This window comes from Brotonthovivens ammoniilytica, assembly GCF_025566885.1.
GTDB lineage: Bacteria > Bacillota > Clostridia > Lachnospirales > Lachnospiraceae > Brotonthovivens > Brotonthovivens ammoniilytica.
The window spans coordinates 57672-173014 of sequence record NZ_JAOQJQ010000002.1 but is presented as its reverse complement, the minus strand read 5'-3'; the positions used below and the strand labels follow the sequence as shown (position 1 = coordinate 173014).

Genomic DNA, 115343 nt, shown 5'->3' with positions numbered 1-115343 from the left:
CAAAGGATAAGTCCCTGCCGTATGCTTCATAGTCGATATAGTTTTCCAACTGTGAGGGAATTGTCCCCAAGCTCTGCAATTCATCAATAAAGTAATAGGCAACGTCGGTCATATCCTCACAGCCAGCGTATAAAATCATATCGTCCTTATGGTCGTACAGTTCTTCTAGTGTTCCATAATGTGATACAAATTCGTCCAAGCTGTCCGTGATAAAGTCGGGAAGCTCACATATCATTTCATACATTCCATTCAATTCTTGAATGGAAATATACTCGCCAATCTCAATCGGGAAATTATCCGTATCATGTACGGCGTATTCTTCGTATCGTTCATTTAATCCGATACGCTCGGCAACATCTTCTTCATCAATCAGAAAAGAGAACCAGTCGCCAACTAAATAGCCCTCATTGTATTTTCCAAGATTAGCGATATACACACGCATATCCTCTACCATAGCAACACCTCATTTCTACGGTAGTTCATAGATACCGTTGTCGGTTTCCACGAATTTTCCGTTATCATCAAGATATTGTCCGTAGCCCTCAAAATCAAAGTATCGGATAATCGTTTCAGACAACGCATTGTAGGCAGGATTTTGTTCCAAAACTGTCCTTGCAACGTCGGTCATGTTTTTGCATAAAGGATAATGGATAATATCATTTCTCTGTGTGTGCAGTTCTTCCAAGCTGGTATAAAAGCACAACAATTCCTCACAATCTTCCTGCATATCAGAGGGCAACTCTGTGAAAAGAGTATATAGATTGTTGAGTTGTCCTGCAATGGTATCTTCCTTTACTTCATCAGCAAAAGGAAGCTCTTTCTCGATAATACGGTAGTCCTCACTGTCCATAGATACTTTCAAACGTTCTTCAAAAATATCTGCGTCAATGGGAAGCGTAAACCATGCGGATAGCTGTTCCTCGCCAGCAGGTGCAAGGCTTTCTATCAATACTCTTAATTCTTTCAATCGCTGTCACGTCCTTTCTGTAATGCTTCAGCTATGATAGGGTAAGGGACACCAAAGACATAGCCTGCAAAATCTTCTAATTGTTTCAGCGGATAGTCGGCAAGGTTCAGTTGTTTCATTTCTTGCCACACCATACGCTTATGATGTGGCAAATCTGAAATGTAGGTACAGCCGATAGTTGCCTGCATATCCGAAAATATATCTTTCAAGGTATCACTCCAATCTTAAATTTAAGTATAGAAAAAGCAGTCAATCCTAAGACTAACTGCTTTTTAAAATACATGAACTTATATTTTATTTTGAGAAAAATATACCATAAAGAACAATCAGTGAAAAAAATATTAGCACTCCAATTCCAATCATATAACATATCCTAATAAAATTTTTCCCCTCATTTATATCATCATATATTGAAGATAATTTTTCATTATTTAAATTTTTTTCTCTCACCTCTTGAACGTCAATATTTCTTACCAATTCATCTAATGTCAACCCAAAGTAATCACTCAATAATACTAATCGTTGAAAATCTGGGTACGACTGGCAAGATTCCCATTTTGAAATCGTTTGTCTGGAAACCTTTAGTTCATTTCCCAATTCCTCTTGCGAAAGACCTTTGGACTTTCTTAAATTTATCAGTTTTTCATTAAAATTCATAAGTAGCCTCCTAAAATAGATTTTATTTGCGACCGCAAAATAAGTATTGCAAATATAACGATTTTTTTCAACCAACCTTTGTTGGCAATTTGTCAACCACTCATTACATCAATAAAATTCACTAATAGTTATCATAAGGTAAAGAAATATTAACCACATATAAGTTTATTTTTATACCCATATTATAGCAGTTCCATATTTTCGTTACAATATAGTTTTATGCACCGATAATCTTATTAAACAGCTCTAAGAGTACATCTTTCACACCGCCTGCATTGAATACCAATCCAACCGCAACTAAGGCTACCACCAAGAAGCCAATGAGCTTTGAAAACTCACGTTTGAACCCTAAGTAAATACCAATAACCACAATCGCCATAAGCACTAAAGACTGTGCGTTGCTTAAAAACCAGTTGTATAGATTTGCTCCAAAATTCATTTAATTTTCCTCGCTTTCTTTTATTTCTATCATGTGTCGGTCAGCTTCCTTTCCGACACTTAGAATACACATCAGAACCACGCCGATACCCATGCCAAGTGATACCAGCAGTAAGTTCTTTATCAATTCCCACATCATCAATCACTCCTTTTCTTGTTCTATCAGTTCGTCCACCGAAGCCGTCTGTTGCTTGACTATCTGCTTATGCTTATCCGTCAGCTTTGCCTGCTGTTCAATGGTCTTGAGATAGTCGGTCTGATTGCCTGCGTCTATCTGTTTCAGCATTTTCAAGGTCGGAGCAACCTGCCTTTGTAGCCAGTTCAGCGTCCGTTGCAATGTGTAAGGCTCTGGCTTTGTCGTCAGCTTCACGGGCGGTCGTCCCTCGCCAATGAACCAAGACCAGCGTGCATTTGTTTTCCAATCGCTTTTTCGCTTGTTTGCTTCCTTATCGGCGAAACGGATATACTGATTGATAATAGAAAATGCCGTCAGCTCTGCGTCGTAGTGGGTCAGCAGTTCTCTCACGGCATAGTAGGCACGCTCATTTTTCAAACGTATCTCAAATCGGTTTTTAATCGGGACTTCCTCAATGGGTATTCCCAATTTTGAGGATTGTTCATAATTCTTTTCATAGACACAGAAGTAGACCTCACTGGTAAATGAACCAATGTAAAGCGTATGTCCCATGCCGTCCTTGTTGGCTTCGTTGTGCTTTACCAGCTCGCCAGAACCATAGCTCTTGAAAGAACGGAATTTAGAAATACATTCCTCATTCTTGCATTTCTCTATTAGCTCTGGAATATCTAATAAGCCCGTTCTGTCATTGATTGCAAGGTCAAGGCGTTTCATCACACCGCCCTCAACCAGTGCGTCCATGAAGAAGTCATACCAGCTTCGCTCCTGTGCCAGCAGGTAGCTTTCAAACTGACGACAGCCTTTGCCTTTCAGTTCCAGCAGGACACCTTTTTCCTTGTCTTGTGAAGTATAAACGAACACGTCCCCGATATAGTAATGCTCGGTGTACTTGTAATGTCCGAAATCTTCATGAAGCATATAGCTGATGTTCAGCTTTAATATGTCCTTGATAACGTGCTGTATATCCAGCGTGGGAAATCGGATACGCACATAATCAAAGAGCAAAAACATAGGAGCGTCGGGATTGAACCTTTCCACAGCGTCCAGTAGCTTCTCCTGCATTTCCTTTGTCAGATTGACTTTTCCAGCTTCGATACGGCTTAGATGTTCACGGCTGATACCAGCCATGATTGCAAGCCTTGTCTGCGATACGCCGTAATCACTGCGTTTAGCTTTCAAGGCGTTCAGAAAATCAGTATCATTCAGTTGTCATACCCCCAATCGTGATATTTTTATGATTTTGTGATAATTTCAAGCGATTATCACAAACGGCTGAAAATGGTACAAACCCTTATTCCTAGCGGACTTTCAAAGGTTTTTGAACCAGTTTCCAGCGTAATTGTGCCCCTCTGTTAGATATGAGGGGCTAATGTCTGCTGGCGTGGCTGACGCCACACCAGCAACGGCATACACGGTCTTGTACGCTTCGCTGACCGTTCCTGCCGTTTCGGTTATTCGCATACGGACATACCCATATATATTGCAATGCAGTCCATATCTTCGTTTCTGCATATTTCTAGGGCTTCCTTGTCAAGCTCATACTCATGCTCCATACGCATGAACATAGGCTTATCCATGATGATGAACTGATAAGAAAGCGTACTGCTTAAAAAAGCCATTTCCTCGTCAAGCGAAATAGAAATCAATAACGGTAATTTTTGCTTCTTATGGTCTATCTTTTCCAATACTTCGCTCATTTTTTCGTGATAGCGTTCAATCGGATATTCGTCCCATTTGTAATATTCCGTATCTGTGGAAAACTCCAAGTCGGCAAGGAATTTGCCAAAGTTTAGGCATATCCCGTTTGTGCTGGTTTTGTTTTCTTCATTTCTTAATTTCATTTCTAAATAACTCATAGTCTTTCATTCTCCTTTTCTTGTTGTTCTGGCACGGCTTGTCTTTGTTCGGCAAGCTTGCCGATTGTCTGTAAAAAATCATGCCCTTTAGGGACAAGGGGAGTGTAAAACTCGCTGATTACGCTTGTCCCCACATCACAGTAGCCACGCCCTTTGATACGCTTCTGAAAGAATTGTTTCTTTACATCTGAACCAAAGAGCATACCATACCCAAGTTCACTGATACGACCAAGCCCCACACGGAAGTTGAAGTTATCCCTTATCCCGTCTGAAAAATATTTTGCGTCTGGTCTTTGACAAGCGACAATAAGGAAATAACCAGCTTGCCGTCCCAACATCACGATTTTCTTTAGCTGGCTAAGCAAGCTCATGCTTTCCTTTGTTGCCAGCATTTCAAAAAATGCCACATATTCATCAAAGATTAAAAAGCAGGGCGGTAGTCCCAAGTAGGCGTAGTTCTCGCCCGTCTTGTACTTCGGGTGCTGTTTCATTTCTTCGCTTCGTGCCACCATGCCGTCATAAAAGGCATTGACGCAATCAATCATTTCTTCTTTGGTGTGATACACATTCGGCATAACCGTTCCCAAGTCGGCAAGGTCGCTATTCTTCGGGTCTAAGATGTAAAGCTCGGCGTTGGTCTGCAATAGTGCTTCAATGAGCGTCAGCAAAAAGTAAGTTTTACCGCCACCCGTACCACCAGCTATCAGAGCGTGAGGAAGTGCGTCATATTCCCAGACAAGATTTTTCATCAGTCTAAGACAGCCATTTTCTGCCTTGACTTCCTCAATGGAAATACGGTTCGCTATCATGTCATATAAAAGCGTGTACTCGATATAGCCGTCGTGTAAGGTCTTGTCGGTCAGCTCACAGTACAAACCGCTTTCCAGCTTATCCTCTAACCGCAGGAGCTGGTCTTGATACTTTCCTAATGTAATCTCACAGCGGATATGAAGCAGTCCCGTATTCATCTGATAATAGATTTTTGGAAACCAGACGATTTTTTCCCTTGATCTGCCTTGCAGGTCAGTGAAAAAACCGCTGTCCTTGACGGTATCGGCTTCATACCACTTGTTTTCCAGTATCATTCGTGCCAGCTTTTGACGGTGCAACAACTGTTTGAAACGGTCATAACAAAAGCGGTAATACAGAAAAGCGACCAATGCACAAACACCAGTCGCTATCAGTATGGTTATGAAGTTGTAAGGGGAGAGTGTCAGCCCATTATCTAACAAGCTGAACTGCTCCCAATCGGTACGCATAAGTTGTTTCATATTCAGTAGCAGGATAACCGCTACGAACAGAAACAGAAGCGTACCCATTGAAAAGCGGTACACAAGGCTTTTGTCACTGGCTCTGATACGGTGTCCTTTGTTCAAAATCATTTTCATAAATCAATCGCTCCTTTCTAGGTATGAAAAAAGCAGTCAATCCTAAGACTAACTGCTAATTACTGTGAAATATGAAGTTGTAGATAAACTGTAAGTTGAGAGTGTTTTAAATCTTAAATACTAATATAGCTTTATCTGTTCCTACCATTGACATAGTTATTAACTTATATCCTTTATTCAGCATTTCTTCGGCTTTTTTCTCAATAGCCTTCGCTAAATCTTCTACACCAGTAGAACATTCTACAACAACTGATTTATAGACTAAATTGAACATTTTAGCCACCTCCTCAATATAATTTTTCATTGCAATTTTACCATAGTTTTCCTGCTAAAATCAATATGGTATTCCTATTTACAACTTCTAATTCGCCGATTTCTTCATATTCACTACAATAAAAATTTAGCCTATTACCTATTTTCTCGGTTGTCCCTGCGGATTGTTGTTCTGTGGATTTCCTGCTGGCTGGTTGCCTTTGTTCTTCAAGATAATATCATCAGCCTTAATGTACCAGTCTACATCAGCCCCTCTAAAGTTGGCGTTTGCTACCGTATCGGCTACGGGATTGATAAGCTCCACCTCGGCATTGTAGGGATAGTCCTTGACGGCTACATCAGCAGGAATAGATACTTGTATCATGCGTTCCTGCACACTGCATTTTAAATCGTAGGTTCTGCGTTTGATTTCTTCGCTTGTCGTGCCGTCCTCATTTTCCATACGCACCTCATGTCTAAGGGCAGAGAACTTCAACACGCCGAATGTCTTTTCCTTATCTAATACAATTCCATTTGCTAATCTCATAATGAATACCCCCTTATTTACTTTCCACTGGCAACATATCATCAGCCAGTAAGATATAGTTTGTAAAGCCACGCCCACGGATATTGTAGCCCTCTGCGGTAATGCGTGGGTTAATCAATTTGATTTTCTGCTCTGGCTTGAAGTGCTTTTCGCCAGCTTTCGCAGGAATGGTTACGATAATATCATCAGCTCTCTGTACGTCGGAATACAAGTTGTAGCTTCTGGTGATAGGAACATAGCGACCATTCACACGCTGTTGTTCAATCTTGCTTTCTCCTGCAAATTCCAAATTGCCGAATGTCTTTTCCATGTTCGGCACAACATATTTTAATTCCATAGTGTTTTACCTCGTTTCTTTCTTTGTTTTTAATTGTGATAGGTTCTTATTCTGGCGTTATGGGAAATACCCGCAAGCCCCCAGATAGTAAAGGGTAAATAAATGCTTACGCACCCTTGACTATCCGTGTTCTTGCAGGTCGTAGGCAGACAAGCCAGAATAAGCGGAAGTCTGCCGACACGGTAACGGCGGAGAGCGTGGTTTTTCTTTTCTCATACAGTTACCGCCTTATGATTTTTTCATACGACGGCGTTTGTAGAAGTATGTCCCTGCAAGACCGCCAGCAGAAGCAATCAACATCACGATAAATGCCATAAGATTAGTGCTGTCGCCCGTTTTGGGACTGTCCGTTCTGGTTGGTGTATCGGGTGTTGTTGGTGTTTCTGGCTTCTCTGGTTCTTCGGGAACTTCTGGTATTTCCTTGATTGTTACCGTCTGTCCTTTATCCTCAATGTCCTTATGCTCCGTAACCTTTTTCGGTTCGTCTGGATTGCTTACATCATATAATTCTTCAAAGGTTACAAGCTGTTTTCCGCCAAGCTCGGAAGCGTCGAATGTAAAGACAATCTGTACTTCCATGTTTTCACTGTCAGCGGTAAAGGTATAGTCATTTTCTACACGTTTGCCGTCAATGATAAGCTCTGCATTTTCTTCTTGTAACATCTGCCAGCCCACAAGCTGATACTTTGTGCCGACTTCCAAGCCCTCTAAAGTAACGGTATCAATAATCGTTACGTCTTTGTCGGCTTCAATTTCTTTCTTGCCGTCCTCAAAGGTCGCAGTTGTATGTATCTTGATGATACGCTCGGTAATCAATACCGTTTGCCCGTCGTCCTCAATGTCCTTGTGTTCTGCCACCTTGATAGGCTCGTCCTTATCGGAAAGGTCGTATAATTCTTCAAAGGTTACAAGGTTCTTGCCACCTAAAGCAGAAGCATTGAATGTATAGCCAATTTCAACTTTCATTTCTTCATCATCAGCAATAAAGGTATAGTCATTTTCTACACGCTTGCCGTCAATGATAAGTTCGGCATTTTCGTCCTTAATCATCTGCCAGCCTTTCAACTGATACTTTGTACCTTTTGTAAGCCCGTCTAATTTGACCGTATCAATGATTGTTACCTCTTTGCCTGCAATGATTGACTTTTCACCGTCCTTGCTGGTCGCTGTGGTATGGATTGAGATTTCCTTTTCGTATTCGTCAGTCAATGTTCCTAAATCAACGGTTACTTTGTTTCTGGAAATCACAATCTCAAACGGTGGGATAAGAGTAAATCCCTTGTTGCTGTCAGAGCGTAATTCTTCAATGATGTAGGTATCATATAATAACGCACCTTTGCTGTCGTCTGGTTCAGAAGTGCCAAACCATACACCGTTCTCGCTGGTCTTGCCCTCGTTGGTATTGTGCTTGTGGGAAGCCCAGTCAGAAGATGTAGAGAACTGCCCGTTGTCGTCCGTTACGACAATATGGCTTTCGCCCGTCGTCTTGCTTGTGATCCTGAACGGAACATCAGCAAGACGCTTGTGCGTGCCTGCTCCAATCTTCACGCCCTCTAAGTCGCCACGTTTCATCTGATTATAAATAGAATGGGCTTCGTCGGTTAAATCCACGATTTTTCCATTCTCTGTGATTGTAAACTCAATCGCTTTTGCACCGTCGGTTAGGTAGCCCTCTGGTGCTTCGCTTTCTTCGATACGGTATTTCCCATGTGGCAATAAATCAGCAGAAGTAGAAGCTACACCCTCAATGTCCGTATGAATGGTCTTTACGACTTCATTTTTCTTGTATAACTTGCCCTCAACCAATACGGCATTGTCATTTAAGGAAATGATTTCAAAGGCAGTATCTTTCAAGGTAGCTCCGCCTTGTGCTTTGGTATCTTTGGTTTCTAAATCACGTTTCTGGATTTTGACACCGCCACGGATAACCTTGTCTGATACATGGAACTGATTGCTTCCAGTCAGTACGGCAAGGTCGCCGTCCTCGGTAATCTGTGTTAGATACATTCCTTTGATTTGTTCTTCACTGCCGTTTGCCTGCATATATGCACCGTCTAACAAATAACCTGTCGGACTTTTCACTTCTTCTACGGTCAGTGTTCCAAGTGGAAGTACGGCTTTCCCGTCTTGTTTATAGAAGCTGTCGCCAGCTACTTTGTAAGCGTCGGCTAAACGGGTAACATAATGGATTGTACCGTCGCTGTCTTTTTCAGCGATTGTCTTTGTCGTCCATGTGCGAGTTGGGTCAGCAGGGAGATTATCTTTGTTGTAGTAACCAGCGTAATACTTCCATGTGAACTCTGCACCCTCTAAGGTAGCGTCGCCCTGCGGATTGCTTTTCTGTGTTTCCATATCAATCTTGAAAAGTTCAATCAAGGTATCGGTTACTTTTGGTGTATCAGCTACTTTTAAAGTGGCTGTTTTTCCTGCTTCAACCTTTAAAGAATACACGGTAGTATCTACCTTATAGCCAGTCGGTGCAGATAATTCCTTGATATAGACTGTGCCAGCCTTGACTTCTACGGTTTCGGTATTACCGTTGCTATCTGTCGTAAGGGTGGCAAGCTGTTCTTTGCAGTCCTTATCAGAAAAGACACCATACGTCGCACCAGCGATTGAATAATTGCCGTTGCCGTCTGTAATGCTGGTGTTGGTGGAACGCTTTTGTAAGGTGGCATTTCCTACATTAAGGTTCGCCCAGAACTGTCCCAATTCCTGCCCCTCGCCAGAGTAGATATAACCGCCACATTCATAGCGTCCTTTATTCTCTTTGACAAAGGCTTTTGCTCCTGCGAATACTTCGTCCTGCGTTGCCTTTGGAATTTCATCATAGGAAGCTCGCACGTTATCGCACTGCCAGCCAAGATGTACGCTCAATCTTTGCCAGACAACCAACTGTCTTAAAAGGTAAGCGTGATTACTGCTTAAACCGCTGTGACTGGCTGTGTATTGTTTGACATATTCAATAGATAAGGCAACGTCGGCTATCTGGTCGGTACTCATGCGTGTGCTTGCGTCAGCTCTGGTCTTATAGCCATTTTTAAAGTCCGTGTTAATATCAATACAGTATGCGTCCTCGCCCTCAACGGTCAAATGTCCCTCATTAAAGGTTGAACCGATAGAACCGTCATTCATTACTTTTTCAACGATACCGACACGCTCTTGCGATTCAGTCCAGTATTGTTTGCTTTCTGCATGAACAGCAGTAGTTGGCAAAGCGGTAGCGATAGTTGCAAAGGCTAAGAAACCCGTACATAATCGCTTGAATATCTTTTTCATAATTCGTAATGCTCCTTTCATTTTGGGTAATAAAATAGCCGTCCACTCGGAACGGCTGAAAATAGAAAAGGAACGTCATTTTAGGCGTTCCATAGTCTATCAATCATTCAATTTTTCTTGTTTCAATACTGATGTGTTTTTACTGTAAGTCTGCATATCTCGGACAATCTCTTATATCAAAGCTCAATCCGTAGTAGTAATTTGGTAGTATTTTAATAGTGTTAAGTCCTTGAATATGCCGTAAAATCAATGGTCTGGACAGATAGTTGAAATAAATTAAAAATTTTATATTCATTTTTAAGTATGAAATATTATTAAAAATGTGTTCTTATTTTATTTTAGGGGTTTCTTTTTTTTTATTTTAGATATATATTAAGGAAATGATCATAAATTTTACATATTTTTATATTAGACTTTTCACAGACCAGACACAGATCGCATTTCGATCTGCGTTTATAAGTTAAGGACAAAATGCATGATCAGGCGTTTGTTCTTTTCACTGATTGTTAAAAATTATGGAAATTTGACTATTTCCTGAATAAAATTGCAACTGACACATAGAAACAAAACACAATTAATAAGGTAAGAATCATGAAAACGATTAAAATTAAAAATATTGAAATTATTTTTTCCGGAAAAAAAGTACGCCTTCTGGCAGCGGCAATTACGGCATTTATGTTGATTTTTGTATTAGCTAATAATAATTTATTTTTAAATTCCGATCTGGAACTTAACAAGGGCATTGCATTATTTGTTATCTCATTAATCTGCGCACCGGTTGCGGGACTTTTGATTGTGACAAAAATCAGACTTCCGGAACGCTGGCAGAAACCGGCAAATACATTACTGTTTTTCCTTATGCCTATTATTTCTTTACAAATGGTAGAAAGCCTGAATGGAAAATTTATTTATGATTTCTCTCCTCAGACTTTTTTTGCAAATTATCTTACGATTCTTTGTTTTTACCTTTTATTTTATCTGTTTACCGGCCGTTACCATATGGTAGGACTCCTGGTTAATATTCCATTATACATATGGGGACTTCTGAACTATTTTATTGAAAGCTTCAGAGGCACTCCATTTATACCAATGGATCTTCTAAGTTTTAAAACCGGATTAAGTGTCGCCGACGGATATTCCTATAATTTATCCTGGAATCTGATACTAGGTTCTATCCTTTTTTTCCTGACCTATTTGGTTAACAGAAAGATTAAAAATATCAAGCCACAAAAACTGAAATTTAAAATTTTCTGTAAATTGCTTCCCAGTGGATTTCTCGCTGTTTTGCTGGCAACCTTTTTCTTTACAGATTTTCCTGCCAACGCAGGTTATAAACCGGATTTCTGGAATCAGACCCGGGGATATTACAATACCGGTTCCTTTTTCAACTTCTGCCTGAATACCAAATATCTGCATGTATCCAAACCTTCAAACTATCAGGCGTCTCAGACAAGCGAGCTGATTGATGGAGTAATGGAAGACGCCGGTATTTTGGCAGACAGTGAGACCTCTACCAATCTCTTAACCGGAAAAAATGATTATCAGGCTTCAAATACAGAAAAAAAACCAAATATTATATGCATTATGAATGAATCATTTGCTGATCTTGGAAATCTGGGAGACCTTGAAACAAATGAAGATTATATGCCTTTTATTCACAGCCTGACAGAAAATACTATTAAAGGAAATCTATATATGCCGGTTTTCGGCGCCGGAACCAGCAATTCTGAATTTGAGTTCTTAACCGGCAACTCTATTTCAAGCCTTCCTGCTGGCTGCAACGTATATCAGTCCTATATTAAAACCAATCAGTCTTCGCTGGTATCTACCCTGGGAAGTCTTGGTTATTCCAAACAGGCCTTCCATCCTTATTACAAAGACGGCTGGAACCGCACCGAAGTTTATGATTATCTTGGATTTGATAAGTATACTGCTATTGAAGATTTTATTGATAATAATATACTGGATACCTACAAACAGAATAATGATGTTACAGAATACGAGAACCTGTTAAAGCAGGCTTATCCGGATGAGAATATGCTGCTCCGCCGTTTTATCAGTGATGAATATGACTATAAGATGGTAGAAGACATGTATGAAGAACGGGACAGCTCGAAACCCTTTTTCCTGTTTAATGTTACCATGCAGAATCATGGCGGTTATTCCGTTGGCTATTCCAATTTCCTTCAGGAAATATATGCTACAAATCTTTCCCAGACTTATCCCATGGCCAACCGGTACCTTTCACTGGTAAAGAAATCTGATGATGCCTTTAAGTCTCTTGTAGAATATTTCAGCAATGTGGATGAACCTACCATTATCTGTATGTTTGGCGATCATCTTCCTTCTATTGAAGATGAATTCTATGAAGAACTGTTAGGAAGCAGTCTGAATGATCTGTCTAAGGAAAATGAACAGGCCCGCTATGCAACTCCATTTGTTATCTGGGCAAATTACGACATTCCGGAAGCCACAGTTGAAAAAATGAGTGCAAACTACCTGTCCACCCTGCTTTTACAGACAGCCGGCCTGGAACTGACCGACTACAATAAATTTCTTGCTTCCATGTATCAGAAGCTTCCCGTAATAGATACTGTTGGCTATATGGATTCTGAAGGAAACTATTACTCTCACGATGAAACCTCTGACTACAGTGATCTTCTTAATGTATATAGCAGAATTGAGTACAACAACCTTATTGATACAGAAAATAAAGATAACAGCCAGTTTTATTTGAATGAGGATAAAACATCCCAATAATTTTTACTAAAAAAGAATGTGCAAAGCACATTCTCCGCCTGCGGCGGGTCGCTTTTGTGACATGACTCCATTCCGCCGCAGTGCGCTCCACAGCTGAGCGTTTTTTTCTCTATAGGAATTGGTACTTTTCAGCTTTATCACAACACAGTGTTTCCTATAGAGTAAAAAAGCGTTTTCCTGAGCCGGTTCAGGAAAACGCTTTTTTATTGCAGTTCTTCAGATTACAAATTTTATTCAAATAGCGGTGTAGAAAAGTACCGTTCTGCCGTATCCGGCAGAATTGTCACAACCGTCTTTCCTTTTCCCAGCTTTGCCGCCAGCTTTAATGCTGCGGCCACATTGGTTCCACTAGAAATGCCGCACATTATTCCTTCTTTTCTTGCCAGATCTTTAGCGGTATTTATAGCCTCCTCGTCAGATACGATATAAATATCTTCATAAATCTTCTGATTTAAAATATCAGGGATAACGCCGTCTCCGATTCCCATCTGCAGATGTGTTCCCACAGTTCCTCCTGCGAGAATCGCCGCATTCTCCGGCTCAACAGCCCAGATTACAATATCCGGGTTCTGTGCTTTTAATACCTCTCCTATTCCGGTAATGGTTCCTCCAGTTCCGATACCTGAACAGAATCCATCAATGGGTCCGGCAACCTGCTCAAGAATCTCAAGCCCGGTGTGATGCCGGTGTACCATAGGATTCGCCTGATTCTGAAACTGCTGTGGTACGTATACATCAGGATTTTCTTCCGCCATTTTTAATGCCGTCTGAAGACACTGCTCGATACACTCTCCTATATTTCCCGCATCATGAATTAAAATCACTTCTGCTCCATAATGCTCTACCAGCTTTCTGCGCTCTTCGCTGACAGAATCCGGCATAACAATAATCGTCCGGTATCCTTTGACTGCTCCAACCAAAGCAAGGCCAATCCCCTGATTGCCGCTGGTTGGCTCCACAATGATTGTATTTTCATGAATCAGTCCCTGCTGTTCGGCCTTTTCAATCATATTAAATGCTGTTCTGGTTTTGATGGAACCTCCCACATTTAATCCTTCAAACTTTACAAGCACTTCCGCATTCTCCGGATGATTCATTTTTTCAAGGCGAATCATTGGCGTATGCCCGATTGCTTCCAGTATGTTGTTATGTATCACCTTTTTACCTCTCTTTTTACAAAATTCTCTCTATATCGAATCAGTATACAATGAATTTCCCGAAAACTCAACAATGTTTTACTGTTCCAAAAGTCCCAGCCAGGTGCTGGCGGCAATTCCTGCCAGACTGGCAATCAGTGCACCTGCAAATGTCCATCTTGTTTTCTTTATCTTAACAGACATAAAATAAATGCTCATCGTATAAAAAATCGTTTCGGTACTGCTCATCATAAGAGAAGCTGTGACCCCCAGCCTGGAATCTGTACCGTACTGCTGATACAGGTCCAGCAAAAGTCCGGTGGCTGCAGAGGAGGAAAACATTTTGACAACCGCCAGAGGCACCAGCTGTGAAGGAAAGTGAATCAAGTCCGTAATGCCTGCAATAGCATTTGTTACAAGATCCAAAAAACCGGAAGCGCGCAGAATTCCTACTCCAATCATAAGTCCCGCCAGCGTTGGCAGTATCTTTGCGGCTGTCAGTATTCCCTCTTTGGCTCCATCTACAAAGTCCTCATAGATATTACGTTTTGCCATAAGCCCGGATAAGATTACCACCAGTATAATCAGAGGAATCAGCGCTTCTGAGAAAAACATCAGTATACTAGACATGGCGCTTCCTTTCCGTCAGACACATGATCTTGGCAAAAACAATTCCGGCTGCTGTTGACACCATGGTAGCCACAATAGCCATTCCCACAATAGACGTGGGATTAACAGAGCCATACTGGCTGCGGTATGCGATAATGTTTACCGGTATCAACTGAAGAGAAGAAATATTTAAAACCAGAAATGTACACATGGAATTGCTGGCTCTTTGAGGATTTTGGGTATTTAACTGCTGCATCTTTTTCATTGCGTCCAGTCCCGCCGGCGTTGCCGCCCATCCAAGGCCAAAAATGTTGGCAATACAGTTGACGGCAATGGCCTGATTGGCCGGATGATCTTTTGGTATATCGGGAAATAAAAATCGAAGAAACGGCCTGAGCCTTTTAGCCGCCGCCCGGAGCAGCCCTCCATTTTCCGCAATTCGCATCATCCCCACCCAGAAAGCCATTACTCCCGCCATTGTAATACAAAGAGTTACCGCCTCCCCGGCAGATTCCAGAGCCGCATCTGTCACCGCCGCTAGATTTCCCTGCAGCGCCGCATATATAATTCCGATCAAAATCATAAATGCCCATAAAAAGTTTAACATTCTATGTACTCCAGACATTTTTTACTAGTATATGCCGCTTCCTTTTATCTGTTACCTAAAAATTCCCTATACTTTCAAATAATTTGATAATCAAACTACTTGTCTGTATTCAGAAAATAAGCTATAATAATTGCAAATAGTACGCCAATATTAGCGCACCCTGATTGATTTTACGGAGGTCTGATTTGGACTCATATAATACATTTAATGAAATTTTAGTTACATTATTCAATGACATTATGCACATTGAAGAGAAAGCGGTAATAACTGAAGAATTTAAAGATATCACCAATAATGATATGCATGTCATAGAAGCTATTGGTCTTGAGGGCGGCCGGAATATGTCATCCGTTGCCAAAGATCTGTCTGTAACAGTGGGAACACTGACCATTGCGGTTAATAATCTGGTAAAAAAATCATATGTACGCAGAAACCGCAGTGAAAAAGACCGCAGAGTTGTGCTGATTTCCCTGACAGCCAAAGGAAAATCCGCCTACCTGCATCATAAAAAGTTCCATGATGAAATGATAAAAGCCACCCTGGAGGGATTAAATCTGGAAGAAACCGAGGTTCTAGTAAAGGCCCTTTCTAATCTCTGTACATTTTTTAAAACCTATCAAAATAAATAAATTCATACATTTTTCCTGTAGAGAGCTCATATTCTTAATATGAAATCACTACAGGATTTTTTTATGTCTGAATATCATTTTTCTTACAAACACCGCAAAACTTTTGTTTTCCTGTCTGTATTTCTTTTGTGTTTCTGCCTGCTGCTTTCCGGATGCGGCTTAAAAAGAAGTAAGGACATTCAGGATACATCATCTCAGGACTTCCAGACCTACACGGAACAGCTTTTTTTACAGCAAGTCTGCGCAAGCACCATTACCCTGCACTATACCTTAGCCCACCCCGAAAACATGGGCATTACAGACACCCCTGTTTCACTGGGGCACATTTCCCTTCCTGAAAACAGTACTGCTCCGGCAGAAGCGGAAAATATACTATTTGCTCTAGATCATTTTTCAAAAGACTCTCTTACTCTGGAGCAGCAGATAGATTACGAGATTATGCAGGATGCACTGCAGACACAGATCGCTGAGGACACCTTCCCCTACTATCCTGAAATTCTTTCTCCTGCCGGCGGCATACAGTCAGAGCTTCCTATTCTGCTGGCCGAATACTCATTTTATGATGAACAGGATATCATTGATTACTTAAATCTTTTGAAACTGGTCCCTGACTATTTTAATGAGGTAATACAATATGAAACCCATAAGTCCCAGGCAGGACTTTTTATGCCCGACTATTCCTCGGAGGTGATTATCGCCCAATGCCAGGCAATGACCGCTGATTTGGATTCCCATTTTCTGGTTGAAACTTTTAAAAACCGGTTGAAAAGCTTATCTCTTTCCTCAGAAAAAATAAAAGAATATGAAAACCAGAACCGCCAGCTGTTAAAGCAGAAAGTGTTTCCCGCATTTCAGCAATTATCTTTAGCTTTGCTGGAGCTTCAGGGAACAGGAAAAAACCAGGGCGGTCTTTGTAACTATGAACATGGAAAGGAATATTATTCTTACCTGGTTTATGCCTCCACCGGTTCTGACAAAAGCGTGGAAGAGTTTCAGAGTGCAGTCTCAGATCAGAGAGCTAAAGATCTGACACAGCTTCAGGCTTTACTGGAAAAAAACCAGTCTCTGGCATCAGATCTTCAAAATGTCCAGATTTCTTTAAATACGCCTGAAGAAATGCTTAAGTCACTGGCACAGACAATCAAAGAAGATTTTCCGGTTCTTAATGAAAATATTAAAGCAACGGTTAAAAATGTTGATCCATCCCTGCAGGAATATCTGGCTCCCGCCTTTTATCTGACTGTCCCAATTGACGAAGTAACAAATAATGCCATCTACATAAATCAAAAGTCTAAAACCGACCAGGTTACCTTATTTACTACCATTGCTCATGAGGGCTATCCTGGACACCTGTTCCAGACAGTTTACTTTAATAATCATGAGAAAAACCTGTTCCGCCACCTGATGAATTATCCAGGATATATTGAAGGCTGGGCCACCTACGCAGAATTGTATTCTTATAAATATGCGGGCCTCCCAAAAGAAGCAGCAGAATATCTGCAGCTGGAGCAGTCTATTATCTTAAGTCTCTATGCCTCTGCTGACTTTGGCATACACTATGACGGCTGGACATTAAAAGACACCACACAGTTCTTTGGTGCCTACGGTTTTTCAGACAGTGAGACACTGAAGGAAATATACGAATATATTGTGGAAACTCCTGCCAACTATTTGAAATATTATGGGGGCTATCTGGAATTTCTGGAACTGAGGGATTATGCCGAAAAAAAATACGGGGATGCCTTTGACATCTCCGCATTTCATGAGGCCGTTCTAAAAATCGGCCCTGCTCCGTTTTCAATTATAAAAAAATATCTTCCCCAATACTATGAGGCTGCCCGCTCTTAAGGTCCGGTAATACCTGCCCATCACTCTAACATCCGGTTTTTTCAGGCTACAGGCTAAATTCCTTCCTCTAATAGCTGCTGGTATATTTCCCTCTTTCCTACACCACGGTCTCTTGCCACTTTTTTCATGGCTTCCTTTCGATCCAGGCCCTGGCTGATATACTGATTCATATGCTCCTTTAAAGGCACCGATTCCCAGGACTGCTGCTTTATCTGCTGCAGCTCCAGGGGATCTCTGCCTTTTATTACAATTACACACTCTCCCCGGACACCCGATTCCCGGTAATACAAAACCGCCTGGGACAGTGTTGTTTGGAAAACCGTTTCAAATCGTTTCGTTAATTCCCGGCAGACAGTTGCTTTTCTGTCGCCTAATGATTTTAGCAGCTCCTCCAGGGTTTTCAGCAAATGATGGGGCGCCTCATAAAGAATAATCGTCCGGGTCTCATTTACCAGCTCTTCAAGAATCCGCTGGCGCTCTTTTTTCTCTTTTGGAAGAAATGCTTCAAAACAAAATCTTCTGGTTGGCAGACCAGATACCGTCAGTGCCGTGATACAGGCTGCCGGCCCCGGCAGAGATGTCACCTCAATTCCCTGCTCTGTACAGATTCTTACAAGTTCTTCTCCCGGATCGGATATACCCGGCGTACCTGCATCTGTAATCAGAGCAATATTCATCCCGGACCGGATTTTTCCCGCAAGCTCATGAGCTTTTTCTATTTTGTTGTACTCATGATAGCTGGTCATAGGTGTCTTAATATCAAAATGATTCAGCAAATGAATGGAATTTCTTGTATCCTCCGCCGCAATCAGATCAACTTCCTTCAGCGTTTTCAGTACTCTGAGTGTAATATCCTCCAGATTTCCAATTGGAGTTGCACACAAAAATAACTTTCCCTGCATAATAATATCCTGCCTGTTAATATCCGTATATGTCATAAATTTCATCTGTATACTTTCCCGGTTCCCGGTAAACTATCAGTGGTTTTTCCACTGTCATCCGGGGCCTGCCGCCTCTAAGTCCCTCTAACAGCACCATATTCGGTTCCCGGTCTGCGTATGGATACACCAGACGCATACGTTTTGGCTCCACATGGCAGGCCACCATCAGTGATATAATCTCCGCCAGCCTAAAGGGCCTGTGCACCATATAAAATCTTCCGCCGGGGCGCAGAAGTCGTGCCCCCTCCCGGATTACATCCTCTAATGTGCACAAAATTTCATGCCGGGCAATTTTTTTTGCTTCCCCTGCATTGGTTAGTCCGTGGCTGGCTGTCATATACGGCGGATTACTTGTCACCACATCAAATTTACCGGCTCCCAGAAGGGAGGATGCTTCCTTAATATCCCCCTCTACAATATCTATTTTAGCCTCCAGATGATTTATGGCCGCACTTCGCCTTGCCATATCCGCACTCTCCGCCTGTATTTCCAGTCCGGTAAAATGTTTCCCTTCGGTCTTGGCCTCCAGCAGAATCGGAATAATTCCTGTACCAGTACCCAGGTCAACAGCACACTCACCTGCTTTTACCTTTGCAAAACCAGACAGCAGCACGGCATCCATGCCAAAGCAGAACTTTTCCGGATTTTGGATGATCCAGTACCCGTTTCTGTGAAGCTCGTCTAGTCTCTCATTCTCTTTCAGTATTGTATCCATAGGCCTAATGGTTATCATTCAGCTTTGATTTGTTGTCCTTATCTTCCAGAGCTGCCAGTTCTTTCATCTCTGCTCTGCTCAGTTTCTGATTTTCTTTTTTTCGTTTCGGGCGGAATTTCAGCTGATTGACACAATATTCACGGATTTCTTTCTCATCCCCGGTCTCCACTATAACTTTCACCCGCTGGCGCAGTACATTTACACTCTGGACTTCACCTTTCAGATTATCTATTGTTGTTACACGGTCGCCCACATTGGGAAGCCGGCTGTTTAAATATTCGTATGTTTCCTCTTCATTTTTCAAACAGCACATCAATCTGCCGCAGACGCCGGAAATTTTGGTGGGATTTAAGGATAAATTCTGTTCCTTGGCCATTTTTATGGATACCGGTGCAAACTCAGACAGAAATGTATGACAGCATAATGGTCTTCCACAGATTCCGATTCCTCCAAGAATCTTTGTTTCATCCCGGACGCCGATCTGACGCAGCTCAATTCTGGTCCGGAATACAGCCGCTAAATCCTTTACCAGCTCCCTGAAATCAATCCTTCCATCTGCGGTAAAATAAAATAAAAGCTTATTATTATCAAAGGTATACTCTGCTTCCACCAGCTTCATCTCCAGTCCGTGTTTCCGGATTTTTTCCTGACAGATTTTATAAGCCTGTTTTTCTTTTTCTCTGTTTTTTTCCTCAATTCTATCATCTTCCGGTGTGGCTGTACGTATTACCGGTTTTAAAGGCTGAACCACCTGATCATCTGTTACTCCTTTCGGGGCTGTCATCACTGTTCCATATTCCACTCCCCGGGCAGTCTCAACGATTACATGGTCTCCTTCCTTCATATCCATTTCTTTTGGGTCGAAATAATAAATCTTCCCTGCCTTTCTAAAGCGCACTCCTACAACTTTTATCATTCTATATTCTCCTTTATGTTAATCAGTAAAAGCTCCAGGGATATATCCTGATTGACATTAGAACGCAGTCTTTTCCTTGTCTGTTCAATCATATTTAAGATGTCATTCAAACCCTGATAAGAGCTCCTTTCTGCCTGCCTTGCTATTTCATGTATCTGCTCTTTAAAAATAATTCCCTGTTCTGTACCTGAAGCCTTATAAAACAGCACATCCCTGTACCACATCATAAGCAGATCAAAAAAATCATCCATCCGCGAAAAACCGCCGATGGCTTTAACCTCTTCCATCAGATCGTAAACTTCTATTTCACCGATCTTGCGCACCAGCCAGACAGTCTTGTCCTTCAATTCATTAAAATCAGAGGAGCCGGCCAGCATTACAGCCTTTCCTACATTTCCCTGGGCGAATGCCGTGCATACATCCGCCTTGTAATCTACTACCTGGTATTTTTTCATCAGCATTCTGTGAATTTTTTCATCTGAAACTGCTTTCAGATTCAATCTAACACACCGGGAACGAATTGTCTGTAAAAAACTGTCAGCATTGGTTGTCAGCAGCAAAATCACCACATAAGAGGGCGGTTCCTCTATGGTCTTAAGCAGGGCATTTTGCGCCTGCTCATTCATTTTTTCAGCTTCGTCTATAATATATACCTTATACTTTGACTGTGCACTGTATGGCTTCACCGTGACAGAATCATTAATCTGCTTCCTGACATCGTCCACAGATATGGTATTTGGCTTCTCATGGGTCAGATAAATAATATCCGGATGGTTCTTCCCTTCCGCCTGTCTGCAGGAACGACATTTCAGACAGGGTTCCGCCGTCTGCTGTTCACACTGCAGCGCTGTGGCAAAGGCCTCCGCCAGCATCATTTTCCCGGAGCGTTCGGCTCCGTTTAAAATATACGCATGAGATACCTTGTTTAAACGTATGGCATTCTGCAGATGATCAATAATCTGTTCGTGTCCTATAATTTCTGAAAATCCCGGCATATCAGCAAACTCCTTTTATATATTCAGAAATCTCTTTTACGGTATCTTTCAACGACTGATTCTCAAATGTTACCAGGATTCCCGCCGTCTTTCTATTTTCATCAGAAAAGTCTTTTTCATCCGCCAGAAAACGGCGGCACATTTCCGCATACCTTGGCTGTATCTGCTGCATTTCCCTGTCAAGAGCTCTCTGAAGACGTACCCCGTCATCCAGATCAATGTAAAGGGGAATCACGTACTCTTTTCCAAAATAATCTCTTATTTTAGTATAGGCCTCCAGAGTACCGATCATCAGATAATGAAACGGACTTTTTAAATCAATCTGTCCGTCATCTGCCGTAAAATATTTCCATACGCCATGAACCGTCTCATAGGCCCGCAGCTCAATGATATGTCCTTCCTTTTCCATCTGCCGGACATACTGCTCATCACAGAAAAAATAATCCTTACCTTCCGTTTCTCCCATACGAATTGGTCTGGTTGTATATGGAACTACACATTTGAGTTTTAAATCAGCGGGTTTTAACAACTCTTTATATATGGTATCTTTCCCGGATGCACTCTTTCCCATTAAACAAAATACTTTGCCCATGCTGTCTCCTAACTTCCTGTTATTAAACAGGCCGCCGGCACAAACCGGCATCTTCAGTATAATATAACTGTTCCTAAATCACAATGTTAATTCTCTTTCCTGATTTGTCATCCATTCCCTGAACTGCAAATCCTTCCTCTTTCAATAACCGGATATTTCTGATCAGCTCTTCTGTCAAAACTTCTCCCGGTACAGCCAGCGGAATCCCCGGGGGATAAAGATAAATAAATTCTGCAGATACGGCTCCAGGTGCACAGTCCAGCTCTATTTCTCTTACTGCTGATTCTTTTGCTTTATATAATTCCATGGCACGGGGAAGCTCCCGGTACAGCCGGCAGTCAGATACTGTCATATTTGTAGGAGATACCGGTTTCCTATGGGCCAAAAATGCTTTATCCAGCGCCGTCAATGCCTGTTTAAGCCGCCTAAAACCTTCTTCTGTATCGCAGATACTTGTCAGAGCGGTCGCATAATGCCCCGATGCCATCTCCAGCTGCAATCGGTATTTTTCTAACAGAATTTCAGACAGATGCCGGCCGCTGAGCCCTGCCCCCCATGAAAATATCACAATTTTTGAAAAATCCCGTCCAAAAATTCCCTTCTGATGCTGGCTCTGCAGTACTTCCAGACAGCTAAGCTTCTTCATATCTTTATAAAATTCCTGCAGGCGCTGCTCAAAAGCCTCAAACAATTCCTTTTTCTTTTCTGTTAAAATCCGGTTCAACCGGTCTATGCCTGCCATAAAAATATAAGACGGTGAACTGGTCTGAAAAATTCCCAGATACTCCCTGATTTTTCTGCCGGATACCCGCTTTCCCTTTACATGAAGTACCGCCGTCTGTGTATAAGAAGGCAGGGTTTTGTGAAGACTTTCTATTACCAGATCTGCACCTTTTGCCAACGCTTTTTGGGGAAAGCCCTTGGAAAATCCAAAATGAGCTCCGTGAGCTTCATCTACAATTAATGGAATGCCCTTTTCATGAACTATCTCACTAATCTTTTTGATATCTGAAATAACCCCGTCATATGTAGGGGAAGTAATCAGTACAGCTGCAATATCCGGATGGCTGTTTAGTTTTTCTTTTATTTTTTCCGGACTTATACTGCCCTGTATCCCGGCTTTTGTATATTCCGGGTAAACATATTCCGCCTTTAGCTGATGCAGAAATATCCCGTGATAAACCGCCTTATGACAGTTCCTTGCCACCAGAATCTTATCTCCTCTTTCCACTGCGGCACAGATAGCTGTCAGAAGTCCTGCCGTACTTCCGTTTACAAGAAAATAACTGCAATCCGCACCAAAAATATCTGCCGTCCGGTTCTGGGCCTCATCAAGAATTCCTTCCGCATGATGGAGATTGTCAAATCCGTCAATTTCTGTAATATCTATCTTTTCAGGATGCAAAATCCCCATATCCACACGCTTGTGGCCGGGCATATGGAAGGGATAAATATTTTCTTTTTCATACTGATACAATTTTTGATCCAGATAATTTTCTTTCATCTTTGTTTTTACACTTTCATAACTTTTGCTGGGACAATGACGTTTTATAGTTGTCCGCTTTTTACATATTATAGTATAATCAGGAACAAATACATCATTTTTTTAATTAATAATGAAAACAAAAAAGAATGGAGGTTCTTATGACAAAAGCACTTGTTATCCTGTGCGGCGGCAAAAGCTCCCGCATGGGTACTGATAAAGCATTTCTGCCCTTTGGCACAGATTCACTATTAAACTATCAAATTAAACGATTTCGCTCCTGCTTTGAGCATATCTATATCTCAGTTCAGGATAAGCAGGACAAATCTTTTGATTACAGCGCTTACTGCGGATGCAGGGAAATCCCCGATCTGTATCCAGGTATTGGACCCATAGGGGGCCTCTACAGCTGTCTGATGCAGATTCCTGAGGATATTATTTACTTTAATGCAGTGGATACTCCATTTTCCTCTCCTGAGCTGGCTTTGGACCTCTGCGAAGAATTATCAGAGCATCCGGAATATGCAATCTGTCTTCTAAGAAATCCAGCGGGGGAAATACAGCCTCTCCAGGGCGCATATACAAAATCTGTTCTGCCCGCAGTCAATGAGCTGATACAGAGTAAACGGTACGCCCTCCGGGGAATTTTTGACCGTTTTGGGCCCCATATTTATGAGACCTTTCATAAAGAAGAACAGTTTTTCAATATGAATAATCCATATTCCTATTATCTGGGTCTCCAAATGCTTGCGCAAAAATCGCCCGGCAGTTTTCCCGTACAGTTTACAGGAACTGAAAAAAAATGTAAAATACCGGCCTTATCTTTTACAGCAAAGTCCGGAACCGGCAAAACCACCTATCTGGAAAAACTGATTCCTCTGTTAAAAAAACAGGGCCTGAAAATTGCAGTTTTAAAACATGACGCCCATGGATTTCAAATGGATAAACCAGGCAAAGACAGTTATCGCCTGACACAGGCAGGCGCTGACCACATGATATTGACTTCCAGGGATCAGACTGCCGCTATTTTTACTCATCCCGCTGAAAATCCGGATTTAAAGTTTCTAATGTCCAAAATCAAGCAGGTAGACTTTATTTTAACCGAAGGATATAAACTGGAGAATATGCCAAAAATAGAACTGCTGAGAAAGGGCTATAATGAAACCCTGACGTCAAATCCGGAAAATCTCCTTGGAGTTGTCTGTGATTTTCCATTTGAAACAGATCTTCCGGTCTTTCCTTTAAATGAACCGGGAAAAATTGTGCCGTTTCTTATGCAGTATATAAAGGAAAAACCGTTTTAAATTAAGCAGATCTTTAATCCCTTGTTTCTCACATTAGAGACATCAATTGGACAATTTTGATGTCTCTTTTGTTTTCACTAAATCTTTTCATCTTGTTTTTTGTATAATTTCAACAAAATTTTCCTTCTTTTCATGTATGTTTGTTAGATTTATTTTTTTAATTCCTTGTATTACGATAGATTTTATTAAGAATTTTGTAAAAAATACACTTTTTTTCTTGACAGTGTATTATGCATAAAATATAATACTTCTTGTAGTTTATATTTTTTTAATAAAATATATTCTAATTTTATTATTTTTTTTATAGGAGGTCTTTTATGGGTAAGAAATCTAATTCGTTTAATCTGGGTGCTAAAGGCTACGTCATCGTTATACTGGCATTCGTTTCCTGCTATGTGTACTCAGCATTAACATCCGATTCCTTAAACGTTACAATCGGCGTTTTCGGAAAAATGGGTCTGAATACAAATGTTCTGTATTCTATGTCCACCATCGCCACAATCTGTGGTATTATCGGTTCTATCATTCTTGGTAAGATTATGAGTCTGAAAACCGCAAGCAAAACATGGGCTGTATCCATGATTTTAGTAGCTGTATTTTCTGTAATCTGGTCACAGGCTACAAATGTAACAATTTATGCTGTTGGCTATCTTGTATGCTATACTTTAACATTAGCATGCGCAATGCTTTTAAGTTCTCAGGTACTAGCTTACTGGTTCCCGAAAAAACGTGGTGTGGCCATGGGTATCTGTACAGCAGGTTATCCGCTCTCAGCAGCAACTACAACAGCTGTCTGCGGCGCATTTGTAAGTAAAATGGGTATCAGCTCTTTTTACATATTCATCGCTATTATTGCATTAGCAGCCGGAATTATTATCTTTGCTTTTGTAAAAGATTTCCCGGAAGAGAAACATGCTTATCCGGATAATGACAAAGATTTTGATTTTGAAGCTGCTGAAAAAGAACATAAAGCAAACCTTGAATACTTAAAAACATCTAAATGGACCGTAGGCAAATGTCTTGCAAGCGGACGGATGTGAATTCTCTGGATTGCAGTAGGTATCGGCGGATTCCTTTCCATGGGTATCATGTCCAACTTTGTTGGTAAATTTATGGAACAGGGATACCAGATGAATGAAATTCTCGGTATGCTTGCAATCGCAGGTATTGTAGCTATCCCGGGTTCTATGTTTGTTGGTTTCCTGGATGCAAAATTTGGAACAAAATTTGCAGGTATTATTGTAAATATTCTTGCAGTTGTTGCCGTACTGTTCAACCTGACAGACGTACACGCACTTCATTATGTTGCACTTCCGCTGCTTGGTATTATGCTTGGCGGTTCTTCTAATATGATGGTTTCCTGTACATCCGCTATCTGGGGACGTTACGATTTCCAGAATGCATTCCGTGTTATTCAGCCGTTAAACTCTGTTATGACTGGTATCGGAATTACAGTTGTTGGTATTGTAGGTACAAACTTCAACTACATGAGCGCATACAAAGTTATGTTTGTTATGGCTATTTGTGGTCTGCTTGCTATGATGGCGCTGAAAGTAAAACCAATTGACAAAGATGTAAGATAATCAATGTTCTATGAAAAAACGGGACCGATTCTTTTGAATCCGTCCCGTTTTTTTGCTTTTCATATCCCCTATCCCCTGCAGCACCTGCGGCACGCTTTCACTTCCCATGAGTACGTATCGTCGTGCAAATCACATTTCCATGCCACCAATACCTAATAATATAAAAATACAGTAATTCATAAGACCTATATCTTCTTTAATACCATATGCCGGATATCTTCCATCACTTCCATGGCCACCGCCACCCCGTAAACACTTTCTATATGCTCTTTTTTAAGCACTTCTTCATCGCTGCCACAGGCAAATATGCTGCCCTGATGGAGCATCAGAAATTTATCACAATACATTGCTGACAGATTAATATCATGTATAGAAACAATAACAGAAAGCTTCTGTTCATCTACAAGTTTTCTTACAAGGGCCATGGTTCTCAACTGGTTTTTAAGATCCATACTGCTTGTAGGCTCGTCTAGCAGTAAAAGCTCCGGCTCCTGGCACAATGCCCTTGCAATAAATACCCGCTGCCGTTCTCCGCCGCTCATCTCGTTAATATTCTTAAAAGCGAAGTCCTCTAATTCCATTTTCCTTAGAATCTCAAAAGCTTTTTGTTCGTCTTCCTTTGTGACCCCAAACCGCTGAAAGGGTTTTCGTCCCATCAGCACCGCGTCAATTACCCGCATTGGGAATGTATTATTTGTATTCTGGGGTACATAGGCAACCAGTTTGGCCCTCTTTTTAATGTCCATTTTCAGAAGATTACTGCCCATCAGCCGGCTCTCTCCCTCATAAGGTCTTAAAATACCGCACAGCGACTTTAAAAGTGTCGTTTTACCAGTGCCATTTGGACCAAGAAGCGCAAGCATATTGCCCTCTTCAAGGGAAAATGTAATCTTCTCAAATATATTTCTCTTTCCGTATCGAAAAGACAGCTGTTGAACTTCAAGACTCACTACATACTCCCCTTTCTCTGGGTCAGAATTAAATTAATAAAAATCGGTACTCCCAGGAAGGAAATTACTATACCAACAGGCATAATCACCGGGGCCAAAATCAACCTTCCTATTGTATCAGCAGCCAGCATCAGGAGCGCTCCAATAATTGCCGAAAAAGGCAGCAGAAATCTGTGGTCACTGCCAATTATCATTCTGGCAATATGAGGCCCCGCCAGTCCCACAAACCCGATAACACCGGTAAAGCTAATAACCGCTGCGGTTGATAAAACCGCAAGAATGCACACTTCCATTCGGACTCTCTCCGGATGAATCCCCAAAGACTTTGCCACTTCATCATCACCGCTGGCAATAATATTCAACGCCGGAGCAAATATATAGATAGCAATACAGCAGACTGCAACTACCACCAGAACAACCATTACTTCACTCCACTGACTGCCGTTTAAACTTCCAAATGCCCATTGAACCACTTCTGCCAGTTTATGCTCATTTGCAAAAAACTCAATAGTAGAAGTACAGGCACTGAAAAAATAATTCAAAGCAATGCCTGTCAGAACAATAGACGCCGGACTCATTCCCACTTTAATGGAAATCAGATATACCAGCGCCATACATCCAACTGCCCACAAAAAGGCATTAAACACAGTACCGGCCTGGCTTCCTGAAAAGAAGCCAACGCCGAATACAATAGATAAGGAGGCCCCAAATGCCGCTGCATTGGAAATACCGATAGTGAAGGGACTCACCAGCGGATTTCTTGTGGCAGCCTGCATGGCCGCCCCTGAAACAGCAAGACCAAACCCGGCCAAAATCGCCATAACAACCCGGGGCAGCCGCAGCAAAATTACGACTTTTTCCTGATTATCAGTAATTTCTCCACCATTTGCAATTGTATGAAAGATAGCAGTTAACACTTCCTTCATACCTGCCCCGGTAGCCCCAAGTGTTGTAAAAGCCAGAGCCAGAATCAGCATCAGGACAATACCAGCGATAATGATTAGACATTTTATCTTCCGGCTTTTTTTATAGACCTGCTGAATCTCCCCATCATGATATTTCATTATTAATGTAAATCCTTTCCGCTGTAGAAATGTCCGTCTACATCTTTAAATCCCTGGAAATCTTCCATCCATGCCCTGAAAATTTCATCCGGGTCAAGATCCGGCAGTAAATCCGGATACAACATTTTTGCAATATAGCAGGTACCTACCAATTTACCCGCTCCGCCATGGCTGAACTGTGTCATGAAGTATATATCATCGTTCTTTACTGCTGTAATTCCATCCCAGCCCGCACGGCCTGTAATATCTTCATATGCTGCCTTAAACTCATCTTTTGTAGGAGGCTCATACAGCCCGGTTCCTGCCAGGGCTTCTGCAGGTGTTACCAGTTTCACGATCACATCCGGATTCCGTGCAATAACCTCCTCCGGATCTACTTCACTGGCACTGATATTTTCATTATCTACTGCAAAAATGTTCTCTGCTTCTGCATACTCAATCATATCATACATTGGATCTCCAGCCAGCACCGTCGTAAGAGGAGAGGTGCTCTCAAAGTACAGACTTCTTTTCTCCACTCCATCCAGCTGTTTTTTGATATATTCCAGTTTACCATTAAAATAATCATAAAATTCCTGGGCTTTTTCTTCTACCCCAAACATTTTACCTATATTTTCAACCTGATTTTTAAAATCTGCTGTATCATATCCGGAAATTACAAAAACCTTAATCCCGAAGGGTTCCAGCTTCTCTTCTGCTTCCTCATATGCCCCATTATCCGGAATAATTACAACCTCCGGATTCAGTTCAACTATTTTTTCATAGTCCAGTTCTCTCTGACTCTTTCCGATTACATTGTCCGGATCAAACATGCCCCAATATTCTCTGTCCTGCGCAGTGTTTAAATCTACAGAAACAATTTTATCAATAGCCCCGCAGGCACGGATCAGTTCATTATTATATCGAAGTACGCTGGCAGCGCTGTCTACCGGGCATTCCAGCTCTACTTTTCGTCCCACATTATCTGTTAATGTGACAGTCTCTTTTTTTCCGGAATCCTCTTTTGTCTCCTTTGTTGTTTCGGAAGATACGGATTCTCCTTTGTTTTCCTGACCGTTTGTCCCACAGCCGGCCAGGGTGCTCATTGCTAACACGCAGGTCAGCACAATTGCTGCTAGTTTCTTTTTCATGTAATATCCCTCCTGATTTTGCTGCTGTTATCTGTGGAAAACGGAATAAAAATCAAGAAAAAAAGCCCACCACTTCTGTGGGGGCAATATATGTTCAGTGATTTCGTCTGAATTACATTAGTTCCGGTGTCCGCAGAATAACGCTGAATGATACAGGCAAGTATCTGACTTATGAAACAGTGGGAGCAACTACTCCCACAGTCCCAAATACAGTAACGGCCTTGCACAGGATTCGCACCTGTTTCCTTTTATGCTCTCGCACCTGTATATAACTGTATTGAATTACTTCTGCATTATAGCATCCGGGGAAAAATAGTGTCAATAAAAAGAGTGACTTCTTTCCCAAAACCAGAGACTATATATCAGAAAATAATGACATATGTCATTTTATCTAATTTTTATTTATGATATAATATTTAAAAATACTTAAACTATTATATGTACCGTTTTGTATCAGGAGGCAATTTTTATGGAATTTATCAGTGACAAAAACAAACTTGATTACTATATTAAAAAATACCGGTTAAAAGATTATTTTTCTGATGAATACTTTCCTGAACATTATAAATATATGACTGTTACAAAATTTGCCAGAGACGAATATATCTTTACTGAAAGGGGCAACATTCAGTATATGTACATCTTTCTCAACGGTAAAGTAAAAGTCTGCTCTCTACTTCGAAACGGTAAACAGCAGCTTTTAAATCTGATTACCGGAATCTCTTTTTTTGGTGATCTGGAGCTTTTTAACATTACGAATCCCTTTATTACTATTCAGGCTGTCAACGAATCTTATGCTATTGCTCTGCCTCTGACTTTTACTCAGGAACTTCTCTTTCAGGATTCTGTTTTTCTGAAACACATTGGCACACTGCTGGCAAAAAAGATTTATGTATTTACAAGCAATGCTGCATTAAACATGAACTATCCTCTGGAAAACAGGCTGTGCTCTTATCTAAGCTTTATTTCCAAAAAAATCAATATAGAAGGAACGGAATATTCCTACTTCAATGAAAATCTGTCTGAAACAGCAGAACTGCTGGGCACCAGTTACCGGCATCTGCAGCGGACCCTGAAGGATTTAAAAGAGAGCAATATTCTGGAAAAATATGAAAAAGGCTATATTGTAAAAGATTCAAAAGCACTTTCTAAATTAGCTTCCGACGAATATCTGATATAACAACTGCCGGACAGAGCTCTCACCTCTGTCCGGCAGCTTTTTGGAAAAAACATAAAATTGTGACTAAGCGTTCTCTACACTGTTATCTCTACCAGCTCAATAATTGTATTATCTTTCATAATAAATGCAATTTTCATCTGTCCATCCAGTTCCATAGGCTCAAAAATAATTCTGTCAGCATCCTCCAGATAAGGAAGCATATTATCTACCTGATATGCCACATGAGGACTTCTATGCATTATCTCCGGAAAGGGCGTTCCTTCTTCAAATTTCAGATATTCAATTTTATAATCGTAGCTGTCCACATCTGTATTTGCCCAAAATTTCAACTGCTCATTATATATCATATTCGGTTTCTTTGCTGTCACCGGAATACCCAGATGCATATACATAGCTGCCATCTTTCATCCCTCCATTTTTCTTTTACTTCAAAGACCTCTTCCTATCCTGGAAAAATTCATATGCTTCCCGGTCTGTATAGCCTTCATGGACAATTTTACCTACTGCCTGCGCCATTGCCACCGGATCCTCGCTTTGAAAAATATTTCTTCCCATATCTACTCCATGGGCGCCCTGACTAATTGCACGATATGCCATACTCAACGCCTCTGCTTCAGGTAACTTTTTACCTCCCGCAATGATTATAGGCACCGGACACGCAGCTGTAACTTTTTCAAAATCCTCACAATAATACGTCTTTATAAAATGCGCCCCATGCTCTGCCAGAATCCTTGTTGCCAGCAGGAAAAACTTAGCGTTACGCTCCATCTGCTTTCCTACCGCAACCACACCCAGCACCGGCATCCCATAGCGGTCTCCTGCATCCACATATCGGCACAGTGTCTCCAGGGACGCCGTCTCTCCCGGCGATCCAATAAAAGTCTGGACAGCTACTGCCGAAGCATTCATCCTGATTGCATCCTCCATTTCCACTCCCGCACCGTTTCCAATGCTCATATCATCATATAATACAGATGCATCATGAGTGGCCCGCAAACAAATCGCCTGATCCATGGCAGGGGAAAAACTGGAGCGAATCGCCCCTCTGGTCCCCATCAGCACATCCACATATGGTACCAGAGGTTTGATGGTCACATCCATTCTTTCCAGACCTGCCGTAGATCCCATAATATAACCATGATCAAAAGCCAACACCACTGCATTCTTTGACTTTGGATTAAAAATACGGGACAGACGATTTTTGATTCCAAAATCATTATTATTAAGTCCTTTCAGAAAAAATCCTTCTGTTTCCACTGGTACATCCAGATAATAATCTTTACTTGGTTTATTTCCAATATTATCAGCCATTTTTCTTTATTTCCTCCTGCCTATTTCGATAATGCAAATGTATGGACAGGAGTATTCCAGAGCCGCAGACATTCATCATCCCATTTAGCTATATTCAGCTGAAATCCTGCCTGCTCCTGTACTGTCAGAATCTCTCCCACCATATTCGCAACAACTTCTATTCCCTGCTCTTTCAAATAATGAACACAGTCTTTATAAAGGATAAACATCTCCATCAGTGTAGTTGCACCAGTTCCATTTATCATTACAAAACACTTATCGCCTCTCTTTAACGGGATATCTTTTATCAACGCATCTGCCATAATGGAAATGGTTTCTCTGGCCGTTTTTAATGGCTGACGCCCTCCACCGCCTTCACCGTGCTGTCCCATACCGATTTCCATATCTTCATCTCCCAGATCTCCAAAGGACTCTCCGTTTGCCGGATGAGTAGCACATCGGACTGCAACAGAAATTGTTGCCATGGAATCAGCATATTTCTGTGCAAGATCTGCTGCCTCATCCAAAGTTTTCCCTTCTCTGCATGCGGCTGCGGCAATGTGGTATAATGGAATAGCTCCCGCAAGCCCCCGGCGGTCTGCCGCATTACTTCTGGGTGCGTTTGAGATATCCTCCTGGGTAACAACTTTTTTCACTTTTATTCCTGCCTTCTCCGCCATCTTAATTACCATATTAGCGCATAACATATCTCCCGCATGGTTCAGCACAAGGAGCAATACCCCATGTCCCTTATCCGCCAGCTGCAGCGCTTCATATACAGACTGAGGACTCGGAGCAGCAAATACATCACCTACAACCTGAATATCCAGCATACCCTCACCTACAAATCCCGCCTGAGCCGGTTCATGTCCGGAACCGCCCATGGTAACTACCGTTACCCGATCAGCGGTCTTTAATCCTTTACTGATTACCAGATGCCCTCTGACTTCTACAATATCAGCTGCTGCCAGTCCATATCCCTCCAGCATTTCATCTGTCAGTGTATTTGGACTGTTCAGAAATTTTTTCATTTTCATACTCTTCCTCCTATCTGTAATATCCCTGTCTCAATCCTTCAAAAATAAGGGCCATGGAACATGCTCCCGCGTCTTTTACTCCAATAGATTTTTCACCATAATTTTTTGCTCTCCCATATTTTGCTATATAATCTGCCGTATCTTCAGCACCTTTTGCAGCTGCTTTTGCTCCAAGTTCAAGAGCTTCTTCATCACTTTCCGCATTCTTCATTGCTTCCACTGCTGGAATCAATGCATCCATCATGGTTTTTTCCCCGATTTTTGCGTTACTCATACCCTGCAATTCTTTTAATGCACATTCCAACACATCTGCTACCGACGCATCTTCCTTGGCTTCCTGCATACCGGTAATAAATGTGCCAAACAACGGTCCTGCACTTCCGCCCTGAACATTAACAGTCCCCCAGCCCAGGTCTTCAAAAAAGTCCGGAGTTTTTATATAATCTTTTGCAGCCTTTTCTTTGATAAGATTAGCAATTTTGGTCATCGTAATACCATGATCTCCATCTCCGATAACAGCATCTGTCCGGGAAAGGTTTTCTGCATTTTCCAACAGCAGATCTGCCGCCGCCAAAAACATTTTTTTCCACTGTTCTAATGAAACTGCCATATTAATCCCCTCTTTCTCTATCCGTATATTGTTTTTTCTACTGCTTTGATTCTTTTCTGGGCATCCAGCAGAAAATCATGAAAATCATCCAGTCCATCTGTAATCTGAGTGTTTAGGAAAACATCTACCATCTCACATGCCATAAATGGCGCTACGACAAATCCTCCCATTGTCAGAATATTTGAATTATTAATAGCTCTGCTCATTTTAGCTGTATAGGTACTTTCCACCACCGCAGCCCGAATCCCCTGATAGCTGTTGGCCATCTGCGCCATCCCCATACCTGTTCCACAACAGAGAATTCCGAAATCAAAATCTCCCCTCTGTACGGCCGGCACAGCCTCAGGAACAATCTCGTAGTAATCCCTGGCTTCTTTTGCAAAATCTGTATATTCTATATTAAGCTCTTCCAAATGCTTTCTAACAGCTTCTTTTAATTCAAATCCTGATGCATCTGCTCCAATCGCAATCTTCATTTACTTTCTCCTTTTAAATTTTATATCTGGAATTTTCATATCTCTTTTTTAATGAATACTTATACTGCCAATTCTTCTCTTGCCATAATAGAATCCTGCAGTTCTTTTGTCAGATCTACAAACACCGCACTATATCCCCCCACCCGGACAAGCAGATCTCTGTATTCATCAGGATTTTTCTGGGCTTCTTTTAAATCTTCGGCACTGACAACCAGATACTGTATCTGCTGCCCGCCGGCATCCATGTATGTACGCACCAGATCTGCCCACTTTGCAATATCTCTGGATGTGTTCACTGTTGTCATACTAAATCTCTGATTAAACGTAACACCATTAGTTGTATGATAAGTATCTATAGCTCTTGCCGCAGAAAAGTGTCTTGCTGTTATTCCTCTGGAATCGGAATACCTGGAGGGGGCCACTGAATCTGACAAATGCTCCCCGGCTCTTCTTCCATCAGGAGTAGCTCCCGTCTGATGGCCCAGGGTAATATAACTGTCCATACTTATTAATCCACCGATAAAATGTCCTCCATGAGCTGTTCCATACGATTCCAGAGAAGAAAACCACATGTCCAGAATGCGCTTACTCCAATTATCAGCGTATGGATCATCACAGCCATATTTAGGTGCCTGAATACATTTTTGCCGAAGCGCTTCATATCCTGTCCAGTTATTTTTCAAAGCCTCCATTAGTACCGGCCAAGCTGTTTCCTTTTGCTTAAATATCAGCGTATCCACTGCTGCAAGTATATCTCCGGCAGTAGCAAGTCCGATTCCCAGCGGGCCAGTCCAATTATATTTTGCTCCCCCTGCCACGAAATCAATTCCTGTCCTTCGGGGAGTAGGATGCATCAGGTTATGCCAGACAGAAGGATAATAAGCGGTAAAAACATAATCATTTACATTATTTGCAATTACATTCATCTCTACTGCATATTCCATCTGTCTGCCAACAGCCTCCATAAACGCTTCCATTGAGAGGAAACTTTGCACATCCCCGGTTTTGGGGCCTGCCTGTCTGCCGTTTTGTGGATTTATACCATTCCACAATGCAAGCTCAATCGGTTTTACCAGACTGAAAAAACCTCCATTTTGCCTTCCTGAAGTATCAGCTCCGGTCATATTAGGATCCGTCACATTTTCCTGACAACCTACATCACCGTAATTTCTGGCATCTTTTAATTCCACCTGACAATTGGCAGTCATACCTGCCACAATTGCATCATCATTTAAAAGCAGAGGCAGCCCCCCTCCAAGACGGAGAAGTTCCAGGGTGCAGATCAGCAGTTTTTCCGGTGTCTTATGATGCACTCTTACAGATAAGGCCGGATCCGTCAGATGTACATGGGCGTGAGCTTCCAGAAGCATAAAAGAAAGCTCGTTGGTACAGTCCCGCCCCAGTTCATCCATACCGCTTATATTGATTTTGTCATTATTTCCCCTTGGACACCCCAAACCCATGGTAAATGCTGTACTCTCATTCCATTTCAGGAAAAGACACTCCAAAAGCTCCTGAGCTTTTTTCCTGGTAATTGTTCCATTTTCCAGATCATTCTGCAGCCAGGGCAGCATATACTGATCAAACCTGCCTGCAGAATGGGAATCCATCCCCTCAATCAGAGCTGTAGCTGCCCTTAAAAAATGAAAGCACTGCAGCGCTTCCCACCAGGATTCTGCCGGATATGCCGGCACCTTTTTGCAGATACGTGCCATTTCCACCAATTCCGTACGCCGCTTATCCTCCGGTTCCGCATCAGCAAGTTTCTGCGCATAGTCCGCATTTCTCTGCGCATAATCAATCATTGCTTCCCCGGCTATTATCATGGCTTCATACTGGTTTCGTCTTTCCAGTGTTTTCATTCCGTCCGGATGCGTCATATCAAGAGACTTTATCTGCTCTCTGATATCAGCAATTACTCCCAGCATTCCTTTTTGCAGAACTGTTTTATAGTCCTGAATTGTATGAGCAAGAGGGCCGCCTACCGTGGGAATATAACATTGACTGTCATTTAGATATTTCCACGCCTCCTGATAATTTTCAGACATTTCCATGCAAAAGTAGTCCATTCTTCCTTTATTTTCCCAGAATGGCAATATGTCTCTCTGAAATGCTTCCAGTTCTGTCTTATCATAGACATAAATACGATCCAGTTCCTCACAAGAACCTTTCCTGGGGAAGTCAAGTGCCGGAAAATGCGGGTTAAAATCTACATAATGAGGCCCGCAGGAAGCGCCGCCCATAAGCAGCTGTCCCTCAGTCAGCCCTATAGAAATCTCATGAAGCCCCTTCTTTATAGACAATGCACGCCGGATAGCCGGATGTCTGCCTTCCGTCTGCATATAAGAATGGGTCACACTTCTCGCCCATTGAAAAGAAAGACGACGTTTTCCGGATTTATAACGTGTCAACATTCCTTTACGAATTTTCTGAATACGCTTTTCCCCTGTATCTTCTTCACTGAGAATCATTCCCTCAAACAAATTTCCTCTCCAGGGAACATTTCTCTCTGTCCACCATGGAGTAAAAATATCTTTCTTTTGTTCTTCCATCATCCAGCCTCCTTTATCAGGTTCTCTTCAGCGCCTGAATTCTTAAATCTAAAACAAAAATACTACCTTTGTTGCATTATGTTTTTTTACAAGATCAAATCCATACTGGCAGTCCTCCGGCTGCAGTACATGGCTGATATATTCATAAGGATTCACTTCCCCTTCCAGAATTAATTTCGCCATTTCCTCATTGGCATCTTCTTCGTCCGGCCATTTCACCCACACTCTCGGATCGCTGCGCAAAGAATCTTCCCATTTTAAACCGGGTGCCGCTCCGTATAACTGCACCGTTCCTTTTTCTCCTGCTACATCCAGACACATTTTCAGCGCTGAATCACTACCCACTGCTTCTATTACTTTTCCAAGGCCTCCGTCTGTGATAATTTTCTGCAATTCGTTTGGAAAATCATCTCCCACAACATACAAATCTGCCCCGGCATCCTTAAATTTTTTTTCATGATCTTTCCGACGTCCGAAAACTACGATGGGAGACGCACCCATGAGCTTTGCAAATTTTGCAAAGCAAACAGCAACGGGACCGGTTCCCACAATGCCAAGAGGTTCTCCGGGCTTTATATCAAAATTACGCAGTGTCTGCCATGTCTCTTTCAGGGTAATCATAACTGCCCCCTGAACACTGTCAATTCCCTGAGGAAGGATCTGGTGTTTTGTGGCCTGATAGTTCAGAGGGATATCTGCTCCATCTTCCTGAATAGCTGCATAATCCTGAACAACCCCATACTCACTCATACCGCCTTCAGATCCAATTCCCCCCGGATAGTGCCCCCAGGTATGTGCCCGCAGCACTCTGTCCCCTACTTTAAAACTGCGGCACTTCTCACCCACTTCAATTACAACACCACAGGATTCATGACCAAGATTTATCGGAACTCCCTCAGGATGGCCTCCTCCCTCCGGACCGCCAAACTCACGGTTTACAAACATCATATCTGTGTGGTTACAGATGGCACATGCTTCGATTTTTACTAAAGCTTCATACTTTCCCGGTTTTGGTACAGGTATATTTCCCAGACACACCTGCCCGGGATTTGATGAAATAATGGTTTTCATATTTTTCATTTATCCTTTCTATACTTTATGTTATCCGCCCACAGCTGCCCAAAACCCCTGATCTTTCAACTGATTACAGACCTCCTGCAGCCGGCGGGCACCTTCTTTATCTTGATTCAAAGACGCCTTCCCTGCTAGCAGATACTCTCTGCCAAGCCGTCTGTACTTGTCTTTTCCAAGCTGATGAAAGGGCATCAGATGTATGGTACGGATCTCTGCAGATTTCATAAACGTTACCATATTGTCAATGTTTTCTTTTTCTGTATTACAGCCCGGCACAAAGGGCATACGTATTATTATTTCTTTTCCCGTCTGTGCTATCCTCCGGGCATTTTCCAGTATTAGTTGGTTGGAAACACCGGTCAGTATTTTATGCGTCATTTTATCCATATGTTTCAGATCGTACAAAAACAGATCCGTCCATGGCAGAATTTTTTCTATTGCTTCCCAGGCGCCATATCCGGAGGTCTCAACAGCCGTATGGATGTTTCTCTCACAACACCACTGCAATATTTCAGCAGCAAATCCAGGCTGCATAAGCACTTCTCCTCCGGAAAGCGTTACCCCTCCGCCGGAATGACGGTAACAGTCTCTGTCTTTCTGTATTTCTTCAAGAATCCCTTCTGCTTCCCAGACGCTGCCCATTATCTTTTGTTTCTCATGATATTCTGCTTCCGGCTCTGGATTCTGAGATTCCGGATTACAGCACCACAAACACTGAAGGGGACATCCTTTCAAAAATACCACTGTTCGAATACCCGGCCCGTCATGAATAGAATAGCGCTGTATGTCAAATACAATGCCTTTCATAAGCTGTCCTTCCTTTGCCGTTATCCCGCTTTAATACCATGGACTGCTCTGTGCTGTCATAATCTCCAACGGTACTGTACTTAACGGCTCTGCACCATCTGGACCGGTCAGAAAATTATCGCAGCAAAACGCATATACATCATCGGTAATCCCAAAAGGATGTACGGCAATATTCATATTGGACCGTATTGCCATAGTCTCTGATCCGTAAATTACAGGCCGCTCTGCAAGTTCATATCCTTGTCCGTGCGCAAATATCATATTGCGGGACGGAAAACCTCTTTTTTCCATATAATCATTGTTAATCCTGCAGACATCAGCCGGGCATGCTCCTTCTTTCAATATCTCTGCCGCTCTTCGCTGAGCGTCCCTGGCTGCCATCCAGGCATCTGTCAGCCGCCTGGATGGCTCCCCGATACAGATTGTACGTCCTACTTCCTGATAAAATCCGCCCGGACCGGATACTTCCAGCATTACCATTACCTGATCACCTTTTTGCAATGTACGGTTCATAAAAAACGGCAGTTTATGCCCTGCCGGCTCCCCCATAGGCGCCGAGCAAACCATGATTAACTGTTCTTCACTTCCCAGATCCGTTAGAATATGACGTATATCGTTTGCTACTTCATACTCTTTTCTTCCAGGTCTTATAAATGCCGGAACTGCCGCAAAGGCAGCACCTGTTATTTCCGCTGTTCTTCGGATAAGAGCAATTTCCTCAGAACTTTTAATGCATTTAATCTGATCTACTAAATCTGTTGCATCTACAAATTCTACATCTGTAAGGTTTTCTTTTATGTATTCATAAAAACAGGCTGACATCAGTCCCTTTGCAACAATCCCTATTTTTTTATAACCGGACGCTCTGATGGCTGCTGCCGCCGCTTCTCCATCCAATGTATTTGTATAATAGATACTCCGGTAATACGGGCGGACAATATTTTCTTTTATGCCTCTCATCATCCAGCCGGGCAGTACCAGTTCCGGTATATTGCCTTCTGTAATCACAGTCATCTCATCATCCGCCGGAAACAGTACTGTGGCGGGCGTTCCGAATTTTGCAGGCATATCAATAAACCATCTGATATACCCGCCCATGTGGGCTTCACTGTTCTGAATTACCAGACAGTCTATCCCGTTTTTTCTCATTTCTTCCCGCACGGCTATCCATCGTCGGTTTAATTCATTGTCTGAAACAGGAAGAAATACATTTTCTTTCAACTGACGGTCCATAATTTTACCTCCGCACCATTTTAAGTATGAAATACAGGCGCCTCACTGGGGTTATACACAGCCGGAATCTTTACTTTTCCGCCGTCTACAAGAACATTTTCGGCTGTAATCCAGCCTGAATACTCATCAGATGCCAAGAAGCAGCAAATTCTTCCATGATCATTATACGGATCTCCGCAGCGTCCCATCGGAATGGTTTTTCCAATCTGATCTGCAGCTTCATGCATAAATGTGTTCATTCCAGTAGGTGTCGGGCCTGGCGCAATAGAGTTTACACGTATGCCATATGGCGCCAGGTAACCTGCCAGTGCAAGGGTAATAGCCTGAACACCACCTTTAGAAGCACTGTAACCGATTCCCTCCGGAAAACTTGAGCTCACTGCCTCAGAGGAAAAATTCACGACAGAACCAGCTTTCACCCCATGTTCCAACATACTTTTTACAACCGCCTTTGTAACAATAAATACACTTTCCAGATTGATTCTTACCTCTCTTTGGAACTCCTCCAATGTCTGTTCAAAGAAAGACTTCCAGTAAATAACCCCTGCGTTATTAATCAATGTTGTTACCGGACCAAAAGCATCTACAGTTGCTTTTACCATGTCCTCAACACTGGCAGGATCTGTTACATCACAGAAGGCTGCAACTGCACGTCCGCCTGCATTACAAATTTCTTCAGCAACATTCTTTGCATTTTCCTCATTGATATCACATACCATTACAGCTGCTCCATGATCAGCCAGAGCCATTGCCACTCCTCGTCCATTTCCACGGCCGCCGCCTGTAACGATGGCCACTTTGTCATTTAATTTTAACATTGTAAAAACTCTCCTTTACTTTTTTCTGATTTCACTATAACAAAAGGCATATTTTTCATATACGACAGATGTCCCTCCGCCATTTTCTTTTTTTAGGACATATGTCCTGTATTAATATTTTCTGCGCCAGATACAGCAGGCTCGCTGAATAGAAAAAAACCTGCAAACCGGATACATTTTTTGTATCCGATTTACAGGCTTCTAATGATCAAGCTTTATCCAATGGAAAACAAACCACTATGAACTCTGTTTTATTCTTAATATTATTTCAGAAATTTATCTGCCTGAAAAACACACAGATATGTGCCAATTACTCAGCAGAGTTCCAAGCAGATAATATTCCGAAAACTTAGAATCCTCTGTAATTTTCTTATACCGGGCTATTCTGTCAATTTATTCTATCAATATTGCTGTCGTCTTTTTCTTTATTTTTACAGTTCGATTCTCTGCATGGATAGTAATAAACAAAATTACCATTAATAAAATCCCTTCCACCAATTCTGAAATTTCACTGGAGCCAAATCCCATAATCTTCAGACCATTTTCTATAATCATAAATACAAAACATCCAATTATCATTTTATAAGCAGATGCTGTAGAACCACCCCTGACAAGTACGCCTCCCACATAAATAGCAATCAGGGTTTTCATCTCATACATGGTTCCCATGGTAGTACTTGTCCCTCCGCTTCTTGCAATAATGAAAAATCCAGCTATGGCTGCGGTCAGGCCTGACAACATAAAACAAAAGATTTTTACCCTGTCTACCGGCTTTCCCACATACTTTGCCAGTATCTCATTTTCACCAACTGCTCTGGCATTTCTTCCAAAAGAAGTACGTTCCAGTAAAAACCAGGAAACAGCTAAAATCAATATCAGCAAGGGAATCTTTATATACTGTTTCTGCAGCATTAGGATCGCGTCACCTGCATGAGTGACACCTACCTTACTCTGAATAAAATTAATGATGCCGCGCAAACCTATCAGCAATGCCAGCGTTTCCATAAACGAAGGCACTTTAAATTTTGCATTTATCACACCATTTAGCGCTCCAAATCCTATTCCTATTCCAATGGCAGTAATAACCATCAGAAAAACATTTCCTGTAACCATAAATACAATATCACTTACGACTGCGCACATACCGCTTACAACACCTACTGATAAATCACAACAGCCCAGCGCCACCACAAAAATTGCTCCGCTGCAAAGCACTAATAAAATCACTGTCTGATCCAGCAGTGTTCTGAGATTAAAAGGAGAAAACATATTTCCGCCCGTCAAAATAGCAAAAACAATAAGAATGACTCCCAAAGATATAAACGGTACCGCTTTATTCATATCAATTTTCTGCTTCATCACACCATCACCTCAATCAAAGCTTCCTGGGTAAAATTATTACCGCGTATAAATTCCCCTTTTATACAGCCATCCTTCATTACAATAAGCCGGTCTGCCATTCCCAGCAATTCCGGTAATTCATCTGAAATTAATATCATGGACAGTCCTTTTTTCTTTACCTCGCTCATAACATGATAAATATAAGCTTTTACACTGACATCTACCCCTCTTGTAGGACAGTCTAAAACCAATACATTCAAATCTTTTAGCAGCCATCTCCCCAGATTTACTTTCTGCTTATTCCCTCCTGATAAATCCTGCATCTTCTGATATATACCGTTACACTTCACATTAAATTCTTCCACGCCATTTTGTGCAAAACGTTTTAACTTAGCCGGACTTAAATACATACACTTTCCTTGCAGTTCTGTAGTGGACGGCAGTACAAAATTATTTAAGATACTGTCTTTTATCATCAGGGCAGAGCCATCCCGATCCTTAGGCACATACGCCATACCATTTTTCCCCGCAATCAACTCATTCTTAATCAAAATATTTCCCTCTGTTAAGGTTACACTTCCAGTCCTGTCATGCGACAACCCAAACACAGCCGTTCCAATCTCATGAATACCCGAATCACTCAGTCCGCAAAAGCCTAAAATCTCACCTCTATGAAGTTCAAAAGATATATCATTTAGTGTATAAGGCACATTAACATGCTCTGCCTGCAAAACTACTTCTTCCTTATAATCTGCAACAGCATCTTCCCTGTAATAAGCAGAATTTACCTGGCGTCCAACCATCAGCCGTTTGATTTCATCCGTATCCAGTTCACTGCAGGCTTTTGTAGTAATCACTTCCCCATCCCGAAGCACTGTAATATTGTCACAAATTTCCAGCATTTCCTCTAAATCATGGGTGATGATAACAATAGTTTTTCCTTCTTTCTGAAGACGCGCAATCAATTGATATAACATTTCCCGGTTATTTTGTGAAAGAGACTGAGTCACCTCATCCAGAATTAAAATATCCGGATTTCCTGACAATGCTCTTGCCAGTTCCAGCATTTTTCTGGATTCAATGGACATTTCAGCGCAGTCTGCATTTAACGGAATCTTCATCAGTCCATACGTTTCAAATATATCATTGGCCTTTTGATACATTTTTTTCATATTAATAATTCCAAACCTTGAAAATTGTTTCCAGTTTCCGGCAAAGACATTAACCCCCGCAGGAAGTGTATTTAACACTCCAAGTTCCTGCACCACAATTCCAATTTTATTGTTTTTTGCATCAAGAGGGTTTTGAGGATCATATTCCTTCCCATTTAATATCATCCTTCCTTCATCTTTCAGATAAATACCCGCAATCTGTTGCAACAGTGTTGATTTTCCGGAACCATTCTCTCCTGCCAGCCCTCTTATTTCACCTCGTTTTAAAGTAAAATCAATATTCTTATTCGCAATAGTGGATCCAAAATATTTACAAAGTCCTTTTACTTCTAAAATATGATTCATTATTTCACCACCTTTTTCTGTTTTCTCTGAGCCAGAATACCAAAAGCAATTACAATCAATCCCAGTACGGCTTCCTGGAGCGTTCCGGAAGGCACACCTGCAATAGTCAGCATATTGAAAATTCCATATACAAGCAGCGCACAAATAGGAATTCCTATAATGATATTTATCTTAGCTTTTAACACCTGGGCAAGCATAACAGATGCAATAGGCTGAAATATCATTGTCATACTGGTCAGTCCTGTCTTTACACTGATACGGGCACTGTAGCTTTCATTAAGAAACGCAGAGCATCCTACAAATATCCCACAGATGATTCCAACTGTAATAATTGTCTTTACAGTATCAATTCCCATCGCCTCTGCAATCTTTTGTCCGCTTCCCAAAGCTCTTACTTTCAGTCCGATGGTTGTCCTGTTATATATAAGATATGCTAAAGCAAATCCTATTCCAAATACCACATAGATAGCCGGTGCTTTAGCAAGCCCCCGCATAGGTTCACTTAATTGTGCAATGGTTTTTCCACTTGTCAGCTGGTGATTAGAATAAAAAATTGCAATCGCCTCATAAACCATTACCATACCAATACTGGCCACCCAGGAAGGAATTTTTGATTTTGCAAATAGAAAAAAATTAAAAACCATCAAGGCCATGGACACACCAACCGCTCCAATTATAATTCCAAAATACCCAAGTTTGGTTTCACCCAGAAAACCCGACATATTTGCAGCAAGTATCACAACCGCTCCCAGAGACATATCCGTAAAGTCACATGCAAACACAAAACATAACGCCCAGGCCATAAAACACGGAATAATTGCATGGGAAATTAATGTCTTTATATTATTTCCAGTTAAAAATTTTCCCGAAACAGCATAGTTAAAAATAATACAAACTGCTATAATTGCCGCTGTTATCACAATTGTCTGGATATGACCTTTCTTATTATCCGTCATAAAATCACCCCATTTTAAAATATGCCCGGGCACTTTCACTGACCGGGCATATTCACTATTTTTTTACTTTTCTAAACTGGTTTCAAAACTGTAATTTTCTATAAACTCTTTAAAATCCTTATATGTCACATCTTTCCCTACAAGTTCATTCATCTGATCCGGTGTCAGCGGATGCCCTGTAAGATATAAATCAGAAAACTGATCAGCATTCTCTGCTGTAACCGAAAACGGTACTACATTAGCAAAATATGGCGCATTCCCAGCTTCATCTTTAATAATATTTCCCTGAGCATAATTTACAAGCAATGCAGAGGCAATTGGAATAACAATTTTAGATCCACTATCTGCATATGAGATTGTTCCGTCCTTGATATAAGGAATTGTCTCTTTTGTTGTATCCGACTGGTAAACTGCTATATTAACATCTCCATGATTTCCAAGGGCTGAAATCGCTGCTACCGAATAATCTCCTGCAAGACAATAGACCCCCTGTGCATCCGGATTCGCAGAAACAAGATCATCGAACTTCGTTGTTCCTTCGGACGGATCTGTACACCTGCCTGCGCCTAAAATTTCTCCTCCACCTTCTTTGAAAGTTTCTGTAAATCCTTCTACACGTTTATCATGAATCGTATCACCGACAGCACCTCCAAGTATTAGCGCCTTCTTTTCTCCATTTTTCAGCATTTCCGAAGCCGCATTCGCGCCGCACATATAACTGTCTGTTCCTACTGAACCGGCGTAATATTCATTTTCATTAAGCATTGCTGTAGTTTCATCATCTCGTGATATCTGGTCATACATTGCAAAAGGAACCTTGGTCATCTGACAAGTGGCCGAAATCTGTTTGTAAGAAGTATTGTTCCATCCATAAATCATCAGCCCATCATACCCTTTAGAGGCCATTGTTTCTACATTTTGCATCTGAGTATCCGCAGTAAAGTTATCGTTGTAAATCTGAAAAGAAGCCCCCATAGATGTAAAATCATACTCCAGTTCATTCACAAAATTATCCAGCGCAACACTGCCCTGTCCTACAATATCTCCTGCAAATTTTAATCCATTGGATTTTACTGCATCGTCTGTACTTTCCTGTACACTACCGGAACTATTGTTTTCCTCTTTGTTTGTTCCGCATGCACTTAATCCCGATACCAGCAGTACCCCAATTGTTCCCCAGCAAATCACTCTTCTTATTTTTCTGCTCATTATATCCTCCTTTGCTAAATTCCCTTTTTCTGCCATGCTATTCAAAATGGCACTTTTTCTTCTCCTTTTTGTATTTTTGATACTCTAAATTTACCATTCACTTCATTTTGTGTATATGCCATGTGTCGTGCTTTTCATCTGTTTTTTTAAGACATATGTCCCAGAACAGAAACACTTCCCATTCTACCTATTTAACGAAAAATACAGAGCAAAATAAAACGGGACATTGGAAATCTTTCCTCTGTCCCCCTGACCATTTTATCTTATCTTTTTTTTATATGTCCCTCCAGCAGCTCCATAAACAGAGCAATGGCTGGATTATAGTTCTTCTTTCTCCAGGCTACTGTGATATCATGATCTTTTGCCTCAACTATGGGAATCTCCCGAATTACCACCTGAGGATTCATCTTTTCAATTGTTCTGTTGGTGGTTATAGCCACGCAATTCCCGGTCTGCACCCACAAAAGCACATCTTCCATTTTATTTACCAGTTTTATATTAGGATATACACCACATTTTCCACACAGATTCATAATATACTGATATCCCTCTTCGCTGATTGTCCGGTCTAGCTGTACAAACTGTTCATTTTTCAGATCTTCCAGATTCAAAATAGGCTTTTGAGCCAGGGGATGATTCCTGTTGAGCATAATGCAGGAATCATACTTCTGTATATTAACGGTAACCAGATCCGGTTTATCAAACAGCGAAAAACCATAGGTTAAAATTATATCCAGACTTTTATTATATAAGTTATCTGGCAAAATTCCCAAGGAAAATCTTTCCAGTGTCAGATGAATCTTAGGATACTGTTCCTGAAAATACTCCAGTACTAGAGGAAACAGTTCAGAAATATCATAAACATCCAGAAATCCTACTCTTAACCTTCCCTGATACCCCTGATTGGCATTTCTTGCCTCACTGATAAGCCCTCCATATGTATTGAGCAGCTCCGGAAGTCCATTATACAAAATACTTCCTCCCGGAGTCAGCTTTAATGTTTTTTTCTCTCTTACAAACAGCTGAGTTCCCAATTCCTCTTCCATAGCTGCAATCTGGCGGCTTAAAGCAGGCTGTGTAATAAACAGGCTTTTTGCAGCCTCTGTAAAACTCAAACACCTTGCAACTGCTATAAAATATTTCATCTGATTAAGCGTCATAAAATCCCCCTGTTTCTTTCATCACTTTTATTACATAATATCAGTCTCATTACCAAAAAGCAATTCTATCATTACCAAAAGGCATGGATATATACAGGAATTGCATTCACAATTTCCACATACAGAATTGATTCTCACAAGTTAAAATGTTAACATTTTTTTAAATCATTCATTCACATTATTAAGATACATACAGGAGGTTTTTATGAAAGTTATGGGTATCGTGGCAGGACGCCACAACGGAAACAGTGAAATTTTAGTAAAAGAAGCTTTGTTAGCCTGTCAGGAGGCGGGAGCCGAAGTAACACTTATTAATTTGTTTGATTACAATATCCTTCCATGCACAGGATGTGAATGCTGTACCATGAATATGGGCGATGTTGCTATGGGAAAAGGAGAATACAGAGGCTGTGTATTAAAAGAAAAAGACGATGTAGATAAACTGATTAACGTTATGCAGCAGCAAAACGGCGTTATTATTGGTGTACCAACCTATGATCTGATGCCAAGTTCTGTATATACCCGTTTTGCACAGCGCTTTCTTGCCTATGAGCTTTCTTTCCTTTTAAAGATCGGAACGGTAAAAGAAGATCCACACTGTGTGGCAGGCCTGATCGCTGTAGGGGGGTCCTGTCATGACTGGCAGGGCCTGACACTGGAAACTATGGCCGCATCTATGTTTACACAGTCCATGCAGGTTGTGGACCAGTTTATGTCCACCAGAGTCGGCCGTCCAGGAAATGTTCTGCTTCGCACAGAGCAGCTAGAGCGGGCTCACAAAATGGGTGAAAATATTATAAAAGCCATCCAGACACCGGTGGAAGAACGGGGCTGGCTTGGCGATCCTAATCAGGGTCTTTGTCCAAACTGCCACGGAGGTCTTATTTTTAAAGGAGAGCCCCACTGGGACGGCATTCAGTGGCCTTTTGAATGTGCAGTCTGCGGTGCCGGCGGAGATCTTGTAAAGGATGAAAACGGAAAGGTGAAATTTGTTCTGGCAAAAGACGGCTTGTGCCGGGACAGAAATGTAAATGAATGCCGGGATAAACATCTAGAAGAAATTATTGCCACAAGAATTGACTTTATGAAAAATCAGGATGTGGTTCAGGAACGTTATGGAAAATATAAAGAACTGAAATTCCCTGCCGTATAATCATCAAGATTCAAGTCTCGCTCTTGCGGGACTTGACGCTGACCGGTCCATCAAAAAAGAACATTCCCATAAATCGGAGATTATTAAGAGCCCATATTTATGGAAATGTTCTTTTTCTTGATTTTTTCATTTTATACAGTCAGCCTCAAATATCCGCTCAGGATGCGAATAAATATTAAATCCGCTGTCTCTGGCAAATCCAATCAGGGTAATTCCAAGCTTCTGGGCCAGATCACAGGAATAATTCGTGGGCGCTGACTTTGCAATAACCATCATGCATCCCATAGCCGCCACCTTTTTTAATATTTCAGCAGGTACCCGGCCGCTGAATACCAGTATCCCCCCTCCCATGGGAATTCCCCGAATCAAACAATCTCCCACTACTTTATCCACTGCCACATGACGGCTGACATCCTCTTTATAAGACAAAAACTCTGTATCTCTTACAAAAGCTGCACAATGCACCCCTCCTGTTCTGTGAAACAAACCTGACATTTCCTCCAGTTTTTGGGATAAATCCATAATTTCACAAACAGAGAGGCTCCTGCTATCATCCGCTGACAGTATATTTGACGTTCCTTCCTTTTGTATATCCGCAGTTTCAATAAAAACGCTATGCCCCTTTTGATCTATATGAATCTTTTTAATATCAGCAATATCATGAACATATTCTTTCATATACAGATAACCTGTCACAGCTTCCTGTATTTCCCAGGGAGAACAAATCATCTCGCCTGCAGGCTTTTTATTCACAAACAGTTCCAGCCGAATCTCCTCCACGATATCTTTCTGATCTCTGGCCAGTTTTTTTCCTGTATATGTAATTACCTCTCTGGTTACTGAATTTTTTGTATATTTCCTTAGATTCTTCATCCAGACACTCCTGTTATAACAAATGTGGGTGCGCTCCTTTGGCTGCACCCACATATCTGAAAACTCTTATCATTGATAAAAGTATCATTTTTGGCGACGGTGTGTGGGAATCGAACCCACCCAGGACGCTCCTAACGCCCAACACAGGTTTTGAAGACCAGGGGGCACACCAGTTGCCCGCCCACCGCCATATTAATAACAAAACTCAAAAGTTATTATTCCACATTTCCCTGTTCTCGTCAACTGACAAAGCTGTCTTTGCAAACCTTTAATAAGGCACTCTTTCTGTCTCAGCTCCTGCCTTTTTCGTAATTTTTCTGCGGTCTGTTTCTTCAAGTATCAGCTTGGCATTTTTTCTGCTGGTAGAAAACAGATCCCGCACCTGACTGAAAGTGATGACATGTTCCTTGCGGACATAATTTTGAATCTGCTCTGCAGCCGCTTCCATCAAAACAGTCAGCGTATAAGTATCCTCTGTCAGCCGCATCAGCGTCCCTTCTTCCACAAGCATCTGCAACACATCCTCCCGGACCTGTTCCGATATATTTCCCGCTGGTACTTCCGTAATCCGGATAAATTCATATGCCGCCCTTTTAAAGGTGTCTGTAAATTGTTTCTCTATCTCAAGATATATCTCATCTTTCTTTACCTCAAAATCAGTCAGGTGCAGATATTCGCCTTTCTTTCCCAATATCCTCTGCTCTGTCATCCGTTCTATATAAAAATCAAATACATTGGCTTTTACCTTTTTCATATAGGTCATTTGAATTTCAGCCTTTTTCCTGCCAAACCGATACGGATATTTTTTATGATACTCTTTCAGATCCCGGATCATCTTCTGTCTGACTATAAATTCACTTTCCCGGTGCCAGATATAAGTATCTTTTTTCATGGGAAATACATATACCGTTTCTTCGGCTTCCATATCTTTAAGCAGAGCCTGCATTTCCTCCTGGGCATAAGCTGTCAGCTTTGCCAGTTCCGCCAGAGTAATCATCGTATCACCGTGCTCTTTTATATGAAGCTCCATAACATCGGCCAGAGATCCTGACTCCTTTTTCTGCAGTTCATAAATCGTCTGTTCATCAAACCTTTTTTTCCTTTTTGGATTTGGTTCCAGTACAATCCCTCCTCCAATGGTTTCCAAAGGAGAATAAAAACGAATTACAAAGCGATCTCCCCGTTTTACAGCTGTTTTTTCTTCCAGCCGAAGCTGTGCCAGACCACTTTCCCCCGGTTCTATTTTTTCACAATCAAGAAGTACTGCACGACAGAGAATTTCACTTGTTCCTATATACAGATGCAGACGTTCTCTATTTGTGACAGTCCTTGAAGAACCAGGCAGAACCGAAATTTTTACATCCAGCAGGTCTGTATTTCTCATACTGTTTTTTGGCGCCAGTACACAGCCTCTGCTGATTTCCGATTTCTTTATGTTGGAAAGGTTAATGGCCGCCCGCTGACCGGCACTGCACTGCTGCTGGTCTTTGCCATGGACCTGAATACTTCTTATTTTACATTCCTTTTCATTGGGATACAATTCCAGAACATCCTCCCTGGTAATCGTGCCTGAAATTAAGGTTCCCGTTACAATAGTGCCAAAACCGGGCAGCGTAAACACCCGGTCAACCGGCAGCCTTGGAATCGTCTGTGTGTTTTTTTCTTTTACCTCAGCCCTGGTCATAGATTCAATGGTATCTTTTAATGCATTTAATCCCTGACCTGTTACAGCAGAAACTCTTACAACAGGAGCATTCTCCAGAAACGTTCCCCTAAGCTCCTCCTTTAATTCTTCCTCCACAAGATCTGCCCACTCTTCTTCTACAAGATCACATTTATTCAGTACAATAATACTTTTCTCTATTCCAAGAAGACCTAAAATATCCACATGTTCTCTTGTCTGAGGCATAATTCCTTCATCCGCCGCCACAACCAGCAGTACAAGGTCCATCCCCACAACTCCGGCCGCCATATTATGAATAAACTTCTCATGGCCGGGCACATCTATAATGCCCGCACGGTCTCCGTTTTTCATATCAAAATACGTAAACCCAAGATCAATAGTAATCCCGCGTATCTGCTCTTCTTTCCACCGGTCAGTATTATGACCGGTCAATGCTTTTATAAGCGTTGTTTTTCCATGATCAATATGACCTGCTGTTCCTATAATGATATTTTTCATACTATTAAATCTCCAAGACTTTTGGCAATCTGTTCCAGCCACCGCGGCTCTACCGTCCTCATATCCAGATAAACAGCATCATCTGCAATTCTTGAAATAATAGGAACCGTCAGTCCTCTCATAGCCCTTTCCAGCTCTTCTGCCTTCATATACAGCGGTCTAATTAAAACAGCGGCACTGGGAATTTCAGTCAGCGGCATCGCTCCTCCCCCTACCTGAGAACGACAGGAAATTACTGTAACTTCTGCCTTTATATTCTCTGATACCAGCATTCTTTTTAATGTCTCTGCCCTCTCCTCCACCGACTCTGCAGATTCATGGAGCATCTTTAATACCGGAATATTCTGAACGGCTTTTTCCTGAGACAAATATTCTTTCAATACCAGTTCCAGTGCAGCTGCAGTAAATTTATCAATACGCAGTGCTCTGGTCAACGGATTTTTTTTCATCTGGTCAACGTACTTTTTCTTTCCGGCAATAATCCCTGCCTGAGGACCTCCCAGCAGCTTATCACCGCTGAAACATACTACATCCACACCACTGTTTATGGCATCCTGCACAGAAGGTTCTGCCGGAAGTCCGTATTTCTTCAGATCAATAAGCACACCGCTTCCCAGGTCCTCTATTAACGGAATCTTACATTCCTGTGCCAGCGGCACAAGATCCTTTGCGGGAACAGCCTCTGTAAAACCAACAATACGGTAATTACTGGTATGTACTTTTAACAAAGCCTTTGTATCTTCTGTAACTGCAGCCTCATAATCTGTCAGGCGTGTCTTATTGGTTGTACCCGTCTCTATCAGAACAGCTCCGCTCTGTCTCATAACATCCGGAATTCGGAAAGCTCCGCCAATTTCAACCAGTTCCCCCCTGGATACGATCACTTCTCCGCCAGCCGCAAGGCTATTTAAAATAAGCAGAACCGCAGCAGCATTATTGTTAACTGCCATTGCCGCCTCCGCACCGGTAAGCCGACATAACAGCTCCTCAAAATGAGAATACCTCTCGCCTCTTTCTCCGCTATTTAAGTCGTATTCCAGATTACAATAACCGGCTGTAATCTCTTTTAATTTTTCCGCATGCTCCAGACTGAGAGGCGCCCGTCCAAGATTCGTATGAAGGATTGTTCCTGTCCCATTAATCACAGCCCGGATATCCGGCTGTGCGGACTTTTTCACAGCTTTACAGATATCCTTTGGCAGCCGGGAAATCTTTTCAAAAACGTCTCCATCCTCCTGGCAGACACCAATAAACCTTCTAAGCTCCCCAAGCTTTTCCCGGAGAACTTCCATCACTCTGTCATGTCCATAGGTTTCCATTAACAGCTTTATTTCTTCCTTTTCCAACAGGCAGTCTACCTTTGGAATGCTTCGGTATAACAGATTTTTATCCATACTTACCTCTTTTACTCTAATACAAACAAATCCTGCTGCCGTTCATTTCCGACACTCTTCCAATCACAGAAACCTTTGTATCTATATTACTCTGCCGAAACGCATCCAGGAGTTCCTTTTCACAATCCGGAGCTACACTCACCAACAGACCCCCGGAAGTCTGAGGATCGCATAAAAGATCCACATAAAACTCCTCTGCCTTTTTGCAGTCCGCTTTTCCTATAAAATATTCCCGGTTTCGATATGCACCGGCTGGAATCAGTCCCATTTTTGCATAATCGGCTGCTTCCTCCATATAGGGAATACTTCTGACATCCAGCATAAACGTTACATCACTGGCCTCAGCCATCTCCACGCAATGTCCCAGCAGTCCAAAGCCGGTGATGTCTGTGCAGGCATGAACCGGAAACTGTTCAAGTACTTCCTTTGCTTTTTTATTCAGCGACGTCATAACCTGTACCGCCTCTTTTACAGCTCCATCAGAAGCCATCTCGGCTTTAATGGCCGTATTGATTATTCCACTTCCAATCTGCTTGGTAAGAATCAGCACATCACCTGGCCGGCTACCATAATTTTTTAAAATTTTATCAGGATGAACAAAGCCGGTAACAGAAAGGCCATACTTTGGCTCATCATCCTGAACAGAGTGGCCGCCCACAAGAACAGCCCCCGCTTCTTTTACCTTATCCGCACCTCCGGCCAGAATTTCTCCCAGGATCTCAGGATCAAGACAGTTTGGAAAGCCTACAATATTCAATGCAATCTTCGGCTCCCCGCCCATTGCGTATATGTCGCTTAGAGAATTGGCCGCTGCAATCTGTCCAAATGTATAAGGATCGTCCACCACAGGAGTGAAAAAATCCAATGTCTGAATCAGAGCAATCTCTTCTGTCACTTTATAAATAGCTGCATCGTCAGAAGTCTCAATTCCCACCAGCAGATTTTTATCATAAAACTCAGGCAGCTTACCCAGAACCTGGGCAAGGGTCGCAGGACCTATTTTCGCCGCTCAGCCCGCTGTTTTAGTTAACTGTGTTAATTTGATTTTTTCACTCATGCCGTTCCTCCTTTTCACATTTTTTAAGGCTGTACCTTATTCCTATCATAACTATAAGGATTTTCCCCTTTATTTGCAAGAAAAAAAGAATACCCTCCGCAGTAAAGCACTATGCTTCCTTGCGGAGGGCCTGATTTATGTTACATACAGCATGGCTTATCAATTCGAACCGCACACACCTTATACTCCGGTGTACTTGAAATGGAATCTAAAGAATCAATGGTCAGCCAGTTTGCACCACCTTCCACATAATGGAAAGGCATCCAGCATTCGCCTTTTCTTGTTTTATCAGATACATACGCTCTTGTCTGAATGCTTCCCCGCCGGGATGATACAGTAACGATATCTCCGTTGTGTACTCCCGCTGCTTTGGCATCCTGCGTATTCATCTCAATAAATGATCCCTTGTCGATTCGGTTGATTCCTTCTGTCTTGTCTGTCATAGCGCATGCATTATAATGATGCAGCACACGCCCGGTCATCATAGTCAAAGGATATTCTTCATCTGGAAGCTCCGTTGAGGGCTTATATTCTGTGGGACTGAAATATCCAAGACCTCTTGAGAATTTTCCCGTGTGAAGAATCGGAGTTCCCTTATGTTCCGGTGACGTACACGGCCACTGCAGGCCACGCCCGGCTACTTCTTCGCTGTCGAGACGCACATGACTGATTCCCGCAAAGGAAGGAGTTACAGATGCAATCTCATCCATAATCTCTGCAGGTGTCAGATGCGGCTGAGGATATCCCATACGATTCATAATCTCTGTGAAAATCCAGGTGTCAGGTCTTGTTTCCCCGGCCACTTCAATGGCCTTTCTAACCCTTTGCACACGGCGTTCTGTATTAGAGAAGGTTCCCTCCTTCTCCGTATAAGAACGGCCGGGCAGGACCACGTCCGCAAGTTTCGCTGTCTCTGTCATAAATAATTCATCCATAACAAGAAAATCCAGTGAATTTAATGCCTTGATTACATGACTGGTATTTGGATCTGTTCTTACCGGATCCTCTCCAAAAATAAAGAGGCCTTTGATCTCACCTGTCAGCATTTTGGGGAAACAGTCTGTAGCCTTAATTCCAACCTTATGATTAAGCTTCGTATTCCAGGCCTTCTCAAATTTTTCCACCACTCCCGGTACCGGAATATTCTGATACCCCGGAAACTGGTTTGGAGAAGCCCCCATATCACAGGCGCCCTGTACATTATTCTGTCCACGGATAGGATTCACACCACATCCGGGCCGTCCGATTTTCCCAACCATCATAGCAAGATTGGACAAAGACATAACCCCTTCTGTACCAGTATGATGCTCTGTAACACCCAGACAGTACATAATCGGAGCCTTATCAGCTGTTGCATACATTCTGGCTGCTTCCCGAAGCAGGTCCGGATCGATATCGCAGATTTTGGCTACCCGTTCCGGTGTATACGCTTTTACAGCCTCTTTAACAGCTTCAAAGTTTTCTGTACGTTCTTTTATAAATGCCTCATCTGTCAGGCCTTCTTCTATAATGACATTCATCATACCGTTTGCAAATGCCACATTGGTACCCGGCCTTAATTTCAAATGAATATCCGCATCTTTTGCAAGATCAATATCCCGTGGATCCACAATAATCAGCTTCGTTCCATTTGCTGCTGCTTTACGGATCTGCATACCAATTACGGGATGTGCATGTTCCGGATTTGATCCCACAAGCATAATAACATCAGATTCCTGTGTTGTATCATAAATTGTATTTGTCATGGCTCCTGAGCCTAATGTGGTTGCCAGCCCGGCAACAGTAGGAGCATGTCAAACGCGGGCACAGTTATCTGTATTGTTGCTCATGAACGCAGTACGAACCATTTTCTGAAGCATATAAACATCTTCATTGGTTGAACGCGAGCAGGCAAATCCAGCCAGTGCCTCACCTCCGTAATTATTTTTAATCTCTGTAAACCGGGATGCCACCAGATCTAGGGCCTCTTCCCAGGATGCCTGTTCAAACTCGCCGGTTTTGTGATTTTTTATTAATGGATAACGGATTCTCTCCGGAGAATCTACAAAATCAAAGGAAGCACTGCGCCCTTTAACACAGAGCAGTCCATGATTAGAAGGACCGTCCGCTGCTTCCACATCCACGATCTTATTATCCTTTACAATCAAATCCATCTGACATCCGGTTGCACAATGCGGGCAGGTGGTACGGACACGTTCTACCTCCCATTCGCGATAAGCAAGTCTTCGCTTCTCAGTAATAGCACCTGTAGGACACGCCTGGGCACAGTTTCCGCAGGACTCACATAACGTTTCCTCCCAGTCTTCTCCAAAGGGCGCTTCTATGATATTAAACATTCCTGTTTTTCCAAGAGTAATTGCATGTCTTCCGGTAGCTTTAGCACAAGTATTTACACACCGCTGGCAATGAATACACAATTCCGGCCGGTAGCTTAAAAACGGATGCTCTTTCTTTGCCGGTTTTTCTATTTTTATTCTGGTTCCTTCATAGGATGTATGCTCTACACCATATTCATTGCAATATTTCTGAAGTTCACATACACCATTTTGTGCACATGAAAAACAGTCCTGCACATGATTGGACAGCAACAGATCTAAAACCATTCTCCGGGCAGCCTTTACCCGCTCAGTCATGGTCTCTACTACCATTCCCTCTTTTACAATGGTATTACAGGATGTAGGTAATTTATCCATACCTTCCACCTCTACCACACACAAACGGCAGGAACCGATTTCATTCACCCCTTCCAAATAGCACAGGGTAGGAATTTTAATTCCTGCTGACCGGGCCGCTTCCAGAATTGTAGAACCGCTGGCGGCTTTTACATGCTGCCCATTAATCGTTAAATTAACCATTAATCTCTGCCTCCTTCTAGTACTCCGCAGCCGAAGTGATCACAACGCAGGCATCTGCCTGCCTCCTGCATCGCTTCTTCATATGTATACGGATTTTCTACATGTTCAAAATCATGTTTCCGGATATATGCCGGACGTTCAGTTATATTTGCACGGCCGGTAGGAATCCGGTTATTCTCTTTTGGCTCCGGCGCTTCTGCTTCACAGTGCAGTGTATGATGATATCCAAGATATTCATCAATATTATGCGCCGCAACTTTTCCTGCTGCCACTGCCCGGATCGCTGTAGACGGCCCCGTTGCACAGTCTCCGCCTACAAATACACCCGGCATGTTTTCTACCGCCGTATCCAGTCCTGCCTGAAATACATTGCGGTTTGCAGGCATACCAAACTCTTCAAAAGGCTGGCTTATAATATCCTGTCCTACAGCAATTAATATCACTTCACAGGGAATCCGCTCCGGCTCTTTGTTTGCATCCATAGGACTTGGCCGGCCGGCACGGTCATAGGGGCCTATCATCTGAGGCTGAACAATCAGCGCCCGGCATTTTCCTTCACCATCTTTTTCAATAGATTTCGGAGCCTGCAGAGTCATAAGCTCAATGCCCTCCATTACCGCAGATTCAATCTCAGTATCTAACGCTGTCATATCATTCTGGCGTCTTCTGTATACAATTCTTACATCCTTTGCATTGCACCGGACCGCACTTCTGGCCGCATCCATGGCAACATTTCCGCCTCCAATGACAACAACTGTTTTACCGGTATAATCCGGCAGATGGCCATTTCCTATCCGATCAAGCATTTCCACCGCAGATTCAACATTTTCTGCATCGGCTCCATCAAGCCGCAGTCTTTTTCCCGCCTGAGCACCAATAGCTACAAACATGGCATCAAATTCTTTATGCAGCTCCTCAATGGAAATATCAGTTCCCACTTTAGCTTCATAGCGAACCTCTATATCTCCAGCAGATAAAATAGCCCGGATATCCTCATCCAGACGTTCCTTCGGGAAACGATAATTTGGAATTCCATACCTTAACATACCGCCCAGTTTCTTCTGCCGCTCAAAAACCACCGCTTTATGGCCCATCAGTCCAAGGAAATACGCAGCAGTAAGTCCGGCGGGACCGCCTCCGATCACGGCAATCTTTTTTCCTGTTGAAGCATTTGCTTTGGGTACTGCCACTTTGTCAGCTGCAGCCTGATCTACCGCATACTTTTTCAATCCTCGTATATTCAAAGAATCATCAATCAGGTTTCTGCGGCACCGCTCCTCACATGGATGTTCGCAGATCATAGCACATGCAGTAGGCAGGGGATTATCTTTACGGATAATATTTACTGCTCCCGCATAATCCTCATTTCCAATAAGTGCTATATAAGCCGGTATATCCACATGGGCCGGACACATATTAATACATGGCACTTTCTGTCCCATCTCTCCTGGGCACTCATGTATTTGTATGTGGCTGATATACTCTTCTTTAAATATTTCAAGTCCCTGCAGAACCTCCGAAGCAGACTGGTACCCAATGGCACAGTCTGCTGTATCTTTAATCATCGCTGCCAGCGCTTTCATCTCTTCTAAAGTTTCCATGCTGGCATCTCCGTCCAGAATGCGCTTCAGCAAAATCTCCAGCTGAGGCAGACCATCACGGCAGGGTACGCATTTTCCGCACGTCTGATTTTTTGACGACTGGAGCAGTGAAAGCTGCACAGTCAAAGGACAGGTTCCAGGCGGATACACTTTTACTTTACTTTCAAATTTATCCAGCAGTTTACCGATTTTTACATCACTGCTGTCAGGATCCGCAAGAAAAATCTTACTCATCTTATCCTCCTATTTCTCTTTTTTTCTAAGGTAAACAAACCAGTAAACACATCCCACACAGACAGCGCCGCCAATAATATTACCGATGGTAACAGGAAGAAGATTTTTTCCAAAATAATTTCCCCATGTTACAGAGCTGATATCAACTCCCGCGTCTGCAGCCACCTGAATAAATGCATCATTGGTTTTCGCAAATAATCCCGCTCCAATAAAATACATGTTTGCAATACTGTGTTCAAAACCGCAGAGTACAAATAACATAATCGGGAAAAACAGCCCAATAATCTTTCCGAATACGTCTTTTGCCGCAAAGGAAATCCATACCGCAATACATACTAAAAAGTTACAGGCAATGCCTTTTAACAGAGCATCTCCAAAAGAAAGAGAACACTTGGATGCCGCTGTGTTTAATATAGATACCGCCATTCCATTACTGAACAAGGTTGCCTGATGTCCAAAGATAACAATTGCCGCAACAATCAAAGCCCCAATGAGATTTCCTATGTATACAACAACCCAGTTTTTCATCATGCCACTGAATTTTATCTCTTTTTCCAACAGGGGGATTGTAAGCAGACAGTTTCCTGTAAATAATTCGCTTCCCGCCAGCAGTACCATTGTAAGACCGCCTGGGAATACACAGGCCCCTAAAAACTTTCCTAAAGATGCCTCTCCCACAGATACCGCTACTGTTGTAGAACCAACACCGCCAAATGCAATAAATGCCCCAGCCATAATCGCCAGCAGAATCATTTTACTGACAGGTGTATTTACTTTCCCTTTCCCTATGTTGATATAATTTTTAGCTACTTCAGCTGGTGAATTCATCTTTCTTTCCTCCTGATTCGAAATTTTATCCTGAATTATTTTATCTGAAATCTTCCAGTTTTTGTATGTTTAAAAAAACATAAAATACTGTTGAAATTATGCATATCATACATTTTTATCAACAAATGTGATATGATATCCACAGATTCACTGATATACATGAGGTAATGAACTATGCAGCTTCCTTTAAACGTACTTTTATACCGTCTGTCACCTAACAGCCGGTACGATATCCAAAATACTGATCTGTCTTGCAGATTTGATGGCATCCAGCTATTTGACGCCAATGAAACACCCATCGAAAACCAAAATTTTTTATATCTGGTTTCGGAAAAAATGCTGCGGGGATACGCAAACAAATTTCTTCTTGAGCAGCTGATGTCTAAATGTGTTTTTTTATGTATCTCTTCTGATGATGATACTACAATCCTTAACTTAAATCACAACCTTTCTGTTATATTATTGCATACAAAAGACTCTTTCCCACTGATATTTAATAAAATTCTCAATATTTTCAGGGAATTTGACGAATGGGACAAATCATTCCATCTGACACTTCTCCAGGGAGGATCTCTTCAGGAACTGCTGAATATCTCAAGCAGTATTCTGGTTCACCCTATGATTGTCTTCGACAGAAATTATACCATACTTGGATACCTTCGAAGCCCCGATGTATCAGATCCTTTTATGGAACAAATGATTAAAACAGGTTATGCAACTCCGGAAGATATCAGAAAGCTCCGCGAAGACGGCCTTATCTCCGCTTCGGAACATTCCGCCAACCCTTTAATTAACTGGTACTGTCTTCCTGATCAAAACTGCTATTACAGTATGATGTACCGTTTCAAAGCAAATCAGCACATTGTTGGATACGCTTTAATCTTCTGCTGTACCAGGCACCCAAATACAAATTATCTGGATCTTATGGATACCGTATGTGAAAATCTTGAGCTGTACTTTCACCAGGATCGTTTTACCAGCCGCTCTTCATCTGAAATCTATGAACCAATTTTGACAGAAATATTAGAGCACCCTGAGCTTCCTGCCAAACAGCTTCAGGATCAGATCCGTCATATCCCTGATCTGAATCTTAATGGAAATTTTGTTCTAAGTAAGCTGGCCTACAGTGAAATCCATAAGCTTCCTTTTTCATTTGTAAGCTGGAATCTTAGGACCTCTATCCCCTCCTTAAAGCCATTTGTCTACCAGAATTTTCTTTATATTCTCAGAGATAACAGCAGGCAGGAGGACTGTACCTGTTTTTTAACTGACAAAGAGCAGAAAATCTTTGATGAAATATTCAGCGGCCATCTTCTGACCTGCGGAATCAGCCAGACGTTTTTTTCTCTGGCCGATCTGCCCCTGGCAGCTGCACAATGCAGGGAAGCAGTTTTACTTGGCAGCCGGCTGTTTACAGATTCCAGAAAGTTTTTTAAATTCGAAGATATCGCCATATTCTACTTTCTGCGGGAAATGAAAAAACATATGCCGCTTCCAATGATTGCCTCGCCCTACTATCACCTGCTCAAACAGTACGATGCAGATCATAACAGTGATTTATGTGAAATTTTTTACACCTTCCTGTTAAACGGAAGAAATATAAATCAGACTTCTGCAGCAATTTTTATGCACCGCAATACGGTACTCAATAAAATCAAAAAAGCTTCTGCTATAATGAACAACGACTTTAATGACTATCAGACACAATTATATTATATCATTTCTTACCTGTCTGACAGAAGTCCTTTATTAAATTAAATATCGACCCAAAGAAACCCGCAGGCTTTGTATTAACAACCTGCGGATTTTTCTAATTTAAAAATCACCATTTTCGATTTTTTCTGATCTTCTTATATTTTTTACCAGAACCTGACTTACCTCTAAAAATTCTGTTTTTGTTTGCAAACAGCCAGAGTACCGCAAATAATACTGCCGCAGCCACCACAATAATAACAATTATATTCCGCAGAGTGCTTTTATTTATTTCCTTGCTGCTATCTGCCGAATCTTCACCATCCGTATCCGCTGCTGTACTTAAAAGACTTCCTTTAGAAAATTCAAAAGGTTCTACAGATGCTCCGGTAGTTACCACATCAGCTTTCCCTGCCACCCGGTTACCATATTTGTAAACCAGAGTTCCAAGTACCGTATCATTTACATTATCGTAGGAAACATCCACAGATGTATCATCAAAAGAAGCTGCCTTAGGTAAAATAATCTCTGCATCACTGTCCAGTTCTGCAAAAGGCTGCGTTTGTGACAGCTTTAAACTGTCAGTCTGAGAATTGTTTGAATACCGTTTCTCATTCTGGGCCACATTGTACATTTTGAAATTATTAAAGCAGTAATCAAATAGCTTTTCCGTATCTGCATACTGGGCAGAAGAATTGCTCCTCATAACTACACAGATTAACAGCATCCCGTCTTTTTCTGCATATGTGACCAGTGTATTTCTGGCGGCCACTGTATAGCCTGTCTTGCCTCCGATGGCATATTCATATAAATACCTGCTGGTACGATTAGAACAAATCATGGCATGATGGTTGTACATGGTAAGTTCCTGATCTTTTTTATTTGTCTTTGGAAGCGTATATGTCTTTGTGCTGATCAGAGTTCTGAAATCATCATTTTTTATAGCTTCTCTGGCAATCAGCGCCATATCATAACAAGTGGTATAATGCTGTTCATCCGGCAGTCCGTTACAGTTATTAAAATGAGTATTTTCACACCCTAGTTCTTTTGCCTTTTCATTCATCAAATCCACGAACTTGCTGTAGTCACCGCCTCCAATATGTTCAGCTACCGCATAGGCGCATTCATTGGCTGACTCTAACATTACCGCATAAAGGCAGTCCTTCATAGTCAGCTGCTCCCCTATATCACGGGCAACTCCGGACCCTTCTGTTTTATAAATCGCATCCTGGGAAAATGTAACGATTTCATCCGGTGAACTGTTCTGAAGCGCCAGCATCGTTGTCATAATTTTAGTAATACTTGCCGGATAACTTTTTTTCTTACAGTCCTTCTGATATAAAATAGTACCAGTAGACGCCTCCATAACAATAGCGTTCTCCGAATCAACAGATACACCTTCGGGCCATTTTTCCGCAGCATTTACTGATATACTTGCTGTTCCTATACACATTACGCCTGTAATCACCAGACATAACAAACGTTTTATCTTTTTCATAATGTCTCCTGCATCACAATTTCTCTTTATGTTATAATCTTATATAGTATAATATGATTTACTTTTTATAGCAACCTATGTAAAATGAAAAAGAAAATATTTTATCACGGAAAGGAGACGCATCCATTATGCGGTTAAGAAATATACCCGGCTCACGGGAAGTTATCGCAGACCATCCATCCTGTATTCTGGAGGAGAATCCACAAAAAGGAAACTGGGCTGATATCTTTGGAAATTCCAATCCCATTCACATTGAGGTTGGCATGGGAAAGGGACGTTTTATCATGTCTCTTGCCCGCCTGAATCCGGATATCAACTACATAGGAATCGAAAAATATTCCAGCGTCCTTGTGCGGGCTCTTGAGAAACTGGATGAAGACCCAATTGACAATATCCGATTTATTCGAATGGACGCTGAAAAAATAAATGAAATGTTTGCTCAGGATGAAATATCCAGGATTTACCTGAACTTTTCCGACCCCTGGCCTAAAGACCGTCATGCAAAACGCCGTCTTACCTCAGAAACATTTTTAAAACGCTATGACAATATTTTAAAAAAAGAAGGTCATATAGAATTTAAAACCGATAACCAGGATCTGTTTGACTTTTCACTGGAACAGGTAGCACCTGCCGGCTGGAATCTGGCTGCTTCTACCCGTGATCTTCACCATGATAAAGTGTTAAATCAGGGAAATGTCATGACCGAATATGAAGAGAAATTTTCTTCTCAGGGAAATCCTATCTTTAAGATGATTATAAACAGATAAATAAAAATCCTGTAAATAAGCGCTTCTTAGCCTGGGCTGGGCCGCCTCAGCGGCATATTTTTATCCAGCCCAGTCCTTAACGAAGCGCTTTTTATTTCAAACTCATTTCTACAGAAATATCATTGCCTTTTACTTTAATATCGGCGTAACTTCCACAAATCAGCGGCATCATAGGTGCAATGTGCCCCAAATCCACATCCATAACAACAGGAACTTCATATTTTTTTAATATCCCCATAACCGCTTCATACTGGTCAAGGCCCATCAGTTCCTGTCCGTGGCACAATGGACGTCCAATCAAAAATCCTTTTACATACCGAAACCATCCCGCATGATCTATCTGCCACAAGGCCCGGCGGATACTCATTACATTCAGATCACAAGCTTCCATAAACCAGATAATTCCGTCTTCTTTATACGTTTCTGTAAAGTCTTTTACTCCATCAAACTTTGTTCCCAGAAGATTCACAAGAATATCCAGACATCCTCCCAGCAGGCGGCCTCTCATTTTTACTTCCGGCTGCGGAAATGTCCTCAATACCCTTGGTTCTGTTACATGATAAGGCTTAAGAGGATGTTCCTCATCCTTCAGCGATTCTTTTTCCCAGAAATCATAACCGCATACCACCTGTTTTTTTCCTCTCAGAACATCCCAGGCGTCATATATGGCCGGATGCCATGGTTCCATTCCAAAAGCCGCCGCGCATGGGCCATAGATAGAAGCCGTATCACAAAGAGTTGTCAGTAAAAAGGTAAAATTAGTATTATCCGAATATCCCATATACCACTTGGGCGGAGCCTGTCTGATTTTATCAAACTCCAAAAAATCCAGATCTTCACACATCAGCTCTCCGCCGCCGCAGGAAATTAAAACATCATTTTCCTCTGAACAATAGTAATCCATCAGCTCTCTGCCGCAGCTTTCCGGCGTGCTGCTGATTCCAATGCCACTGCCCTCATAGCAATTGGGTCCCAGCGCGGTCTGATATCCCATATGCCAAAATCTTTCCAGCGCATGATCAAAAGCAGTCCGGTAAGGCTCTATATTACAGCCAAAAGACGGCGCAACAAATCCAATGGTTCCATTCTCTTTTAAAAATTCCGGATATCTCATATTTCCTCCATTGTTCCTTTTGATTTACTGTAATAAAAAACGAATATAGTCTTTTACATATTCTACATTTTCCGTCTGTCTGCTGACCATTAAGTACACTGGCTGTGTACTGTCAACTCCATATGACTGAAGTGTTTTTGACCCTTTAAGATTTAATCCTGTATTATTTGTAATCAGATCCTGATATTCTTCAGTATCCTCTGTAAAAAAGTCTTCCAGATTCATAAACAGCCCAGAATCATCATATACTTCAAAAACTTCCTGATCTACAATTACCGCATCCAGCACAGGCGCCGAATTATATACAGAAAATCTGAATTCTCCATAAAAATCGCTGGTATTTCCACTGGGATCAATTTCCATAGAAGTATCTACATCCACTTCATCAAATTTATCATCATTTCCAATAAATGTTTTATAATCAGCAGCCATCTGTTCTCCGTCACACTGCATACTGTTGACTACTCCCACATAAAGAATCTGGTCATATCGGAATCCAAGCAGCCAGTTTACAACAAGTACTCCAATAATGACAAAGAACAAAATCATTCCCATTTCCAGCTTATAATATGTCCAGATATAATCTAAACGTTCTTTGCCCTTCATGGATTTTAACTGCTCTTTACGCATCTGCCGTTTTTCTTTTTTTGTCATATCAGATTCATATCGCCGCTCACTCATAAACCTCTTCCGCCTTATCGTTTTCTAACAGTATATAAAATTCCTTCCGTTACAGCAAGACCTTTCTTTCTGCCGGAAAATCCCTATATATCTCTCACTATAATTCTATTGATTTACAACACAACAATTTTGTTTATTTATTTAGAGGCCCCCAAAACCCGCTAAAATCAAGGGTTTGAAAAAGTACTTCCAGAATTTTCGGTGAAATTTGACGGCCGGATGGAGTAACTTTCAACAAATATGGTGCAAATTCCGGAAAATACGGGGTTTTATGTGGATAAATAAGAGTTATCCACTGTTTTTTTGGCGTTTCTCCATGAAAAAAAGGAGTTAGCAGATGTCTGGCCTTTTTTCCGGAGGTTTTTGGAGTTTGATTTTAACTTCAGGAAAATTTGGAGTGGAAACTCCGAATTTCTACCTATTAATAATATAATCACTGATTTCACCTAATTTCAGGAAAATTTGGAGTTTGAATAGACAGTTAGCCCATTTACTTCCAGAAAAAATGGAGTTCGAATATTTTTTTCAATTTTTACTTCCAGAGAAAATGGAGCTTTATTTATTATTTCTGGTGTTTTTGGAGTTTTAAATCTATAAAAATGGGAAAATGGAGCTTCCCTGCCTTAACTTCTGGTAAAAATGGAGTTATTAAAGTGTTTTTTGGAGTTTGAACTCCAAAAAACCCAGAAGTTTAAATTTTCAGACAAAATTGCTGAACCCGCATTTTTTTAGCAAATGAAAAATTTTTGCTTTTATATTCGGAGGTATCCGGAGTTTTTCTCCTGAATATTGACCATCAGCATACTATTCTTCAGAGTTTTTCGGAGTTTTTAATTTTACTTTTATATAATTTCAGAGAAATACGGAGCTTTTCCAGAGAAATACGGAGCTTTTTTCGGAGAAATACGGAGCTTTTATATTGACACCGAAGAATGCTGTCGATATAATGTAAGAACTTGCGATATCGAGAGGCAGGATTTACCACTATGAAAGAAGAAGAGATTAAAAAACACGAACTGGAATGTTTTCGCAATGAAACCATTACCCGTTCAAATTCACTGATTACTGCAAAATACAAAAGTTCTCTGCTGGAAAACAAGCTTATGGTTCTGGCTCTGAAACGCTCAAAAAAAGACACTTTAAACCGTCCTTCTGTAGAAATCAGTGCAGAAGAAATCCGCAAGCTTTCCGGAAATACCGGCGGCAGTTTTTACGGACAGTTAAAACTGGCGGCCAAATCAATGGCCAACCGGACTATTTTTATAGAAGATGCGGAAAAAAAGCAGTTTAAAGTCATTAACCTGATTCATGTTGCCGAGTATAAAAACGGAATGTTTTCTATTCGTTTTACACCGGAAGCCAATGAATATCTGGACGATCTGAGGGATAATTTCACTACCATGAAACTTACAACGCTCTTTGTATTTTCCAGTAATTATGCTTACCGTCTGTATGAAATCCTGAAAATGCACGAATACAAAATAGGGAAAGACAATACCCCTATTGTTATTAACTATTCTCTTGCGGAGCTGAAGCTTGAGATGAACTGTGTCAATACAGAAGAAAAAGCCATCCAGAGAGAACTGCAGAAAGATACTCCCGATTACGAACGGATTGTAAATGATATTGCAAAAGAAAAGCATCTTGAAAACTACTCTGATTTTCGAAAAAATGCTTTAGATGTGGCTAAAAAACAGATCAATGAATTATCGGATCTTTACATTGATTATAAACCGGTGCGCAGCGGCCGGGGCGGAAAAGTTGTTGCTGTAGATATTTATCTCCAGCGCAATGTAAACAATAAAATGTACGCCATTACAGAAGACGGCACGGAAGTAGTCACAGAAGAATTACTGGAACCAGAAAACATGACAGAGCTTATTCTGGATATTATTGACTATATTACTGACGTTAAAATTTCTTCCAGGGATGCAGGAATTTTACTGAAAGACGCCGGCTACAATGCAGACGCTGTGAAAAAGGCATACGATTTATCCAAAACCCAGACAGAGATTAAAAATTTTATGGGATGGATGCGCAAATGTATCAAAGAAGACTATCAGCCTTCCATTGAAACTATGAGCGGCAGTCAGGAGGCCGCCAGACAGGTAAAAGAAGTCCATGAGGATATCGAGTCCAATAAAATGTCCCTTTCAGTAAAAGTATGGGAAAAAACAAAGCAGAAAGACAACTACCCGGCCTTTCTTCAGTACCTTGACAGCCAGGGGATTTCTGAAGATATTATTGACGCCATTTATTCTCCGGAAGAATGTCTGAAATTATATGTAGACTGGGTAAAGATGAGCTGAAAAGATAATATGGAAAAAGGAGCAGTTTTTCAGGGCAGAATGCATCCTTCTGCAAAGTCAGATTTTCAAGTCCGGCTTTCAGAAGGGTACATCTGCAAAAGAAATCCGCTCCTTTTTTGATAAAATAAAATTTAGCTTATTCATTTATTGGCAAAAACTCTGTTTCTGTATGATTCATATCTGAATCCGGAGTATATGTTATTATCATTTTGTCTCCTCTGACAGAAAAGTCCAGAAGATCATATTCACAGGTATAAATTTTTTGTCTGTTTTTCATGCTGTAATCTGAGCGGTATATGGTTCTCATATCTTCTGTATAATAAAATACCGTATCATCCATTTGAAAAACGATATAATTTCCACTGCCCACTGCTTTTGATGGATACGGCTCTTCACACAAATAAATTTTTTCATCAGCAGCAGAAAATAATACTTTGTTATGGTTACCATATACAGACATAACCATCTTATCAGATATCAGTTCCGTCTGCCTGTCTGAGATGGAATATTTTTGCAGCATATATTTTTTATTAATGTAATAAATATTTCCATTCATAAATACAAAATTGGAATCATAGATATCATCAATTAATACCTGCTCTTTACCATTTGTTAAGCTGACCTGGACAATATCATCTCCTCGGAACAGATATAGATATCCCTGTTCCACCCAAAATCCATGAATACTGAAGTTCTGCATCTGCTGGCTGGTATGCACTGTCAGAACAGATTCTTTATAAAGATTTAAAAAATTTGTTCCTTTAATAGAATGATTCTGTTTGCGAATTAATATCTTATCTGAGCCTGTATTTAACTCCAATGCATGTAATTCATAATCCAGCAGTTCCTGCTCTGTATTTATTTTTTTTAAATAATAGCATATGTTTCCCTGGACACCGCTGATGAGAATATTGTCATATGTCTCTTTTGTGGCAAAGGGATCTGCCAGCAGCTCCTGATCAGAAAGAGAGCCGGTATCTGTTTTATACCATACTTGATGATCCAGATAAAGCGTCCACTGATCCGTACTTTTAAGCACCTCATTTAATCCTTTTTGATAAGTTACAGGATCCGGATTGCTATTACTATTTTTTTGTACACTGCAGGCCGGAAGAAATAATAACAATCCAAAAACCAGACATAATGGTCCTGCTTTTTTTAATAGCCGTTTTATTTTTCTAAAGTTCTTATACCGTATCCATGCGGCCAGATAAAGCAATCCCATAATAATCAAAGCTATGCCGCATGTTTTTTTTACAGATAAAGCAGAAAAAAAGTCCTGCATCCCAGTATCCTCATTCCATACACCTGTAATAAACCCATTTCCCCATAAAAAAGACGTGGGAAGCGGAAGCTGAAATAGTTTACTTTCTTTAAAAATAAACAATGGTATACAAATAAATGCCACTGATAAAACACCGGTATTCAGCAGTCTGCGGCACCATACAGATAAGCTCATAATCAGCAAAGCCGTATATGCTGCTCCTATTATCCTTAAAACAAGTAAAAGCCCTGCAGCACTCAGACAGGAAACATTCCAGGGATGTCCTGCAAAAAGTTCCTGCACACTTTGCAGAGGATAGGAGGCCCCCTCCAGACCAAAATAGATTTCTGTGATGATAAATTTAATTGCTATCTGGACAGCTGTACATACAGCTGCAAATAACACCCCTGCCAATACTCTGCTGTGATACAACCTGCTGCCGCCGCTTCTGGTAGTCTGGTTCAGCATATCCATATCCCGCTCATAATCAATAGAAAATACAGGGAGTACTCCCACTAGTATAATAACCATCAGCAGAATATCCATGGAATTACTTTTGAAAAAACCAATCCAGCCGTTCTCATAAATCCAGTATCTTTGTTCCGGATTTTCAGAAATATATAAAAGCTGATTCTCCAGCAGATTAATAATCTGTTCATGAGACAAAAGTTCCTCTGATTCTTCTGATGTCCGGTAAAACTCCTCTTTTCCTGCTTCTCCCCTTATATAACGGTCAACTGTCTCATTTTGTTTTTCTTTTGCTTTTTGAACCTGCTGGAACAGGTCATTAACAAATACTTTTTTCTCTTCTGTATGGGGACCGGAAAGTACTTCCATATATTCTGTGTACTGTACCTTATCATCTTCCACAGCATAAATGATGTCTCTGGAATTTCTGATTCCTGAAACTGACATTATGATTTCTGCCAGAATAAAAATAATCAACAGCAGTATTCCTCTTCGTTTTATTAAAATGTGATATATTTCTCTACCTGCTAACTGCATCTCTCTTTCCCTTTATTATTACAAAAGCCATAACAATATTAATTCCTGTATATAACAGCAGCAGTATATAAATCATCAGCAGCGGAAAACCCCCGATATTTACAGCAGAATACTCCTTAAAAAGTACTGAATTTTTAATCAGAAGTACTGGGCTGAAAGAAAATGACGTATATACTGTAATCAAAACAAAAGCTGCCGTAATCAGGCCGCCGCTGATAAAAATTAACAGTACATTAGAAAATATTGCAGAACAAATATAAATTAGAAAGGCAATAACCAGATTCCCCACAAAACGTATCAAAATACTTACAAAGAAAAAGGCAATAATTTTCATATGTACCGGTGTAAAACAAAAATCAGATATTGCATACAATGGCTGTCCCAATCCATCCAGATCTCCAAAAACTGCAAATCCAATCAGATCCGTAATAGAAAAAAACACTGATAATATCAGCGTTAGAACTGCCAAAAATGCGGTTTTTGCCCCGCGAACCTGCCACTGTCCATGACTGCAGGTTGCTGACAGCCGGTCCATACCTCCCTTTCTTTCATATACCCTGATATAAGGAACCCCAAGAAGCAGAAAAATCAGTATTATTCCCTGAGAAAAGTCATATTCTAACAATGCTTTTTCATCGTCCATGTGATAAAAAGCTTCCAGCTTCCGATGAGAATAATACCTGGTAATCTGTTTATTTTTTTTCTTTTCGAAGGAATCCAATTTGGCATTCTCTACATTATTTTCGGCTTTTTTTATGACCTGCTGTATATTTTCCTCATAATTATATGCATACTCCAGTGCATCATAATCATCTAAATAGATTCCATAATACGGATTGGTCTGATCTGCCTGCTGTACCTCTTTTACAAATGCAGATACTTTTTCATTGATGATCGGACCTTTGATTTTACTGTATACCTCTAACTCCTGTACTGAGTTTTCAGGAATAATCTGGCTTTTTATATAACACAAATTTATGATGGTAAAAACACATAACAGGAAAAAGAAGAACTTATTTGTTAAAAATTTTCGAAACTCATATTTCAACATAATAGTCACCCTAACTTTTTTGGATATAATACAAGAATGCCTCCTCCAGATTTGGTGAAACTTTTTGTCCCCCTTCCGGCGGACATTCATCCTCTCCCAATACAATTCTCATACGGGTTCTATTTCCGTCAAATATCATATTACTGACGGTATATGTCTGAGTAATCATTTCAATATCAGATTCATCCGGACAAAGTTCTACTACTTTTTCTTTTACCTGCTCTAACAGCATCCTTGGTTGTCTGGCGGCCAGAATTTTTCCTTTATGCATTAATATCACATGATTTGCTGTTAATTCCACATCCTGTACAATATGTGTAGCAAGAAGCACAATTTTATTTTTTGATATTTCGGATATTAGGTTACGAAACCGGATTCTTTCATTAGGATCAAGCCCTGCGGTAGGTTCATCCAAAATAATAATCTCAGGATCATTTAAAAGTGTCTGTGCAATTCCAAGCCGCTGCCGCATTCCCCCAGAAAAATTACCGATTTTTTTTCGTTTTTCCTGCTCCAGATTCACACTGCGTAAAAGCTGACAAATCCGTTCTTTCTGCTCCTTTTTTGGAATATGCTTCAAAATACACATATACTTTAAAAACTCTTCTGCAGAAAAATCCGGATAATAAAAAGCATATTGAGGCATATAGCCTACTTTATCCCGAAATCTGCTGCCAAGCTTTTGAATATCTGTTCCATTATACAAAACGCTGCCGGATGCAGGAACAAGCAATGTTGTAAGTACACGGATCAGTGTTGTTTTCCCGGCTCCGTTTTCACCCAGCAATGCATAAATTCCCGGCTCCAGTTTCAAATTAATATGATCTAAAATTGTATTTTTTCCAAACCTGACAGTTACATTTTTTATTTCTAGCATAAATTCCTCTTAATTTAAAAGTAATATAGAATCTGATTTATCAGCCATCAGTCCATTTACACTGGTATCCAGCTCATATGGCACATAGCATGCATAAATTGTGTTATTTTCCTTTAAGTTTAGATCTTTTGGGGAAAAATACGCAGACACTACAGCCTCTTCTGTCTTTGATGCTGTAACCTCCGCATAATCATTTCCCTGAAAAGCACCTTCTACTAGCTGATTATTAATCAGCAGACATAGCCGGTATTTTTTCTTATCAGCCGTCTCCCCCTTAAGATGGATATCTAAAGATGTCTCATCTTTGGCCTGCATCATATCTGTAATCTCCGTATCTCCCTGAAAAATCCTGCATAGATAACTGTGTTCATCTGTACTGACACTCTGTGTTTGAAACTCCTGATAAAATTTCTTTTGGTTTTGAAGCTCATCTGTACAAAGGACCCACTGTCCAAATGGTGTTCCATGTCCGTAATTCCCATACGCCATATTATCTTTTGTTGCTGTAAAATCAGGTTCAAAAACCGCCAGAGCATTGATTTGATGTTTCTTTCCGGATACGCCGATTTCAGGTGTAAAATAAAAATGAAAGCTTTCTTTTGATGCAGGTTTTAACTTCAGTGTGTGCATGACCTGAAGCTGCTCCTGATCTTTGGTCTGGTATTTTTGCAAAATGCCATCCACAAACAATAATACCCCTGCCTGGCATTCTGTATCTCCATTTTCAAATTCAATTTCGACATCAGCTTCTCCATTTGTACAGTTCAGTTCTTTTGTTTCTTCATTTCCATTGACAATTCCAAATCCATAAGAAGCCTGAATAGAAGAAGTATCCTGCTCCATTGCCTGACTGTCAAAGGGATTTTCTTCTGCGGCAGTACTGGTGATGCTGCTTTTTTCTGCTGGTTTTGTCTGGCAGGCTCCTAAAAACATACAGCCTATCAGAAAAAATACCGCTGTCTTTTTCATTTTATTTTACTTCCTCCATTTCATAACTTTTCAGTGTATACTCTCCATCAGTATCACAGACAGAGATATAAACCTTATCTTTTACTACGATCAGCCATTCTATAAAATTATCAACATCAAACTGTTTTATAATTTCACCGGATGAACTGTCATATATGTGAAGACTATTTTTTATTACTTCTTCTTTATCATCTATTATATTGCTGCAAATATTTGCTCCGTCTGCCGAAATGTAAACATTTCCACTTTCTAAGTTTTGATTAAACTGAAACTTCTCAAAAGTACCATCATTGTAGAAAATATCTGCATAACCATTTCTATTCTCTTTTACATTATTATTTTCAGAATCAAAATACAGGCATCCATTTAAAAAAGGCCGCATTTCCATCTGCACTTTTGTTGTTTTTAATTCTGACAATGTATTTTTCCCAAGATCATAGACCCCGTAACACATTTTAAATTGATCGGAAGATGCCGTTATATATTCTCCGGTAAAATATAACAAACTGCCGTCATAGGAACAGGACATTTCTACAAAATTGTTCAGCTGATACTGGTTCTCTGTATTGGCCGTTGTTTTAAATAATAATTTTTGATCCTGAAACTGATAATCTGTCTGATACAGACCCATATACCAGGTATCATTTTCATAGATGTCAGTTCTGCAATAATAAATGGTTTTTGTATTGGGATCTACACAGTAATTCTTATTTAACCCATGGCTGAAAGCAGAGAATTCCTCATGACCGGTAAAACTTATTTCATCCTCCACTTCTAGATTTTCATTTAATACCATAAATTTGTTATCTGTATATAAAACATATCTGCCTTTAAATATATCAATATTACTGAAATCAGAAATATCTGAAAATACCTGTGATGTTTTTAGCTGTCCGCTGATTACATTCATCAATCCCATATGAACCTGTTTATCCAGCATTCCCGCAAACAGCACGTAATCATCATCTGCGTACATACGTGATAAGCCATATTGTTTTGCAAACTGCTGCACATCCAAAAGCGCATCAGACTGATCTGATATATTTGAATTACTTACATCTTTATCACTTTCTTCTGCAGATTCTGAAGATAATATATTATTAGAAGACCCGCAGCCAGCAAAAGTCAGAATAACAGTTATCATTAACAAGACAGATATTATTTTTTTCATCTTTGTATAACTCCTTGCCGGGCTGCGGCATAAAAGCCGCAGCCCATTTGATTAATAAAGTTTATTTGCTACATAAAAATATAATATGTAAGAAATATATATAGTTTTTATACAACATGTCACTGACTTATCTAAAATCAGACAATTTATAATAAAATTATAAATTCTCATATATTCCATGTCAACATATATTTAGTTAATAATAGTATTGACTACACTATTATTAACCGATATATTTAAACTATATTAAATATTACTAAAAAGGAAAAATATAATGACTGAAAAAAATACAGATAAGATTATAAAATCTTTTATCAGACAAACAAAATCCCTATTTCCTATTTACAACTCACAGATTAAAACATTTCTTTCAGATCTGCAGAATTCTATCTTTGATTTTGCGTCAGAAAATGATATTACCTGTGAACAGCTGGAAGCACATTTTGGAGCCCCCCAGGAAATTGTTTTTAATTATTTAACAGAAATGCCGGAAGAAAATTTGTCAAAATGTCTGTCACTAAAACGAACCATTAAAATATGTGTAATAACCGCATTGATTGTATTTATCGTTGCCGCGGTAGTTTTTTCTGTCAGCTATTACAAAGCTTCTAAGGCAGTACAAGAATCAACAATTAGTCAGGAAATTATTACCATCGAAGAACTTGAATAGGAGAATTTATTATGAATAGAAAAATACTATGTTTTATCATTGCAGCTGTTCTTTTACTATGTCCTTTAACTCTATCTGCCGCAGCACCTGCTGAACAGATATTTTCCACTGAAATTTTACAGTTAGCTAATGGGGATTATTGTGAGATCACAATTACAGAAGAAACAGACAGCCCGCAGCTGTTTGCCGCAGCTTCCACAAAAAAAGGGGCGAAAACTTATACCTATAAAAATTCATCCGGTACCAGCTTATGGTATGTAAAAGTTACAGGGACTTTTACATACAATGGCAGTTCATCCAAATGTACAAACTCTGCCGTATCAGCTGCTTCTAAGATATCAACCTGGAAAATAAGTTCCAAGAGCGCTTCTAAAAGCGGCTCTACTGCAACTGCAAAAGCAACGGCTAAATTATATTTAAACACTACGGTAATGCAGACCGTAACAAAAAGCGTGTCTCTTAACTGTGATAAAAACGGAAAATTATCATAAAACTGATATAACAGCAAATCTTTTTTGTTAAATACTTGACAGGACATAATATCTTTGTATAGTAAATATAAAGCTTATTGAATAATTAAAGGATTTCTATATGAATAATAAAAACAATTTTAAAAAGGGATCCGTAGAGCTGCTGGTTCTGTGTATATTACAGGAAGGCGATTGTTACGGATACCAGTTGACACAAATGATTGATGAGCGGTCCAAAGGACTGCTGAAAATACCGGAAGGCTCTTTATACCCTTCCCTATACCGACTGATGGATAAAGGATTTATCAGTGATGAAAAGCGCCTGGTAGGCAAGCGGATGACTCGTGTCTATTATCATCTGGAACCGGAAGGATTAAAATATTACCAGCAGCTGCTGGAGGATTACAATGAAGTTCATCAGGGCATCCAGCGCATTTTACATTTTCAGCCCGCAAAAAATAGTACAGAGCAGACTCCTTAAGCAAAAGGAGCTGCTCTTTTTTGTCTGAAATTCTCAGATCTGCATATCTTTACATTCTAAGGGAATAATTATCCAAAACTACATTTCGATTTAACCAGAGTTTAGCATTCTGAAAAAATTTATATAGTATAATATTAATACCGGATTGATACATACCAGTCAAATCCTGTAAAAGGAATGTATCTCTGAGAAAAATATATTTATCGTAAATATCAGGAGGAAAAAATTGAGCCAGCCAATCGTGTCTGTAATTATGCCGGTCTATAATAATGAGAAATATTTAAAACAGTGTCTGAACAGTATTATTCACCAGACATTAAAAAATATAGAAATTATCTGCGTGGATGACGGTTCTGATGATCGGTCACCGGAGATCTTAAAAAGCTTTGCCGCCAGGGACAGCCGTATTAAATTATTGCATCAGGAAAACGCCGGAGCGGGCGCTGCCAGAAATCTTGGATTAAAACATGCCATTGGAACTTATCTTTCCTTTCTGGATTCCGATGATTTTTTTGAACCGGATATGCTGGAACTGGCAGTTGAAAAAATCGAATCAGACAATGCAGATTTTGCCGTTTTTCGCTGTGATCAATATTTGAATGATACAAACCAATATAAAAGTGCAGATTATGCATTTAAAAAACATACCCTGCCGCCCTACACACCCTTTTGTTTTCGTGAAATTACAGATAACATCTTTAAAACATTTGTAGGCTGGGCCTGGGACAAGCTCTACCGGAGAGAATTTGTTATAAAAAAACAGTTGAAATTCCAGGAACAGCGTACAAGCAATGATCTGTTATTTGTTTTTTCAGGCCTGGTGCTGGCAGAAAAAATTACTTATGTAGATAAAGTACTGGCACATCAGAGAAGAAATAACAGTGAATCACTTTCAAATACAAGGGAGAAATCCTGGTTTTGTTTTTATCAGGCGCTCTGCGCATTAAAACAGGTTTTAACAGAACATGATTTATATGAAGAACTGAAACGGGATTTTATTAACTATGCGCTGCATTTTTGTTTGTGGAATCTGAATACTATTTCCGGAAACTGCTATTCTAAGTTATATACAAAGCTTCGGGAAAGCTGGTTTCAGGAACTGGAAATCACCGGCCATAATGCAGACTATTTCTACATGGAGAAAGAATATAGACAGTTTCAGAAGATTATGATATATACTTTTGAGGAGTATGAAACAAAAATATCTGTGGTAATTCCTGTTTATAATGCCGAAAAATATATCCGCCAGTGTCTTGAGAGCGTTCTTCATAATCAGAATATCTCTCTAGAGGTCATCTGTGTAGATGATGCATCCACAGATCAGACCCCCGGAATCTTAAAAGAATATCAGCAAAGATACAGCAATGTCAAAGTAATCCGAAATAAAAAGAATATCCATGCCGGAAGCTCTAGAAACCTGGGACTAAGACAGGCCAGGGGGCAGTATATTCATTTCCTGGATGCGGATGATACTGTTGTTGCCCATGCATATGAAAAACTTTATAATCTGGCTGATAAAAATGATCTGGACTGGCTGAAGACAACTGTAATAGGAATTGACGATCAGACTGGTGAAGAAGTAAAAAACCGTTTGTATGAGCTGCGGGATGTTGACAGAGGTTTCGATGAAAAGCTTTTGGAATTTGAGAGATTCCCTGGTAAATTCTTTGATATTGCTGTTGTCCCATGGAACGGAATCTATAACAGACAGTTTTTGTTAAAAAATAATATTCAGTTTAATCAGCTTTTCTGCGTGAATGACAGATCTTTTTATGTTTCTGTCTGTGTAAAAGGAAAACGTAAAATGATAACCCGTACACTATTTATCAGACACAGAGTGAATGTCAGCAATTCTCTCATTGACAAACGGGCACAGCATTTTGACTGCCAGCTGGAATCCTATCTCATAATGGAACAAATCTGCAATGAAAATAACGTATCAGAAAAAGTACGATTTGAGATACTAGAACATGAGATGAGAGATATTTTCGTCTGGTACCGGAAATTTATTGAAAATCATACTCTTTCAGAAGAAATGAAAAACCGGCTGCGCAGCTTTTTATCCCCTGAAAAAATACATTACTTTGAACAGTTTGGCAGAAACAGCCGCTGGTTAGAGTTTAGAGATTTGATTGAAGTATAAAATAAGAAAGTATAGAGAGAATCATATGGCAAAAATATCAATTATAATACCTGTTTACAATGTTGAAGAATACCTTACAGAATGTATGGAAAGTGTGGTCCGCCAGACATTACATGATATTGAAATTATCTGCATCAATGACGGCTCTATAGATGGCTCTCTGGATATTTTAAAAGAATACGCCGCTAAAGACCACCGGATTATTATAGTGGACAAAGAAAATGAGGGTTATGGCATCGGCATGAATATTGGTTTATCAAAAGCTTCCGGTGAATACATCGGTATTGTAGAGCCTGATGACTTTGTTCCCCTGAATATGTATGAAGATCTGTATGATATCGCATCTGAAAACAAGCTGGATTTTGTGAAGGCAGATTTTTATCGTTTTAAGCGAAATGAAAACAATGGAAATATGGAGCTTACCTACAACCATTTATCTCCACATAAAGAAGACTATCATACTATTTTTAATCCCAGTGAAACCCCTCAGGCTATTTATTATATTATGAATACCTGGAGCGGCATTTACCGCCGGGAATTTCTAAATGAACATCATATCCGCCATAATGAAACACCGGGAGCATCCTTTCAGGACAACGGATTTTATTTTCAGACCTTTGTTTATGGAAAACGGGCTATGATTATCGACAGACCTTATTATATGAACCGCAGAGATAATCCAAATTCTTCGGTACACAACAGAGAAAAGGTATACTGTATGAATATAGAATATGATTTTATCCGGGAAATCTTAACCCGGGATAAAAAAATCTGGAATCGGTTTAAATATATGTACTGGTATAAGAAATATACAAATTATACCGCTACTTTAAACAGAATTGGAAATGAATATAAAAAAGAATATGTAAACCGGTTTTCCGATGAATTTCGCCGGGCAAAAGAACTAGGAGAATTAAATCGTGACGTATTTTCCGATGCCAGATGGCAGGATATTCAGTTTCTGATTAACGATCCGGAGGGATTTTATTACAGAATGCTTACCTCCGGTTACAATGCATCCGCGGAGCTGCAGAAGCTAAAAAATTCAACTTCCTATAAACTGGGAAGATATATAACAAAAGTCCCAAGAAAAATAAAACAGAAATTGAAATAAAAACACCCCTGCAGGTATATGATTCAGAAAATCTGAAACGTTCCTGCAGGGGTGTTTTCCCCTTATCAGCTTCCCTCAAAGCTAATTATCTATATTTTTTACCGAAAAGCGATTACTATTTCTGGGATCTTCCAATCTCCAGACCTTTTTCAAAAGCTGCTTTATTTAATGGCAGCAGTTTTGCTTTTTTAGCAAGCTTATGCTCAATAGTTCCCCATACTACTTCAGGAGAAACAACCTCTGTATATCCAACATATACGCCAAGCATAATTACGTTTAATACTTTCGCATTTCCCATTTCAAGGGCCAGCTCTGTTACAGGTGCTTTTACGATTTTTACATCATCTCTTTCGATATCATCAGATACAATAGAACTGTTAATAAACAGTGTACCGCCCTTTTTCAGTGTTGGTAAAAATTTCTGTAAAGATGGTCCGTTCATTACAATCAGATCATCCATAACGTCACCTAAAGGAGCTCCAACCATATCGTCAGAAATAACAACGAAGCAGTTTGCTGTACCGCCGCGCTGCTCAGCGCCGTATGATGGGAAGAAAGTAACGTTTTTATCTGTAGAATCGCAGGTTGCTGACGCAAGGAATTTTCCAAGAGTCATGACACCCTGTCCGCCGAATCCGGCAACACATAAATTTGTTTCCATATCTCTTTCCTCCTATTTATCTCTGATTACGCCCAGTGGAAATTCCGGAAGCATTTTTTCTTCGATGAATTTCAGTGAATCTAAAGGATCCAGTCCCCAGTTTGTAGGACAGCTTGTTACGATCTCAACCATAGAAAATCCCTTTCCATCAATCTGGTTCTGGAAAGCTTTTTTAATGGCTTTTTTCGTTTTTATTACATTCTGCGGTGTATTGCAGCTTGTACGCTCTAAATATGCAGGTGCTGTCAGCTGATTTAAAATTTCACACATATGCATCGGATATCCGTGCTCTTCTGCAATACGTCCTTTTGGCGCTGTAGAAGCTTTCATGCCCATCAGAGTAGTAGGAGCCATCTGACCGCCTGTCATGCCGTAAATACCATTGTTAATGAAGATAACTGTGATATTTTCTCCACGGTTTGCAGCAGAAATAGATTCTCCAAGACCGATAGATGCAAAATCACCGTCACCCTGGTATGTAAAGTATAAGCTGTCAGGATTGCTTCTTTTTAGTCCCGTTGCAACTGCACAGGCACGTCCGTGAGGTGCAGTAATTGTGTCATATGCGATATAGTCCATGTGAAGACCACAGCATCCAATACCGGTAATCATAACTGCTTTTTCAACAAGGTTCATTTCTTCAAGAACCTCACCAATCAGTTTTACAACCGTACTGTGCATACAGCCCGGGCAGAATCCGGATACTTTGTCTTCCTGGATTGTTTTTGTTCTAGAGTAAATCAATTCCATTTTCCGTATCCTCCTTATTTCTCAAAAATCTTCTTAACAGCTTCAATGACTGCTTCACGGCTCATAATATTACCGCCGGAGCACAGACATGTTTCAATCGGGCAGCGTCCTTTTACTCCCATTTCCACATCTTTTACAAACTGTGCGGGAATAGACATTTCCACATCAAGAACTGCCTTACATTTGCTGTAGTCAATCTTGTCATAGGATTTATACGGGAATGGGCTGACTGTAATGGCTCTGATTAAACCAACTTTTAATCCCTCTTTACGGAGAATATCAACAACAGATTTTGCAATACGTGCAGAAATACCATAGGAAGTAATAACTACTTCTGCATCTTCTACCATATATTCCTCTGCCTGAACGTCTTTCTCCCAGGATTCGTAAAGTGCAGCAGCTTTTTCATTTTCAGCCTGCATCTTGTGGGTATCCCACTGTCCCGGCTGAATCCATGATCTGTTTGCATAATCCAGTTCATGTCCGATGCAGGACCATTTTTTCTTATTTTCTCTTATTGCAGCGATTTCTTCATCAGATTTCATTTCCGGAAGCTCTACCGGTTCCATCATAGTTCCAATGACACCGTCTGCCAGAATTAATACAGGATTCATATCTCTGTCAGCATAATCAAATGCTTTATATGTCATATCAACAGCTTCCTGTACAGTAGAAGGAGCTAGTACCATCATCTGGAAGCCGCCGTTTCCGGATGCTTTTGTAGCCTGGAAATAATCCTGCTGTGCAGGCTGGATAGCGCCTACTCCTGGGCCTCCTCTGGAGATATTTGCATACACCATTGGAACACGTGCCGCAGCCGCATAGGAAATACCTTCACTCTTTAATGCGATTCCCGGGCTGGATGATGATGTCATTGATCTTGTACCGCCGGCAGCCGCACCATAAACCATATTAATAGATGCAACCTCTGACTCACCCTGTACAAAGTTACCGCCTACTTCCGGAAGTCTTCTTGAGAAATATTCCGGGATTTCATTCTGCGGTGTAATAGGATATCCGGCGAAAAATCTACAGCCGGCTCTTACAGCTGCCTCAGCGATAGCCTCGCAGCCTTTCATTAATACTCTTGCCATAATCTTTCAACCTCCTTATTTGTACACTTCTATCGCGCCGTCCGGGCATATGCGGGCGCACATGCAACAGGCGATACAAGCATCCATGTTAACTGGTACTACATACTCATAGCCTTTTGAATTAACTTTTTCCCCAACAGCCAATACTCCTTTTGGGCAAAATTTAATACAATACTGGCAACTTTTGCAGCGTTCTGATCTAATCTCAATCTTTGCCATTTTGATCAAATCCTCCTCTTTCATAATACTTGTTGAATTTATTTAAACATTGGTTCAATGTTTAGTGCATTATTTTTATACTCACTACCCCCGTCCGGGAACAGGAGCCTCTCCCTGAGACTGATAGTCCAAAAGCCATGGATAAGTCAAATACAGATGAATTGGAAGAACAGGCACTCCGGCCTGATCTTTTACCTGATCATAAAGATCCTCTCTGACGCAGGCAAAATCAACGGTAATATATGGATTTACCATATCAGCCATTTTCTGATTTCCATCCAAAAACTCTTTTTCTGTTGTTGTCAGACCATTATTTGGATTGTTTACCATATGTACTCTGCCAAGTTCAATATGGGAAACACCAAGAATCTTTCCAAGAGTTTCATCAATATGCTCAATATCATCAGACCATGGACGGTAAGCGTTCAGCACATAATATACGATGGTATTTCCTTTATTAATTCTAGGAGCATATCCGCCGATAGAACGGGCTCCGATATAATCACCGCCTACATCCATCACAGCATAACAGGTTTCATCTCTCAGAAGCAGATTCACACCGCCAACCAGTGTGGGGGCATCCATAAACTGTTCCTCATGATGAAAAATGATTCCTGCAGATTCAAGCTCCTGAATCACATCTCTAGAGCGGAACAGAGGCTTTGTCATATCCATGTCAAAATAATGAACCGGTTTATCACCGATTTTAGCCAGCAGCATGGCAAAATTAATAGAAATCTCGCTTTTGCCGCTTCCGGCTTCTCCTAAAAATATGAAGTTATGATTATCTCCAATTAGTTTCTTAAACGTATCATTCATATTTATCTGCCTTTCTTTTTCCAGCTGAATATATCATATCATATAAAATATAAAATTTCATCCTTTTTTTGAATAATTTTATATAATATATAATATAAATTTTTCCATATTTTCCAGGGATACTGCAGAATAGGTTTTAAATAGCAGTAAAAAGGAATGTGCAAAGCACATTCTCCGCCTGCGGCGGGTTGCGTAAGCAACATAATTCCATTCTGCCGCAGTGCGTTCCATAGCGGAGCGTTTTTTGCTCTATAGGAATCGGTACTTTTCAGCTTTATCACAACACAGTGTTTCCTATAGAGTAAAAAAACAGCAGAGGAAAAATAATTTCTCACTCTGCTGCAATTAATTTTTTGTTTATGTTATAGAGAGAGGGACCGAAATTTCGGTCCCTCTCTCCAAGGTCTTTTATGGTATATAGATAATTAGCAAATATTAACCTACTATTAATTTTACAGGAAAAACACTAACATGTCAATAATAAAAACGGGAATTAAAAAAGAAACTGACCATGCCATATATCCGAAAAATGAGGGCATTTTTATACCGGCACCTTCTGCAATACTCCGCACCATGAAATTTGGAGCATTTCCTATATATGTATTAGCTCCCATGCATACAGCACCGCAGGAAATTGCCATCAGCATAACAGGCATAATTGTTCCTACCGTTGTAGCTATTCCAGAAGAAGCTCCTAAAGTCCCTGCCGTTGTTAAAAATACCAGATAAGTAGGTGTATTATCAAGAAAGCTTGACAAGGCACCGGTAGCCCAGAACATCTGCCAGGGCTGTGAAATTCCAAGCTCAGGACCATGGGCCTCCAAAAACAGCAGAGCAGGTTCCATCGTAATAAAAATACCGATAAATAAAACTGCAACTTCCTGAATAGCATCCCAGGAAAAATGATTCTGAATGCGGACTTTTTTATTTGTTGTTTTCATAGACAAAAAAGCTGCTGTCAGAATAATTACGATCTCTATAATTGCAGGGATACCTAATGAAACCTCTCCAAGAATCTGAATTTCACCGGAAAAAGCGGGAACTGTTCCAAGTATGCCGCTTAAAATAACTGCAGCTACAATTGCTATCAGAAAAATAATATTGTGGACACCCTGAATACTCATCTTTTCATTGATATCCCGAATCTCCGGCGCAAGACCTTCTGAAATATCTTTCCGGTAAGCTCTTAAATCCAGCAAAAAGAAAACAGACAGCAAAATCCCTGTGTTTAGCAGCATAATCGGCAGTAAATGAAGACTCCAGAAAAAAGGAACGCCCCGCATAAATCCCATCAATAAAGGAGGATCCCCAACAGGTGTCAGGCATCCTCCAATATTGGATACCAGAAAAATAAAAAATATAACTACCTGTACTTTTCTTCTTCTCCAGGAATTTGCCCGGATAATCGGCCGGATCATAACCATGCTGGCTCCCGTGGTTCCGATCCAGCTGGCCATCAGCGTTCCTATCAGCAAAAGCATAACATTAGCTCTTGGCGAACCTCTGAATCGTCCCTGAATAGAAATATTACCGGAAACGCAGAACAGACCAAATAATAAAACAATAAATGGAATATAATCATTAATCATAATATCTGCCAGAACCTCTGTCATAGTTCCCGCAGAATATGTAACAGCAAAAGGAATTAAAAATAAAACGGACCATAAAATAACCATATATTTTTTATTTTTTTCCCACCATTCCCCTGCAATTAATGGCAATACCGCAATACTCAAAAGCATTCCCACAAATGGAATACAAAAAACAAGTGAAATATTTTCTAATGTATTCATTTTTTCCCCCAATTAAACATAAAGCACCGTCCCCGGTGCTCTTTCGTCATCGAAAACAGTGCTTTGTAAATGCACCTTCAGGGGTTCGAACCCTGGACAAATAGATTAAGAGTCTACTGCTCTACCAGCTGAGCTAAAGGTGCGGATTGAATGCATGGATTATTATATAATAAGAGTTTCAATATTGCAAGAAAAATATTATAATAATTTTATATTCATTAAAATTTTAAAAAGGATATAAAAATATGGAAAATAAAAAACGAACTCTCATTGCCTGTTCCATGCTGGAAGATGAACTAAATTCACTTTTTCAAAGGTTAAATATTTCATACCCTGTAATATGGCTGGACAGAGGATACCATAATACACCGGAGAAATTAAAGGACAGGCTTCAAGAAATTATTCTCACGCTTCAGGATCAGGATGAAATTCTTCTGGCATTTGGTTTATGCGGAAACGGAACGGCTGGACTATACAGTCCGGATACTAAACTGATAATGCCTAAATTTGACGACTGCCTGAATATGCTTTTATGCAGCAGACCAAGAACAGCCAGAGCATTCACCAAACCCGGAACGATCTATCTTACCAGAGGGTGGACTTTGGATAAGGAAGGTATTATACAGCAATATGAAACCATGCAGGAAAAATATGACGAAGAAACCTGTGAGGTTGTTATGGATATGATGTATGCTCATTATGACAGCATTACATTAATTGACACCGGATGCTATGATCCAAATCCAGTTAGAGAATATGCCAGTCAGGTATGCGATCTTCTTGACTTTTCATTAGAAAATAAGGAAGGCTCTCTTCATGTATTGGAAAAACTGCTGACAGGCTCCTGGGATAAAGATTTTATTGTTGCAGATGCCGGTATTTCTATTACAGATCAGGATTTTGAATATAATGAAACCTGATTTGAAAAAGTGTCTGAAAAGATACATGAAATCAGGAAAATTCCCTTGAATTTTAAGAAGAAACGTTTAAAATATAAATAGCGAGTATTTAATTAATGGGAGGAACATCTATGTTTAAAAAATTAATACAGAAATTAAAAGAAAATCCGCGTACTATTGTTTTTACCGAAGGAAGTGATCCACGTATTCTGGAAGCTTCATCCAGACTTCTTTCCGGAACATTTTTAAAACCAATTCTTGTAGGAAATGAAAAAGAGATTTATCAGGCCGCTGAAGATGCCGGTTTTAACATTAACGGAGCTGTAATCGTTGATCCTTTGAATTATCCTGAAATGGATGCCATGGTAGAAAAAATGGTAGAACTCCGTAAAGGAAAAATGACAGAGGAACAGTGCCGTGAAGCATTATCTAAAGGCAATTACTTTGGTACTATGTTAGTAAAAATGGGCATCGCAGATTGTCTGCTGGGAGGAGCCACCTATTCAACTGCTGATACAGTAAGACCTGCTCTGCAGTTAATTAAAACAAAACCTGGCAATAAAATCGTATCTTCCTGCTTTATTCTTGTTCGTGAAGCAGCAACAGGAGATAACGAAGTTCTGGCAATGGGAGACTGTGCAATTAACATTAAACCATCAGAAGATGATCTTGTTGAAATTGCACTGGAAACATCCGAATGCGCTAAGATCTTTGGTGTAGATCCGAAAGTCGCTTTCTTAAGCTACTCTACATTAGGCTCCGGAAAAGGTGAAGATGTAGATAAGGTACGCAATGCATGTGAAAAAGCTAAAGCAGCCGCTCCTGAGCTTCCTATTGAGGGTGAGCTTCAGTTTGATGCAGCTGTATCACCAAGAGTTGCGGAAACAAAATGCCCGGATTCTAAAGTAGCAGGACATGCCAATACATTTATTTTCCCTGATATCAATGCCGGTAATATTGGTTATAAGATCGCACAGCGTCTGGGTGGATTTGATGCTTATGGACCAATCCTTCTTGGTTTAAATGCACCGATTAATGACTTATCAAGAGGATGTAATGCATTAGAAGTATATTCTATGGCAATTATTACAGCAGCATTAAGCTAAGTATTGAATAAATAAAAAGCCTGCAAATGCAGAATTTTCCGCTGATTTACGGATTAATGATGATCTGTCAATCAGCGGTTTTTATTTTAGTAATTTTTGTATATCAGATTCCCTGTAAATCCTGATTCCTTCTTTTCTTAAAAGATCAGATAATACACCGTTTCCTGATATAGTTCTGCCGGAAAATGTTCCGTCATATATTTCTCCATATCCACAGGATGGACTTCGTTCTTTTAATAAGGCTGTTTTGCAGTCAAAAAATCTTGCCAGCCTTAACACTTCTTCTGCTCCGCGCACAAAATTTTCTGTTACATCTTCTCCCTGTTTATTAATTACTGTACTCCCGGATCTTTCAGAGGGAATCCTCGGTATCGGAAGACCCCCAAATATTTCCGCACATACAGGAATCAAATGATAATCTGATTTTAAACGCTCTGTTAAAGGCAAATAGTTATTTTTACCGTTATATTTACAGTTTACACCTAACAGACAACTGCTGATTAATAGATTTTCCATACATTTCCCCGTTCTATAATTCAAGTCTCGCTTTTTATTGTTATATTACTCTAATCCTGTATTCCTGTCTATATGATACATCACAGCATCCGCCTGTAATATTTTTACAAAAGAGTTTCTTTTTAAAATGAAAATATCCTCTCTATCCAAAACATAGAGAAGATATTTTCTGTAACCAATTTAACTCCAATAATATAAAGAGGATTTTTTCAGCCTGTATCCACATCAGGCTCAATCTATTATAAATTTCATAGATGACTGATTAATATTCTGCGCCAAGCTCCACAAGCTTTTTAATTCTAAGACTGCTTTCCGGATGGCTGCTTGCAAGACTTGCAAATAAACCCTGTGGTTTTTCGTCTCCAAAGCTATCTAATAATCTGCACAGCTGGCTTCCATATCCCAGGCTAAAAGAAAACTTATCTGCCTGATATTCATTGCTGCGGCTTGTTTTCATGCAGAGTGCAACACCTAGTGCTGTCCACAGTTTCATAAACCCTTTCAGTACAATCAAAGACAGGAAGGTTACCAGTGCATTCATAATACTGATAAGGAATCCGTGTTTTGAAAAGATACTAAATATAGCTGTAACAATACTTGCAATAATAATGCTGATTTGAATAATCATAAAAATAATTGAAATAATTGTATTTCCAATTGCCACAACTAAAATACGGTCTGTATCCTTGTGAGCCAGATGACCAAATTCATGTCCAAGTGCAGCTTTAATTTCATCATCCGGGCGGCTCATCATGCCTCGTGTAATACATATTGTCTTTCTGCCTGTGGCAAAGGCATTTGGACACTCATCTTCATTTAAAAATAATCTCACATCACTTGAAATAGAAGGATTTTCCTTTTTCGCTTTATAATATACTTCACAAAATAATGGTTTCAGCTTATCAATATCTTCTTTTCGGTTGATTTCTTTACATCCAGTTTGTTTACGAAGCATCCATTCGCCAATGGGTGATAAAGCAACACTGATAGACGCTGCATAAATAATCAGTCCCGATACCATTCCCCATCCGAAAGGAAGTGCTAACAATAATGTAAACACCGTTCCGATGATCACTGCGTTAATGGCAAGATAAATAAGAACCGGTATATTTTCTTTTGAAGCCATTCGAATAAAAAAATCAAATAAATAAATGCTTCGGATTCCATCGGGCTTTTCTGTAGGAAGATTTCGGTAATTATATTCAAAATTCGATTTTAAGTCCTTTGATTTCTTACTCTCAGTTTCCATTTCTATCGTTTTTTTCTCATTCTCAATTTTCATTTCTGCCGGTTTCATATTATTATCAGTTTTTATTTCTGTCACTTTTGTCTCCTGCTCTGATTTCTGTGTTTCTTTTACTGTCTGCATTATGGAAAGCTCTGCTCCACAATTCCAACAATATCTGGCTTTTTCATTTAACCTGGTTCCACATTCCGGACAATACATCTTATTACCTCCTTTTATTTCTGACTTTGGAAAAACTGATCCAGACCATCTGCTATTCCTTTTTCAATTTTTTTATATACTTCAATAGCCATTTTTAATCTTCTTCCGAATTCTTCATATAGCCCATTTCCTTTTCATATTCCAGAAGCAGCTGACCATTTGCGATTTCATAATCATTCAGCATATCCAATGTAAAATCTTCTGGTTGTACAGTTCCATGATACCAGTCTTTTTTGTCAAAATAAGCCTGAATCTTTTCATCTTTAAATAACCTGCCATGACGGGCATATATTTCATTTCTTGCAATTGATAGCTGATCTGCAGTTAATCCTGAAATATCACTCTCAGTCAGATATTTCTCTGAACTCTGGGGAATAACATATTCTGTATTCTCTTCAGATATGTATACATCGTTATAAAGCTGATTATCTGTATTTTCCATCTGATTGATATTCGATTGATATTGATCATCAGAATAATTGTAGTCCGGTACATTCTGTTCATAACTATCGGTATCTTCTGCATTGTTTTCATTTACAGCTGTTCTCACAGATCTAGAACTTTGAATATATCTTTCCGGATGTGATGCATAGCTGAAATTAGACACTATTACAACAAGAACAATAATAGCCGCTGCTACAAAAACAAGTGCTGTTAAAATTCCTGCTGCATTACTTTCCACTTTATCCGGATATAAAGTGTCATCAAAAGTAACTGCCGGCCCTTCTTTATTTCCTTTCATAAACTCTTTCCCTCCTGTTATTTACGAATCTTTTTTATTTAACACATTGATACATGCAGAAATTATTTATTATTCTTCAATTTTATATATTTTTTTACCACATAATAAAAGACAGGATATCATAGCTATTTCATCTGTTCGATGATTGTATGATATCCTGTCTTTTATAAAATTAAATTTCTGATTAATGTTTCCTTCTATCTTTTTTCCAAAGAACAACCGTGAAAAATTCTGATACTTTTATCAAAAACATTCTAGTCCATTTTAGGCTGTTTAATAAATGCAATTAAAACAATAGCCAGCGCAGAAAAGATAAAGAAAATAATATAAGATTTTGTTAGATTAGCAGTTCCTACTGCTCCGATAATTACAAGAGCTGTAGAACGTACTGCTGTATTAATAGGAGCAATCAGTCTATTTGCCTGAATAAATCCAAAACGACCGAAACATGTACCTATAATAGATGGAATTAAATTACCAATTCCACCAATTCCAAATCCTACAAAAAATGCAGCAAGAACGGTCATTGCCATAGAACCATTATGGAAAATCATAATAAGCAGTGCTATAAGATACCAGAATCCATAAATAATGGAAGCTGTCTTTGTTGTAAATTTCTGATCCAGCCATCCCCATACATAGCTTCCAAAAATACCGATTAAAGCTGCAATGGTAAGCATACTCAAGGCCAGATTAGGTGACACACCAGCCATACTTAATCTTGGAATAAAATTAGATACAAGTCCAATTGTTGTCATCCACAGAAAACCATGCCCAAATCCAATCAGCCAGGTATTTCTGTTTTTGGCTATCACTCCGATGGTCATATGTTTTGCTTCTTCTTCCTGCTGCTTTTTCAATGCAAGGGCAGCTTCCATATCAATTGGTTCATTATCAGGTGTAGCTCCTACCTCTTCCGGGGTATTTTTAACCCAGAAAACTGATATAACACCAACTACAAAACATAAAACACCCAAAATGATATAAGCAGTACGTGGATTTCCAATGGCGCTTAAAATAACAATAATTGTTGCCGTGCACAAAGGAAGTCCCATAGATGCCCAGCCAAGAGCAAGCCCCTTTTTCTTCGGAAACCAGATATTCATAATATTATTAGGAACTACATTCAGCTGAATATTTCCGGAAACAAATGTTAATACAACTACCATTGCCAAAAATACGGTAATATTTGATGTAGTTGCAAAGATAATACATAAAATACCACAGATAAAATTTCCAAAAACAGCCATAAATTTACTTCCAAGCTTTGCGGCCATAATACTAAACACAACCGCTGCAATTACTCCTAACCAGCCTCCGACGCCGGCCATGGTATTGCATAAATTTACAACATTTTCATTCCATCCATGAAATGCGGTAAATGCTGCCGGGAACCAGTTTAATGTATCTGTAGAAAGTGCTGCCGCCAGATAATAACTAACTGCACAGTACAGAATCATTGACCATCCCCACTTACCAAAATTACTTTTTGTGTTGTTTGATGATGAACTCATATCTTCCTCCAATCTGTCAGATCAATTTGTATAAAATTATTATAAAGAGCCTTATTTTCTATGTCCAATGAATAGAATTACATGATATATTACTGACAGGAATAAATATATATGTTAAAATAACATAAAAATTACAATTAAAGGTAACATTTTATATTATATTTTTTATATCGTTTGGGGAGGTTCTATTATGAATTTTACTCTTGCTCCAATTACTATTCAGCAGATAATTGTCTTTTTGCAGGTGGTAGAATCCAATGGTTTTGCCAAAGCAAGCAATATTCTTCATATGACCCAGTCTGCCGTCAGCAAAAGTATTGCAAAACTGGAAAAAGAACTTGAAATTAATTTATTCATCAGAACAACAAGAGAACTGCATCTTACTGAACCCGGAAAATTATTATATAAAGAATGGAAAATACAGATGGAAGGAATGCACACTGCCTATGCTAATGCCTGCAGCCTTCAAAACCATCAAAATACTACTCTTCGTATCGGACTTTTAAATACCGCAAGGCCGGAGCGTTATTTCTGGGATATCGAAAAAAATTTCTCAGAAAAATATCCCCAGGTAAAACTAGAACTGGAAAGTGAGTATATGACGGACCTGGAAGTAAGGCTGATAGAAAATTACTATGATGCGATTATGATTCCTGATTTTGAAAGATTCATTCTGGAAGAGAACAAACTTTGTTGGAAATGGGCGGCAAGATCTTTCGCCTATGTAATTATTCCTGTCCAGAACCCTCTTTCTCAAAAAAAGGAACTATACACAAAAGATCTGTTAACCCAGAGCTTTGTATCTTTAAATAATGTTCAGTCCTCCAGCTATCTGAGAGATTTAAAGGAACGATTTTCAGATTATGATACTATTCCGCAGATTGAAATCCACTATAAAAACGCATTTGATATCCGTTACCTGTTTCGTCCCGATTCCGGAATCCTAATGGCAGATGCATACTTTGATTATCAGGAAGGCAACGGGTTTGTTAAAGTTCCTGTTATGGATCAGTTTAACGGTATTATCTGCGGCTGGAATCCAGCTAATCAAAATCCTTATCTTCAAAAGTTTTTAAATATACTTCCCAAATCTGACTGATCTGACAAATAAAACTGCCTGTATTTTTCTAGACTGTTATTTATTCTATTGAGGAATAAATAACAGTTTTTTTTTCCTTCTCTGCTGTATTGCTTATTTTTTGTGTGGATTTTATACTGAGTTTATCATTAATAATTATTTGTACTGGAGGTAAAAGTATGGCAAAAAAAGTACCTGTTACAAATCAGGATCGGGAAAAAAGTTATTTTAAGTATTATGCAGATAATGTGTACTGCGGCGAACAGGAAAAGTATAATCAGATTTCAGAAGAACCCTTAGATAACTCTCTGGCTCTCCATATTGATAACCGCAATGATTTATTTCTTCCAGGGGACCTTCCCGGTGAATTTGGCTGGTGGCTTATGGATGACGGAACAGCGCTGATCGCTAACAAAACGTTTTTTCCGGGATTAACAGGTGAAATGTTTGACTGGTGGTTCGCATGGCATCCTATCGACAGACTTCGCTATGCATGCTGGGATAATGAAGATCACTATGACGTATATCTGGATGATCCGGCCAAAGCGCTGGATATGAGCAAATCCATGCGGGAAAGACACTGGGGAAGCATCCATAATATCTGGGAAGATATCGGAACCGGAAATATTGATCTGCTTCGCATTCATTTTGAAAAACCATCTGTATTGGGATATGATGAAAGTAAGGTGGATACAGAAGTCTGCAATGGACTTGTATGTGCCAATGTTCAAATTCTGGGAAGCGGCGATCAGCCGGATATTCCTGTTGTAATGACTCACTTTTTAAGACCTGCCAAGGGCGGATCTATTCTCAGATCCAGATTCTGGTTTGGCTGGCAGATTATAGACGGCAAAGCTGTAAAATGCATTCCGGAGGGATTTAAAATTCCTTCTGCAGGACCTGTCTGCCTGTTAAATCACAATGTAAAGGAATTTTCAAATCTCAGTAAAATTCTTCCTGCATTGTACGAAGAAGAAAAAGATAACTGGGCAAAATAAAAAACATTTTTTCCAACAGAATTAATATTCTTTAAAACAAAAACAGACCGCAAAATCATCAAATTAAATGATTTTGCGGTCCATTTTTTAACGCCGCCGGTTTTTTATGATTCCCCAGAGCAGCCAAAGGCCAAGAATAATAGCCACAAAATATCCAATTGCTCCAAGAGCGGGTATTCCAAAAAACTGTCCCTTCATATTCGTTGTACATATCAAACTAGAACTAATCAGCAAAGCCACATCTATAAGAGCTATAACCAGTTTATTAATCATCTCGTTTAAATGAGAAAAAAATTCTGCTGATTCTGAAAGCTCTATATTTATTTTAGTCTGACCCTTCACTGTCATTTTTATCAGATCAATAATATTTGCCGGTAAATGCACTGTTTTTTTCAACAGATGAAAGGCGCTGATACTATTTTGCTTCAACTCATTTTTCAGATCTATATCTGTAATCTCTTTCTTTTGCATATGATTAGAGAAGATCTTCATAAAATCAATTTCGGGACTGATAAGAGTCAGCACTCCTTCAATTGTAATTACTCCCCGAATCAACATGGAAATGCCACGGCCAATACTGATATGATGCTTATTTAGTACCTCCTGAATGTCCTGGATGATATCGCCAAGACTTAGCCCCTGAAAACTGGTGTGCGCGTATTTTGAAATAATAAAATCTACATCATTGTACAATTCATTATGGTCTACTTTTCCATGCTTTACACCAAGGGCCAAAACCGTATCCTTTAATTCATAAATATCTCCAAAAGTAATTGCCTCTACTGCATTGGAAAATAATTCCCGGTCTCTAGAAGAGAGTCTTGCCATCATTCCCATATCCATCCAGACAATCTTTCCGTCACGGATACTGATATTTCCCGGATGGGGGTCTGCCTGAAAAAAGGCATCTTCCAATACCTGCTTTACATAATTTTCGGCCAGCTTTTCTCCAATTTCATTCATATCATATCCAAGAATTTTTAACAGATCAACAGAATCAATGGGGATTCCATCAATATATTCCATCATAAGCATTCTGGTAGTAGACCAGTCTTCAATTACTTTTGGACAGGAGACATATTTTATATCCTTATTTCGCTGGGCAAACTCTTTTAGATTAGCGGCTTCCTGCAGGAAATCAAATTCTTTCTGTGCTGCTTCCCACATTTCATCCAGCACAATAATAAAATCTACTGCATCTCCTGAAGGTCTTACAACTTTTAACGCAAACATGGCTTTTTTACAAAGAGAAATATCCTGCCGCATGATTTCTTTGATTTTAGGTCTTTGTATTTTGATAACCACATTCTGGCCGTTTTTTAAAACAGCTTTATGAACCTGGCCAATAGAGGCGGAACCAAGAGGCACAGAATCAATTTTTATAAATACCTGACTGATTTCCTGCTTACACTCTGCCTCAATCAATTCTTTTATCAGCGAAAACGGCATGGGATTAACATCTGACCGCAATTTTGCCAGTTCTTTACAATACTCCGGAGGAATCAGATCCGGACGCATGGAAAGAACCTGGCCAAATTTAATAAATGTGGGACCTAGACCTTCTAATATGTTTCTCAGCTTTTCCGGTGTCAGTCCCTGAACTATTTTATTTTCTCTGAGCACCTGTAAAATGTGCCTCATCCGCGTATATGTTGATTCACTCATTGTGCTGTCTGTTCTTCTTCTTTCTTCTGTTCATCCTCATCGCTGACTTTTTTATCATCCGTTTCTTCTCTTTCCAGTATATCTAATTTTTCCCGGATGACCTGACGTTCTAAAGGGGTGAGCTGCTTTAGTATTTCTTCAAGGCTTTCGCTGTCTGTGATTTCATCATCCAGATTCAAAGCTTCTTTTACCTTGGATTTTACTTTTACTTTTGCATCTCTTTTTAACTCTTCGTTTGCTGCCTTTCCTTCTTCTACCAGGCTTTTTCCTTTTTTAATCAATTCTTCTGTTACTTCCTGGGTCTTTTCAACTGCCGTAGCTGCTGCCCCTACACCGGCCAGTAAAACTTTTTTTACATTTTCAGTGAAAGCTTCCACTAAGAAACACCTCCTGCATTTTAAAACAGTTATTTACATTATTTACTATACCCTCAGCTGGCAAGAGCATACGCATTAATTACCACAAACTTTTTCTTATCTTTAAATATAACATTGTTAAACCGGGTTGTAAAATTTTATGTGGTAATATAAGAAAATTTTAATAAGCAGCTCTCTCATCTCAGGTCTTTCTAATATTAAAATGTCATAACTGTTTTTAAATGTACTTATTGACTTGTCCTGAATCTGGATTATAATACATACAAAAGCTAATAGAAAGATGAGGAATATTGAATGGCAATCAGAATTGGAATATTAGGTTATGGAAACTTGGGACGCGGTGTAGAAAGCGCTGTTTTGCAAAATAAAGATATGGAACTTTCAGCTGTATTTACCCGTCGTAATCCTGAATCTTTACATATCAAAACGAAAGGTGTACAAGTGCTTCATACAGATAAAATCAGCAGTATGAAGGATCAGATTGACGTTTTGATTCTCTGCGGAGGAAGCGCTACTGATCTGCCTGAACAGACCCCGGCATATGCTGAAATGTTTAACGTGGTTGACAGTTTTGACACTCATGCAAAAATTCCGGAACATTTCGCCAATGTTGATAGTTCTGCAAAAAAAGGAAATAAAGTGAGTATTATTTCCTGTGGATGGGATCCAGGTATGTTTTCTATTAACCGTTTATATGGAAACTGCATTCTTCCGGAAGGAAAAGATTACACTTTCTGGGGAAAAGGTGTCAGCCAGGGACATTCTGATGCAGTACGCCGCATTCAAGGAGTGGCAGACTGCAGACAGTACACTATTCCTGTTCCTGAAGCAGTAGATACAGTGAGAAGCGGTTCTAATCCAGAACTTACTACAAGACAAAAGCATACAAGAGAATGTTTTGTTGTGGCCAAAAAAGATGCTGACTTAAATCAGATTGAACAAGAAATAAAGACCATGCCCAATTATTTTTCTGATTATGATACAACCGTTCATTTTATTTCTGAAGAGGAGATGAAGCGTGACCACAGTGGACTTCCTCATGGAGGCTGTGTCATCCGGACCGGAGTTACCGGTATAGAAAAAGAACACAAACATATTATAGAATATAACCTATCTTTGGATTCCAATCCGGAATTTACCGGTTCTGTTATCTGCGCTTATGCAAGAGCCGCTTACCGTCTAAATCAGGAGGGACAGGCCGGGTGCAGAACAGTATTTGATATAGCCCCTGCATATTTATCTTCAAAGAGTCCCGAAGAGCTTCGGGCACACTTACTCTAATTTAAAAAGTATAAAAAGGTATGACAGCTGATACTTTTTTTGCAGGTCAGATAACATCTTTAACGATTGTTATAACGTATCATACATTGTCATACCTTTTTTATTTTTAATTATCGAATTTTTCTTACTACAATTTTTTTACAAATAATGCCCGGACTGCATTTAATACTGCAATAATCATGACTCCCACATCTGCAAAAATCGCAAACCACATATCAGCAATACCAAAAGCTCCTAAAATCAAAAATATCATTTTAATGCCAATAGCAAAAATAATGTTCTGATATACAATTCCCAGACATTTTCGGGATATCTTGATCGCTTTGGAGATCTTTAAGGGATCATCATCCATTAACACGATATCCGCTGCTTCTATCGCCGCATCAGATCCCATAGCCCCCATGGCAATTCCAATATCCGCTCTGGAAAGTACCGGAGCATCATTAATTCCGTCTCCCACAAATGCCAGTTTTTCTTTCTCCGGTTTTTCTGTTAAAAGCTTTTCTACTTTTTCAACTTTATCCCCGGGCAGCAGTTCACTATATACTTCATCAATACCCAAAGATGCGGCAACCTGCTTTGCAACTGCATCAGCATCACCTGTCAGCATTACTGTTTTTTCCACACCGGCAGCTTTTAAGGCCGAAACCGCAGCTTTTGCATTTGGTTTTATAACATCTGATATAACAATATGTCCTGCATAACTTCCATTAACAGCCATATGAATAATAGTTCCTACCTGATGGCAATTAACAGGTGTTATATTCAGTGTTTTCATTAATTTTGCGTTTCCGGCTGCAACTTCAATCCCATCTACCTCAGCAATTACTCCATTACCGCTGATTTCCCTGATATTAGAGACTCTAGACCGGTCTATTCTCTTTCCATATGCACGCTGCAGACTTTTACTGATAGGGTGAGACGACGCACTCTCTGCAAGAGCAGCATATTCCAGGAGCTTTTCTTCTTCCATTTCATTGTGATGGATTCCATTTACTTCAAATACTCCTCTTGTCAATGTACCGGTTTTATCAAATACAACATATCTGGCCTTTGATAAACTCTCCAGGTAATTGGATCCTTTCACCAGTACACCTGCTTTGCTTGCGCCTCCGATTCCAGCAAAAAAACTAAGAGGTATACTAATAACAAGAGCACACGGGCAGCTGATAACAAGAAAAGTCAGCGCACGATAAATCCACATGCCCCATTCCGGCGTCATACCAGGAATCATCAGCTGCACAACAGGCGGAATAATCGCCAGCGCCAGTGCCGCAAAACAGACAGCCGGGGTATATATTCTTGCAAATTTTGAAATAAAATCTTCTGACTTTGATTTTCTGGAACTGGCATTTTCAACAAGATCTAAAATTTTAGAAACCGTAGATTCTCCAAATTCCTTTGTGGTCCTGATTTTTAAAACGCCTGTCATATTTATACAGCCGCTGATAACTTCGTCCCCTGCAGATGCTTCCCTGGGCAGACTTTCTCCGGTTAATGCACTTGTATTTAGAGTAGAAGTTCCTTCTGTTATAATACCATCAATAGGTACTTTTTCTCCCGGCTGTACAATAATTGTAGTTCCTATGGATACTTCATCCGGATCAATTTTTTCCAGCACACCATCCTGTTCAACATTTGCATAATCCGGACGGATATCCATCAGATCACTGATATTTCTGCGGCTTTTACCCACAGCATAACTCTGAAACCATTCTCCTATCTGATAAAACAGCATAACTGCAATTGCTTCTACATAATCCCCGTCATCATAAACCGCAAGAACAATAGCTCCTATTGTTGCAACTGCCATTAAAAAACATTCGTCAAAAATCTGCCGGTTAATAATACCTTTTCCAGCTTTTTTAAGAATATCATATCCAACAATCAGATATGGGATCATATATAAAACAAATCTCAGAATGCCGCTTAATGGAATAAAATGGAGTATAATCAATAACGCTGCTGAAATAAGAATACGAATTAACATTTTTTTCTGTTTCTTATTCATCTTCAAATCCTCCTATTCTACAAGTGGATTTTATTTAAAAGAAGATCTCACAGTCATCTTCCACCTTTTTACAATTTTTAAGGACATCTTTCATAACCGTTTTTGGTTCCTGGCCTTCTTCAAATTCCACAATCATTTTTAATGCCATAAAATTAACGGTAGCGTCTTTTACACCATTTGTATTTTTGGCAGCAATTTCCATTTTGTTTGCACAGTTAGCACAATCCACATCAATTTTATAAGTTTTTTTCATAATCTTTTCTTCCTTTCGATTAAATAATTAAATATATGTTTAATTGTTAGTTTTAATATACGCTGACAATAAATAATTGTCAATATATTTTTTAAATTTCTTTCAATGAAATCAAATTTGACAGTTCAATTCTTTCAATGGTACTATTTATTATATTATATTTTTTGGAAGGATAAAACATTATGACAACACAGCAGCTTCCTCATAATCATGGTCAACAAATAGAGCACTGTATAGATGATATGCCGGATACAGAAGATTTCCGTCTTATTTCAGACATTTTTAAACAGCTGGGCGACGCCAGCAGAATTAAGATTTTCTGGCTTTTATGCCACTGTGAAGAATGTGTAACTAATATTTCTGCTCTGGTGGATATGAGCAGTCCTGCAGTTTCCCATCATCTGAAACAATTAAAATCCGGCGGCTTAATTATCAGCAGACGGGACGGAAAAGAAGTTTACTACAAAGTATCAGATACAAAAGCAGCAGATTTGCTCCATCATATGATTGAAAAACTAATGGAAATTACATGTCCTGTGATGTAAATTTTCAAGGTTTGCTGCTTATTTTATGGAAAATTTAAAGTTTGAATTGTTTAGAAAAATAGAAAAGCCGAAAAACCATTTTAGAAGTTTCTCGGCATTGCTGGTGGCACCCATAGTAGGAATCGAACCTACAACTAACCCTTAGGAGAGGCACTCCTAAAGGTCAATCAGCTACCTTCTAAGTTTAAATAATCCCCGTATTTACTGGGTTTTCACGGCATCAGGATGTTATCCTGTACCTCGGTATTTCTGCTGATTTTAAGGTGTTTTATGCCATTCAATTTGCAGGTGATTAGCAAAAAAACAGGAGTTGGGAAAATACTAAATAGTAAAAACAAGTCGCTGCTGTGCGGATGCGTCCCTTCTGGTGTTAGGACGACTCTCCTGATCTGCTCTGTAACTTCTCAAGAACAGTATGTAAACAATAGACTGAAAGAAAGAGGACAACCCATGTTGGATTTTCCTCTTGTGTTTCTTTGGGTGCAGATGCTTGCTCTATGATCTATTACTTCAATCTGCACACGCTTTTCTTTTATGGCTCATTATATCTTTTCTTTGCAACGCTTCCTGTATAGCGGTATAAGGCACATCAAATACATAATGTGAAAAATCTTCTAACTGTTTCTTAGGATATTCAGACAGACAAAAGTTTTTCAGTTCCAACCAGACCGCACTCTTATGGTAGGGCAGATCAGATATATACTGACATCCTATTTGGGCCTGCATATCCGTAAAAATATCTTTCAATCAATCACTCCAATCTTAATATGATATAGCAGAAGGAGCCATTGCTCCATAGATGACTACTCATCTATTTGCAACGGCTCCTCAATGTCATATGGTTTTCGCCAGTGATTTCAAAAGGGCTGCCATTTCTGGATTGGCAAGAAGTTTCTGAAGCAGCTCCTGTTCAGTCTGTGTTTCTTCTGGAGCAGGGGGTTCTTCTGGTTCTTCAACCGCTGGGATTGATTTTCCCTGGTAAAACTGCTCTTCAAATCGCTGAGCATTTAAGCGTCTGTCCTCGTCTATAATGTGGGAATATACATCAGCTACCATCTTAACCTGTGCGTGACCGGAATCACCCTGTACGGATTTCATATCGCCACCGTTGAGTTTTAGCTTATAAGTGATACTTGAATGTCTGAAACTATGAAATACGACAGGCGGCAAATCATGATCTTTGATCAGCTTTCCTAAAGCTCGATTGATAACCTGTCCTTCAATCGGTCTGCCGCAGGAAGAAGCGAATACGAGATTAAAGTCCAGGTATTCGTCACCAAACAGTGCCTTGTAGTTTTCAATTTCCTCGTGTCGATCAACAAGCATTTCTGCAACTGTTTTCGGAAGAAATACCTTTCGTATACTTGTTTTTGTTTTCGGCTCTTTCAGCACCAGCGCTGTGTGTGTACTTGCCAGCGCAGGTGGAAACTTAAAGACAACTCCTTTTTCCCCCAACTGTTCCAACGCATTGCGATTAACACGCTGAAGCTCTTTGTTGACAAAGATATAGGCACATCCATTTTTTATGCTATCCTCTGAAATATCGATACAGTCCCAGGTCAGTCCGAGAAGTTCACCCATTCGCAATGAGCAGGAAAAAGCAAGATTCAGTGCCAATGCCAGATTGTCATCGTCACAAACTTCCAATGCTTTAAACAGTGTTTCTGCTGTCCAGATTGCACGCTCTTTATGTTCTTCTTTTGGAAGGGTAGCATTAAGAACAGGATTCCTTGACATCAGTTCCCATTTTACTGCCTGATTAAAGGCATTGCGGAGCAGCTTATGAATCTCTCTAACTGTATGGGCGGTGAGATATTCATTGTTCGGCCTGCGGTTATTTACCACTTTTGCCTTGACCGATAATAAGCTCTGATAGAATTTGTCCATTGTTCTTGGTGTCAGATCTTCCAGTTTAATATCTCCAATCAGCGGAGTAATATAATTGAAGATCAGGCTTCGCCTTGCTTCATAGGTCGATAATGCCCAGGTATTCACACCATAAATAGACATGTATTCTTCCAGAAGATCACTGACCGTCTTAGCGGAAGGGGTAATAAAAGTACCTGTCTCCTGTTCAAATTCAACCTGCACTTTGCGCTTTTTGGCTTCGGCATTAGTAGCAAATGTTTCCCACTTTTGCCTCTTTACGCCGTTTTCATCCGTATAGCTGTAAACCACAGAATAGCGGTTTTTTCTCTTAACAATAGATGCCATGTAAAACACCTCCTTATTCTCTTGTTTCGAGCCATGCATCAAAACTGCTTTTTACGATTCTGATGCCACTATTCAATCGAACACTCTGAAACACATTCTGATTTATCAGCTTATATGCAGTGGGGCGGCTTATTCCAAGAATCTGCCGAATTTCTGCAACAGTATAGCTTTTCTTATTCGGAGTAGTTTTTGAAACTCCATTTAATTCAGCGATGCGATCTTCAAACATGCTACCACCTCCTCATTTTTGATAACTTTCTTATAGTGGGATTGAGAGTTGTACCAATCCTCGAAGCTATCTATGTAAATACGGGTATACATGCCAACCTTTACCGTTTTGAAAGGTTTCTTCTTCATCAAGTCATATAGGGTTCCTTCAGCAATCCCAAGTAAGCTGGCAGTTTCCTGAATTGACATTGTGATGGATGTCCAATTCTTTCCCGGTGCTTCACCAATTATTTTCTTATAATGAAGCTGGTTGGCGTACCAGTTTTCAAAGCTCTCGATCATCACACGCATCTTACCGGCGATGATGACCGTATCAAAATAGTTCTTTTTCACGAGCCAGTATGCTTCCGTCTTACCAAGCCCAAGAAGCCGACGCATTTCTCGCACGGACATGCTTTTCTTTTTCATTGTATTTTCCTCCGATTCATATTTTTTTCGGCTCGTCAGCCGTTAGGGTATGCTATATAGCCAAGCATCTCTGCTTGGCTATATAGTATGGAAAATCAGAGAAAAAGTGAAATATGCAAATCCGACAGTTCAAGGGATTTTTCACACTTGACAAGTATCCATCTGTTTATCAAGCCAATCGTCAAAGCTCTTTTTTGAAATACGGATATTGCCGCCAATACGGACACTGTGGAATACGCCGGATTTCACAAGATTATAGGCAGAATTCCTGCCGATGCCTAAAATGTCCTGGATCTCATCTACTGTATAAATTCTTTTCTCATATGGAATACTCGGCATAGCTTCTGTATCCTTATTTAATGCTGCAATTCTATCCTCAAACATGAGAAATCCTCCTTTCTGCTTTCAGCTCTTTTTCTGCACCCATGCTGATGAATAGGGGTAAAACAATCTTTTCCATAGATTGTTTATCAAGCTGTGTTACTTTCTCTTTGAGACGGCTTTTATCAATCGTGCGCACCTGTTCAAAGAGAATAATTGAATTTTCGGGAAGCCCGTCAACATCTTCCAAATAGTAATGTGTCGGTAGCTTCGTTTTCTTTCGTACTCGACTCGTAATGGCGGCAACAATGACCGTGGGGCTGAACCTGTTTCCTGTATCATTGGAAAGAATGAGGACAGGTCTTGTGCCGCCCTGTTCAGAGCCGATATGCGGATCAAGTTTTGCGTAGTAAATATCTCCACGCCTGACAGTTCTTTTCATTTGAATGCCCTCCAATCTATATTTGACATACGGTTTCTGTCTATGTAATAAGCCAGACAAAAGGCTTATTGAGGTCGGGAGCCTATAAAACAAAGCTCTGTTCTCATTGATAACCTTGTGTCTGGCTTTATGATCATGGCATTTCTATTTGTCCTCGACACCCCGAAATGCAAATGCGCAAAAGCATAGGGAAGTCGCCAAACGGTCAGCAGCGAACTGACTCCACGGGAGTTTCACCCCAACTGACGGTCTGCCAGAGCCGCCCTCATTGCCTGCGGCGGATTGGATACCGCTCGGACTGTGACTGGACGGGAGTACCATTATGCTCTTTGTGGGTTATGGCGAAACCGGGGGCTACCCGATATTTGGAGTCAGTATAGGCTCGCTCACCACCTTTCATCGCTATTTGCTTGTCGGCAGGTCTTGGCGTACTGCTCCGTACGCTTATGCTCATCACAATCACAAAGAGGAAGTATTTGGCGAATGACTATTCGGTTGTCAAGGAACAATCCTGTTTTTGCCACACAAAGGAAAACAGGGTGGAGGATTTCGTCCTCTCACCCTGTCGCCAATGGGAACCTATCAATTTCCCCTCACATTAAAATATTTTTTTGATTTTTTCTTTTAACCTGTCCATGCGTCTGTAAACCGCCTTTTCGGTAATCTTCAGATACCTGGCGATTTCATGAGTGCTGTACCCCTGGATCTTCATCAGAACGATCTGCAGGGTAAGCCTGTCCACTGTGATCAGTATATGATACAATTCCTGATTCTCAATACGATCCAAGAAGTCCTGTACTGTTTTCGGTTCTGCCTGATCGGTGGATGCTGCTACCGTATCCAGATATGTACCTGTTTCCTGCACACGCTCATAATAGCGTCTGTCTGAATTAAATGCCTGACGGTCATAGAGACGAATTGCTTCAATCATATCTTCAGAAACACCGCTGTCTCTTAAAATCTTTTCTTCTTTCTCTTTCCAGAGCTTCCATTTGCGCTCTGCTTTTCCATGGTTATATGCCATTTTCCTTACCTCCAATCTGATTTGTTTGAACATTCAGATTGGAAAGGGCGGAGAACGACAGCCGATACCGGAAGATGGCTTATCCTTTTCCCCGACAAATATCGACAAATAAAAAACCGCAAAGGCTGTTAAACCTTTACGGCAATAAGAAAAATAAGAACTATATTGTAGAAATATAGCTTCTATATTTGGGGCGTGAGAGTGCCACCAATAGCAGAAGATTTTTTTGAGAGACTATCCTCATTCCTGTATGAAATTATGTAGGTAATTGCTGCTTTGGATAAGCAGCAGGGCGGCTGAAGCAGACCAGCACATAAAAAATCCCTCCAAACCCAAAACGGGTTCAGAGGGAAGATGTGTAATCAGGCATGATGAAGCCGCCCACCGAAACACCGTTTTTTTATTCGGTGGGCTTATCCTTTATCGCTTTTGACAGGGCAGAAATCTCGCTTTCCTGATTTCTAAAGGCAGCCTTTTTCAACCGTTCAAAGCTTTCATTACTGATTACATGTTCCATCCGGCAGGCGTCAGCCTCCGCAGTTCTGGGGTCAACGCCTGCTGCGATAAGCTGCTTGGTAAAGAAGCAATGGCGCTCATAGATTTTTTCGGCAACCTCCCGGCCCACATCGGTCAAATGGAGAAGGTGATCTTCATCCATTATGAGAAAGCCGCCGTCTTTCAGGGTGTTGACCGCCACACAAACACTCGGTTTTGACACTCCCATGTGCCGGGCAACATCTACGGAGCGCACCATACCCATTTTCTTATGGATAACAAGGATGGTTTCCAGATAGTCCTCCCCGGACGCATGAAGTTTCATAGGTTCTCCTTTATGAGCTAATTTTCCAATTTGAAGATTCTTGTTGAAGTTCGACCATGTGGCGAAATATTCTTCCTTGATCCAATAATTGTTTTGGTGTTCCTTCCTCCGCTACATGTCCATCAGCAAGTACAACTACGTGATCTGCCCCCATTACAGTGCGCATTCGATGCGCAATTATTAAAACAGTCTTTTCTTTAAGTAGGGCAGAGAGCGCAGTTTGAAGGCTGGTTTCATTTTCTACGTCCAAGGATGCCGTCGCTTCATCCAGTAAGACAACGGGGGCATTTTTTAATAAAGCGCGGGCGATGGAGATACGCTGACGTTCTCCACCAGACAGAGTTGAGCCGTTTTCACCCACAACTGTCTGGTAGCCTTCTGGCAATTGCTGAACAAACTCATCACACTGAGCAGCTCTGGCAGCAGCTAAAATTTCCTCATTGGTGGCATCCTTGCGCCCCAAACGGATATTTCCCATAATGGTATCGTTGAATAGTACCACATCTTGGAATACAATGGCATAGTCTTTAAGCAGTGTTTCTGGGTCGATTTTTGAAATGTCTGTACCGCCGATAGTGATAGAGCCTTTTTGAATGTCCCAAAAACGGGCAGCCAGTTTCGCTGTTGTACTTTTTCCACCGCCAGAAGGCCCTACCAATGCAGTCACTTCCCCTTGCTTAGCAGTGAATGTTACATCGGTCAATACATCTTCGCCATCTTGGTAGCTGAATCCCACATGAGAAAAAGAAATGTCATACCCCTTAGTGGAATATTGAGTGGTGCCAGTTTGTTCTGGCTCTTTTTCGATAGCTTTCATCCGCTGAAGCTGGAGCATAGCATTGAATATTTCACTAAGCTGCATCATCACACCACTGAGTGGGTCATAAATACGAGAAGCTGTTACCAGAAACATAAGAAATAGGAACAGGCTTAAATGTCCTTGACTGAGCAGTAATGTTCCTACTAATACTGTAACAGGGAAACCAAAGCGTAAAATCATTTGGGCTGATGTGATCATTAAGCCGCTAGTCATCTCATAACGTATTGAGGTATGGACAATTTTTTCCAGTTTTTGATCCAGACCGGCCAGATATTCTTCCTCTTGATTGTTTGCCTGTAAATCGCGGATGCTTTCTAAAAATTCTTGAATACTATCTGCCGCATCCAGCTTAGATTGCATTTTTTTGAGATCCATTCGGTTCTGAAGCCGCTTACTCCCAATGAGAACTATAATAGCCAGAATAAAGGGAGAAAGGATGGCCAGAGCCATGCGCCAGTCTATAAAAAACAAACATAGACAAACAATTAAACAACTAATTGCCGTACCAAAAATCTGCGGGATAGTATAGGCAAAGACCCTTTCCAAATCGCTGCAGTCACTCATCATGGTTGTTGTCAAATCAGAAAGATCTCGTTTGCCAAAAAAAGACAACGGCAACGTCCTCAGTTTTTCTGCAAGACCGATTCGGCGTTGAGCGCTTTCGGCATAGGCTGCGATGTACGTACAACGATATTGGACATAGTGTGTTAAGAAAATAATTATAAGTAATCCTATACACAGAACAGAGTATAATTTCAGTGAAGGCCCATCAGCCTCAATACCTAACAAGGGTTGAAGCAGTTGCATAACAAGCATAAGCAGTAATCCCATAGGAAACATTAGACTAAGAGAAGAAAAAATTGAAGCAATAATACCTTTTTTCATATCTTTTGCACCCTGTTCTGTCAGGGCAAAGAGATTACGAAGCATGATATTCCCCCTTTCCGATATTCCATGCTATTGAGGTCTGATAATCTTTCCACATAGTTGCGTAAATCCCACCCTGAGCCATCAGAGCATTATGGGTTCCTCTTTCAACTACAGTTCCTTTATTTAGCACTAAAATCTCATCGGCATTTTGAATGGTAGGCAGTCTGTGCGCAATCATCAACACAGTTTTCCCACGAGTCAAATGTTCAAAAGCCAGTTGGATTTTATATTCATTTTCCGGATCTGCGAAGGCAGTAGCCTCGTCCAGTAAAATGATAGGGGCATCTTTAAGAATAGCCCGCGCCAGCGCGAGACGCTGTTGTTCACCGCCAGAAAGATAAATCCCCTTTGTTCCCAAAATGGTATCTACTCCTTGTGGGAATTTTTCTATAATATCATCACATTGGGCATTGTGAAGTGCGTTCAACACCTGTTCCTTTGTTGCATCTGGACGAGCTGCACGCATATTTTCCAAAATGCTAACTTTCAAAAGTTTAGTATCTTGGAACACAAATGCGATACGGTTCATCAAATCCTTTTTTGTGATTTCTGTAACAGGAACACCACCGATACTAACAATACCTTCCTGTGGATCCCAAAATCGAGGAATCAATGTTGCTGCGGTAGTTTTTCCGCTCCCAGACGCTCCAACCAGAGCTACTGTTTTTCCTTCCTGTACATGTAAATTTAAATGTGAAAGTGCCGGGAATTTATTACCAGGATATGTGAATGTCACATCCTTAAACTCCACATCGTTGCGGTCTGGAATCTGTGCCAAAGTTGTTTCAACCACCGGAATCTCATCTAACAACATATCAATTCGCCGAACTGCTTCTTGTGCCATCATTCGATGTGTACCGGAAAAAAGTATCTTATTCAAAATAGCAGCACTTCCAGATGCGAACATCATATAAAAGACAAGATCCAGTAAAAAACTTTTGTAATTATCCGGTCTAATTAACAGAATCCCTGCTGGAATTAGTACGGCAAAAGAGGCATTGATAATAACATTGAAAGCTACCATTGGTCCTTGGCAGGAAAGGGCATATTCGGTTACATTGTTCTTATAGTGCATGATAGCAGCGTAAAAACTTTTAAAAGAATAGATTGTTTGTTGAAACACTTTAACAACAGGAATACCCCTAACATATTCTACAGCTTCGTTGTTCATTTGCTCCGAAGCATCCTGATACTGGCGCATATAGGACATAGACTTTTCGTTGGTCATCAGCATCTGTACAGTAAAACCAACAACTAACAGCAAAATACAAAGACCTCCTAGTCGCCAATCGAAAAACAAAAGCATCACCAACATAGTCACTGCTGTTACAACAGAACCTGTCATATCAGGAAGTTGGTGAGCCAGAAAATTCTCTGTTTGAGATGTATTTTCGTTTATAATTTTCCTGAGTTTTCCACTACTGTTCTGTGAAAAAAATCCTAATGGAAGGGTTGCCAAGTGATGCAGAATCAGAGATTGCATATTTTTAGCTGTATGAAAGGCTCCCAAATGTGAAAAAAGAAGCGCCAATGCATAGAATATAAACCCACTTACTGCTAAAGCAAGTGCCATCCATCCATAATTTGATATGGCTTGTACATTCACTTTACTTAAATCTGGTAACACGGCAAATACATCTCGCAAAACCATCCAGAAACATAAAAATGGACAAAGCATAAGTATTGAACTTATTCCAGATAAAATACAAGCTATGACTGTAAGATAGCGGTAGCGACCTCCAAATTCTAACAGTCTTGCAATTCCTGATTTATTCTTTTGGGACATCAGATTACCTCCTACTTATTTATTGTGGTTCGTTTTAACTAACCCGATAATACTGTCAGCGTTTGGAAAGTTCAATCCTTTTTGTTCAACTCTGGAATATAGCCAAACACATTTGTACGATTGCAAAAAAAGAACTGCCGTATGCGCTACGACAGCCCAATAAAATTTTATTCATTGTTTTAGATACTGTTTCTAAACTCATTTGGAGTTAAACCGGTTTTTCGATGAAAAGCAACAGAAAAACTGCTTGGGTGTTCATATCCAACTGAAAATGCTATCTCACTAATCTTTTTTTTCCGATCAGCCAATAATTCTTTTGCCCGTTCGATTCGACAGGACAAAATAAAATCATAGATTGTCATTCCACACATTTTGCGAAAAAGAAATGTCAATTTCGATTTGCTCATATAACACATTTGCGCTAATCTTTGTAAGTCAATTTGAGCGGAATAATTTTGTCTCAGATAATGCTTCAAGTTTTGAATAACTTCCTGATCGCTTGCAGAAATACTCTGAACGGCTGGAATGGATAAAGATAAGATATTCCATTCCAAAAGAGCGGCTATGAGATCCAAGATTTTCGATTCGTATCTCAAAGATGCAGTTCCAGCTTTTGGCACATAAGAAGCCATTTGATGAAGCAATAGTTCAACCTCAGGAATTGAAAATGTGCCATCTAATAAACAAGCAGCACTTAACACCTGAGATGTATCTTGTTCCAATAATCGGGGTAACTGCTGTTCCCAAAATTCCGGCATTAATCCCAGTCCAATACTCCTCACAGGTGTTCCCTTAGGAACGGTATGCGAAAAAATTCCTTCATCTAAATAATAACCCACGAGATTTTCAGGATTACAACATGTCTTTGTAAATACAGGCTCTATACTCCCCGGTGAACTAACAGCAATCGTAAGCGCAGCTGGATGATGGTAGCGAAAAGACATGTCCTGATGAAAAATAATATCATAAATAGTCAATGAACATGTAGAATTGATAGGGTATGTCCATAAATATCCTTCTCCAATTTCTGAATCTGGCACAAAAGTAAAACCAATACCATTTTTAACTTCCTGCCCTTTACATGCAGGTCTTAACCCTAATTGCGGTAAATGCCCTAAACAAAGTTGTTCAAATCTAGCATCCACAACATATCACCTTCCTTTTTTTGAAATCGACCAAATCGCTTTTGAAATCAGCCAAACCAATGTTTTTCCTATTGTTTTCAAGGCAAGACGCTGTATAATTTATGCGGAGCGGTTAGCTATATCTAACTCATGGTAACACAAAAAAACTTATATTGCAATGGAGGAGACATGATGCAAAACAAAAAAGAGAAACTCAACGGAAAAGACTTTATTAACATTGGGATTTTTACAGCAATTTACATGGTAATTGTTATCGTGATTGCTTGTACTGTAGGATTAATCCCTATTGGCTTTATACTGTTGCCAATTATTCTCCCAATAATCGGCGGTATTCCTATGATGCTGTATTTTACAAAAGTAAAAAAGGCTGGTATGCTTCTGATTTTTGAAATTCTATTTGGTCTTGTAATGATCCTAACAGGCATGGGGTATGACCTTTTAATTTGGGGTGTTGTTGTTGGCATTATTTGCGAACTACTATTTAAAGCTACCAAATATTCAAGTAGAAAGATGGCCGTTATCTGCTATGGTATTTTATCCACCTGTATCTGCGGGAACTACATCCACTGGATTTCTGCCAGCGAAGATTGGCTTTCTCAAACAGCTGTCACCTATGGAGATACTTATGTAAATACAGTACATGGTGCATTGACTACTGGATGGGTTTTCCCAGTAATGGTGATCGGCGGTTTTATTGCTGGCATTATCGGTGGTCTGATTGGAAAATCAGTAATGAAAAAGCATTTTGAAAAAAGTGGTTTAGTGTAAACGGTGACATTATGATAAGTGATATTTACGATACGACAGCAAAAGCAAAGCAACTCTATTTAGACCCACGAACAAAAATTTTTTTGTGCCTTACAGTATCATCTATCATGTTGGTGCCTTCAGATTCACCGATTATTGAAACAATGCATCTACTCTTTGCAATATTACCGTTGATTTTTTTGGTAGTATTAAAAAAATATAAAATGGCGGTCTATTACTTGGGGATGTATTTGTTTTCAGCATTAGTGCCAAAACTATTGATTCCATACTTGCCTAATATCATTAATGTTCTGTTTACAGGAATGATTGCGCTCTTTACACAAATTTTACCTGGAATGATGATGGCATATTTCCTAATTGTAAGCACAACTGTAAGCGAGTTTGTTGCCGCTATGGATCGGATGCATGTAACAAAAAAAATATCCATGCCCTTTTCTGTATTGTTTCGTTTTTTTCCAACTATTATCGAAGAATATGGACATGTGAAAGATGCTATGGTGATGCGTGAAGTGGGTTCCATAAGAAACCCTATGAAAATGCTTGAATACCGTATGGTACCTTTTTTAACAAGCATCGTCTCTATAGGAAATGATCTAGCAGCTTCAGCGCTCACAAGAGGATTGAACTCACCAGTTAAAAGAACGAATGTCTGCCCCATTGGCTTTACTTGGAGAGATGGAATTGCTTTCTTTGCCACTATATGCTGCATTATTGTTTTTATAATTTACAAATAGGAGTTGGTGCTTTTAATGATAAAATTGGAACAGGTAGACTTTGTATATAACCATGCGAAGTCCGACGCCGGAGTACATAATATTAATCTACAGATTCCTAGGGGGCAGGTAGTACTACTTTGTGGTAGCTCTGGATGTGGAAAAACAACATTGTCGCGAATGATTAACGGCTTAATTCCCAATTTTTATGAGGGAGAACTTTCTGGTGATATTACCGTTTGCGGATTTAATACAAAGAAAAGTGAGCTTTACGAACTAACCCCTTTTGTTGGCTCCGTTTTTCAAAATCCCAAATCGCAGTTTTACACTGTGCAAACGGATTCAGAAATTGTTTTTGCTTGCGAAAATATTGGAATGGAAAAGGAAAACATATATCAGCGTTTTGAAGAAATTGTAGATAAACTAAAACTAACTCCTTTACTTGGAAAAAGTTTATTTGCTCTATCTGGAGGACAAAAACAAAAGATTGCTTGTGCTTCTGTGGCAACACTCTTTCCTCAAATTCTGGTCATGGATGAGCCATCTTCCAACTTGGATATCGAAGCAATCTATGAGTTGGCTGGAGTCATAAAACAGTGGAAAGAAGCTGGATGTACAATCGTCATAGCTGAACATAGGCTCTATTGGCTTATGGATATTGTTGATCGTGTAGTTTATGTTAAAAATGGTTTCATTGAACAGGATATTTCTATTCAGGAATTTTTAACAATTCCTGACGATATTCTGGCTAAAATGGGATTAAGATCACGGACAGTATCTTTTGATAAATTATATTCCAATACAGTCAAAAAGGAAGAAGTTATCTATTTCAAAGATTTTTCTTTTGCCTACGAAAGAGAGAAAAATCTTGATATTCCATCTTTATCAATCCCGTGCGGAAGTGTCGTGGCGGTGATAGGAAAAAATGGAGCAGGTAAGTCAACTTTTGGCAGATGTATGTGTGGCTTGGAAAAGAAAACAAGCGGTACAATGACATTTAATGGATGTGTTCTAAACTGGAAAGAACGTATCAAAACTTGTTACCTCGTAATGCAAGATGTTAATCATCAGCTTTTTACTGAAAGTGTATTAGATGAGCTTCTTTTATCTATGGAAAAAAGTAATGAGGAGGAAAAATCAAAAAAAGAAAAAGTTGATCAAATTCTAACTTCACTAAATTTGGAGCAATATCAAGATGTTCATCCCATGTCGCTTTCTGGTGGGCAAAAACAAAGAGTGTCTGTTGCATGTGCACTAGCATCAGATAAGCAAATTTTAGTATATGATGAACCAACTAGCGGATTAGACTATACAAGGATGATAGATGTTGCCGAGGCAATAAAAAATATGAAAGCAAAGGGGAAAACCCAGTTTATAATAACACACGACCCGGAACTCATCGAACAGTGCTGTGATTATCTTGTATTTATGGAAGAAGGCAGAATTATTGAAACAGGATGGTTACAAGGTTTGCTAATTGATAAAATAAAAAATTTTTTTATGGTATAAATACGACTGAATGATGCCAATGACTCGATTCGATAAAGCAGAATACTATAAGCTGGTAATAGTCAGTTATTTTGTTGGTTATAAAGTCGCTTATAACCGTTTAAAAAACAGTACAGGGCAGATTTCGCCAATGGATATATATACCTTTTATGCGGAAGTTCAAGAGATTACACCAAGCATGATATCTGTTGAGAAGCTTTCTTTAAACGAACGCGATATTGTCCGATACGATGTATAGGCAGAAACAAGTGTTGTTCTCGGCAATGAAGTGAGTAATCTATCCGATTTGGAACAAGGCGATGTAGTAGCAATTATACTTGTAACTGGTGCAGGAGATATAACCGATATTAAGATACAGCTTTTCCAATAACAACTATTTATACGAGTCAGACAACATAAATGGGCAACGATTTTGCAAAGTCAAGGTGGTTGCTTGTATGATTTTTTTGATGATATTTATTAGAATATAAACGCTCTAAATATTAGAAGAATTTCAGATTAACCATCAAATTTCTATTAGATGGTTAAAATCAACAGGTGAAAAAATGCGAGGGATTTTGTTTCCAAACAAAATCCCTTTAATTTATGAAATAGAACATTGAGAATCTGAGATTTCATCTCTATATATAAGATATAAAATCTCTTATTACAGGAAATTTCACATCGTTTCATAAGAACTATGACCTCTGTACAATATAAAAGTAACATTATATTGCTGCAAGGTGGTGAGCTTATGGACGAAAGAAACAACGATTTTGACTTTGATTTTATGCCCATTGGACAGGCGATCAAAAAAGCCCGTGAAGCCAGAGGAATGACAAGGGAGCAGCTTGCCGGGATCATTGGATATGCTCCACGACACATTCAGTCCATTGAGAACGAGGGACAACATCCCAGTATTGAGCTGTTTATTCAACTGATTACCATGTTCGATGTGTCTGTTGATGAATACATATTTCCTGAAAAAGAAGTGAAGAAAAGTTCCGTCCGCAGACGTTTAGACGCACAGCTCGACAAACTCAATGATAGAGAACTGTCCGTTATAGAAGCAACTGTGAACGGGCTATGTATGGCAAAAGAGCCAGAGGAATAAAATCCTCTGGTTTTCTTTTGCTGATTTTTAATAGGCTGGAACACCATATCCATAGATGGAGCTGCTTCCAACCGTATATTGTCTCTGTTTTACCGCATCACCGGAATTTCCTTCTACGGTGTAGACAACTCCGTTTTCGCATTTCTCTACAATACCTACATGGTCGGTTGAACCATCGCCTTCCCAATCGAAGAAAATAATATCTCCCGCCGTAGGCTCATAGTTTCTGTCCTGCCATTGGTTCCGTTCTTTAAACCAGTTTGCGCCGCTGACGCATCCTGCAAATTTCGGGATAAATCCACCTTCGATATAGCCACACTGTTCTGCACACCATGAAACAAAGCAGGCGCACCATTCTTCACGACTGCTGAAACCATACCATGACCAGTAGGGCTGTCCGCCCTCATTGCCAAGCTGCGTCAGGGCAACTTCCACGATTGCCTGATTACCACCGCCGGTAAATACCCGTCCGAAGGGATAATAGCGCAGTACATGAGAAACATATTGGGTATCCCCGTAGCTGTCCCATCCCAATCGCTCTGCTTGTATCGTAGAAAACTCAACCGCATTGGCATAAGTGTAGCCGCCGTAATTGGTCTGCGCCCATGAAATATAGCCATTTCCAAAGTTATATCCCTGCAGGGCCAGTTTGATCCGATCCATGTCAACGGGATTTTCCACTTGTGCGGCATTCAGACAGGCAGCTAAATTCTGGATACCGACATTGATGGAATATTCCGGGTCTGTAATGCCATTCGGTGTATTTGGGTACTGTGTGTTATACCCACATTCCGATGCCTGCATGGGGTCATTTCCCCGTCCTCCAGACTCCTGCATCATGACCGCCTTGATAAGCTCTACATATTCAGGAATCCCATGCTGCTTTGCATATTTCTGGATCAGCGGTTCATAGGCTTCTACCTCGGCACTGACCGGAGTATAAGAAGTGCTTTCACTGCCTCCGCCAAACAGAGAGATCGCACAACCAAGCAATACCACGATCAGAATAATCACTACTGCGATCCAGCCGCCTGCAACAATCGCTGCTATCAATGCTTTTGTTCCTGCAATGATTGCTTTGACAGCCGCTATGGTGGCTTTGACGGTTGTTTTAGCAGCCACCGCAGATGCCTTTGCGGATGCTCTTGCCGCCTGCGCTGCTTTCTGTGCGGTTTTCGCTGAAGCCTTTGCCGCAGCCTGTGCTGTTTTGGTGGCCTGCTGAGTGGTCTTTATGGCCGCTTTAGAAGTCACCTGTGCTGTTTTTACGCTTCTTTCGGTTGTTTTTACAGAGCCTTTTGCCGCTGTCTTGACGGTTTTTCCTGCACTTCTGGCAGACTGCTTAATCGTTCTTTTGGTATCTGTTGCTGTTTTTATGGTCTGGACAGAAGCATCTGAAACAGGAGAACGACCTGCAGTTCCACGATGGATCTGCAAGCCGTTCTGTCCAGACACATTCCTTGCTGACCTTTGCTCAGCAGCTTTGGCGGCCCGCTTCTGCTTAAAATCAGCCATTTTGTCCTTTACCTTAACGATATTGTCTTTGGTAGTCTTAGCGCTTTTTTGCCCTTGCTTATTGAACTGATGGATACCCTCATCTTTTACCCGGTCAGAAGCATAGGAGATCTTATCCGCAGCATATTCCGTAGCAGAACCTTCGTTGGCGTAATATCCTTCTTCCGCTTTCTCCTTTGTCTTTGCATAGGCAGCTTTCATACGCTCTGAAGCAACGGCGGCTTTATCTATGGTCTTAATCGTACCTTTGACTGCATCCCTGGTTTTAATATCTGCCATAGAAGCCCTCCTTTCTTAGAAGCTGTACCTTACTTATGCAGTCCTTTTTGCCACCACAACAAGCCTGCCATTTGTAGCCGAATACTCACAGGTAGAAAGGGTAATCAGCCTGTCGCCATAGTCTGCGGTAACACCCGTATCGTATAGGGCAAGCTCTTTACACGTTTTGATATAGGCATTAAATTCTTCCTCATTCTCCGCATTTACAAAATCATAATAGCGATAGCCGCTGGAGCTGTAAGCGACTGTCTTAAATACAGCAACGATCTCATACTCTGCCTGTTCTGTCAGGGTATCAAACTGAATGGTTTTGTGTTCCTCATAAAAACTCTTGGATTTATAATCCTCCAAAGCTCCAAACATGCGGTTGCCACTGATGTGATGCCCGTAAATGATCAGATTATCACTGGTAAGCAGATCACAGTTTTCCTGAATATACGGAGTACCTAAATCACTGTACTGCTTCTCAAAATTGTGTTTAAGATAGTAATTCGGTTCATCCTTTGTCTGCATAACAGGGTAGTTAATGGTTGTGCCGGAAATGGAAATCCAGCCCACCATATCTTCATTCTGCAAATACAGCTCCTTGTATTTGGACAGAACATCTTGGCCTTCGCTGACGGGAACATCATCAGGAACCGGTTCTTCATCGGGAGCCTGTGCCACCACTTCTGCAATCTCATCAAATACTTCGGTCTGCTCGTCCAACTGTGCGTAATGATCATAGATGTGATAAACAGAAAATGCCGCCGTACCTAAAAGGCACACAGCGGCAATCAGACAGATCATAGATTGATATTTTTTCATGGGTTTCTCCTTTCTTAGCGTGATAATTCGTTTTGTTTTCTGGGTGCGGGAAGATCCCTGCAATATTCGGGATACCTGACCTTGATGCCCTCCATGAAGTAGGGGGCAAACTCACAGCAGAACAGATCTTCCGGTGTAAAAGACTGGGGGCTGTTCATGTCGGTGTACCCATTCCAGAGATTAAAGGCGAGGCGGCAGACCTTAACGGTTCCACTGGTCTGCCATCCACCGTGCATCCCATCCGGCTCGATACAATCATTCTTAAAGTCAAACATCTGGTTGATATTTGCCCTTGTTTCCGAAGCAATCCCCATGACATAGAAAAATGCCCGGTGATAGCTGTCGTTGACTCTGCACTTATTCATGTTTTCCAGAAAGAAATCTCTATGCTCTGCGGAGCGAAATTGAATATTAGACATTTGAAAATACCTCCTTTATCCGTTTTTTCGCAATCTTAAAATATGCCTCATTGATCTCTGCACCTAAATAATCCCTGTCGTTTGCCAAGGCAGCCAAAGCAGTGCTTCCAGTCCCCATAAAACCGTCAAAGACCAGTTCCTTTCTGGTACTGGAAATCTGGATTAGCCACGACAAAAACTCCACATTTTTTACGGTTGGATGGTAAATGCCATGTTTCTTCTGCCATGTGGCATTGTAGGTTGCCTTGGGATATTCCTCTCCAAACCAACAGGCAGGGAACCTCGTCTTGTATTTCTTACTCGGTTCTCTGCCTTTATGGAACTGTGTGCCTTCTTTTTTACGGTTCTCCAGTAATTGTGTCTGCTGAAACAATCGCCGTCCTTTCTGACAGAAAATGATCCATTCTGAATTATTGGCATAGCTGCCTTTCAGATCACCGATGCCGCCCAGTGTCCCTTTCTCCACCACCAGACAGTTTTTTACCGTAAATCCTGCTTTTCGCAG

111 protein-coding genes, 2 tRNA genes and 1 riboswitch (2 of these 114 cut by a window edge) are annotated in these 115343 nt (G+C 40.3%); of the genes, 27 read left to right on the top strand and 86 right to left on the bottom strand.

Features of this window, described 5'->3' with window-relative positions:
• The 13 genes from OCV88_RS05265 to OCV88_RS05205 all read right to left on the bottom strand — a co-directional run.
• On the bottom strand, positions 1-454 hold the 5' portion of the coding sequence (locus tag OCV88_RS05265; RefSeq protein ID WP_158424530.1) for an antirestriction protein ArdA. Its footprint begins 50 nt before the window's first position; only the first 454 of its 504 coding nucleotides appear in the window; its start codon is at positions 452-454; its stop codon lies beyond the left edge, outside the window.
• 15 nt (positions 455-469) lie between these two features.
• Positions 470-967, bottom strand: a complete 498-nt coding sequence (locus OCV88_RS05260) for an antirestriction protein ArdA (protein ID WP_158424529.1) — start codon at positions 965-967, stop codon at positions 470-472.
• Entirely contained in the window at positions 964-1176 is a 213-nt protein-coding gene (locus OCV88_RS05255; protein ID WP_158424528.1) for a hypothetical protein, read from the bottom strand. Before OCV88_RS05255 ends, OCV88_RS05260 begins: the two co-directional genes overlap by 4 nt.
• Positions 1177-1261: 85 nt before the next feature.
• Positions 1262-1624 (bottom strand): helix-turn-helix domain-containing protein, encoded by a 363-nt coding sequence (locus tag OCV88_RS05250; protein ID WP_158424527.1) that lies wholly within the window; start codon positions 1622-1624, stop codon positions 1262-1264.
• 217 nt (positions 1625-1841) lie between these two features.
• Positions 1842-2063 (bottom strand): hypothetical protein, encoded by a 222-nt coding sequence (locus OCV88_RS05245; protein ID WP_158424526.1) that lies wholly within the window; start codon positions 2061-2063, stop codon positions 1842-1844.
• Positions 2064-2201, bottom strand: coding sequence for a DUF3789 domain-containing protein (locus tag OCV88_RS05240; RefSeq protein ID WP_470253719.1), 138 nt, complete (start codon positions 2199-2201; stop codon positions 2064-2066).
• Between the two features lie 3 nt (positions 2202-2204).
• Positions 2205-3404, bottom strand: a complete 1200-nt coding sequence (gene mobT, locus OCV88_RS05235) for a MobT family relaxase (protein WP_158424525.1) — start codon at positions 3402-3404, stop codon at positions 2205-2207.
• Positions 3405-3649: 245 nt separating this feature from the next.
• Positions 3650-4054, bottom strand: a complete 405-nt coding sequence (locus tag OCV88_RS05230) for a hypothetical protein (protein WP_158424524.1) — start codon at positions 4052-4054, stop codon at positions 3650-3652.
• Entirely contained in the window at positions 4051-5442 is a 1392-nt protein-coding gene (locus tag OCV88_RS05225) for an FtsK/SpoIIIE domain-containing protein (protein ID WP_158424523.1), read from the bottom strand. The genes OCV88_RS05230 and OCV88_RS05225 overlap by 4 nt, the downstream gene beginning before the upstream one ends.
• Positions 5443-5548: 106 nt before the next feature.
• Positions 5549-5716 carry a hypothetical protein gene (locus tag OCV88_RS05220; protein ID WP_262590763.1) on the bottom strand — a complete coding sequence of 56 codons (168 nt, stop codon included), beginning with the start codon at positions 5714-5716 and terminating at the stop codon, positions 5549-5551.
• Between the two features lie 138 nt (positions 5717-5854).
• Entirely contained in the window at positions 5855-6241 is a 387-nt protein-coding gene (locus OCV88_RS05215; RefSeq protein ID WP_158424522.1) for a YdcP family protein, read from the bottom strand.
• A 13-nt stretch (positions 6242-6254) separates the two neighbouring features.
• On the bottom strand, positions 6255-6578 hold the full coding sequence (locus OCV88_RS05210; RefSeq protein ID WP_022619051.1) for a YdcP family protein: 324 nt from the start codon (positions 6576-6578) through the stop codon (positions 6255-6257).
• 228 nt (positions 6579-6806) lie between these two features.
• Positions 6807-9857, bottom strand: a complete 3051-nt coding sequence (locus tag OCV88_RS05205) for an SrtB-anchored collagen-binding adhesin (RefSeq protein WP_158424521.1) — start codon at positions 9855-9857, stop codon at positions 6807-6809.
• 591 nt (positions 9858-10448) lie between these two features.
• On the opposite strand from OCV88_RS05205, the gene OCV88_RS05200 reads away from it, so the two are divergent.
• The gene (locus OCV88_RS05200) at positions 10449-12617 is read left to right on the top strand and encodes an LTA synthase family protein (RefSeq protein WP_158424520.1); all 2169 of its coding nucleotides are present in this window, start codon (positions 10449-10451) and stop codon (positions 12615-12617) included.
• A 230-nt stretch (positions 12618-12847) separates the two neighbouring features.
• Here OCV88_RS05200 and cysK read toward each other — a convergent pair whose 3' ends face one another.
• From cysK to OCV88_RS05185, 3 genes are all read right to left on the bottom strand, one after another.
• Entirely contained in the window at positions 12848-13774 is a 927-nt protein-coding gene (cysK, locus tag OCV88_RS05195) for a cysteine synthase A (RefSeq protein ID WP_158424519.1), read from the bottom strand.
• 78 nt (positions 13775-13852) lie between these two features.
• Complete coding sequence (locus tag OCV88_RS05190) at positions 13853-14383, bottom strand: spore maturation protein (RefSeq protein WP_158424518.1); 531 nt, start codon at positions 14381-14383, stop codon at positions 13853-13855.
• Positions 14376-14969: a nucleoside recognition domain-containing protein gene (locus OCV88_RS05185; protein ID WP_158424517.1), complete on the bottom strand. Its 594-nt coding sequence runs from the start codon at positions 14967-14969 to the stop codon at positions 14376-14378. The genes OCV88_RS05190 and OCV88_RS05185 overlap by 8 nt, the downstream gene beginning before the upstream one ends.
• 185 nt (positions 14970-15154) lie before the next feature.
• Here OCV88_RS05185 and OCV88_RS05180 point away from each other — a divergent pair, with 185 nt between their 5' ends.
• Together OCV88_RS05180 and OCV88_RS05175 are read left to right on the top strand one after the other, a co-directional pair.
• Positions 15155-15598 carry a MarR family winged helix-turn-helix transcriptional regulator gene (locus OCV88_RS05180; protein ID WP_262590761.1) on the top strand — a complete coding sequence of 148 codons (444 nt, stop codon included), beginning with the start codon at positions 15155-15157 and terminating at the stop codon, positions 15596-15598.
• Between the two features lie 63 nt (positions 15599-15661).
• Positions 15662-17446 carry a DUF885 domain-containing protein gene (locus OCV88_RS05175; protein ID WP_262590760.1) on the top strand — a complete coding sequence of 595 codons (1785 nt, stop codon included), beginning with the start codon at positions 15662-15664 and terminating at the stop codon, positions 17444-17446.
• Between the two features lie 53 nt (positions 17447-17499).
• On the opposite strand, the gene rsmI is transcribed toward OCV88_RS05175, so the two are convergent.
• From rsmI to OCV88_RS05145, 6 genes are all read right to left on the bottom strand, one after another.
• A complete protein-coding gene (gene rsmI / locus OCV88_RS05170) occupies positions 17500-18348 on the bottom strand; it encodes a 16S rRNA (cytidine(1402)-2'-O)-methyltransferase (RefSeq protein WP_158424978.1) in 849 nt (282 codons plus the stop codon).
• 16 nt (positions 18349-18364) lie between these two features.
• The gene (locus OCV88_RS05165; RefSeq protein WP_158424515.1) at positions 18365-19102 is read right to left on the bottom strand and encodes a tRNA1(Val) (adenine(37)-N6)-methyltransferase; all 738 of its coding nucleotides are present in this window, start codon (positions 19100-19102) and stop codon (positions 18365-18367) included.
• Between the two features lie 4 nt (positions 19103-19106).
• Positions 19107-20018: a PSP1 domain-containing protein gene (locus OCV88_RS05160; RefSeq protein WP_158424514.1), complete on the bottom strand. Its 912-nt coding sequence runs from the start codon at positions 20016-20018 to the stop codon at positions 19107-19109.
• Positions 20015-21013 (bottom strand): DNA polymerase III subunit delta', encoded by a 999-nt coding sequence (gene holB / locus OCV88_RS05155; protein WP_158424513.1) that lies wholly within the window; start codon positions 21011-21013, stop codon positions 20015-20017. Before holB ends, OCV88_RS05160 begins: the two co-directional genes overlap by 4 nt.
• A 1-nt stretch (position 21014) precedes the next feature.
• Entirely contained in the window at positions 21015-21605 is a 591-nt protein-coding gene (locus OCV88_RS05150) for a nucleoside/nucleotide kinase family protein (RefSeq protein ID WP_158424512.1), read from the bottom strand.
• Between the two features lie 73 nt (positions 21606-21678).
• A complete protein-coding gene (locus tag OCV88_RS05145) occupies positions 21679-23109 on the bottom strand; it encodes an aminotransferase class I/II-fold pyridoxal phosphate-dependent enzyme (protein ID WP_158424511.1) in 1431 nt (476 codons plus the stop codon).
• Between the two features lie 140 nt (positions 23110-23249).
• On the opposite strand from OCV88_RS05145, the gene mobB reads away from it, so the two are divergent.
• The 3 genes from mobB (at position 23250) to OCV88_RS05130 (ending at position 25975) form a co-directional block, all read left to right on the top strand.
• Entirely contained in the window at positions 23250-24392 is a 1143-nt protein-coding gene (gene mobB, locus OCV88_RS05140) for a molybdopterin-guanine dinucleotide biosynthesis protein B (protein WP_262590759.1), read from the top strand.
• Positions 24393-24709: 317 nt separating this feature from the next.
• The gene (locus OCV88_RS05135) at positions 24710-25432 is read left to right on the top strand and encodes an MFS transporter (RefSeq protein WP_158424509.1); all 723 of its coding nucleotides are present in this window, start codon (positions 24710-24712) and stop codon (positions 25430-25432) included.
• 39 nt (positions 25433-25471) lie between these two features.
• Complete coding sequence (locus OCV88_RS05130) at positions 25472-25975, top strand: hypothetical protein (RefSeq protein WP_158424508.1); 504 nt, start codon at positions 25472-25474, stop codon at positions 25973-25975.
• Positions 25976-26160: 185 nt separating this feature from the next.
• Here the strand turns inward: OCV88_RS05130 and OCV88_RS05125 are convergent, their stop codons facing one another.
• Genes OCV88_RS05125 through OCV88_RS05115 form a run of 3 tightly spaced genes read right to left on the bottom strand, consistent with a single transcriptional unit; the run spans position 26161 to position 29119 of the window.
• Positions 26161-26925 (bottom strand): ABC transporter ATP-binding protein, encoded by a 765-nt coding sequence (locus OCV88_RS05125; RefSeq protein ID WP_158424507.1) that lies wholly within the window; start codon positions 26923-26925, stop codon positions 26161-26163.
• Positions 26925-27989 (bottom strand): FecCD family ABC transporter permease, encoded by a 1065-nt coding sequence (locus tag OCV88_RS05120; protein ID WP_158424506.1) that lies wholly within the window; start codon positions 27987-27989, stop codon positions 26925-26927. The genes OCV88_RS05125 and OCV88_RS05120 overlap by 1 nt, the downstream gene beginning before the upstream one ends.
• Before the next feature lie 2 nt (positions 27990-27991).
• Positions 27992-29119, bottom strand: a complete 1128-nt coding sequence (locus tag OCV88_RS05115; RefSeq protein ID WP_158424505.1) for an ABC transporter substrate-binding protein — start codon at positions 29117-29119, stop codon at positions 27992-27994.
• Positions 29120-29257: 138 nt separating this feature from the next.
• Positions 29258-29400, bottom strand: a riboswitch (cobalamin riboswitch).
• Positions 29401-29588: 188 nt separating this feature from the next.
• Here OCV88_RS05115 and OCV88_RS05110 point away from each other — a divergent pair.
• The gene (locus OCV88_RS05110; protein WP_158424504.1) at positions 29589-30299 is read left to right on the top strand and encodes a cyclic nucleotide-binding domain-containing protein; all 711 of its coding nucleotides are present in this window, start codon (positions 29589-29591) and stop codon (positions 30297-30299) included.
• Between the two features lie 74 nt (positions 30300-30373).
• Here OCV88_RS05110 and OCV88_RS05105 read toward each other — a convergent pair whose 3' ends face one another.
• The 15 genes from OCV88_RS05105 to OCV88_RS05035 all read right to left on the bottom strand — a co-directional run bounded on the left by OCV88_RS05105 (position 30374) and on the right by OCV88_RS05035 (position 46379).
• Positions 30374-30700, bottom strand: coding sequence for a hypothetical protein (locus OCV88_RS05105; protein ID WP_158424503.1), 327 nt, complete (start codon positions 30698-30700; stop codon positions 30374-30376).
• A gap of 22 nt (positions 30701-30722) precedes the next feature.
• Complete coding sequence (gene lsrF / locus OCV88_RS05100) at positions 30723-31610, bottom strand: 3-hydroxy-5-phosphonooxypentane-2,4-dione thiolase (protein WP_158424502.1); 888 nt, start codon at positions 31608-31610, stop codon at positions 30723-30725.
• A gap of 20 nt (positions 31611-31630) precedes the next feature.
• Positions 31631-32626: a dihydroxyacetone kinase subunit DhaK gene (locus tag OCV88_RS05095; RefSeq protein ID WP_158424501.1), complete on the bottom strand. Its 996-nt coding sequence runs from the start codon at positions 32624-32626 to the stop codon at positions 31631-31633.
• Positions 32627-32636: 10 nt separating this feature from the next.
• A complete protein-coding gene (locus tag OCV88_RS05090) occupies positions 32637-33236 on the bottom strand; it encodes a DAK2 domain-containing protein (RefSeq protein ID WP_262590756.1) in 600 nt (199 codons plus the stop codon).
• Positions 33237-33253: 17 nt separating this feature from the next.
• Positions 33254-33712, bottom strand: a complete 459-nt coding sequence (locus OCV88_RS05085) for an RpiB/LacA/LacB family sugar-phosphate isomerase (RefSeq protein ID WP_158424500.1) — start codon at positions 33710-33712, stop codon at positions 33254-33256.
• 59 nt (positions 33713-33771) lie between these two features.
• The gene (locus tag OCV88_RS05080; RefSeq protein ID WP_158424499.1) at positions 33772-36267 is read right to left on the bottom strand and encodes a pyruvate formate lyase family protein; all 2496 of its coding nucleotides are present in this window, start codon (positions 36265-36267) and stop codon (positions 33772-33774) included.
• A 45-nt stretch (positions 36268-36312) separates the two neighbouring features.
• The gene (locus OCV88_RS05075; protein WP_158424498.1) at positions 36313-37344 is read right to left on the bottom strand and encodes an alcohol dehydrogenase catalytic domain-containing protein; all 1032 of its coding nucleotides are present in this window, start codon (positions 37342-37344) and stop codon (positions 36313-36315) included.
• A 21-nt stretch (positions 37345-37365) separates the two neighbouring features.
• Positions 37366-38145, bottom strand: coding sequence for a glycyl-radical enzyme activating protein (locus OCV88_RS05070; RefSeq protein ID WP_158424497.1), 780 nt, complete (start codon positions 38143-38145; stop codon positions 37366-37368).
• Positions 38146-38175: 30 nt separating this feature from the next.
• A complete protein-coding gene (locus tag OCV88_RS05065) occupies positions 38176-39378 on the bottom strand; it encodes a M24 family metallopeptidase (RefSeq protein ID WP_158424496.1) in 1203 nt (400 codons plus the stop codon).
• Positions 39379-39398: 20 nt separating this feature from the next.
• Positions 39399-40196, bottom strand: coding sequence for an SDR family NAD(P)-dependent oxidoreductase (locus OCV88_RS05060; protein WP_158424495.1), 798 nt, complete (start codon positions 40194-40196; stop codon positions 39399-39401).
• Positions 40197-40589: 393 nt separating this feature from the next.
• Positions 40590-41555, bottom strand: a complete 966-nt coding sequence (locus tag OCV88_RS05055) for an ABC transporter permease (RefSeq protein WP_158424494.1) — start codon at positions 41553-41555, stop codon at positions 40590-40592.
• Positions 41555-43054, bottom strand: a complete 1500-nt coding sequence (locus OCV88_RS05050; protein WP_158424493.1) for a sugar ABC transporter ATP-binding protein — start codon at positions 43052-43054, stop codon at positions 41555-41557. The genes OCV88_RS05055 and OCV88_RS05050 overlap by 1 nt, the downstream gene beginning before the upstream one ends.
• Positions 43054-44010, bottom strand: a complete 957-nt coding sequence (locus OCV88_RS05045; protein WP_158424492.1) for an ABC transporter permease — start codon at positions 44008-44010, stop codon at positions 43054-43056. Before OCV88_RS05045 ends, OCV88_RS05050 begins: the two co-directional genes overlap by 1 nt.
• Before the next feature lie 63 nt (positions 44011-44073).
• Positions 44074-45219: a sugar ABC transporter substrate-binding protein gene (locus tag OCV88_RS05040; protein ID WP_262590753.1), complete on the bottom strand. Its 1146-nt coding sequence runs from the start codon at positions 45217-45219 to the stop codon at positions 44074-44076.
• A 263-nt stretch (positions 45220-45482) separates the two neighbouring features.
• A complete protein-coding gene (locus tag OCV88_RS05035) occupies positions 45483-46379 on the bottom strand; it encodes a LysR family transcriptional regulator (protein WP_158424490.1) in 897 nt (298 codons plus the stop codon).
• A 205-nt stretch (positions 46380-46584) separates the two neighbouring features.
• Here OCV88_RS05035 and OCV88_RS05030 point away from each other — a divergent pair, with 205 nt between their 5' ends.
• Positions 46585-47532, top strand: coding sequence for a flavodoxin family protein (locus tag OCV88_RS05030; RefSeq protein ID WP_158424489.1), 948 nt, complete (start codon positions 46585-46587; stop codon positions 47530-47532).
• 126 nt (positions 47533-47658) lie between these two features.
• Here the strand turns inward: OCV88_RS05030 and fdhD are convergent, their stop codons facing one another.
• The 8 genes from fdhD to OCV88_RS04985 all read right to left on the bottom strand — a co-directional run bounded on the left by fdhD (position 47659) and on the right by OCV88_RS04985 (position 58556).
• A complete protein-coding gene (gene fdhD / locus OCV88_RS05025) occupies positions 47659-48405 on the bottom strand; it encodes a formate dehydrogenase accessory sulfurtransferase FdhD (RefSeq protein WP_262590752.1) in 747 nt (248 codons plus the stop codon).
• A gap of 91 nt (positions 48406-48496) precedes the next feature.
• A tRNA-Sec gene (locus OCV88_RS05020) sits at positions 48497-48594 on the bottom strand.
• 79 nt (positions 48595-48673) lie between these two features.
• The gene (gene selB / locus OCV88_RS05015) at positions 48674-50587 is read right to left on the bottom strand and encodes a selenocysteine-specific translation elongation factor (RefSeq protein ID WP_158424487.1); all 1914 of its coding nucleotides are present in this window, start codon (positions 50585-50587) and stop codon (positions 48674-48676) included.
• On the bottom strand, positions 50584-51981 hold the full coding sequence (selA, locus tag OCV88_RS05010; protein WP_158424486.1) for an L-seryl-tRNA(Sec) selenium transferase: 1398 nt from the start codon (positions 51979-51981) through the stop codon (positions 50584-50586). Before selA ends, selB begins: the two co-directional genes overlap by 4 nt.
• Before the next feature lie 16 nt (positions 51982-51997).
• Entirely contained in the window at positions 51998-53038 is a 1041-nt protein-coding gene (gene selD, locus OCV88_RS05005) for a selenide, water dikinase SelD (RefSeq protein ID WP_158424485.1), read from the bottom strand.
• A gap of 140 nt (positions 53039-53178) precedes the next feature.
• A complete protein-coding gene (fdhF, locus tag OCV88_RS04995; RefSeq protein ID WP_158424484.1) occupies positions 53179-55893 on the bottom strand; it encodes a formate dehydrogenase subunit alpha in 2715 nt (904 codons plus the stop codon).
• Positions 55893-57728: an NAD(P)-binding protein gene (locus tag OCV88_RS04990; protein WP_158424483.1), complete on the bottom strand. Its 1836-nt coding sequence runs from the start codon at positions 57726-57728 to the stop codon at positions 55893-55895. Before OCV88_RS04990 ends, fdhF begins: the two co-directional genes overlap by 1 nt.
• A gap of 9 nt (positions 57729-57737) precedes the next feature.
• Positions 57738-58556, bottom strand: a complete 819-nt coding sequence (locus tag OCV88_RS04985) for a formate/nitrite transporter family protein (protein WP_158424482.1) — start codon at positions 58554-58556, stop codon at positions 57738-57740.
• 174 nt (positions 58557-58730) lie between these two features.
• Here OCV88_RS04985 and OCV88_RS04980 point away from each other — a divergent pair, with 174 nt between their 5' ends.
• Positions 58731-60314, top strand: a complete 1584-nt coding sequence (locus OCV88_RS04980; protein WP_158424481.1) for a PucR family transcriptional regulator — start codon at positions 58731-58733, stop codon at positions 60312-60314.
• A gap of 64 nt (positions 60315-60378) precedes the next feature.
• Here the strand turns inward: OCV88_RS04980 and OCV88_RS04975 are convergent, their stop codons facing one another.
• On the bottom strand, positions 60379-61746 hold the full coding sequence (locus OCV88_RS04975) for a D-alanyl-D-alanine carboxypeptidase family protein (protein ID WP_158424480.1): 1368 nt from the start codon (positions 61744-61746) through the stop codon (positions 60379-60381).
• Positions 61747-61874: 128 nt separating this feature from the next.
• On the opposite strand from OCV88_RS04975, the gene trmB reads away from it, so the two are divergent.
• Positions 61875-62513, top strand: coding sequence for a tRNA (guanosine(46)-N7)-methyltransferase TrmB (trmB, locus tag OCV88_RS04970; protein ID WP_158424479.1), 639 nt, complete (start codon positions 61875-61877; stop codon positions 62511-62513).
• Positions 62514-62604: 91 nt separating this feature from the next.
• Here the strand turns inward: trmB and OCV88_RS04965 are convergent, their stop codons facing one another.
• Complete coding sequence (locus OCV88_RS04965) at positions 62605-63627, bottom strand: S66 family peptidase (RefSeq protein ID WP_158424478.1); 1023 nt, start codon at positions 63625-63627, stop codon at positions 62605-62607.
• A gap of 24 nt (positions 63628-63651) precedes the next feature.
• On the bottom strand, positions 63652-64308 hold the full coding sequence (locus OCV88_RS04960; RefSeq protein WP_158424477.1) for a hypothetical protein: 657 nt from the start codon (positions 64306-64308) through the stop codon (positions 63652-63654).
• Positions 64309-65294: 986 nt separating this feature from the next.
• Here OCV88_RS04960 and OCV88_RS04955 point away from each other — a divergent pair.
• Positions 65295-66617, top strand: a complete 1323-nt coding sequence (locus OCV88_RS04955) for a replication initiation protein (protein WP_158424476.1) — start codon at positions 65295-65297, stop codon at positions 66615-66617.
• Between the two features lie 136 nt (positions 66618-66753).
• Here the strand turns inward: OCV88_RS04955 and OCV88_RS04950 are convergent, their stop codons facing one another.
• From OCV88_RS04950 to OCV88_RS04930, 5 genes are read right to left on the bottom strand one after another with little or no spacing between them, the layout of a single operon-like run.
• Complete coding sequence (locus OCV88_RS04950) at positions 66754-68886, bottom strand: hypothetical protein (protein WP_262590748.1); 2133 nt, start codon at positions 68884-68886, stop codon at positions 66754-66756.
• A complete protein-coding gene (locus OCV88_RS04945; protein ID WP_158424474.1) occupies positions 68870-69937 on the bottom strand; it encodes a hypothetical protein in 1068 nt (355 codons plus the stop codon). The genes OCV88_RS04950 and OCV88_RS04945 overlap by 17 nt, the downstream gene beginning before the upstream one ends.
• Before the next feature lie 10 nt (positions 69938-69947).
• Positions 69948-70814 carry an ABC transporter ATP-binding protein gene (locus OCV88_RS04940; RefSeq protein ID WP_158424473.1) on the bottom strand — a complete coding sequence of 289 codons (867 nt, stop codon included), beginning with the start codon at positions 70812-70814 and terminating at the stop codon, positions 69948-69950.
• Between the two features lie 9 nt (positions 70815-70823).
• A complete protein-coding gene (locus tag OCV88_RS04935; protein WP_158424472.1) occupies positions 70824-71783 on the bottom strand; it encodes a hypothetical protein in 960 nt (319 codons plus the stop codon).
• Position 71784: 1 nt separating this feature from the next.
• Entirely contained in the window at positions 71785-72954 is a 1170-nt protein-coding gene (locus OCV88_RS04930) for a hypothetical protein (RefSeq protein ID WP_158424471.1), read from the bottom strand.
• 274 nt (positions 72955-73228) lie between these two features.
• On the opposite strand from OCV88_RS04930, the gene OCV88_RS04925 reads away from it, so the two are divergent.
• The 5 genes from OCV88_RS04925 to OCV88_RS04905 all read left to right on the top strand — a co-directional run bounded on the left by OCV88_RS04925 (position 73229) and on the right by OCV88_RS04905 (position 77832).
• Complete coding sequence (locus OCV88_RS04925) at positions 73229-73624, top strand: DUF6120 family protein (protein WP_158424470.1); 396 nt, start codon at positions 73229-73231, stop codon at positions 73622-73624.
• Positions 73625-73635: 11 nt separating this feature from the next.
• A complete protein-coding gene (locus tag OCV88_RS04920; protein WP_158424469.1) occupies positions 73636-74115 on the top strand; it encodes a hypothetical protein in 480 nt (159 codons plus the stop codon).
• A gap of 100 nt (positions 74116-74215) precedes the next feature.
• Positions 74216-74575, top strand: coding sequence for a PadR family transcriptional regulator (locus tag OCV88_RS04915; RefSeq protein ID WP_158424468.1), 360 nt, complete (start codon positions 74216-74218; stop codon positions 74573-74575).
• Positions 74576-74801: 226 nt separating this feature from the next.
• Positions 74802-76718 (top strand): glycosyltransferase family 2 protein, encoded by a 1917-nt coding sequence (locus OCV88_RS04910; protein WP_158424467.1) that lies wholly within the window; start codon positions 74802-74804, stop codon positions 76716-76718.
• Between the two features lie 25 nt (positions 76719-76743).
• Positions 76744-77832 carry a glycosyltransferase family 2 protein gene (locus OCV88_RS04905; RefSeq protein ID WP_158424466.1) on the top strand — a complete coding sequence of 363 codons (1089 nt, stop codon included), beginning with the start codon at positions 76744-76746 and terminating at the stop codon, positions 77830-77832.
• Positions 77833-77947: 115 nt separating this feature from the next.
• Here OCV88_RS04905 and OCV88_RS04900 read toward each other — a convergent pair whose 3' ends face one another.
• The 7 genes from OCV88_RS04900 to OCV88_RS04870 all read right to left on the bottom strand — a co-directional run bounded on the left by OCV88_RS04900 (position 77948) and on the right by OCV88_RS04870 (position 83311).
• The gene (locus tag OCV88_RS04900) at positions 77948-78493 is read right to left on the bottom strand and encodes a 2-oxoacid:acceptor oxidoreductase family protein (RefSeq protein WP_158424465.1); all 546 of its coding nucleotides are present in this window, start codon (positions 78491-78493) and stop codon (positions 77948-77950) included.
• A 12-nt stretch (positions 78494-78505) separates the two neighbouring features.
• Complete coding sequence (locus OCV88_RS04895) at positions 78506-79243, bottom strand: thiamine pyrophosphate-dependent enzyme (protein ID WP_158424464.1); 738 nt, start codon at positions 79241-79243, stop codon at positions 78506-78508.
• Positions 79244-79257: 14 nt separating this feature from the next.
• Positions 79258-80337, bottom strand: coding sequence for a 3-methyl-2-oxobutanoate dehydrogenase subunit VorB (gene vorB / locus OCV88_RS04890; protein WP_158424463.1), 1080 nt, complete (start codon positions 80335-80337; stop codon positions 79258-79260).
• Positions 80338-80352: 15 nt separating this feature from the next.
• Positions 80353-80556: a 4Fe-4S binding protein gene (locus OCV88_RS04885; protein WP_262590744.1), complete on the bottom strand. Its 204-nt coding sequence runs from the start codon at positions 80554-80556 to the stop codon at positions 80353-80355.
• A gap of 84 nt (positions 80557-80640) precedes the next feature.
• Positions 80641-81375: a nucleotide-binding protein gene (locus OCV88_RS04880; protein ID WP_158424462.1), complete on the bottom strand. Its 735-nt coding sequence runs from the start codon at positions 81373-81375 to the stop codon at positions 80641-80643.
• A 452-nt stretch (positions 81376-81827) separates the two neighbouring features.
• Positions 81828-83168 (bottom strand): sodium:proton antiporter, encoded by a 1341-nt coding sequence (locus tag OCV88_RS04875; RefSeq protein WP_158424461.1) that lies wholly within the window; start codon positions 83166-83168, stop codon positions 81828-81830.
• Positions 83169-83238: 70 nt separating this feature from the next.
• Positions 83239-83311: transfer RNA gene (locus OCV88_RS04870), tRNA-Lys, on the bottom strand.
• 102 nt (positions 83312-83413) lie between these two features.
• Between OCV88_RS04870 and OCV88_RS04865 the strand changes: the two genes are divergently transcribed.
• Positions 83414-84088, top strand: coding sequence for a DUF1638 domain-containing protein (locus OCV88_RS04865; RefSeq protein WP_158424460.1), 675 nt, complete (start codon positions 83414-83416; stop codon positions 84086-84088).
• A gap of 110 nt (positions 84089-84198) precedes the next feature.
• Complete coding sequence (pta, locus tag OCV88_RS04860; RefSeq protein ID WP_330671917.1) at positions 84199-85173, top strand: phosphate acetyltransferase; 975 nt, start codon at positions 84199-84201, stop codon at positions 85171-85173.
• An 81-nt stretch (positions 85174-85254) separates the two neighbouring features.
• Here pta and OCV88_RS04855 read toward each other — a convergent pair whose 3' ends face one another.
• The 4 genes from OCV88_RS04855 to OCV88_RS04840 all read right to left on the bottom strand — a co-directional run bounded on the left by OCV88_RS04855 (position 85255) and on the right by OCV88_RS04840 (position 89392).
• Positions 85255-85689: a 2-thiouracil desulfurase family protein gene (locus tag OCV88_RS04855; RefSeq protein WP_158424458.1), complete on the bottom strand. Its 435-nt coding sequence runs from the start codon at positions 85687-85689 to the stop codon at positions 85255-85257.
• A 262-nt stretch (positions 85690-85951) separates the two neighbouring features.
• Complete coding sequence (locus OCV88_RS04850; RefSeq protein WP_158424457.1) at positions 85952-87136, bottom strand: M48 family metalloprotease; 1185 nt, start codon at positions 87134-87136, stop codon at positions 85952-85954.
• A gap of 94 nt (positions 87137-87230) precedes the next feature.
• Positions 87231-87878, bottom strand: a complete 648-nt coding sequence (locus tag OCV88_RS04845) for a YARHG domain-containing protein (protein ID WP_158424456.1) — start codon at positions 87876-87878, stop codon at positions 87231-87233.
• Positions 87879-88132: 254 nt separating this feature from the next.
• On the bottom strand, positions 88133-89392 hold the full coding sequence (locus OCV88_RS04840) for an MFS transporter (protein WP_158424455.1): 1260 nt from the start codon (positions 89390-89392) through the stop codon (positions 88133-88135).
• A 190-nt stretch (positions 89393-89582) separates the two neighbouring features.
• Between OCV88_RS04840 and OCV88_RS04835 the strand changes: the two genes are divergently transcribed.
• Positions 89583-90491 (top strand): LysR family transcriptional regulator, encoded by a 909-nt coding sequence (locus OCV88_RS04835; RefSeq protein ID WP_158424454.1) that lies wholly within the window; start codon positions 89583-89585, stop codon positions 90489-90491.
• Positions 90492-90649: 158 nt separating this feature from the next.
• The gene (locus tag OCV88_RS04830; RefSeq protein ID WP_158424453.1) at positions 90650-91468 is read left to right on the top strand and encodes a DAPG hydrolase family protein; all 819 of its coding nucleotides are present in this window, start codon (positions 90650-90652) and stop codon (positions 91466-91468) included.
• Between the two features lie 87 nt (positions 91469-91555).
• Here the strand turns inward: OCV88_RS04830 and OCV88_RS04825 are convergent, their stop codons facing one another.
• Positions 91556-93133, bottom strand: a complete 1578-nt coding sequence (locus tag OCV88_RS04825) for an ABC1 kinase family protein (protein ID WP_158424452.1) — start codon at positions 93131-93133, stop codon at positions 91556-91558.
• Complete coding sequence (locus tag OCV88_RS04820; protein ID WP_158424451.1) at positions 93130-93510, bottom strand: hypothetical protein; 381 nt, start codon at positions 93508-93510, stop codon at positions 93130-93132. Before OCV88_RS04820 ends, OCV88_RS04825 begins: the two co-directional genes overlap by 4 nt.
• A gap of 294 nt (positions 93511-93804) precedes the next feature.
• Between OCV88_RS04820 and OCV88_RS04815 the strand changes: the two genes are divergently transcribed.
• Entirely contained in the window at positions 93805-94791 is a 987-nt protein-coding gene (locus tag OCV88_RS04815) for a diaminopimelate dehydrogenase (RefSeq protein ID WP_158424450.1), read from the top strand.
• Positions 94792-94918: 127 nt separating this feature from the next.
• Here the strand turns inward: OCV88_RS04815 and OCV88_RS04810 are convergent, their stop codons facing one another.
• Both OCV88_RS04810 and OCV88_RS04805 read right to left on the bottom strand, forming a co-directional pair.
• Complete coding sequence (locus OCV88_RS04810; RefSeq protein ID WP_158424449.1) at positions 94919-96802, bottom strand: heavy metal translocating P-type ATPase; 1884 nt, start codon at positions 96800-96802, stop codon at positions 94919-94921.
• A 34-nt stretch (positions 96803-96836) separates the two neighbouring features.
• On the bottom strand, positions 96837-97055 hold the full coding sequence (locus OCV88_RS04805) for a cation transporter (RefSeq protein ID WP_158424448.1): 219 nt from the start codon (positions 97053-97055) through the stop codon (positions 96837-96839).
• Positions 97056-97237: 182 nt separating this feature from the next.
• On the opposite strand from OCV88_RS04805, the gene OCV88_RS04800 reads away from it, so the two are divergent.
• A complete protein-coding gene (locus tag OCV88_RS04800; RefSeq protein ID WP_158424447.1) occupies positions 97238-97600 on the top strand; it encodes an ArsR/SmtB family transcription factor in 363 nt (120 codons plus the stop codon).
• Positions 97601-98110: 510 nt separating this feature from the next.
• On the opposite strand, the gene OCV88_RS04795 is transcribed toward OCV88_RS04800, so the two are convergent.
• From OCV88_RS04795 to OCV88_RS04745, 11 genes are all read right to left on the bottom strand, one after another.
• Entirely contained in the window at positions 98111-98347 is a 237-nt protein-coding gene (locus OCV88_RS04795; RefSeq protein WP_008816767.1) for a hypothetical protein, read from the bottom strand.
• A gap of 87 nt (positions 98348-98434) precedes the next feature.
• Positions 98435-99814, bottom strand: a complete 1380-nt coding sequence (locus OCV88_RS04790; RefSeq protein WP_008816768.1) for a site-specific integrase — start codon at positions 99812-99814, stop codon at positions 98435-98437.
• Between the two features lie 13 nt (positions 99815-99827).
• Positions 99828-100043 (bottom strand): helix-turn-helix domain-containing protein, encoded by a 216-nt coding sequence (locus tag OCV88_RS04785; RefSeq protein ID WP_008816769.1) that lies wholly within the window; start codon positions 100041-100043, stop codon positions 99828-99830.
• Entirely contained in the window at positions 100016-100450 is a 435-nt protein-coding gene (locus tag OCV88_RS04780; protein WP_008816770.1) for a helix-turn-helix domain-containing protein, read from the bottom strand. Before OCV88_RS04780 ends, OCV88_RS04785 begins: the two co-directional genes overlap by 28 nt.
• A gap of 141 nt (positions 100451-100591) precedes the next feature.
• Entirely contained in the window at positions 100592-100834 is a 243-nt protein-coding gene (locus tag OCV88_RS04775; RefSeq protein WP_008727012.1) for a helix-turn-helix domain-containing protein, read from the bottom strand.
• Positions 100827-101213, bottom strand: coding sequence for a type II toxin-antitoxin system PemK/MazF family toxin (locus tag OCV88_RS04770; protein WP_002607841.1), 387 nt, complete (start codon positions 101211-101213; stop codon positions 100827-100829). Before OCV88_RS04770 ends, OCV88_RS04775 begins: the two co-directional genes overlap by 8 nt.
• A gap of 598 nt (positions 101214-101811) precedes the next feature.
• A complete protein-coding gene (locus OCV88_RS04765) occupies positions 101812-102237 on the bottom strand; it encodes an ECF-type sigma factor (RefSeq protein WP_008816771.1) in 426 nt (141 codons plus the stop codon).
• 400 nt (positions 102238-102637) lie between these two features.
• The gene (locus tag OCV88_RS04760; RefSeq protein WP_008816784.1) at positions 102638-103057 is read right to left on the bottom strand and encodes a metal-dependent transcriptional regulator; all 420 of its coding nucleotides are present in this window, start codon (positions 103055-103057) and stop codon (positions 102638-102640) included.
• 10 nt (positions 103058-103067) lie between these two features.
• The gene (locus OCV88_RS04755; RefSeq protein WP_008816785.1) at positions 103068-104807 is read right to left on the bottom strand and encodes an ABC transporter ATP-binding protein; all 1740 of its coding nucleotides are present in this window, start codon (positions 104805-104807) and stop codon (positions 103068-103070) included.
• Complete coding sequence (locus tag OCV88_RS04750; RefSeq protein ID WP_008816786.1) at positions 104797-106593, bottom strand: ABC transporter ATP-binding protein; 1797 nt, start codon at positions 106591-106593, stop codon at positions 104797-104799. The genes OCV88_RS04755 and OCV88_RS04750 overlap by 11 nt, the downstream gene beginning before the upstream one ends.
• A 179-nt stretch (positions 106594-106772) precedes the next feature.
• Positions 106773-107738, bottom strand: a complete 966-nt coding sequence (locus tag OCV88_RS04745; protein ID WP_008816787.1) for a helix-turn-helix domain-containing protein — start codon at positions 107736-107738, stop codon at positions 106773-106775.
• 168 nt (positions 107739-107906) lie between these two features.
• On the opposite strand from OCV88_RS04745, the gene OCV88_RS04740 reads away from it, so the two are divergent.
• From OCV88_RS04740 to OCV88_RS04720, 5 genes are all read left to right on the top strand, one after another.
• A complete protein-coding gene (locus tag OCV88_RS04740; protein WP_262359013.1) occupies positions 107907-108506 on the top strand; it encodes an MptD family putative ECF transporter S component in 600 nt (199 codons plus the stop codon).
• Positions 108507-108517: 11 nt separating this feature from the next.
• Positions 108518-109240 carry an energy-coupling factor transporter transmembrane component T gene (locus OCV88_RS04735; RefSeq protein WP_008816789.1) on the top strand — a complete coding sequence of 241 codons (723 nt, stop codon included), beginning with the start codon at positions 108518-108520 and terminating at the stop codon, positions 109238-109240.
• A gap of 15 nt (positions 109241-109255) precedes the next feature.
• Positions 109256-110728 carry an ABC transporter ATP-binding protein gene (locus OCV88_RS04730; protein WP_158424446.1) on the top strand — a complete coding sequence of 491 codons (1473 nt, stop codon included), beginning with the start codon at positions 109256-109258 and terminating at the stop codon, positions 110726-110728.
• 19 nt (positions 110729-110747) lie between these two features.
• Positions 110748-110966: a hypothetical protein gene (locus OCV88_RS04725; RefSeq protein WP_158424445.1), complete on the top strand. Its 219-nt coding sequence runs from the start codon at positions 110748-110750 to the stop codon at positions 110964-110966.
• A gap of 495 nt (positions 110967-111461) precedes the next feature.
• Complete coding sequence (locus tag OCV88_RS04720) at positions 111462-111821, top strand: helix-turn-helix transcriptional regulator (RefSeq protein ID WP_004607553.1); 360 nt, start codon at positions 111462-111464, stop codon at positions 111819-111821.
• Positions 111822-111848: 27 nt separating this feature from the next.
• Here the strand turns inward: OCV88_RS04720 and OCV88_RS04715 are convergent, their stop codons facing one another.
• The 4 genes in view from OCV88_RS04715 to OCV88_RS04700 are tightly spaced (at most 33 nt apart) and all read right to left on the bottom strand, a layout consistent with a single transcriptional unit that may run on beyond the window.
• Positions 111849-113612, bottom strand: coding sequence for a lysozyme family protein (locus OCV88_RS04715; protein WP_008816793.1), 1764 nt, complete (start codon positions 113610-113612; stop codon positions 111849-111851).
• A gap of 33 nt (positions 113613-113645) precedes the next feature.
• Entirely contained in the window at positions 113646-114419 is a 774-nt protein-coding gene (srtB, locus tag OCV88_RS04710) for a class B sortase (RefSeq protein WP_008816794.1), read from the bottom strand.
• A gap of 14 nt (positions 114420-114433) precedes the next feature.
• Positions 114434-114838, bottom strand: a complete 405-nt coding sequence (locus OCV88_RS04705) for a DUF6075 family protein (protein WP_008816795.1) — start codon at positions 114836-114838, stop codon at positions 114434-114436.
• A protein-coding gene (locus tag OCV88_RS04700; protein WP_008816796.1) for a DNA-methyltransferase crosses the window boundary here: on the bottom strand, positions 114831-115343 show its 3' portion. The gene runs 288 nt beyond the window's last position; the window shows 513 of its 801 coding nt (coding positions 289-801); the start codon falls outside the window, past its right edge — the gene reads right to left on this strand; the stop codon is at positions 114831-114833. Before OCV88_RS04700 ends, OCV88_RS04705 begins: the two co-directional genes overlap by 8 nt.

Bases quoted from the DNA above. Each gene is read 5' to 3' on its own strand.
- OCV88_RS05245 (WP_158424526.1), bottom strand. From the start codon at position 2,063: ATGAATTTTGGAGCAAATCTATACAACTGGTTTTTAAGCAACGCACAG.
- OCV88_RS04940 (WP_158424473.1), bottom strand. From the start codon at position 70,814: ATGCTAGAAATAAAAAATGTAACTGTCAGGTTTGGAAAAAATACAATT.
- OCV88_RS05105 (WP_158424503.1), bottom strand. From the start codon at position 30,700: ATGGCAGCTATGTATATGCATCTGGGTATTCCGGTGACAGCAAAGAAA.
- OCV88_RS05220 (WP_262590763.1), bottom strand. From the start codon at position 5,716: ATGTTCAATTTAGTCTATAAATCAGTTGTTGTAGAATGTTCTACTGGT.
- OCV88_RS04965 (WP_158424478.1), bottom strand. From the start codon at position 63,627: ATGAGATATCCGGAATTTTTAAAAGAGAATGGAACCATTGGATTTGTT.
- OCV88_RS04900 (WP_158424465.1), bottom strand. From the start codon at position 78,493: ATGGAAACAAATTTATGTGTTGCCGGATTCGGCGGACAGGGTGTCATG.
- OCV88_RS04990 (WP_158424483.1), bottom strand. From the start codon at position 57,728: ATGAGTAAGATTTTTCTTGCGGATCCTGACAGCAGTGATGTAAAAATC.
- OCV88_RS05225 (WP_158424523.1), bottom strand. From the start codon at position 5,442: ATGAAAATGATTTTGAACAAAGGACACCGTATCAGAGCCAGTGACAAA.
- OCV88_RS04985 (WP_158424482.1), bottom strand. From the start codon at position 58,556: ATGAATTCACCAGCTGAAGTAGCTAAAAATTATATCAACATAGGGAAA.
- mobB (WP_262590759.1), top strand. From the start codon at position 23,250: ATGACAAAAGCACTTGTTATCCTGTGCGGCGGCAAAAGCTCCCGCATG.
- OCV88_RS04770 (WP_002607841.1), bottom strand. From the start codon at position 101,213: ATGAAAAGAACTGTCAGGCGTGGAGATATTTACTACGCAAAACTTGAT.
- OCV88_RS05070 (WP_158424497.1), bottom strand. From the start codon at position 38,145: ATGAAAGGCATTGTATTTGACATACAGCGCTATTCTATTCATGACGGG.
- OCV88_RS05045 (WP_158424492.1), bottom strand. From the start codon at position 44,010: ATGACGGATAATAAGAAAGGTCATATCCAGACAATTGTGATAACAGCG.
- OCV88_RS05060 (WP_158424495.1), bottom strand. From the start codon at position 40,196: ATGTTAAAATTAAATGACAAAGTGGCCATCGTTACAGGCGGCGGCCGT.
- OCV88_RS04935 (WP_158424472.1), bottom strand. From the start codon at position 71,783: ATGAAAAAGACAGCGGTATTTTTTCTGATAGGCTGTATGTTTTTAGGA.
- OCV88_RS04765 (WP_008816771.1), bottom strand. From the start codon at position 102,237: ATGGCATATAACCATGGAAAAGCAGAGCGCAAATGGAAGCTCTGGAAA.
- trmB (WP_158424479.1), top strand. From the start codon at position 61,875: ATGCGGTTAAGAAATATACCCGGCTCACGGGAAGTTATCGCAGACCAT.
- OCV88_RS05115 (WP_158424505.1), bottom strand. From the start codon at position 29,119: ATGAAAAAGAAACTAGCAGCAATTGTGCTGACCTGCGTGTTAGCAATG.
- OCV88_RS04895 (WP_158424464.1), bottom strand. From the start codon at position 79,243: ATGGAATTGATTTACTCTAGAACAAAAACAATCCAGGAAGACAAAGTA.
- OCV88_RS04735 (WP_008816789.1), top strand. From the start codon at position 108,518: ATGATAAGTGATATTTACGATACGACAGCAAAAGCAAAGCAACTCTAT.
- OCV88_RS04720 (WP_004607553.1), top strand. From the start codon at position 111,462: ATGGACGAAAGAAACAACGATTTTGACTTTGATTTTATGCCCATTGGA.
- OCV88_RS05150 (WP_158424512.1), bottom strand. From the start codon at position 21,605: ATGGGCAAAGTATTTTGTTTAATGGGAAAGAGTGCATCCGGGAAAGAT.
- OCV88_RS04725 (WP_158424445.1), top strand. From the start codon at position 110,748: ATGACTCGATTCGATAAAGCAGAATACTATAAGCTGGTAATAGTCAGT.
- OCV88_RS04905 (WP_158424466.1), top strand. From the start codon at position 76,744: ATGGCAAAAATATCAATTATAATACCTGTTTACAATGTTGAAGAATAC.
- OCV88_RS05250 (WP_158424527.1), bottom strand. From the start codon at position 1,624: ATGAATTTTAATGAAAAACTGATAAATTTAAGAAAGTCCAAAGGTCTT.
- OCV88_RS05185 (WP_158424517.1), bottom strand. From the start codon at position 14,969: ATGTTAAACTTTTTATGGGCATTTATGATTTTGATCGGAATTATATAT.
- OCV88_RS04775 (WP_008727012.1), bottom strand. From the start codon at position 100,834: ATGTTTGAGGATAGAATTGCAGCATTAAATAAGGATACAGAAGCTATG.
- OCV88_RS04750 (WP_008816786.1), bottom strand. From the start codon at position 106,593: ATGTCCCAAAAGAATAAATCAGGAATTGCAAGACTGTTAGAATTTGGA.
- OCV88_RS04855 (WP_158424458.1), bottom strand. From the start codon at position 85,689: ATGGAAAATCTATTAATCAGCAGTTGTCTGTTAGGTGTAAACTGTAAA.
- OCV88_RS04835 (WP_158424454.1), top strand. From the start codon at position 89,583: ATGAATTTTACTCTTGCTCCAATTACTATTCAGCAGATAATTGTCTTT.
- srtB (WP_008816794.1), bottom strand. From the start codon at position 114,419: ATGAAAAAATATCAATCTATGATCTGTCTGATTGCCGCTGTGTGCCTT.
- lsrF (WP_158424502.1), bottom strand. From the start codon at position 31,610: ATGGCTGATAATATTGGAAATAAACCAAGTAAAGATTATTATCTGGAT.
- OCV88_RS05175 (WP_262590760.1), top strand. From the start codon at position 15,662: ATGTCTGAATATCATTTTTCTTACAAACACCGCAAAACTTTTGTTTTC.
- OCV88_RS04755 (WP_008816785.1), bottom strand. From the start codon at position 104,807: ATGCTTCGTAATCTCTTTGCCCTGACAGAACAGGGTGCAAAAGATATG.
- OCV88_RS04840 (WP_158424455.1), bottom strand. From the start codon at position 89,392: ATGAGTTCATCATCAAACAACACAAAAAGTAATTTTGGTAAGTGGGGA.
- OCV88_RS05165 (WP_158424515.1), bottom strand. From the start codon at position 19,102: ATGGATACAATACTGAAAGAGAATGAGAGACTAGACGAGCTTCACAGA.
- OCV88_RS05135 (WP_158424509.1), top strand. From the start codon at position 24,710: ATGGGTAAGAAATCTAATTCGTTTAATCTGGGTGCTAAAGGCTACGTC.
- OCV88_RS04925 (WP_158424470.1), top strand. From the start codon at position 73,229: ATGACTGAAAAAAATACAGATAAGATTATAAAATCTTTTATCAGACAA.
- OCV88_RS05215 (WP_158424522.1), bottom strand. From the start codon at position 6,241: ATGAGATTAGCAAATGGAATTGTATTAGATAAGGAAAAGACATTCGGC.
- OCV88_RS04715 (WP_008816793.1), bottom strand. From the start codon at position 113,612: ATGGCAGATATTAAAACCAGGGATGCAGTCAAAGGTACGATTAAGACC.
- OCV88_RS05090 (WP_262590756.1), bottom strand. From the start codon at position 33,236: ATGGCAGTTTCATTAGAACAGTGGAAAAAAATGTTTTTGGCGGCGGCA.
- OCV88_RS04865 (WP_158424460.1), top strand. From the start codon at position 83,414: ATGGAAAATAAAAAACGAACTCTCATTGCCTGTTCCATGCTGGAAGAT.
- selB (WP_158424487.1), bottom strand. From the start codon at position 50,587: ATGAAAAATATCATTATAGGAACAGCAGGTCATATTGATCATGGAAAA.
- OCV88_RS05095 (WP_158424501.1), bottom strand. From the start codon at position 32,626: ATGAAAATGAAAAAATTTCTGAACAGTCCAAATACACTGACAGATGAA.
- OCV88_RS04740 (WP_262359013.1), top strand. From the start codon at position 107,907: ATGATGCAAAACAAAAAAGAGAAACTCAACGGAAAAGACTTTATTAAC.
- OCV88_RS04810 (WP_158424449.1), bottom strand. From the start codon at position 96,802: ATGAATAAGAAACAGAAAAAAATGTTAATTCGTATTCTTATTTCAGCA.
- OCV88_RS04930 (WP_158424471.1), bottom strand. From the start codon at position 72,954: ATGAAAAAAATAATATCTGTCTTGTTAATGATAACTGTTATTCTGACT.
- OCV88_RS04780 (WP_008816770.1), bottom strand. From the start codon at position 100,450: ATGAAAAAGAAAAGCATGTCCGTGCGAGAAATGCGTCGGCTTCTTGGG.
- OCV88_RS04815 (WP_158424450.1), top strand. From the start codon at position 93,805: ATGGCAATCAGAATTGGAATATTAGGTTATGGAAACTTGGGACGCGGT.
- OCV88_RS05050 (WP_158424493.1), bottom strand. From the start codon at position 43,054: ATGAATCATATTTTAGAAGTAAAAGGACTTTGTAAATATTTTGGATCC.
- OCV88_RS05110 (WP_158424504.1), top strand. From the start codon at position 29,589: ATGGAATTTATCAGTGACAAAAACAAACTTGATTACTATATTAAAAAA.
- OCV88_RS05035 (WP_158424490.1), bottom strand. From the start codon at position 46,379: ATGACGCTTAATCAGATGAAATATTTTATAGCAGTTGCAAGGTGTTTG.
- OCV88_RS05040 (WP_262590753.1), bottom strand. From the start codon at position 45,219: ATGAGCAGAAAAATAAGAAGAGTGATTTGCTGGGGAACAATTGGGGTA.
- OCV88_RS04805 (WP_158424448.1), bottom strand. From the start codon at position 97,055: ATGAAAAAAACTTATAAAATTGATGTGGATTGTGCTAACTGTGCAAAC.
- OCV88_RS04980 (WP_158424481.1), top strand. From the start codon at position 58,731: ATGCAGCTTCCTTTAAACGTACTTTTATACCGTCTGTCACCTAACAGC.
- OCV88_RS04850 (WP_158424457.1), bottom strand. From the start codon at position 87,136: ATGTATTGTCCGGAATGTGGAACCAGGTTAAATGAAAAAGCCAGATAT.
- OCV88_RS04785 (WP_008816769.1), bottom strand. From the start codon at position 100,043: ATGTTTGAAGATCGCATCGCTGAATTAAATGGAGTTTCAAAAACTACT.
- OCV88_RS04955 (WP_158424476.1), top strand. From the start codon at position 65,295: ATGAAAGAAGAAGAGATTAAAAAACACGAACTGGAATGTTTTCGCAAT.
- selA (WP_158424486.1), bottom strand. From the start codon at position 51,981: ATGGATAAAAATCTGTTATACCGAAGCATTCCAAAGGTAGACTGCCTG.
- OCV88_RS04950 (WP_262590748.1), bottom strand. From the start codon at position 68,886: ATGCAGTTAGCAGGTAGAGAAATATATCACATTTTAATAAAACGAAGA.
- OCV88_RS05200 (WP_158424520.1), top strand. From the start codon at position 10,449: ATGAAAACGATTAAAATTAAAAATATTGAAATTATTTTTTCCGGAAAA.
- OCV88_RS04760 (WP_008816784.1), bottom strand. From the start codon at position 103,057: ATGAAACTTCATGCGTCCGGGGAGGACTATCTGGAAACCATCCTTGTT.
- OCV88_RS05205 (WP_158424521.1), bottom strand. From the start codon at position 9,857: ATGAAAAAGATATTCAAGCGATTATGTACGGGTTTCTTAGCCTTTGCA.
- OCV88_RS05030 (WP_158424489.1), top strand. From the start codon at position 46,585: ATGAAAGTTATGGGTATCGTGGCAGGACGCCACAACGGAAACAGTGAA.
- OCV88_RS04945 (WP_158424474.1), bottom strand. From the start codon at position 69,937: ATGTTGAAATATGAGTTTCGAAAATTTTTAACAAATAAGTTCTTCTTT.
- OCV88_RS05065 (WP_158424496.1), bottom strand. From the start codon at position 39,378: ATGGACCGTCAGTTGAAAGAAAATGTATTTCTTCCTGTTTCAGACAAT.
- pta (WP_330671917.1), top strand. From the start codon at position 84,199: ATGTTTAAAAAATTAATACAGAAATTAAAAGAAAATCCGCGTACTATT.
- OCV88_RS05075 (WP_158424498.1), bottom strand. From the start codon at position 37,344: ATGAAAAATATGAAAACCATTATTTCATCAAATCCCGGGCAGGTGTGT.
- vorB (WP_158424463.1), bottom strand. From the start codon at position 80,337: ATGGCAAGAGTATTAATGAAAGGCTGCGAGGCTATCGCTGAGGCAGCT.
- OCV88_RS04975 (WP_158424480.1), bottom strand. From the start codon at position 61,746: ATGAAAAAGATAAAACGTTTGTTATGTCTGGTGATTACAGGCGTAATG.
- OCV88_RS04800 (WP_158424447.1), top strand. From the start codon at position 97,238: ATGACAACACAGCAGCTTCCTCATAATCATGGTCAACAAATAGAGCAC.
- OCV88_RS05085 (WP_158424500.1), bottom strand. From the start codon at position 33,712: ATGAAGATTGCGATTGGAGCAGATGCATCAGGATTTGAATTAAAAGAA.
- OCV88_RS04705 (WP_008816795.1), bottom strand. From the start codon at position 114,838: ATGTCTAATATTCAATTTCGCTCCGCAGAGCATAGAGATTTCTTTCTG.
- OCV88_RS05130 (WP_158424508.1), top strand. From the start codon at position 25,472: ATGGGTATCATGTCCAACTTTGTTGGTAAATTTATGGAACAGGGATAC.
- OCV88_RS05055 (WP_158424494.1), bottom strand. From the start codon at position 41,555: ATGAAGCAGAAAATTGATATGAATAAAGCGGTACCGTTTATATCTTTG.
- OCV88_RS04875 (WP_158424461.1), bottom strand. From the start codon at position 83,168: ATGAATACATTAGAAAATATTTCACTTGTTTTTTGTATTCCATTTGTG.
- rsmI (WP_158424978.1), bottom strand. From the start codon at position 18,348: ATGCAGGGAAAGTTATTTTTGTGTGCAACTCCAATTGGAAATCTGGAG.
- OCV88_RS04960 (WP_158424477.1), bottom strand. From the start codon at position 64,308: ATGAGTGAGCGGCGATATGAATCTGATATGACAAAAAAAGAAAAACGG.
- fdhD (WP_262590752.1), bottom strand. From the start codon at position 48,405: ATGAAGAATCTAAGGAAATATACAAAAAATTCAGTAACCAGAGAGGTA.
- OCV88_RS05190 (WP_158424518.1), bottom strand. From the start codon at position 14,383: ATGTCTAGTATACTGATGTTTTTCTCAGAAGCGCTGATTCCTCTGATT.
- OCV88_RS04790 (WP_008816768.1), bottom strand. From the start codon at position 99,814: ATGGCATCTATTGTTAAGAGAAAAAACCGCTATTCTGTGGTTTACAGC.
- OCV88_RS05230 (WP_158424524.1), bottom strand. From the start codon at position 4,054: ATGAGTTATTTAGAAATGAAATTAAGAAATGAAGAAAACAAAACCAGC.
- OCV88_RS05210 (WP_022619051.1), bottom strand. From the start codon at position 6,578: ATGGAATTAAAATATGTTGTGCCGAACATGGAAAAGACATTCGGCAAT.
- OCV88_RS05160 (WP_158424514.1), bottom strand. From the start codon at position 20,018: ATGATAAAAGTTGTAGGAGTGCGCTTTAGAAAGGCAGGGAAGATTTAT.
- OCV88_RS04830 (WP_158424453.1), top strand. From the start codon at position 90,650: ATGGCAAAAAAAGTACCTGTTACAAATCAGGATCGGGAAAAAAGTTAT.
- OCV88_RS04825 (WP_158424452.1), bottom strand. From the start codon at position 93,133: ATGAGTGAATCAACATATACGCGGATGAGGCACATTTTACAGGTGCTC.
- OCV88_RS04880 (WP_158424462.1), bottom strand. From the start codon at position 81,375: ATGAATGATACGTTTAAGAAACTAATTGGAGATAATCATAACTTCATA.
- OCV88_RS04885 (WP_262590744.1), bottom strand. From the start codon at position 80,556: ATGGCAAAGATTGAGATTAGATCAGAACGCTGCAAAAGTTGCCAGTAT.
- OCV88_RS04730 (WP_158424446.1), top strand. From the start codon at position 109,256: ATGATAAAATTGGAACAGGTAGACTTTGTATATAACCATGCGAAGTCC.
- OCV88_RS05120 (WP_158424506.1), bottom strand. From the start codon at position 27,989: ATGAAATATCATGATGGGGAGATTCAGCAGGTCTATAAAAAAAGCCGG.
- OCV88_RS04845 (WP_158424456.1), bottom strand. From the start codon at position 87,878: ATGAAAGGAAATAAAGAAGGGCCGGCAGTTACTTTTGATGACACTTTA.
- holB (WP_158424513.1), bottom strand. From the start codon at position 21,013: ATGCCGGGATTTTCAGAAATTATAGGACACGAACAGATTATTGATCAT.
- OCV88_RS05145 (WP_158424511.1), bottom strand. From the start codon at position 23,109: ATGAAAGAAAATTATCTGGATCAAAAATTGTATCAGTATGAAAAAGAA.
- OCV88_RS05080 (WP_158424499.1), bottom strand. From the start codon at position 36,267: ATGATGGAAGAACAAAAGAAAGATATTTTTACTCCATGGTGGACAGAG.
- OCV88_RS04920 (WP_158424469.1), top strand. From the start codon at position 73,636: ATGAATAGAAAAATACTATGTTTTATCATTGCAGCTGTTCTTTTACTA.
- OCV88_RS05240 (WP_470253719.1), bottom strand. From the start codon at position 2,201: ATGATGTGGGAATTGATAAAGAACTTACTGCTGGTATCACTTGGCATG.
- OCV88_RS04915 (WP_158424468.1), top strand. From the start codon at position 74,216: ATGAATAATAAAAACAATTTTAAAAAGGGATCCGTAGAGCTGCTGGTT.